Origin of the sequence: uncultured Cedecea sp. (assembly GCF_947498825.1) — a bacterium.
Lineage (GTDB): Bacteria > Pseudomonadota > Gammaproteobacteria > Enterobacterales > Enterobacteriaceae > JGM124.
Map to the genome: position 1 here is coordinate 1 of NZ_CANMLV010000021.1, position 91,240 is coordinate 91,240.

Genomic DNA, 91,240 nt, shown 5'->3' on the forward strand with positions numbered 1-91,240 from the left:
CTTTTCCCGTACCGTGCGGATAACCCGGAAGGCGCTGCGTATCAGCTCCAGCTGTTCGGCGATATCCTCACCCAGGTCACTCAGCGAACCACCACACTCCGGGCAGCAGGGGGCCGCTGGCTGCAGGCGTTTTTCATCGCGTGGGAGTGATTCGGGGAACGGTTTGCGGGTGCGGGTCTGACGCAACGGGCGCTGCACTGCCGGATCATCCACCCGACCCGTCAGTGTATCGCTTTCCTGCTGAAGCCGGTTCAGGTCAGCTTCCATCTGTGCGATACGGCGGGAGACCTTTTCGGAACGACTGCCGAAGTTCATCCGGCGGAGTTTATCCAGTTGCGCCTGCAGATGGTCTATTTCACGCTCCCGGTGGCTCAGCTTTTCCTGCAGGGCGTGGATCAGCGCCTCCTGTTCGGCCAGGCGCTGTTTCAGCAGAAGGATGTCGTCAGAGGAGGTATTGTTCATAAGCCCGCATTTTACCAGGCTTATTCTGCGATAACCAGGATAAAAAGGTTTACAGCATGGTCAGGGATGTCAGCAACCGCTTCGGCTGCCGCCAGTCGATACCTTCCATCAGCATCGCCAGCTGCGCTGGCGTCAGGAACACTTTGCCATCGCGGGCTGACGGCCAGGCGAAGCGGCCTCGCTCCAGGCGTTTGGTCAGCAGGCACAGTCCGTCTCCGGTGGACCACAGCAGTTTGACCTGACTGCCGCTGCGGCCCCGGAAGATGAAGACGTGGCCGGACATCGGATCGTCTTTCAGCGCCGTCTGCACTTTTGCGGCCAGACCATTAAAGCCATTGCGCATATCAGTGATACCGGCAACCAGCCAGATTTTAGTCCCGGATGGCAGGCCGATCATCGTGATTTTCCAGCCATCATTTCACGTAATATAAGGCTCAGCAGTTCTGGAGAAGGATTGTGCAGCGTGATATCCCCCTGCAGTAGCCGGGCGTGACAGACGGTTTGTCGCGGATCAGCAGAAGTGACAGCGGGCAATGGTGTTTCTGATGTCAGTTCCACAGGTAAAAGTGAGGCTGATGCGGCTTTGCGGTATTGACGCCGGGGTCGGGAGACTCGCCCTTCACTCTGCCAGAGTCTAATCCATTTAAAGAGCAGGTTGTCATTAATGTTATATTCGCGGGCCAGCGCGGCGACACTGCTGCCTTTATCAGTGGCGCTGAGTGCCATTTTTACCCGTTTAAGTTTCAGTTCCGGGGAATAATGCTGTCGGGAGCGACGTTCTTGAGAGTTCATCGAGGTGTCCACCTGCAAAAATAAGTGGACACCTAAATTACAGCGACTGGGGGAATAAACCAGACGGTGGTGGGATGACGCTTACAGTAAATCTTGAGATGTTTTTCGACGTGCTGACTACTCAATAAATTATCTTCCGGCACATCACACTCAATGCACTCTTCAAGGGTCATTTCTGAATAAGGATTTTTGTTTCGTCGAGGAAGACCCTTGATAACACCTATAGTTTTCCGTATATGCTGTTTCGTGATCTCGTCGACTGGGATGTCACCTATAACGTACAGTAACACATCGTAAAAACGTTGATTCTCCTTGGCAGTCGTTGATGCCCATCCCTTACCTTTCTCGGAAGTGAACATCTTCCAAGCATCAGACAATAATGGACAGTCAGCTTCTTCCTCAGCAAGCGTACAAGGTGATATTGCTTGTGCAATATTCGCCTTTTCCTTGGAAAAAATATCCATTATTTTCTCATAGCGTGGTGCATCACCGGAAGAAAACGCATTTATCGCCTGAAATTGCAAGTCATGGAAGTGAATCATTCTTTTAGTATTATCGAGGAGAGACGGCTTGAGATCCTCTGGGATAATAAACTCTTTGTCCAATCCCCAAAGCCTGGAAGCAGTATCTGCGTCTACGTTCACCATCTTAGAGCGCATTACGTCAGCCATCGTTTTAGCTTGTTTAGCCAAGACATCAAGAGACTGAGTTGAATTGTAGTACCGTGAGTTCGGTGAAGAAAAATCAGCATCCTCAATTGTTATTTCTAAAATATTCAATAGAAGTCTGTTAAGCCCCTCCAGCGTCATCTCGCGTACACCGTTGATTTTTGCCCTAAACGTTTCTTCACTCATCGTCCCGTTTTGAACCAAAGGAATAAAAGGCGTTAAACGTGACATTGTAACTTCCACTGCCTTTAATGAATCAGTACCTAAGGATTGACGGAAAAATGTGCCCGAAGGGAGACGGAAATTAATATAAAACGTCTTACCGCGTTGAGTGATGTACCGTGGTTTGTTGTACAGTCGTTTGTTGGTCATCTTGTGACATCCAATGTTGTAAAATCAAATAGTTAGATAATAATCACAAGATAAGATATTGATAATAATAGCTTCAACGACGCCTTCACAGGCGTCTGGTATACTTATAAAAACAACAAGTTAGAGTTTTAATCAACTTAACTCACTGATATGTAACTGTTTCATAGTCTATAGCCTGGCATGCAATAATCTCGCGCAAGCTATCACACACAATGATTCGTGGGCGTACATACTACACTAAATTTTGCCAGAAGGGGGCAGCAAGTTTTGCGGGCATTTTTAGCTGAAATAAGGGCCTCAGCAATGCACGACAAACTCAGAACTTCAGCAGGTTCATTCTCATACCGAATACATCGCGTTAAATCCAGAAAATAGCGATAATTATCAGGTTTCTTTGGGGTATGCTTAGTTAATATAAGCGGCCAGTTAGCCGCCCATTTTAAAAGATAAATAAGGGCAGAAATCGCTCAATTAAGAAGAGACTGTTGAGTTAATAAAAAGCGTTTTAATAGCATAAATTCATTTACTGACCAAAAAGCCGCCGCTCGCTATCATTAGCCAAAGCATTAAGCGTTGCCTCAACTGCAGGCCCGGCTAAAATAACCGGTTTTCCTTCAGCTAACCAACGCTGATATTCTGCTCGCTGCTTTTGATTGAATACTCTGTCTATCCAGATAACAATATGATCTGCTTTTATTTTATCCAGCTCCGGCATCGCAATAACCTGGGGTAAAACTTCCACCCTGAAGCCATCACTCGCATAGCGAATAGACTCAAGCCAGATATCAACGCTGTCATTAAGCGACATGGCAATAATATGCATACTGCCACCATAGCGTTTACGTCCACTCGCCAGCACGAATGTGGCATATTCAATTAATGCGCCGTCAAGAGCAGCGCGCGCCATGATCATTCCGGAACGATTATCAGCACTCATCCATAAACGCAGCGGACGGATCATTTCGTCGATAAAAATAGCCGGGGGTAGCTCACGGCCATAACGCCATACTAAACCACGAAGTTTAGCATGCTGTTGCTCCTGGCAATGGGAAATAAAGATATCCTGTATTGCAAACCAGCCGGAAGTACGACGTATCTCCTCCCCATTCAGTAACGCGAGTATATTACTTAAGGGAACGCCCTTTTCCAGCCAGCTGACAATCTCATAGACACGAGAACAATGGTTGATATCAAAAAAGCGATGTCCCCGCTCATCAACATGCGGTTTTATTAAGCCATAACGCTGCCAGCTACGAATATTCGCGGGTGTAACGCCGCACTGGGAAGCAAAAACGTCAATGTTGAAACGCGCCATAGAGTCCCTTTAAAGGAAAGGTTTCACGTCACCCGCACCCTCACGTAATACAACTGGTGCATCTTCAGTCAAGTCGATCACGGTTGTCGGCTGTTGTCCCAGATATCCCCCGTGAATAATAGCATCCACCACTTTTTCCAGACGGTCTTTAATCTCTTCCGGATCTGACTCAGTAAAATCACTGCCCGGTAACATCAAAGAGGTTGACAGCATAGGCTCATCCAAAGCTTCCAGTAATGCCTGGGCAATAGGATTTGAGGGGACTCGCAAACCAATCGTTTTACGCTTTTCCTGTAACAGTCGACGAGGAACTTCTTTCGTGCCTTTTAATACAAACGTGTAGTTACCTGGAGTATTATTTTTGATCAAGCGGAAAGCAACGTTATCAACAAAGGCATAAGTGGAGAGTTCAGATAAATCACGGCACATCAGTGTAAAATTGTGACCACCAGGGAGCTGACGAATACGACAAATACGTTCCATGGCATTTTTATCTTCCAGTTTACACCCTAAGGCATATCCTGAATCGGTAGGATAAACAATTACTCCGCCTTTACGAATAATATCCACCACCTGACTAATCAGACGTGGCTGGGGATTATCCGGATGAATATATAAAAACAAACTCATAATTTTCTCTCTTTACTATGGGGTGTTTGCCCAACGCAACCACACTGGCTCAACACCACCAGGTAGCCATAATTTACGTCCAAGCTCAATCCACGCGCAAGGCTGATGGAAATCGGAGCCCTGAGAGACGAGTAAATTAAACTGCTGAGCATAACTTGCCAACAAAGTGCGCTCATTTGGCGCTTGCTGACACTGTGCCACTTCCATGGCATCACCGCCACATTCAGCGAAATGCGCCAGTAATCGTTTTAACCATTTTGCGCTTAAACCGTAGCGAGCAGGATGCGCAAGCACCGCCTGTCCGCCCGAGCGATGAATAATATCAATGGCTTGTTCTATACTACACCATTGAGGAGGGACATAGCCTGTTTTCCCTTTTGCGAGATACTTCTTAAAAACATCCGCTATATTACTGGCATATTTCTGCTCAACGAGGAAACGGGCAAAATGAGCCCGCGTAATTTCCCCTCCTTGGGCGTGTTTCATTGCGCCAGCGAGTGCACCGGGAATTCTCGCTTTCTCAAGACGTTCTGCAATCAGCGTAGCCCGACGTTGCCGGCGCTCGCTTTGCGCCTGCAAAAATGCCGATAAAGCCGCGTCAAACTCATCAATATTCAGTCCGACAATATGAATTTCATGATTTTCCCATAACGTGGAAATTTCCACCCCAGAGATAAGCTGTAAGGGCAAATTAAATTCACTGATCGCTTGTCTGGCCGTTGCCAGGCCGCTAACCGTATCATGGTCGGTAATTGCCAGTACATTAACCCGCATATCGACTGCACGCTGCACCAGCGCTTCTGGTGTTAACATACCATCAGAAGCGGTAGTATGGCTGTGCAAATCATGAATGACCAGCAATTCTGTTTCGCTCAAAATATCTCCGGTAATTAAAAAGGCGAATAGGCTTTTATCATACCGATATTCAGTAATTTAGAAAAATCACTATTGACAATTAATCCCTGAACCAGTTTACTAGTACGAAAGCTCACTTAGATTAGAAAGGTATCTGAAATGAAAGCGATGATTTCTGTAACTCGTGGTTGGCGTACTTCCTGAATCAGGACGGCGCGCGCATTCATGCTATTTGCTAGCACAGATATCCAGCCCGCCCTATCGCGGGCTTTTTTTTGAACAAAATTTGAGAAATAACATGCAACCACAAAAGCCAACACTTGAATTACTGAGCAGTGAAGCAACGTATTGTGATGATCCTACAACCCTTTTCCATAAACTGTGTGGAACCCGTCCGGCAACGTTATTGCTGGAGTCTGCGGATATCGACAGTAAGAATAATTTAAAAAGTCTGTTACTGGTAGACAGCGCTCTGCGTATCACCGCGATGGGTCAGGTTGTGACTCTGCAAGCCTTAACCGCCAACGGCGCTGCCCTGCTCCCACTGCTGGACACGATTTTACCTGATGAAGTGACCAGCGAAAAACTGCCTGACGGCCGTATTTTGCATTTCCCTGCCGTCAGTGCGTTATTAGATGAAGATGCCCGTTTGTGCTCTCTGTCAGTCTTCGATGCATTCCGTTTGCTGCAAGAATTGGTGATTGTCCCCACAGCCGATCGCGAAGCAATGTTTTTCGGCGGATTATTCGCCTATGACCTGGTGGCCGGGTTTGAAGACCTACCCGCATTGAAACAAGATAACAGCTGCCCGGATTATTGCTTCTATTTAGCTGAAACATTACTGACTATCGATCATCAGAAACAACAGACTCGTATTCAGGCCTGTCTCTTCACACCGGTTGAGAGCGAAAAACAACGTCTGCTGGAACGCACCGCTCAATTACGCCAGCAAATGACTGAACCTTTAGAAGCGGTTCCCGTGGAAATTGTGGCAAACATGCGTTGTGATGTAAATCAAAGCGATGAAGCCTACGGCGCCGTCGTTCGCCAAATGCAGACATCGATTCGTGCCGGAGAAATTTTCCAGGTTGTGCCTTCTCGTCGTTTTTCACTGCCCTGTCCGTCTCCGCTGGCCGCCTATCAAACTCTGAAAAAGAGCAATCCAAGTCCTTACATGTTCTTTATGCAGGATAATGATTTCACTCTGTTTGGCGCTTCTCCGGAAAGCTCACTGAAATATGATGCCAGTAACCGTCAGATTGAAATTTATCCGATAGCCGGAACGCGCCCTCGTGGCCGCCGCGCGGACGGGTCGTTAGACCGTGATCTCGACAGCCGTATTGAACTGGAAATGCGTACCGATCAGAAAGAACTGTCTGAGCACCTAATGCTGGTTGACCTGGCGCGTAACGACCTGGCCCGAATCTGTACTCCAGGAAGCCGTTACGTCGCTGATTTAACCAAAGTAGACCGCTATTCCTTTGTTATGCATCTGGTATCACGCGTAGTGGGTGAACTGAGTCATGACCTGGATGCCTTACATGCCTATCGTGCCTGCATGAATATGGGCACCTTAAGTGGGGCCCCAAAAGTGCGCGCAATGCAATTAATTGCACAAGCCGAAGGAGTTCGTCGTGGTAGCTATGGCGGTGCTGTGGGTTATTTCACCGCAGCCGGTACCCTGGATACCTGTATTGTTATTCGTTCAGCCTATGTTGAGGCGGGTGTGGCAACAGTTCAAGCCGGAGCCGGTGTGGTACTGGACTCCGACCCGCAGTCAGAAGCCGACGAAACCCGTAATAAAGCGCGCGCGGTACTGCGTGCGATTGCCAGCGCCCATCATGCTCAGGAGAGTTTCTAATGGCTGACATTCTGCTGCTCGATAATATCGACTCTTTTACTTACAACCTGGCAGATCAGCTGCGCAGCAGTGGACATCATGTGGTCATTTACCGCAACCACGTCCCGGCCCAACTGTTAATTGACCGACTCGCGACCATGAATAACCCGGTGCTGATGCTGTCTCCTGGCCCCGGTACACCGAGTGAAGCAGGTTGTATGCCTGAACTACTCACCCGGTTACGCGGCCGACTGCCCATTATCGGTATTTGCCTGGGGCATCAGGCAATTGTTGAAGCCTACGGGGGTTATGTCGGTCAGGCTGGTGAGATCCTGCACGGTAAAGCCTCTGCGATTACCCATGACGGCGAGGCGATGTTCGCCGGTCTGCCTAACCCGCTTCCGGTGGCACGCTATCACTCCCTGGTGGGAAGTAATATTCCTGCCGGGCTGACCATTAATGCTCAGTTTGACGGTATGGTCATGGCGGTACGTCACGAAGCAGATCGCGTTGTCGGTTTTCAGTTCCACCCAGAGTCTATTTTGACGACACAGGGGGCACGTTTGCTGGAACAGACTCTTGACTGGGCGTTACTGAAACTCAAACAGACGAATAGTACACAACCTATTCTTGATAAGTTATATCAAGGACAAACGCTGGAACGAGAAGAAAGTCACCAGCTGTTTTCTGCGATTATCAGTGGCGAATTAAAGCCAGAACAATTGGCCGCAGCCCTGGTCAGTATGAAGGTCCGCGGTGAACATCCTCTTGAGATAGCCGGTGCTGCCAGTGCGTTACTGGAACATGCTGCCGCTTTCCCGACGCCAGATTATGAATTTACGGATATCGTCGGCACCGGTGGTGACGGCAGTAACAGCATTAATATTTCGACGGCCAGCGCTTTTGTTGCTGCTGCCGTAGGCATGAAAGTGGCTAAGCACGGTAACCGCAGTGTTTCCAGTCGCTCCGGTTCGTCTGATTTATTAGCCGCATTTGGTATTAATCTTGATATGAGTGCCGATGCATCACGTCAGGCACTGGATGAATTAGGAATTTGCTTTTTATTCGCGCCTAAATATCATTCGGGATTCCGTCATGCGATGCCTGTCCGCCAGCAGCTGAAAACCCGTACCCTGTTCAATGTGCTGGGGCCGTTAATTAACCCGGCACGTCCGCCGCTTGCCTTAATTGGTGTATATAGCCCGGACCTCGTGCTACCGATTGCGGAAACCTTGCGTATGTTAGGTTATAAACGTGCTGCCGTGGTTCATAGCGGCGGGATGGATGAAGTTTCACTTCACGCTGACACTCACGTGGCTGAGCTTCATAATGGTGAAATTAAAAGCTATATCCTGACTGCGGAAGATTTCGGTCTGGAACCCTATGTTCAGGAAGCACTGGCAGGCGGCACACCAGAAGAAAACCGTGATATTCTAACCCGACTGTTACAGGGTAAAGGTGAACTTGCCCATGAGTCAGCCGTCGCTGCCAATGTGGCAATGCTGATGCGTATTCATGGCCATGAAGATTTGCGAGAAAATACCCAAAAAGTTCTGGATGTGATTCGTAGTGGTGCGGCCTATTCACGGGTAACCGCTCTGGCCGGAAGAGGATAAACCAATGCAAGAGACTGTATTAACGAAAATCGTTGCGGATAAAGCACTATGGGTAGCCGCGCGTAAACAGCAACAACCGCTGGAAGACTTTCAGGATCAGGTCGTCGCGACTGAGCGTGATTTTTATCAGGCGTTACGTGGCCCACGCAGTGTTTTTATTCTCGAATGTAAAAAAGCATCCCCTTCTAAAGGCGTTATTCGTGAAGATTTTGACCCTCAGCAAATTGCGAGCGTCTATAAGCATTATGCTTCTGCAGTATCGGTCCTGACTGACGAAAAATATTTTCAGGGGAGTTTTGACTACCTGCCGATTGTCAGCCAAGTGGTCACACAACCGGTACTGTGCAAAGACTTTATTATCGATCCCTATCAGATTTATTTAGCGCGCTTTTATCAGGCGGATGCTTGCCTGCTGATGCTCTCGGTGCTGGACGACGAACAGTATCTTGCCCTGGCGGCTGTCGCGCACAGTCTGAAGATGGGCGTGCTGACAGAAGTCAGTAACGAAGCCGAGCTGGAACGTGCAATTGCGCTTAAAGCCAAAGTGGTGGGAATTAATAATCGTGATTTACGCGATTTATCTATCACTCTTGACCGTACTCGCCAGCTGGCCCCACGTTTACCGCGTGATGTCACGGTTATCAGTGAATCAGGCATCAACCATTATGCCCAGGTGCGTGAACTCAGCCATTATGCGAACGGCTTTTTAATTGGCTCAGCCTTGATGGGTGAGCCTAATCTGACCCAGGCAGTGCGTCGTGTACTGCTGGGAGAAAATAAAGTTTGTGGTCTGACCCGTGCAGAAGATGCTCAGGCGGCCTACAGTTCCGGTGCCATTTACGGTGGGCTGATCTTTGTTCCGACATCGCCACGTTTGGTGAATGAGCAACAAGCCGCTACCGTCATCGCTGCAGCCCCGCTCAGCTATGTTGGCGTGTTCCGTAATCAAGCCCCAGAAGACGTTGTTGCGAAGGCGACCACTCTCGGACTGTTCGCGGTGCAATTACATGGTAGCGAAGACCAGGCTTATATCGCGGCCCTGCGTCAGGATCTGCCAGCGACGGTTGAAATCTGGAAAGCACTTAGCGTCGGTGAAACGTTACCTGAACGCAATCTTCAGCACGTTGATAAATATCTGCTGGATAATGCTCAGGGTGGGAGTGGTCAGACTTTTGACTGGAGCCTGCTGGCAGATCAGGCGCTGGACAATGTTCTGCTGGCCGGAGGACTGAACGAAAATAATTGCCTGAACGCGTCAAAACTGGGCGTAGCAGGACTGGATTTCAACTCTGGTGTCGAAACCGCACCAGGTATTAAAGATGCTAACAAGCTGGCAGCGGTCTTCCAGACTCTGCGGGCTTACTAAGGAAACCAAGCGATGACATTACTGAATCCCTATTTTGGCGAGTTTGGCGGTATGTATGTGCCGCAGATCCTGATGCCCGCTTTGCGCCAACTTGAAGAAGCCTTTGTGGCCGCGCAATCGGACGCTGAATTTCAGGCTGAATTTACCGATTTACTGAAAAATTACGCGGGCCGCCCTACTGCACTAACCAAATGCCGTAATTTAACCGCCAATACCCGCACCACGCTATACCTTAAGCGTGAAGATTTACTGCACGGCGGCGCCCATAAAACCAACCAGGTTCTGGGCCAGGCGCTGCTGGCGAAGAGAATGGGTAAAACTGAAATTATCGCTGAAACGGGCGCAGGCCAGCATGGTGTTGCCTCAGCGCTGGCTTCAGCCCTGTTAGGTCTGAAATGCCGTATCTATATGGGTGCTAAAGACGTCGAACGTCAGTCACCCAACGTGTTCCGTATGCGTTTGATGGGCGCTGAGGTTATCCCGGTGCACAGCGGTTCATCCACCCTGAAAGATGCCTGTAATGAGGCGTTACGTGACTGGTCTGGCAGTTATGAGACCGCACACTATATGCTGGGTACTGCAGCAGGCCCACACCCTTATCCGACCATTGTCCGTGAGTTCCAGCGGATGATCGGGGAAGAGACAAAATCTCAGATCCTCGAAAAAGAAGGTCGTCTGCCCGATGCGGTTATCGCCTGTATCGGTGGGGGTTCTAATGCCATCGGTATGTTCGCAGACTTTATCGATGAAACGACCGTCAAGTTGATTGGTGTTGAACCGGGTGGCCATGGTATCGAAACCGGCGAACACGGTGCCCCACTGAAGCATGGCCGTTTGGGGATCTATTTCGGGATGAAATCACCGATGATGCAGACCGAAGACGGCCAAATTGAAGAGTCTTACTCTATCTCCGCCGGGCTCGATTTCCCGTCAGTCGGACCTCAGCACGCCTACCTGAACAGTATCGGTCGGGCTGATTATGTCTCAATCACCGACAATGAAGCGCTGGACGCATTCAAAGCATTATGCCGCGAAGAAGGTATTATTCCTGCTCTTGAGTCGTCACACGCTTTGGCTCATGCGTTGAAAATGATCAAAGAAAATCCGGAAAAAGAACAACTGTTAGTGGTGAACCTCTCTGGTCGCGGCGACAAAGATATTTTCACCGTCCACGACATTCTGAAAGCACGAGGTGAAATCTAATGGAACGTTATCATCAACTGTTTAAGCAGCTGAAAGACAAGAAAGAAGGCGCATTTGTTCCCTTTGTGACGCTGGGTGATCCTAATCCTGAGCTGTCATTACGTATTATTGATGCGCTGGTTGAAGGTGGCGCGGATGCCCTGGAACTGGGGATCCCTTTCTCCGATCCGCTGGCCGACGGCCCGACCATTCAGGATGCCGCCCTGCGTGCTTTTGACTCCGGCGTTACCCCGGCTCAATGCTTTGAAATGCTGGCCGCTATTCGTCAAAAATACCCGACCCTTCCCATTGGCCTATTGATGTACGCCAATCTGGTCTTCAGCCCTGGCATTGACGCTTTTTACGCCAAATGTGCAGCCGTTGGCGTGGACTCTGTCCTGGTCGCCGATGTGCCGGTAGAAGAGTCAAAAGCGTTCCGTACTGCGGCACTTGGACATGAGGTTGCGCCTATCTTTATCTGCCCGCCAAATGCGGATGATGCCTTGCTTCGGGAAATATCCTCTCACGGTCGGGGGTACACTTATCTGCTCTCCAGAGCGGGTGTCACGGGTACTGAAAGCCGTGCCCAGCTGCCGCTTCACCATTTGATTGAGAAGCTGACAGAATACCACGCAGCCCCGCCTTTACTTGGTTTCGGTATTTCTGAACCATCGCAGGTCCGTGAAGCCATTGCCGCCGGGGCTGCTGGCGCCATTTCCGGCTCAGCCATTGTCAAGATTATTGAAAACAACCTTGATAACCCTGAGCAAATGCTGATCAAGTTAAAACAGTTTGTGGTTGAGATGAAAGCCGCAACGCGATAATACCGCTGTCAGCTTTAAAAAATAGAACGGGTGAAAAGGATAATGTCACTTTTACCCGTTTTAATCGATTAGTCTGTAAACTCTTCCACATATATCTTCTCAATAATTCACGCTATGTTCCTTACTGAGAACATCATCAAACCCTGTATAACTGTGGGTCTCATCTTACAATCCTTAATAAGTGCATCGTTACGTCAATCATGAGGTCTGTGATTCTCTGTTTAAACACATCCAGTAGAACACCTTTATTACAAAGCACCACAGACAACGTCTTGTCATACGCGCGCAGGGATAATATTTATTTTAAATAATTATCTGGCATATCTTTGAGATTAAAAAAACAAAAAATAAATTCATTCTTCAAATACGACGAAAAAAGCCAGTGGTTATGACTTTTTCTTCATGCTTAAAATAATACATCATTATCTTTTAACAGAGAGATACAGGCCGCCTGGCGTTAATGAAGCATAACGGGTATAAGTCTGTGCACCAGTAAAGAATCCACCGAAGCGGATAGCGGGTGTAATGATGAGCAGTTAGCTTTCAGATGTTATTTCAGAGGTAAAGAATGAAAAAACTGGCCATTTAGCGACCAGTTTTGCATAAGGATTTTGCAGGAGTTTTGCAGAAGACTTAAAAAGTGTAACCCGCGCCGAACATAAACACCCAAGGATTGATTTTAGTATCAATACTTTGGCGGCCTGCTGCGCCTGCATCAAATTTCACTTTGGTGTCGATATCGATATACCAGACGGACATATTCAGCATCCAGTTTTTATCCAGCATATAGTCCACACCTACCTGTCCAGCAGCACCCCATGAGTTTTTAACACTCAGGTTGCTTAAGCCTGCACCTTTACCGGTATCGTTGAATTTGTTATCAAAGAACATGGTGTAGTTGATACCGGCCCCGACATAAGGACGCCATTTGCTGGTGGCATCGCCAAAGTACCACTGCGCCATCAACGTTGGGGGTAACTGGCGAACTGTTGCAAGGGTTCCGGTTGGGCCCAGGCCAACCTTATGACGGAATGGTGTCGCTGCTAATAACTCAATACCAAAATTATCCGTCACCATATAGTCGAAGGTCAGTCCCAGCTGGGTGTTGTTACTGACGCTGAATTCGCCCATGTTCAGTACATCATCTGAACTTGTGGTTGGGCGGACAGTCGCCGTTCCCGCACGCATAAAGAAATCGCCCGCCTGATGCGCTTCAGCTACACCCGATAAACCCATCAATGCCACTAATGCCAAAGACAACTTTTTCATACCCATTCCTTTTGTGTGGTTATTTTAATCGTCCACAATATACGAATAAATGTATGTAAAGTGATCTGACAATCGTCACACTTTGTAGTCTAATTTAACATTCCTTGATCTGGATTAATTTATCCGCAGACTGGTCCGTTCCTCATTCAGCCCCCAGATCAATAAACAGTAGCTGTCAGCCCCTGAATAATAACTCTTCTTCGTCTTTCGAACGATAGCGTTATAATCAAGGGGGACTTACCTGTGTCAGCCTTCGGGCAGAAGCAATATTTACACCCGCTGACAAAGTGAAAATAAAACCTGAGATAGATTGTGCTAGAGGATACTAACCGCCGACAGAAGCAACAAATTTAACTGTACGGAACAGAGGGTTAAGGATGTCAGCGTCCCTCAACCAGGGTACAATTACCCGTTGATTTATAACTACAAGCTATACCGAGGAGAGTGCATGTCTATCACGGCTGGTTCTGTGTACCGTGACACGGGAAATTTCTTACGCCATCAGTTTGTGACTATTCTACTGATTGCGCTACTTTGCGCCTTAATATCGGTGTTATTCGGCAATGCACTTTCGCCCGGTGAACATCAGATGGCCATTTTAAGTGAAGGTGATAATTTATCAGGTAGCACAGGGTTGTTTGACCTGATCCAGAATATGACGCCAGAGCAGCAAAGCGTGCTATTAAAAGCCTCTGCTGTGTCGACATTTTCGGGTCTCATTGGTAATGCTATTCTGGCCGGCAGTATGCTGGTATTAATGCAAATTGTCTCTGCAGGTCAGCGCGTCAGCGCATTACGTGCTATTGGTGCCGCTGCGCCAGTACTGCCTAAAATGCTGATACTTATCTTTATCACCACCTTGCTGGTGCAGATTGGTATTATGTTCATCGTGGTACCGGGAGTACTGTTTGCCATTGTGTTGTCACTGGCACCAGTGATCCTGGTTCAGGAAAAAGCGGGGATTTTCCAGTCGATGCGACAGAGCGTTAAGCTTGCATGGGCAAATATGCGTCTGGTGACGCCTGCTGTGGTGCTGTGGCTGGCAGCCAAAACAGCCCTGCTGTTAATGGTTTCATCTTTCACGGCATTTGCACCGGAAGTCGGTGCCGTTATCGCCAATACGATAAGCAATTTGATCTCTGCTATTTTGCTTATCTACTTATTCCGCTTGTTTATGTTGATTCGTCCCTAATCTTTCTGATGCCTGGCTGAGTTATCGTCAGGCATCATCTGTTAACGGAACCTATTTATGAAGCAGTTACTCGACTTCCTGCCGCTGATTGTTTTTTTTGTTTTCTACAAAATGTACGATATCTATGCTGGCACCTGGGCCCTGATTATCGCCACCGGTGTTGCGCTGATTTATAGCTGGTACAAATACCGTAAAGTAGAAAAAATGACGCTGGTCACCTTCGTTATGGTGGCGGTATTCGGCAGCCTGACGCTTTATTTCCATAATCCTGAGTTTATCAAATGGAAAGTCACCATCATCTACGCCTTGTTTGCTGTTGCCTTGCTGTTTGCCCAGTTTGTGATGAAAAAAGTTCTTATTCAAAGCATTCTTGGCAAGGAGATCACCTTACCTCAAGCTGTCTGGGCACGCCTTAACGTTGCCTGGTCCCTGTTTTTTATCGCCTGCGGCCTGCTGAATATCTATGTCGCTTTCTGGTTATCCGAAAGTACCTGGATAAACTTCAAGGTTTTTGGCTTGACGGCAATGATGCTGGTATTCACGCTATTAAGCGGGGTTTATATTTACCGCCATATGCAACCACAGGATAAGAAAGAATGACTGATGAACGACCATGTGGTGATTTAGTCCTGCGCACCCTGGCGATGCCTGCCGATACCAATCCCAATGGCGATATTTTTGGCGGCTGGTTGATGTCTCAAATGGACCTCGGCGGTGCTATTCAGGCTAAAGAAATAGCGCATGGGCGTGTTGTTACTGTACGGGTTGACGGTATGACATTTCTCAAACCTGTCGCCGTCGGTGATGTCGTGTGCTGTTACGCGAACTGCATTAAGCGCGGAAACACTTCTGTAACTATCAATATTGAAGTGTGGGTCAAGAAAGTTGCCAGCGACCCTATTGGCCAGCGGTATAAAGCGACAGAAGCGGTGTTTATCTATGTCGCCGTCGACCACGAAGGCAAACCACGTCCTCTGCCCCCTGTCAGTTAAGTTTATCTCCCTCGCGGGTTGTGCCACCAGCACAACCCGCTTATAAAATTCTGTCACACCGTTAAATATTTACTCAAAACAAGTCGAGTCGCTCCCGAATGCCCGGTTGAGCCAAACAGCATAACGACAGAATAATAAGGTGGTTATTCTGCAAGCATTAATAGCGCCCCTGATTAACACATGAGATGATAAATGTATTCACGCAATATAAATTAACATTAATTAATTTTTCTTAATGTATCTTTATTAATCTATTATCCCATTCTATTTTAGACAATAATTATATTTTTAAAACAAGCAATAAATGGCGTTGATAATGACACCCTCTACGCGTTTTTTTTTATTATTGGGTACCTCACTGATAAATTTTCCCAGCACGGCGAGTCAGCTGTCAGATATCACCATTTTAACGCCCACTGAAACCAGACACATCAAGTTTTCAGATAATAGCGAGCAATCGCACGCCCGAACCTCTTCCCACAAAGCGCAGCACTACTCGTTGTCTGAACTGGAAAAAAAGGGCCTGCGCGTTAAAGTCTCTGAAAACCAGCAAATCCGTCATCTTTCAGAGGCACCATCATCAACCAAGGCTCTGGTTCGCACGGGATTACGCCAGCAAGCCCGACTTCACGCACAACGCGCTGAGTCATCATTCAGTCAGCAGGTTCAGCGCTCAGGCCAGGATGTTGAAGTATTACTGCGCCGTCTGACCCTGCGCCCACTCTATCAGGACAGATACCTGCGCGCCCGACAGATTGCTCTCAATACGTTGATGGAACAGTTAGGTAAGCCCTATCTCTGGGGGGGCGCTTCTCCTCTCAGTGGTTTTGATTGTAGCGGGCTTATCTATTTTGCCTATAAAGATCATATTAAGCGCCCTTTTCCACGTACGGCCAGAGGGATGTTTCATCTTAGCGATGCCAAAATCATTCGTTCCAGTGAACTGGAACCCGGTGATTTAGTCTTCTTCCGGATTCGCCAGGATTACGTGGACCATGTTGGTGTCTATATTGGTAATAATCAGTTTATCCAGTCACCGAGAACAGGTTTAGATATTCGTATCAGCAAACTCAGCGATAATTACTGGCAAAATCATTATGTCGGCGCGCGTCGGGTGATGACCCCGGAGAATATTCTCTAACAGTATTAATCAGATTATTTATTACTGGCAGCGATTCAAACAAAGATAAACGCAGAGTCCGGGATGGGTATTTTCAAACTTAATCATCCCCCCGTGTAATTCGGTAATAGCATTAACCAGTGACAGCCCCAGTCCGTAACCGTTACTGGAATAACGTTTATCCAGGCGCTCAAAAGGCTCAATCGCTTTGCTTTGTAGGTCGTCAGGAATGCCCGGCCCCTGGTCTGCTACATAGAGCGTTAACCAGCCATGCCAGAAACGGTATCCCAGGATAATTTTTCTACCGTCCGCCGCATATTTAAGGGCGTTTTCAATCAGATTAGCCAGAGCCTGAAACACCAGGCTTCTGTCAATAAATAATCGGAGATCCGTTTTTGGCTCAATAACCAATGAACAAGAACGGCTTTCAGCCAGAGGCTGATAATACTCAACGACATCCTGCAATAATTCATGGGCTGAACAGTCGCCCAGTTGATGGATACAGCGCCCGCTCTCGATTTCGCTAATCCGCATGACGTTTCTGAATAAGGTTAAGATAGTTTGTACTTCATTTACTGCACTCTCTATTTCAGCCCGACTTTGATCGGTTAAATCTTCTCTTTCTGACAGAGAATAAAGCCGGTTATGGAGATGGGTTAAAGGGGTGCGCAGTTCATGGGCAATATGCCCGGCATTGTTTCTGACCTGTTCCATCAACCGTTCAATACGTTCCAGGTTCTGATTAATATCCGCACTCAAAGCATCAAAATCATTACGGTAAGCAGAAAGCGGCATACGTACATGTTTATCGCCGTTGCTGTATCTGTTGAGCGCCTCGCGAATTTCCCGGGCAATATACAGGCTTCGCAGACTGAACTGGCGACTGACATAAAGGCAGATTAGCAGGACAATAAATACCCCGGCTCCGGCAACCAGCGGGATGGTTTTAACTCTTTCGAGCATGGGTAAAATATGATAGCCACGAAACAGAATGCCACCATCATCCAGAAGCACCGACAGCCCCACCAAATTATCACGGTCGTCTTGCTGGATGATTTTTTTCAGGCAAGAGACATCCATGCCGCAACGACCGGCATGTTGTTGCTGTAATGGCATTGAGTGATAAGCAAGCTGACCTTGAGGGTCTATCAACAATACCTGGGCCAGATTGTCGCTATGCTCTAAAGACTCGCGGCTGATTTGCACCAGCATCAACGACGTGCTTTTTAACGATGACTTGACGGAATAGTCATAAATATCATTCACGATAACATCATGCACATGACCGCGAATAAGAGACTCAATTAATTTACTTGAGCCCATCATACTGGCGATGGCGACAATTAAAAAAAGAAAAACAATCGTCATGCCCTGGCGAAAATTAGCCGTCTGCAAAAAGTCAGGATAATGGCTGGCACCCAGAACCTGCCACTGGCGTACTTTCAGAGTGCAATAACGCACACACATCCGACAGCCATTGCAGAAAGTGAAAACTTTGCTGGACATATTTAGCGCTTCTCGACGTGTTCCAGATAATATCCAACCGATCTCAGCGTCTTAATCAGGGGCCTGTCAAAGCCCTTATCCACTTTAGACCGCAGTTTAGACATATGCACATCGATAAGATTAGTTTGCGGATCAAACTGATATCCCCATACCCGCTCTAGCAAATGCGTACGACTGGCGACCTTGTCAGGCGTTTCCATCAGTAATAACAGTAATTTAAGCTCTTTATCTGTCAGATCAATCGGTTTCCCTGCACGCCATACTTTGCGTTCAAGGCAATCAACGGTTAAGTCAGCAAAACTGAGTAGTGTACTTTTGGGCGTATTCCGTTTATCCCGACCGACGATAATATCTAACCGCAAACGGAGTTCATCAAAATTAAACGGTTTTCCAAGGTAATCTTCCGCGCCCAGTTCAAGCCCCATGACTCTGTCAATATCCCGGTCTAATGCGGATAACAGCATCACCGGAGGATGATTTATTACTTTCAATTCGCGCAGTACGCTAAATCCATCCATGCCAGGCATCATTCTGTCTAACAGAATAACGTCATAGGTATTATCTTGAATGGCCGTTAAAGCCTGCGTTCCATTATGAATTATCCGGCAGGTGTGGCCATGCGCATGTAATTTGTTTTCCAGCCAGCTGCAAAGTACTGAGTCATCGTCAACGACTAAAACACGCATAATATCCCCAAATATATAAAGTGTTTTCGACGGGGCATTGCTGACCCCCTGGCGACACGCAGCCGCTATCTACCCTGAGTCATAGCCGCTTTGTTAATTTCGTTGTCTTATTATGGAAAAGATAATAACAATCATTATCACTTAATAGCAAGATGTAACATTTTTATTACGTCCTCGCTCTGTACAATGTTTAAAATGCCAGCTCGCGAACCACCACCGCAGAAAGAGACTTCCATAAACTCACCGCGAGTATCTGCGATTGACCTTCCAGCACCAGAGTGCCTGGCTGAACCTGAAGGGGTGCCGCCGTACCAGGAGTGAGTCGCAGTAATACGCGATAGACCGCCTGTTCAGGGACTATCTCACGCTGCTGATTGGTTAATGCCGCAATATCTCCGCCATAGACGGACGCAAGCTCCGCGACCGCCCGGAGGCTGGTTACAGCTGTCTGTTCAATCTCGATAATTTCACCCTGCACGCTGGGCAGAGTGCTCTGTTTTGAATAGAACGTACCTTTTGCCCCGACGGACAGGCGAAGCCAGTCTTTCTCCTGAACCAAGGCTTCAACCAAAGCACCTTCAGGATGCGTCACGGTGGCCAGCCATTCTCCCTGGGCCAGCCATTCACCTTGACTCAAGGGATAAGCGAGATCGGCCACACGGCCATCAAGGGGGGCTCGAATCGTCAACGAATCCTGTTGTTCAGAAAGCACCTGCTGATGTTTTAAGGCGGCTTCTCGTTCCTTGCGAATACGCTGGTGTGTCTGCAATGTCTGGCGATTCAGCGTCTGATAACCTTGCTGCCAGCCGAGGGTTTGCAGTTGTCTTGCCAGGTTTTCATTCTGGTGGACCATATCATCCGTATGCAGAATAAACAGCACATCCCCTTTCGCTACCAGTTGTCCGGGAGATACCTTGATCTGTTCAATTTTAGCCGCCACTGGCATATACAAACTGCCCTGCTGTTCAGCCCGTATCAGACCAGGCGCATACACTGTATGCTGCCAGGGGAAGAAAAAAATCAGCAGCAGAAAGCTGCAAACGCTGAGGGTCAGTATCATCTGACGGTTCATACGATAATCCTTACGTCGCCCATGCCAGGCACGCAGTTCATTGATAATCGGTACAATAACGAAATAGCCAATTTCAACGGCAAATAACAGAATACCCAGCACCTTGAAAGTCATGTGATAGACCAGCAAGGCAATCCCGGTAAAGAGAAATAACCGGTAAATCCAGGTAGAAAAGGCATAGCACGTCAGCGTCCGCCTTAACCAGTCTGGCATCGCTTCAGGGGGTTCATCCTTGAGACCAAACAGCAATTCTCTGAGTTTCCAGCGGCCAATCGCAAACCCTCGCTGTTGCAGGTTACCTATTCCTAAGGTATCTGAGAGTAAAAAATAGCCATCAAAACGCATCAACGGGCTGAGGTTGACTGCCAGAGTCATTATCCAGGTGGTGGTCGCCAGCATAAACGCCGCACTGCGTAACATACCATCAGGTAAAAAACTCCATGCCAGAGTCGCCCAGGCAGCAATGGCCAGTTCGCTCAGCATACCCGCGGCCCCAATCGCTAATCGCTGTTTACGGCTGGCAAGTTTCCAGGCTGATGATGTGTCGGTATACAGAACAGGCATCATCACCAGCAACGCAACGCCAAGACTGCTAACTTTTCCCCCGTAACGTTTACAGGTGTAAGCATGTCCCAGTTCGTGAATTAACTTCGTCAGGCAGAGGGTTATTCCCGCTAACAGTGCCCCTTCAAGGGTAAAGAAATGGAGAAAGGTATGACGGAAGGTTTCCCACTGGCGGCTGGCAAACAGTAATCCGGTTAATCCCGCAAAAAAGGTGCTCAGCCAGAAAAACTTGCTATAGAACAGCGACACCCATGGCAGAGAGCGCTTCAGGAAAGTATCAGGATGCAGGACAGGTATGCGTAAGAACAGATAGTTATGCAGCGCATAACTCCACCATGAACGCTTTGTCACGGCTTTCTGCCGTGTGAACTGGCTGACGGTTTCATCATCTACTCGCCAGGTCAGAGAATGGGTCTGAAGAAATTCTGAAAATGAACGAATATCCTCCTGACTGATTTCAACCGGCAGTTGCTGATTAACCCGCGCAATAATGGCGTTAGCGTCCCCGAGCCCCCAATGAGAAAGTAATGTTTTTTCCAGCCAGCCAATACGGTAATAACGATCCCGCAAAGGATCCTCCAGTGTCCAGCTGGGTGCCCCTTTCCAGTCCGTCGGTCCGGGATGAAGAATTAACTCCTCCCTTAGCGGTGCAACGCGTATAGCGTCAGCATTCATACTCAGACTCCAAGCCAGACACGTAACGATGACCAGGGTTTACGCATCAGATAAGCAATCAGTACCGTTCTTTCGCCATAGATTTTTGCGGTGCCTTTCAGTCCCACTCGGACCACAGACTCTGGCTGATTAAATTCAGCCAAAAGGCGATACGCCATCACATTTTCAGCATCCGGTGTCGCGCGGTAGCCAATCTGAGTTAAAACCGCATCTTGTGGAGAGTTTGGCGCAACATTGAGAAATAAGCGCACTTCTGCACCGTTTTCCAGTGCAATGGCATCTCCTGCCGGAAGCTGGATTTCCAGCCGGGTATCACTCGGATCAGCCACCATCATGATTCGCTCTCCGACGGACACCGACCGCCCCAGTAAATCGTTGGCATTATCAAATATCACAATACCGTCACGAGGTGACTTCAGAGCCATACGGTCCAGCTGAGACTCAATAAACGTCATTTCACTCAGCGTCTGCTGACGACGGCTCGCCAGCACCGCTAACTGGGCTTTGGCATCCGCATCACTCAGCGCCATCTGCTGGGCTTGGCGATACTGTGCCTCGGCACTGGCAAGCTGTTGACGGGCATTTTCTCGCTGGTTCAGTAATTCACGGGCATCCAGACTGACCAGCACGTCCCCCCTGAGAACGGCTTGGTTCGGTTTCACCTCAAGGACATCCACCACGCCAGAGAGTGGAGCACGCAGCAAGGTGGGTTTATTCGCCACCACTTCCGCAGGAGCCAGTACCGACTGGCGAACCGGGATTAGCATGATTAAGGCCAGAGCCATCCCCACCACCAGCCCCTTGCGCTTTATCCTCGGTACAGATCTGTGGTTTTTTTTCTGGCGAGCCAGACTCTGCCAGGCATGACCATAAGCATCGGCTAACTGTTCCAGAAGGACTTTCTCAGGTTCCGACCATGGCGTATCCTTGAACAGAATAAGGCTCATTGGCCTTTCCTTATCAAGATGCGGAAGCGGTATCCAGAGTCCGTTTTCAGGTAAATACTCTTGCCAGAATTGGCTGTCCTCAGCCGAGAGACTTTGCGCTCTGATGGCTGTTATTTTATGAAAAGTCTGCTGCCACTGACGACAAAGTGCGGAAAAACCGCGACAAAAAGGTGCGTGGCTGTCCAGGCTTGCAACACCTGAAGCAGCGGCTAATTTACCCGCTTCCCCCTCCCAGAGGGCTGCCTGGTGATAGTTTGTCAAACGATGCGTTTCATTGACCATAAAAAAGGCCAGGCTCTCGCGCCTGTCCAGCGCCCGCATGCGACGCTGGAGTTGTAACAGTTCCGCAAGCGGCTGGAGAGGATTACTCATTCGCCACTGACTCCGCAGAAACAAACTGTGCTTCACCACTCATCCCAGGGAGCAATCTTTCACTGGCATGGGTGATTTTTCCAAAAACTTTCACGGACTGACTGACAGGTTCTATCGCAGACGAAATACGGCTAATTTCAGCGATATAGGTTTGCCCGGTTTCATCCAGTGTGACGGTAAACGGGGTTCCCGCTTTCAGCCAAACCAGCCAGCGTGAAGGCACAATCGATTCCAGTTCAAACGCACTGTCATCATAGATAGCCAGCAGCTCTTTGCCTTCAGGTACGGTTTCCCATTGACGGACTCGTGTTTCTGTCACCCGGCCATTAAAAGGCGCGACGATGTTACAACGCTTTAGCATTGCACGATTCACCCCACCTTCTGCCTGTGCCATCGATAGCGCAGCACGCGCCTCATCAACGTCAGAAACGCTGATAGCATTTAGTTTATCTAACCGGTTAGCGACAGCCACTTTTTTACGCGCAGCCTGCTCAGCCGCGTTTGAATAGTTAAGTTTCTGCTGTAATACCGCGCAATCGAAGGTAAGCAGGGTCTGACCCTGCTTAAAACTGTCACCTTCTTTGACGTTCAACTCATTAACCCGCCCGGCAATACCACTGGACAGCACGGTCTGTTTTACGGCACTCAACTGAACCCTGACCGGGTCCAGTTGAGTGCCCGCCAGACCTGCTATCGGCAGCAAACAGGCTGCCAATATCAGAAGCTTCATTCCGCCACTCCGGAAATCGACTCAAGGTTATTCCACATATCATTAATGCGGTTGATCTGATTAACACGCGGCGTGGCTCTCGGCGGCACCGCTGCAACAGGTAAACTGACTGGCTGGTAGCTGGAAAGCAGCGGCTGACTGACGGCAACAGACTGAGTCCGGGTTACTGCTGGAGCCACCGCTGCAACAGAAGCCGGGGCTACCGGTGCCGTGACGGGAGCAGTGGACATCTGCAGAGAAACTTTCGCCAGCTGACCTTTTTCAATCTGCTGTGTGGTACTACCGATGCTCGCACTCAGTGCCGCAAGGCTGGTGTCATTAATATTATCCGGTAACACATCCAGTCCGGCCGCCTGGTATACGGTACCCAGCGCGTCCTGCATGCTGGCAAAACTACGGTCACGGGCGCGGGTCGTCAGAATAGTTTCGGTGCTGATTTGCACTTGTTCCATCTGGGTCGCAGCCTGATTACGGTAGCTTTGATCCGTCTGGTTCATAATACCCCGCTGTACCCGCGCCAGTTCCTGATAACGCTCAAACATCTGGGTACTCTGCTGATACTCCTGCCAGGCGACGTTAACTTGTGTCAGAACCGCCATACGTAAGGCCTGGCGTCTGACTTCTGCCAGTGACTCACCCGCCTCACCAGCATTTTTGACCGAAGACCAGGAGAGCACATTCAGCAAGTTGCCGCTGACCTGCACACCCGCACTGGCCCAGTTACGGTTAACGAGGAAATCGTTGCTATCGCCGTTGATACCGGCAAAGAGTGACACACCAGGCAGTAAACGGGTTAATGATCGACGGGTATCCAGCACTGCATTACGGGCTAAATAGGTTTCTTCACGAATTTCAGGTCGTTTGACCATCGCAAAGTTTTCCAGGTCAGTCAGGGTATAAGGCAGCTTGATCTGAACCAGACTGTTTTGTTCAGGAGAAACAACGGTGAAATTGCTCGCCGGTGGCAAGTTCATCAGTGCCGCAAGGCGCGATTTCGCCAGCACCAGATCGCTGTCTACCACTTCCAGCTGACGTACCATTTCCAGCATGTTTTTCTGGAAACGCAGAGATTCTACTGGCGGCAGCAGACGTTCACGCTCCGTTTGGCGGGCAAAGGCCAGCGACTGACGTGCTTTGACCAAGGCCTGAGTCACTTCTGGCTGCAGACGCTGAGCGGTAGCCGCTTCCCAATAGGTGGTGCGCACCTGACGGGTAATATCGGCCACCACTTTACGACGGCGCTCTTCTGCCGCCAGGGTTTTGTTAGCCTGCATTTTGGCATTGAAATAGCTAATCCCAAAGTCCAGTACGTTCCAGCTCATGGTCAAGTCTGCGGTACGCAGTGTCATATCCTGGCTGGTTGATGCCTCCAGTGACTGCTTACCGGTGGTGACTGACTGGCTGCTGGACGCGGCGACATTACTTCGTGTCACCATCCCTGCCTGGGCTGCCAGTTTAGGTAACATATCTAACCGGGCAATGCCCAGCAGGTTATCTTCAATCGCCTGTTCCATCAGAGCTACACGCTGCTGAAGGTTGTACTTGAGTGAACGCGCCAGGGCCTCATCGAGCGTAATAACCCCGCGTACAGGTTCCTGATCGGCATACATCTGTGTACGATCGCTGAGCGCCTGGCTTATCTGTTCGTCCATCGTCACAGGTTCAGGACGAACAGCACAGCCAGCCAGGAGTAAAGCACTGGCTATGGCTGTCATTTTAAGCGCGCGTTTTGCAAAGCCATTTGCCTTATGTTGTTCAAACTTAGAATGCCCCACCAGAGAACTCCTTATTATTGTTTTTAAGATAATCATGATGCTTGTGCAGGTTGTGCTGCGGAGGCTGACATTTCGAGAGCGGCTTTAAGCAAAGCGTCACTGTCCCCCTGTCCCGCGGCGAGTGTTTTAGAAATGGCATCCTTAGCTGATAAGGCTGCCTCAAAAGTCGCCCGTACCTCTTGGGATACAGGATCGGTAAGTAATGCAGACGGACTTGAAGCAAGCGACAAAGGCTCTCTTAAAGTCAGTAACAGAACAGAACCATCGGCACGAATAAGCCGGAGCTGGATTTGCCCGACTTGAGGGGCTTGCGTTCTGTCCATTTTCAGTTCGCCTTTAGCCGGGTCAAACTGAAGCCACTCGGGTAATGGACGACCATTAGCCAGACGGGCATCAATAAACTCACCCTGGCCAACAAGCGAATGGATCTGTACGTTGCCTGTAGCAGGTTCCCAGTAATCAATAGTGCTGGTGCTATGCGCTTTAGTCGTTAAGCCTTTAAAATCAATCTTCTCAAGCGCAGGCAACTGACCAAACTGAATAGGATTTAAAGACCAGGGCGAAGCGACTAAATCCAGTTCCCCCGTGGCTAAATGTGTTTCTCGGGACAGGTCAGTCGGCTCAGAAGAGGTCACATTGAGGCCAAGTGACGCTGAAAGCGATGCATAGAGATTATCGGTGCCGCCTGTGGATGTCGGGAATAATCCGGCCGTTGCGATAAAATCAACATGGGTGACACTGCGGGCTTCAACCTCCAGAGTCAGGACAATACTCGCTGATGCGCCCTGCGCATCGGTCGCCGTGAGCGTCAGAGTGAAACTGCCTTCGGTGGCGGGTGTGCCTGACAGCGTATACGTCGTTGGGTCGAAACTTAATCCTTCAGGCAGGCCATCAATTTGCCATGACAGGGTTTTATCCTCGACATCATTGAACAGCGCTTCCGGGAAGATAAATGTATAGTTGCTGTCCTGAGTTGCCCCCAGCAATGTCAGACTGTCAACGCTCGCCTCTGGCGGGCTATTAACCGCAATGACGCTAACCGATGTTTTCAGTCCGGGCTGGCTGCTGTCTTCGCCCCCTCCGCTGTCCTGAACCGAACTCAAGGTGAAATTTCTCACCCCTTCACCAGGATTAGTGCTGATGTGGGAATAGCTTATCCCTTCAATTACCGTCGCAGGCGCAGAGATGCCGTTTGCGCTGCTCAGGGTGACCAAGGCGTTATCATCGACAACAGAGACCGTCCAGGCATAACCGCTGGAGGTGGTTCCACTGCCATTGATTAAAGAGATAGTGGTTCCGTCAAGGTATAACTGCTCACTTGAGCCGTCTTTAACCCCCTCCACCATGACACTGATACTGCGGATCGTCTGACCTGCTTCAACCGTATCAACACTTGTGTCGGTGTAGAGCGCTAGCGGAGCATTCCCTTCAGTAAACTGCATATCGTGCCCGGTGCCCGTCACAACCGGTGGATTATTGACAGCCTGAACCATCACTGTTGAGGCGAGATTAAGCACACTGCTGTCCTGACCGCCCAACTCAGTCCCCCCATTATCCTGAATATGGGTCAGTGTCACGGTACGTGTTCCCGCCGTCGGATCATTACTGTCATGGCTGTAGGTTAAACCATCAACCAGAGAGGCTAATGGTAGTCCCTCACTGCTGCCGACTGTGACAGTGACAATATCGCCTTGCACAGTGACCTGATAGTCATAGCCATTGACCGTTTTACCGCTGCTGGCAATCAAGGCGATTTCCGTGCCATCCAGCGTCAGTTTTTCATCGGCACCGTCAATAACCCCGGAAACCGTCAGTGCCGTTTTGATAAAGGTCTGTCCGGCTTCAATGGTACTGGTCTGGCTATCTTTGAATAAGTCAGCAGGCGCCCCCCCTTCAATAAAGGTGCCATTGACCGCCGTTGTCGTCAGGGTTGGCGCATCGTTAATCGGTGTTACCATGAGAGATAAAGTGACACTGTCACTAGCACCGTAACTGTCTGTCACCTTCAGGATTAAAGCTATCGCATTGCCAGGGTCGGCACTGGCATGGGTATAGGTTATCTGTTGCAGGAGTTGATTCGCCAAATCAGTACTGACGCTGGAGGTAAATACCAGGGTCAATGTCCCCTGACTACTCACAAAATCAGCTATCGCTTTGCCACCATGCAGCACTTTACCGTTTTCTAAAGAGAGACCATTCGCTTCCGTCAGGCCAAACAGGTCATCCGCATTGGCATTTTCACGCCCCAGAGTCAGGGTGGCACCCTGATAGTTCCCCAGGCCGTTATTCAACGAGTCATATTCAGCATCATTGAGCGTAATAACCCCCGTCAGTGGTAGAGTTTCACCTTCGGTATACTCAAGAGTGATGGAGTCAACTAATTGGTCAGACAGAGAAACAATGCTGTTTTCACCGAAAACAATAAGGCTGCCATCTTTGCCTGAGATAATCAGGCCCGCATCCTTAAGTTCCGAAACCTGGCTACTGTCTGTCATCTGTTTTAGCGTCAGAGTGCCGTCGCTTTCTACCAGGTAACGGCTGATGCTGCCCGTTGACTGGGTGATATAGAAGGTTTTTCCGTCTTCAGACAAAGCAACAGAAGCCAGCTGGCTGAGGCCGTTTTGCTGACTGGCAATATTCAGCTCGTTCGTCGCCGGGTCAAAGCGATACAGACTGATACTGCTGGCAGTGCTCACCACTATCTGCTTACCGTCTGCTGAGACCGTCAGACTGGCGTCGTCGCTAATACTGGCGGCTCCCTGACCATCACGAATATAAGCCACATCTTTCAGGCTACCGTCATCCTGAATCTGATAGACAATCAGTGTGTTAGCAACAGTGTCCGAAGCAGGATCGGTAAGCACATAGACGTAATCACCGACGGTTTTAATCTCAACAGCCGTAAACAAATAAGGCGCCGTTCCGGTGGCGCCGGAAATCTGCTGCGTCTGGTCATATACCCCGGATGCACTATCCTGGGTATACACTTTCAGGCCGGAGTAGTTACCATCCACCACATAGACAATTTTGCCATCGGCGGAAACGGCGAAGTCACTCACATTTTGCGTCGCGAGGGTGCTCACTTTAGTCAGAGCGTCAGTGGCGGAGAGGATCGTCAGGCTATTTCCGGAATCCGCAAGTACCAGCACATGGCTGCCATCCTGGCTGACTTCCACGGACTCAATGGCTCCGGATGAGACTTCAACCGTCTGCTGATAAACCCATTTGCCTTCTGTTGTCTGGCGCTGGAATACTGCCATATTGCCGTCACTGCCGGCTACATAGAGCGTTTTACCATCCTGGCTCAACGCTCCGGTGACAACGTCACCTATCCCTGGGATATCACCTATGCTTTCAATCCCCACCAGATGATTATTTTCAACACCGGCCCCGAGAACCGGAGCCGAGTTATCGACAATCGTCACCTTCGCCGTCGCCGCTAACTGGCGGGTATCGTCTCCACCGCCATTATCCTGAACGCTGGCCAAGATCGTACGCAGACCTGCGGTCTTAACGTCCATACTGTTGCTATAGCGTGACTGTTCGATTAACGTCGCAGTTTGTGCGCCAGTCAGCCCCTCTTTAAAGGAGACATTCAGCGTGGCAACACCGTCCTCAACGATCACAGTGTAGGCATGCCCGCCTGGGGTGGTACCACTGCCGCTGATCAGGGCTATTCCGACACCATCGACAATCAGGTGCTCACTACCGCCATCCTTCACACCCGCTATATTGAAGGTCACACTCGACAGAGTCTGGTTCTTCTCTACCGCCGAGATAGCAAGGTCAGCGAATAATTCAGTCTGATTACCGCTGACGGTATAATGACTGCTGATGCCAGAACCGCTGATAACCGGAGCATCATTGACACCGACCACCTTGACTGTCGCCTGGAGACTCAGTTCAGCTCTGTCCTGCCCCCCATCCGCAGTACCGCCGTTATCCTGTATAGCGGTCAGGGTAACGGTACGGGAACCTTCGGTGGGATCATTGCTGGTGTTGATATAGGCTATTTCTGACAGCATCTGCGCTGTCGCTTGCGTCGACAGGCCGTCACTGGAATACAGCTCTACCGTTGCCACACCATCAACCACAGCAACACTGTAATGCAGGCCCTGCTGAGTGACATCGCTATTACCATCGGTTAAAACAATGGTCGTGCCATCGATATACAGCGTTTCGCTGCTGCCGTCCTGAATATCCGTGACAGTCAGAGAAATAGCCGTGACCGCCTGGCCGCTTTCCCCGGTGGAAACCACCACATCTTTAAACAGCACCGCGCCATCACCTTTTTCAGTGAACTGGCTCTGGTTATCCCCGGCGATTACCGTTGGAGCTTTGTTGGTGAAGCCCACGTCCACTTCACTGCGAACAGAAACCACTGTGGTATCAATTCCATTATGCGCCACGCCACCGTTATCTTTAACGGAGGTGATAGTCACGACACGTGTGCCCGCCGTTGGCGTTTCGCTGTAATCAGTAGCACCGTTGCGATAAGAAATACCCTGTACCAAGGTCGCCAGCGCTTCAGACGGTATTTCGTTGCTTATAATCGTAACAGTCGCCACACCATCAACTACCGAGACGCGGGTATTGACGGAGTAATACAGCGTCTCAACAGTGCCATCTTCACCCAAGACTTGAAACTCAACGCCGCCAGACCCCGTCGCACCGTCAGTTAATACGGTATAAGCCCCGCCAATCACCAGTATTTCGCGATCGCCGTCCTGAAGATTGTCCACTGTGAGGGTGATTTCACTGATAGTCTGCTCAGTTTCGCCCGCAGAGAGCGTCGCTTTGTCAAACAGTTTGACTGGCTCACCACCACTGACATAAGTGACATCCTTACCTTCAGCCTCGAGAGACGGTGGATTATTGATCTCAGTGACGTTAAGCAGCAGATCGACCGTGCTGGAGGCATACTTATCCGCAACTGACAGGGTCAAACTGATTTTACTCCCTGGCAGATCGCTGGTGTTGGTATAGGTGAGGCGCTGTAAGACTTGATTAGCGGTTGCGGTATCAACCTCTGCGATATAGGTTAAGACCAGCTTACCCTCAGTGGTGACGAAAGTGGCGATTTCTTTACCGTTAAGTGTCAGAACGCCATTATCCAGCAGCAGTCCGTCACCATTGGTGAAACCAAAGGTGTCAACGCTCTGGCCGCCTGTCGTTCTTTCCAAGGTCAGCACTGCGCCGTTATAGTTACCCTTTCCACTATTCAGCGCATCATATTCAGCATCATTCAGCCTGATAGCCTGGGTAACATTGATAGTATCCTGTTCGATATAATCAACATTCACACTGCCCGCGCTAGCCATGCTCAATGCCATAGAGCCGAAGAACAGATGGCGTCCACCATAAATCGACTTACCGTCAGCGCTGACGACAAAACGCGACATCCCGTCAGCCACGGTTATCGTCTCACTAAACTGAGGTACGCCACTGGCATCAATTTTATAGATAGCGAGTCGAGTCGTTCCTGCACCCGACATAAATAAGGTACTGCCGTCACTGGATAATACCAGGGTATTCGGATACTGGTTCAGCACCGTGTAAGCATCTGAGGCATTAACATACTGCGCGTTCTGGCGGGTAGCGTCATAATGCAACGTGGTGAGGAAACCGTTACCTGTTGTGAGATAGATATAGCCAGTATCAGAGACCTCGATACCGTTAACGCCGTTCATGGCGTTACTGTTGATATTGGTGACAAGCGTCTCGCTGGTCCCTGATACATCAGTCCAGGTTATGGTCGTGCCACTGCGAATGATTTGCCCGGCATAGGTCAGCTGTCCGTTAGCGTCAGGCTGGTAGATACTGACCCGTGAACCGCCAACAATATAGACCGTTCCCTTGGCGTCAACCTCCATTTCAATAGCAGTACCGAGTCCGGTTGCAGGCTGATACTTGTCATTGGCGGTGAGCGCGCCATTGTCGCCAGTCTGATAGCTATACAGTGTGGTTGCTGACAGGGCATACAGCATATTGCCTTGCTCAGAGACCTTAAGATCCAGCACTTTTTCCGGAATATCGGTCACGGTACCGATAAACGACAGACCACCGGACTCACCGATACTGAAGACACTGATCGAATAGGCGGTCGTACTTCCGCTGTCGTTATAACCGGTAACATACAGCAGGCTGCCGTCCGCGGAGGTGGTAACAGACGTAACGCCTCTCAGCCCGTTGACTTCGATGCCGTTACTGTCATCACCATCATTGGCGGTGCCTTGAGTAAAGGCCTGAATTTGCGTCAGTTCACCGGTTTTAGTATCCCGGCTGTAAACAAACAGTGTACCGGTACCATTTGGGCCATTCACATTACTGCCGGTATTCGCAGCAACAATCAACAGCGTGCCGTCTTTCGATAACGTGATACTGTTAACGTACTGATTAAATCCGCTCAGTTTGCCATCGCTGGTATACGTCAGAGCACTCATATCGGCACTCAGATTCGGTGCCTGGTTATTCGCCTCTTCAACGGTGATGACCCAGAGCGTGACGTCCCTTGAGGTAGAGACATTAGACTCATCGGTAACAGTGACGGTGACAGTATAATCCTGCGCAACCGTAGAGATACCTGACAGGGTTAAGGTCTGCGTATCAAAAACAAACCCCTCAGGCAAACCGGATACTGTCCAGCTAAGGCTGTCGCCATAGAGACTATCCGGGTCAGTAAACAGATTGCTGTCCAGAGTGGTGCTATAAACACTGCCAACGGTGGCATTGCTAAGCTGGGAAGAAACGCTTTCATTAACCACTGGCGCACGGTTATCGATTTGTACCACTTCGAGGCTGCGCTCAATAGACGCGCTGCCACCAGAAGCATCGGTGACGGTAATCGTCAGTGTGAAGATACCGGTCTCCAGTGCCTGACCAGACAACGTTCTGGTGTTCGGTTCAAAGATTATCCCTTCCGGCAGGCCCGTCACAGACCAGGTCAGATGGTCACCATCTTCATCACCGAACAACCCGGAAAATAGCGTAAAGTTATATCCTGTTTCGCTGATCGCTTTATCCAGATTATAACCGGTTGCAGCGTCAGTATTGACTTGGGGGACAGTGTTAACCCGCAAGGTGGTCACCAGTGCCTGACTAGTGAGTTCACCATCACTGACTGTGGTGCTAAGCTGAATAAAACTTCCCGCCGCGGCGGTGGTATTGCTGTAAGTTAGCTGCTGGAGAACCTGGTTCGCGATGTTTTTACTGGTATTGCTGGTGAAGGTGATAATCACTTTACCTTCACCATTGGTGAGCACCGTGGCGACAGGTTGATTATCGAGCGAAATCACACCATTGCTATAGCTCAGATGATTGGCGTTGATAAAACCAAAGGTGCCGCTGTTTGTGTCAGCACTGACTGTGATCTGACTGCCGAGATAGTTTCCCTCTCCGTTGTTAAGGACATCATTGTTACTGTCTGAGAGGGTCATCCCTTGAGCAAAATTAACCGAACTTCCCTGCGTCATGGTCTGTGCCAGGGTATAACGGGTAATACCCTTGTCTTTGGTTATCAGCACAGAAAGCCCGTCTTTGGAGACGGCAATATCTTTTCCGTTAATATCCGTCAGGGTATTAACGGCGGTGAGCCCGCCGGTCGCGGCTACCGCATAGGTATGCAAAGTTCCGTTGTGATCGCTGACAAACAGCGACTTACCGTCCGCACTCAGGGCGATACTACCAATTCCCTCAAACGGTCTTGACTCCACCTTGGTAAGCGTTGTTCCGCTCAACTGATAAACACCGAGGGTATTCTCGTCAGGATTAGCCACATACAGATATTGACCATCAGCTGAAACAGCCAGGCTAAAGTCGACGCTTTGGTAACCAAAACCGTCAACAATCAGCGAGGCAATCGTGGTTAACCGACCATCTTCCTGACGCTGATAGGCATAAATAGAGTGATCGCCTGTGGTATAAATGACATAAACTCTGTCGCCACGGCTAATAATCACCCCGTTACGATCGCCACTGCCTGAAGAACCCGGAGCTCTGTCTAAATAATTCAGTTCACCGGTGGTGGTGTTGCGGGTAAAAATAGCGACATCATTCCAATGAGTGCCCACATAGAGATAAGCGCCATCATCGGATAAAGCCAGACCACCGCTAATATCCCCATTACTGCTGTTATAGGTATGACTCAAAGCCAGATCATTATTGCTATCGAGGCTAAACATATAGATGTTTTCGCCGCCATCAATCGCATATACCCCTTGACCGCTCGGTGCCGTGACCAACTCAGTCACCGTCCCCATTCCTTCAACTGCCAAGGTTTTCACCAGCGACAGATTACCGCCCTCATCCACCGTAAATAGTGAGATATTCCCTTTTCCGGCAACATAGACATAGTTACCATCAGTGGAATAGCTCACCTGTCCCTGACTGCCAATGCCAGGCAGGGAAATAGTATCGCCGGATTCAAGCGCATGTCCGTCACTCACCACCGGCGCAACATTGATTTTACTGTCAATATCGATGGTGGCAGAAATACCGATATCCGTGGTATCAAGCACATCACTCAAAGAAACCAGAGTGACAGTGACCGAACCGCTTTCCACCGTAGTATCCAGCGCTTTCCAGGCAACAGAATCGATAAGCTTAGCGACATCGTCAGGGCTGTAGGCTTCAGATGATGCGATACTCAGTGTCAGAGTGGTGACCCCTCCACTGACAGAGACATTGTAGGCGTAGCCATTATCCGCAGTTTCAGACGTGCCCGTCTGTAGCGCAATAGTCGAACCATCTATCACTAATGCCTGATTACTGCCGCTGGTGCTGACTTTAATCACCAGCTCAGTGAGCTCTTCTTTATCCCCCGCGCTAATCACCTTCACGCCGGAAAACAGATCGACACTTTGCGGCGAGCTGCCCTCACTGATAGTCAGGGTAGTCCTCACTCCCGTTGCAATAACACCAGGGTTCCAGTCTGTTGCATCAATCACTTGCTCTGCTGTCGCCACAGCAGCAGCATCAAACATCATACGCGGTTCCAGCGCCCAGGCTTGCAGCACAGAACGACGCTCAGCGCCGGTTTTAGAACGGGAATAACTCATAGTCTGATATCCTGTAAGTCAAAAATCGCCATCGGTTATTACTTGATGAGGCGGACAAAACTGCTCTGCTGCTGAAGCTCTTCCACAATGGAGGCCAGGCGTTCGGTCATTTTATTTTCTGATTCGACGAAGTTAGCGCCGTTGAAATAACTCAGGTCGCTGCTTTTTACCGCGCAGTTGCGCAGCCCAGTACCGGCAATTCGGCGAAAAGCGGAAGCACTGGGTACCTGACCGTTTTCATCTTCAGCATCATCGGTTCCGGTGGCTATCAGGAAGAAGCGCAGATCGCGTTCGCGGAAACTGTCACAGAGTTCAGCAAAACGCTGAGTAATGAGGGTTTCATCGTTACAGCCATCGGTTGATCCCTGGCAACCATCAATGGGCCTGGCGGTGTAGGCGTTATAGGCATCACTGTCGAACCAGCGCATATCCGTGGAGTTAACCAGTAAAACAATGGCCTTCACCCGGTCACTCTTTCCTTCGCTGAAATCTTTCGGCAGGTTGTCAGGCAAGCCCCAGCCCTCTTCGCCGCGGAACTCTGGCGCCAGGGACATTGCTGCCCAGCCCATGGCGATGGAAAAATTGACGTTAAACCCAGCAGTCATTTCACCCAGCCGTTCGGAAATTTTATTCAGATCATTACTCAGAGGGAGTAAGGGAGCGACCGGGCAGCCGTGGTCAACAATCAGAAAACGAGTATCGTTAGCCCCACCCGCCTGACCAAAAATCGGGTTAGGACCTATCCATGAAACGTTGTAGTTAATTGGAGAGTTAACAGGTAAATCTGCGCGGTAATAAATGCCAAACTGTCCGCCCGGCGCTTCATCCCAGAAATAATTTTCGCCTCTGTTCAGGCCGCGGTACATGCAAAGTCGATTGAAGCGGCGATCTGGCAGACGGCGATCCGCCAGGCCACTGTAGCCAGTCTGGAATAAGGTTGTGAGTTCCACCGGATTCAGCGCGCCAGGTTTAGCCCAGTTGCGGATACGGTTAACGTGTTCAGGATCGTAAACATTCACACTTTGGCTGTAGGGCACCAGTGATAGCCAGGCATTGTCATTACTGCTAACCAGATCCTCGGCAAAGCTGTTACCCATACGGCGTAACGCAGCCATGTTGGCGGCATTTTCAGTTAAGGTATTGGGTATCGCCAGCGCCACTTCCAGCGAGGCGGTACGCACTTCAACCTCAGAAAATATATCCTGCCGAACGCTGTTGAATTTCAGTAATTCAGGCGCGGTATTAAATGAAACAGATACGGTGTAGGTTTGAATAGCGCCATTATCCTCACCTCGCGTCACCGAGATATTTTCACGCGTTATCTGTGAAGAGAGCTGCGTGTTCATGCCCAGGTTATGCGCAATGTACATATACGCAAGCTCGGTCATGTCTTGCTCGTTAAAGGATTGGTTCTCAGAATGACTTACCACCACCTGATTACCGATAGCCCATGCAGCAGCATCGGTAGCACGCTTGATCTGTGCGGCATCGCCGGTGGCATTGAGCGTATCAACCACTAATGCACCACTGACCAGCAAGGCCATGGTACCGAAGACCAGAAAGGCGGTACCGGCGCCTTTCTCCTGGCGACAGAACTGTGTTATTGAGCGACGCAGTTTGTTCAAGCGTTGTCCGATGGCCATTATTTGCTCTCTTCCAGTGCGGCTTCCTGAGCCAATTCTTCATCTAATGCAATCACCCCTGCAGCAACCCGGCTTGTGGTTGAAGCATCAAGTAATCCACTGAGTGTCAGCCCCCCGAGCAGGCTGACATCACTGCCCTGGCGACAGATCTCAACGATAATCATCGAAACATTGTCACTGGGGTTTTCAGTCTCGCGCTCTGGCAAACTTCCCGGCCACTGCATACCCGTAATCGCAGTATTCTCGAGGCATAAATCAACAGCATTGCCACGCGAAAGCTGCCAGTAAACTTCCCCACTCTGCCTGACATTACTGATAAGCATCTGATAGTTATGACTGGCGCCATCGGGCATCACCGCATCCTGTAAGCCCTGAAGTCCTTTCGCTGTTAAATCAGTCTGATAGCTCAATACTGAGGCGATTGCACCTGCCCGTTGTTCCATACGTTCTCGCTCTAAACTCACGGTATAGAGATCAGCGAGTATCCCTCCGACAGTCAGAAGAATCGGGAAGACAAGCGCAGTCTCTAAGGCGGCAACGCCCCATTCACGCTTTAAAAAATGTCTAATCTTGCTCATACATCAATTCCGTACCGAATACATGTTTGTACTGATAGCGAAAGGCATCCCCCAAAGAGAGCACTTCTGGCAGAGGGGTCAGAAACGATTTTTTGATCTGTACGGTCACAGACCATACGGGCAGATTGTCTTCCGTCTCTTCTTCTTCAGTGGCAATCGCCAGCCCCCCCAGATGACTGAGATTGTCAAAATGCAGTACGCTAACCGTCAGATCATCGTCATTGAGGTAGCCAAAAGAGGAATCCACCATGCGTGACTTCACGTTGTCGGCCATTTGTGAGGGACTACTGGCTTTCAAATCATCCAGCCTGAAGCTTTGGACAGACTTATCCAGCGCAACGCTGCCAACGCCCACCACCAGCCCAACGCGCACCAGCTCAAACAGCATCATGACGCCAACCAGAATCACCGGGCAGAGAAAAGCCACCTCTGTGGCAATCACTCCCAGGTTTTGCTGCCAGCAGCGGCGTAATTTCCTCGCAATCATGGCTTAATGCTACTTAGCTGCAGTGGACTACGACTGGCGAGCAGCAAATTACTGCCACGGTTCTGAGGCTGTTTTAACTCATCCGCACGTGCACTTAAGGTGCTCATCAGGCTGGCAATACGATCCGGGCTGGCAATCGCGGCTAAGGTGCGATGGGCAGCATCAGTGTCGCCCTGGTAAAGATACGCAAGGGCCAGATTGAGCTGTGTTACGGGGTTTGAACTGTCTGTGGTACGAAGTAATTCAATCGCTTTGGCCGGTTCTGCGCTGTTAAGCCAGGAAAGTGCCATATTGTTCAGCGCAGAGGTATTGGATGGGTCACTTTGTAATGCCTTCTCAAACTGCACGCGTGCTTCGCGGTATTGACCGCTGGCGTCCAGCACAATTCCGGCACCATTTAACGCAATGGAATTCTGCGGGTCCAGTTTTAGCGCACAATCAAGGTCGCGCTGAGCAAGCTGAGTACGTCCTAAGGCGATCTGCGCGCGCGCCATGCCCAGACACAGAGCCAGGGATTCATTTTTTTCCATTGGCGCGGCGTCATCCCCGATCTGCTGGCGCGCACGAGAGTAAATGCCAAGGGTCTCTTGCGGAGGCTTCACCGCACTGGCAACACTGCCATACTCAATCAGCTCTTTCCCCACCAGACTGCCTTTGCTGTCGAGACGGGCATAAACTTCGGTCGACGCTTCCAGACGGCCCTGATCGCGCAGTAAACGAGCCAGTTTAAGACCTTCTTCTTTCGATCCTTTCTGAATCTGACTGCCCGCACAACCTGCCAGTAATACACCACAGATAACCAGGAAAAATGCCCGGACAATGCTTAATTTATTCACTCTTTCTTTCCTCTGCGTAATAACGGGTCTTAACTCGACATCAGACGGATGACCCGCAGCAATGCAGGGGCGGCCATGATGGCAATAATCGGGGGGAGAATCAGTCCCATCAACGGGACACTTAGCTGTGCGGGCAACTTTCCGGCTTTTTCTTCCAGGCGTAGGATCAGGGTTTTACGACTTTCATCCGCAATGGTTCTGAGCGCCTGAGAAAGCGGCGTACCATAACGCTCCGCTTGTAGCAGAGTCGCCACCATATTTTCTATTTCGGGAACACGCGTTCTCTCCGCCAGATGGGTCAGAGCAAGCGTTCTGTCAGATAAAATCTGCAGTTCAGCTGAGGTATAGCGCAACTCATCCGCCATTTCGGGAGCAGAAAGTCCAAGCTCTTTAGAAACCACATGCAGTACTCGCCCGATAGGCAAACCGGCCTCGGCGCAGACCACCATCAGGTCAAGGGCATCGGGCACTGAACGTCCCAGCCGGACACCACGCGTCACCGCACGATGTCTCAGCCACCACTCGGGCACCAGGCTACCGATAAAGAACCCTGTCAGACCACCCGCCAGACCGGTTAACCCGATACGATCGGCTGGCGGCACCAGACCCAAAACCAGTACCAGGACGGCAAGCAATCCACAGGCGAATTTGCCGATAACAAACCAACCAACCGCTTCCGTACGGCGAAAGCCAGCAAGGTCAAGCATCTGACGAAACTTTTTCCGATCTTTCTCAGCGCCCGCCAGTCGTTCACCCTGTTCAGCCAAAGGACGCAGTATTTTTTCAAGGGCCGGCGACAGTTCCATCCCCTGTCCTCTGAGAATAGAATGTTCGGCACTGGTCTCAGTGTCAGTTACAGGTAAGTGAGGCGCTAAGCGCTGGTGCAATTTACGGACACGTTCGTTTCTTCCCTGACCTCTGGCAAACCACAGGCCGGCAATAATCAGAAACACAGCCAATATCAATAGCGGATCATCTAGCAGCATTGTCTTTTCTCTTAAGCTATCCGTTTAACCATAAAAAATGTCACCAGCATGCCTAAGCTGACGCTACATACGGCGTACAGCAGTACCGAGGTGCCTGTCGAGTCGGAAAACAGAAAGGTAAAATCTTCAGGCGATTTGAAGTACATATAGGCCAGACAGCAGGGGAACAGCGCTGCCACTATCTTTGCTGAAGCTCGAGATTCAGAGGTTTTTGACAGTACCTTCAACGACAGCTCGCGACGTTCACGTAAAGTGGTTGCCAGACGCTCAAGGGTATCGCCCAGACGGCCCCCTGCTTCCTGGTTGATAATCAAAATAACCACAAAGAAACGGAACTCCGCCATTGGTACACGATCAGCGGAAGCCTGAATCACCTGACGAAAGGGAATGCCCAGCTTCAGCCAGTTATCAATGGTGCGGAACTCGTGGGCCAGTGGTCCGGTAAGATGTTCAGCCACCATCGCAAAAGTGTTTGCGACGGGTACCCCGGCACGCGCCGCCCTGACAATGGCATCAATGGCATCAGGTAAGCTTTCACGCAGCAGCTGCAAATGTTTTTGCAGCGCGGAGCGAAACAGCAACCAGCCAATCACAGAAGCAAATAACAGTGAGAACAGAAGCCCCGTTGTCAGCGGTAAGGGGGTACGCTGACCAACGGACATACCTATAGCCAGGCTGATAGCGCCAAGGATGATCAGTCTGGGGCGCAAGCTGCTGCGCCAGCCAATAAAATCCAGCTGATCCCAGAAAACCGATAAACGATGCCCAATCAGCGGCACACGGCTGAAAGGAGAAATCCGCGACTTTTTGAGAATAGACAGCGGAGGATCCTGATCTGAATCCAGCGCACTGTCCTGTAAGATTTGACGCAGTCTCTGCTCGCGCCGCTGACGTAGCTGGCGCTGATTTCGGGCATAGTTCAGCGCCAGACACAGCATCAACACGCTTACAAAAACTAAAACTGTCAGTATGTTAATAAGATTCAGAGTCATCAATGCATCCTTAAATCAGGCATCTAACAGATGGGTCTTCTCAGTAAAGAATTGAGGACGCTGAACATGCTGAACATATTCTCCAGTTAACTGACCTGTCGCTGGGTTGGTACCCGTGACCTGAAAAGTAAACAGATCCTGCATCTGGATAATTTCTTCTTCCATGCCACACAGTTCACTAATGGAGACCACACGTCTGGCACCGTCACGCATACGTTCAATTTGCACTATCAGATGAACGGCGCTGGCGATTTGTCGTCTGATAGCCATCAGAGGAAGCTGCATACTGGCCATCATCACCATATTTTCCAGACGTTGAATGGCATCGCGGGTGGTATTGGCATGAACGGTACACAGAGAGCCGTCATGACCGGTATTCATGGCCTGGAGCATGTCGAAACACTCACCTCCCCTGACCTCACCAAGAATGATACGGTCAGGACGCATACGCAGGGCGTTACGCATCAAGTCACGCTGGTCGACTTTACCGGAACCCTCAGCACTTACCGGTCGGGTTTCCAGGCGAACAACATGCTCTTGCTGTAACTGCAGTTCAGCGGCATCTTCAATGGTAATAATGCGATCGGTCACACCAATTTTTTGCGATAGCGCATTGAGGAGCGTGGTTTTACCGGCCCCGGTGCCCCCGGAAACAATCACATTCACACGCGCCTGCATCGCTTTATTCAGTACCGCAGCCATAGCAGGAGACATACAACGAGCCTCAGCCAGAGACTCCAGTGAGAGATTGCGGCGCATAAATTTACGAATTGAAATCGTTGTTCCGTCAATGGCTAAGGGGTAGGTAATCACGTTGACACGGCTGCCGTCAGGCAGACGTGCATCCACCATGGGGCTGGCTTCATCGATACGTCGGCCTACCGCGGCGGCAATACGCTGAGCGGTATTGAAAACGTGCTCTTCATCGATAAACGTAATCTGGGAGAGTTCGAGCTTGCCAAAACGCTCAATAAACACCTGATTAGCCCCGTTAACCAAAATATCATTGACCGTATCATCTGCCAGTAACGGCTGTATCGGCCCGATACCGGTCATTTCATCGAGCATTTCGTGGCTCAGCGCCAGCTCTTCCTGGCGAGAAAGCTGGAGTCGTTCGCTATCACAAATGGTGCGGATCACCGCCTGTATCTGCGTCAGTAAATTGTCGCGCCCCATCCCTGCGGCTTTGCCAGCATCAAGCTGATCGTACAGTCGCGTACGAATAATTCTGCGCTGAGCGTTGCGACTGTCATTCTGCTGCACGCTGGCAGTCGAGACGGATGCACGTGATTCGCTTGCCTTACTCTCAACAGCAGGTGTGCTGGTCATTTCCGGACTGGCGGCAGCCGTTTGTGTCACAACTTCACGGACAACAGTCTGATTTTTACGCCTTAACATAAATTATCGTCTCCCGGGAAGCTTAAGCGCGGCGTAACAGCGTAGAGAACCAGTGCTTTTTCGCCGGTTCAGGACGCTGACCACAGGCCAGATGACTTAACTCTCTTAACGCTTGCAACCAGGGTAAAGAGGCGTGAATATCCAGCGCACCAAGCGCCAGACTACGGGCAAGGGTATGACCAGCATGTGGCAAGACAACATCGATTGGGCGACCTACAACCTGTTCAAATTCCGCCCGACTCAGCGGCGGATTGCTGGAAAAATGGCTCTGATTGTTGACCAGCAGTAAACGCTGACCTTCACTTTCATCGCCAATATCATGGAGAATACTGCGTAAATTACGGGCATCTTGCAGGGTCAGTTCCGTGACCAAAATACGGAGGTCGGCATAAGTCAGTACGTCAAGCGCCCCCGTCGGGAATGAGCAAGGCAGATCCCAGATAACTTGATTAAACATACGACATAAAGCGCCCCCCAGATTGAGGACGGTGTCAGCATCAACCTCATTATCACTACGGCGAACAGGTTTTTGCGCTAACAGATGAAGACGAGTATCAACCTTAATCATGGCACGCTGGAGTAGCTGACTGTCCAGTACTTCGGTCGTGAGTACCGCAGCCAGCCCCGCATCTTCATCCTGCCCTAGCAGTAATAACTGGTCGCCATTACGCCTGTCAAAATCAACTAATCCCGTCGGTAAATGACGTTCAGTGGCAAATAAATACCCCAGACCAGCAGCTACAGTACTGGTACCGACACCGCCACTGACACCGGCTATCGCAACCGTTCTTCCAAGGCGCGCATATTCTGATCCGGTATGCATCCCTTTACACTTAGCCAGTGCCGCAGACAGCTGATCCAGCGCATAGGGTTTCACTAAGTACTCGGTAATACCCAGTTGCAGTAGCGAACGGTAAAGACTCACATCCTGAGCATTTCCGGTGACAATGACCTGGCACTCTGGCCCACAGATAGCCAGCAGGGCTTCCAGAGCAGGTAACGGCCAGGGCTCTGCTTCAATATCAACAATTAACATCTGCGGTGGCAGATTAAGTTCACACCAGGTACGCGCCGCATTGAGACCGCCACGTTCGACCGGCGCTTCCGGATATTTAAGCCGCGTCAGGGAATCGCGTAATGCCACAGCGTCTGGCTCACTGAAAGTAAATGCGGCAATCAGTAGTCCCTGTTCCTCACCGCCTGTTCCGGAAGAAACTTTTACATCACTCATGTTGTCTCCCTGGCGTTAGTCTTCGCTAAAGTCAATGTTGATAAGCGTTTTAACGTTGTCTGTCTGATAGCGTTCAATAGCGTTAACCGCCGCAACACCATCAGCCCCATCGAGCATACGAGCCTGAATCAAGTCCTTTGGCTCGGCGATCATCATCGCGAGGTTGTTTTGTGTGGCACAGCCCAGATAGCCCACGCTGTCATAGGGTTTAACCATCAGTAACCCCGGGTCATTAATCTGGCAGCGAGTGGTTTGCACCGCTATCGCCTGGGATATGACTTGCAAATCCCCCTGGCCACTGCCTGCGACAATGCGACGCTCTGTCTTTATTTTTTTAGGGTCAGCGCCCGCATTTTGTAGCGCTTTGGCTAAGCGCCCCGCAAGCTGCTCACCACGGACGGTATAAGGCGTAATGATGAGCGTCTGGGCGGTAAGTCTGCCCTGCTTAACCAGCAGCTCGTTCAGCGAGCTCAAAGAGGCCGGACTCAGACCCTGCCCTTTACTGGCCGCCTGAAGATTAACGGCTAAAGCACTGGGCTTCGCTGTGACCGGAGCCAGTGCGGGCTGGTCATAACGTTGCATGCGGATATCGTTCAACGCCCGGTCAGTACAACCCGACAGAATGATGGCCATCAGCCCGCCCGCTAAAGGTGCGGCAAATTTTTTGTTCACTCGCAGAATGGAGTTCATGACGTTATCCTGAATCATTAGTAGAGGTAACCCACGGCACCGTAGCTCGGCGTCACGGCATCCAGCGGCTTAATGCCCTGGCCCGGGGTCTGCAACTGCCCGGCACTCACGGGCTCGACGACATAGGCCGTGGCGATAATGACCAGTTCAGTTTCTTCATGCTTGGTGGCTTCGTTATCGAAAATTTTCCCCATCACTGGAATATCACTGGCTCCCGGTACGCCTGTCACCGTCTGACTGTTAGAGCTACGTAACATGCCTGCCAAAGCAAAACTCTGACCACTGGCTAGCTCGACAGTGGTATCAGCGCGACGTACGGTCAGGGCTGGAATAACCGATCCTCCTTCAAGCGTCACCTGTCCCACCGAGGTCAGTTCACTCACTTCAGGTGCAATATGCAGGCTAATACGGTTGGCTGAGAGTAAGGTTGGCGTCATGCGTAAAATCACGCCATAAGACTTATATTCAATGCTGATATTATTATTGGTTATCAGAACGATAGGCACTTCCCCGCCGGCTGCAAACGCGGCGGTTTCACCGGAAATGGCCGTCAGGTTAGGCTCAGCCAGGACCGTCGCCATATTCTGTTGCACCATGGCAGATAACAAACTGCTCAATGAACCATCGGCCCCGGAGGTGTTAAAGCCCAGCGCACCACTCCCTTCTACTCCGGTAAACTTATTGGTACTGGAGTCAAAGAAATTAGACAGAGTGCCGGAATTAAAACCGATGGTGGAATTACCGAGATTCAGGGAAGAATTCCAGTTAAAGCCCAGTTCATGGGTTAACTTGCGCGACACCTCCACGACACGGACGCGGATATTGATCTGGGATGGGGTTCTGATCTTAAGCTGATTAACGACGTTAGCAGAACTTTCACTGCTTCCACCGAGACTGCTATTTCCACCGCCACCGTCACCACGACCGACAGAGGTTTTGATATAGGTCTGAACGCTGTCGATAACTTTTTTCGCATCCTGTGGGGTATCCACGCTTCCCCGGACAATCACGCCGCTGGGAATACCCGCTTCAAGTGAGATATCCGCTTCCGGGAATTCACGCTTCAGTCGCTCATAAAGGGCTTTTAAATCGTGTTCGACAACAATACGAATCGCGGTGATCACATCGCCATTTTGATCCATAGCATACAGCGTGGTGCTACCCACAGACTTGCCATAAACAAACAGATTACCCGGTGACGGAAGTTCAAAACTGGCCACTTCGGGATCGGCCACCAGGATGCTGTCAGGCAAGTCCTTGAGCTGTAACATACGCCCCTGGTTGACAATCAGTTTAACGACACTGGACTCATGTACCTCTGCAATATTTCTGGAGGCAGCAGGCTGACTCCATGCGGCAAGCCAGCAGACGCTCGCCAGCATTAACGCTGCTGTCCAAAAGTCTCGTCTGAAAGCAAAAAACATTTTCATCTGGGTATTTCCATTCAGGGTTTAATGTGTTCACTCAATTTCGGCATGACGTTCACTGCCCGGTATCGCCTAATGAGCAGGGAACGTTTTATTTTCCAGCTTCCCGCCACGGAATAATTTCACTTGATGGCCAGTTCGATAGATATCGGTACTGTCAGTCAGCGTAGTCACACTGCCTGCCTGCTGATTTACAGGCTGGTCGTCTGCCCCGCTACGAAGCGACAAATGCAGTAAACCGACCTCTTTGGCTACAGCCAACACTTCAGCTTGTTCCGGGGTCACTTCTACCGTGACAGTCTGAAATAGCGCCTGGCGAGGTCTGTTATTCGTACTGGTGTTATCTGGGGCATCGACATCCTGACGTGGGCGCACATCCGCGTTACTGTCAGTATCATTATTCAGTGCCAGGACTCGCAGATCGCTTACAATGGTTTGTGCGGCAAGTTGCGGTGGTGCTGGGGGAGCATTCGAGGAACTCTCTGATTCGTTTAAGTCGGCTTTACGCAGACTCAGAATGATATCGACTCGATCTCCGGCATTCACTAAACCGGAGTTACTGGCTACTGCGTTGGTTGGAATAGAAATCGCCCGCATACCTTTACCCAATACCGCGGAAATAAAGCCAGGTTCATTGGGCCTGACGACCAGGCTATTATTTAATGCGGTTCCGGCCTGTACTGGTTTACGCACCGTGGCGCCAAAGAGTTGTGACTCTTTATCCTGGCCATTAATAAAATAGAAACTTCTTGAGACAGATTTTTCCGTTTCTTCCCAACGCATGGAAGCTATATCAATAAAATCACCGGGATTAAGATCTTTATCTGCCACGAGAACCATTTTTTTGGGGGCAGGTATTTGAACCTGTTGGACAGGTGCCGGAGCAGATAATTGGCTACGTACCAAAAGAGCAACAATAGCGGCAAAAATACACGCCCCTGAGAATATTATTGTCGAGTTTATTTTCTTCTTCATATTGTATTCTAGTATTCCCGGTCAAACAGCAAGGCTATTTAGAGGTACATATCATAATTAAAGCGACTTACATACCGCCGCGGTTATAAGCTCCCCACCACAGATATTATCTGTATTATTCATGAGGTTTTATAACAGGTCCGCAAACAGACTTAATTATTCAGGATATATAAGGCAAAATTAAAATATACGCGGCTCCAGCGCTGATCGCTATTCCATAAGGAATACCCTGAGACAATTCAGGTGATAGCGCAGGCGGCAATGCTAATTTAATTTTGAATCTTTTATTAATACTGTTTATTCCTGTGGTTATTATTGTCGGAATTATATTCAGTAACGGTAATGCTATCGCCAATACCCCGCCAACTAATGCGGTTACCATAATAAAGGTAATTTGCTGACCATAACCGACCCACAGACAAAGCACTGCCATTAATTTGACATCTCCGGCTCCCAGTCGCCCGGTAAGAAAAAGCAGAAACCCCACCAGAAATACAATACCGGCACCGGGGAAATCTTTATAAATAATCGATAGCGGTGCATTATTAATTGCGATTTCCCAAACTCTGATAGCAATCCAACCAAACAAAATAATCAGTACAGCTCGATTTGGTATACGGCGTTCTAAGAGATCGCTAAAAGAACACCATATTAAACAACTTGCCAGATACAGAATTTGAGCACTAAGCCCTGAGTCCGCCATTATTTATTAGTAATGGAACCAGGTGCTGATGTTCCTGAACCTGAAATTTGATCGGCTATCTGGCGGAATTTTTCAGTCAGTGCCGTAACAAATACCCCGTCGCTCCCAAAAATAGCGCCAATAGCCGCTGCCATGGCTGCTGCCAGGATCCCGTACTCAATCGCGGTGACGCCACTTTCATCCCGTAAAAACGCTTTCAGTTGTGTTATCCCGATTTTCATCTTATCACCTCACGGTTAGTACACCCTTGCAGGGCTGGTTAAAGGCTAAAATTAGCGATGCGTAATAATGAGAGTAATTATCATTAACATCAAGTTAAATTACATTAACTTTTTTTAATCTTTTTGAACCGAAGTAATAACGGATAACCTTATATTTTTTAACGACTTTAATCATAGCAAAGGCTATATAAAATGACCCGCCAGCCCTGATTATTAAGAATTGTACAGACGTAATTTGGTTGTTTTATCACCTGAAGGCCGCTCTGCTACTCAGATAGCATCGCAGTCAATTGAATTTCTCGAACTAAAGAAAACGACGGAAGAGAGCGACGGAAAAGGAAGGAATGAGAGGAATCGGCAAGAGATGAAACACTCAGCATCTATGAGCAAGCAGGCAGATAACCTGTACCCACAGATGCTGAACAGAAAGAAACCCCACTACAGTAAAACCGCGCGAATTTAAGCGATTATTCGACGGAAGAACCGCCGTCGATACGGAATATAATATTCACAACAATACCCTGAGCAGGTTTTCCGCTTTCATAGCGCCATTTTCTCATGGCCTGTTTGACTTCACGTTCAAACATATTGCGTGGTTTGGCGGAAAGGATCTCCACATTACCCACGCGACCATCAGCATCAACGTCAAACTTAACGCTGACTCGACCTTCCTGACGCAAAGCAAAAGCGCGTGGAGGATACTGAGGCTCGCTACGTGACAGCGCCCTTGGGCCACTGCTGACCGAAGCTGATGGAGCCTTCGCTGCCGACGGCATCGGCGCTGCTGCCTGAGCAGGTGGCGCCTGGGTTAGCGGAGCAGTCTGAGCGGGTGGGGCCGCTTTTGGCGTCGGCTTCGTCACCGGTTTTGGCGGCACCACTTTTTTCTCAGGTTCCGGCTTAGGTTTGGGTTTCGGCTTGGGCTTCGGCTTTTCGATAACCACAGGCACTTCTTTCGGTGGCTCTGGGATCGGCTCTGGCTCAGGTACGGGTTCCGGTTCAGGTTCCACAACCGGCTCTGGCGGCGGCGGCGGAGGTTCCACGACTTCTGGTGCCGGAGGTTCGAGTGCTGACGGTGCAACCATACTCACACTGATAACCTGCGCCGGTGCCTGAGCGGGTAGTTCAACGACATGATTCACCGAGACATAAAGAAGTCCGGTGATAACGGCACCGTGAAGGGTGACGGACAGTACAGTTGACCACGGAAAGCGGTGAGGTAAATCAAGGTGCATTGACGTCATAATGTTTTCAGTTTAGCCAGGAGAAGGTAATTCTAAATGCAAATAGCAATCATATTCAACAACACAAAGATTAAAACATGTTTCTTTGTTCCTTCATAACCGGAAATCAGCAAATAACAGATGAAATTTAACAGGTCATTTATTTTTTATTTGCAGTTCAGTTACCATTAACTTACTGTATTTTCATCTCAAATCGACTCAGGATCTGTCTATGTTATACGTTATTTTTGCTCAGGATACTGCGAACTCTCTGGAAAAGCGTCTTGCAGCCCGCCCCGCTCATCTGGCGCGCTTACAAGCTCTGCGCGATGAAGGTCGTTTACTAACCGCAGGTCCACTCCCCGCCGTAGACAGTAATGACCCAGGTGCTGCCGGGTTTACTGGTTCAACGGTAATTGCAGAATTCCCATCACTGACAGAAGCCCAAGCCTGGGCGGCAAGTGACCCTTATGTTGACGCGGGTGTCTACGAAAGTGTCGTGGTAAAACCGTTTAAGCAGGTTTTCTGACAAACAGAAAAACGAATAATTTATCCCGGGGTCATTTAAACATTCAGGTACAAATTCAAGTACACATTAATTTTTTGACCCTATACTCAATCTCCCCCCCTTATCACCAGCATTTTCCGCGCGCGCACCGTTCAGGTAGCGCAATTGCAGTCATTTTTATTCGCACTCTCTATCCTCCTGTTAGATTTAGATCTGGATCGGTATTCAATTAACGGTAAACTATCGAACCCTTGTACTAGTCATATGGAGTGCCACGTGAAGTTTTCATCAATTGAAGATGTCAGAAACCGTATTGACCAAATTGACAGTGAACTGGTTAAACTCATCGCACAACGCGGTCAATGCGTTAAAGCGGCGTCAGCGTTTAAAGCCGACACTTCGGCGGTTCGCGCCCCCGACCGTGTTCAGCAAGTGATAGATAAAGTGTGTAAACAGGCCAGAGAAGAAGGTCTTTCTGAAGCTGTCATCGAAAAAGTGTATCGCTCCATGATCGGGGCTTTTATTGATTATGAACTCGAGCAATATCATCAGCGGCAAGCAAAAGCCGAATAGTACAGGCGGATTATCATGATGACGCTGATTGAATAACGGATTAACGTTAAATCAAAACACGCAATATTTCAGGAACCGCTCGTAACGGTACCAATGACAAAGTGATTTACCGTATGCCGTCTGTCTGGGCAGTTTTGGGCGATGTACAGTTCCTGCAAGGTTCCTGCCTGCTGCTACCATCTCTTCCCGCGTTATGCTTATGAAGAGGAACACAAAAGAAAGGTTCAGCCCAAAGCCCTGTTGGCAGATCCCTCGCGTCGATATCAGCAAACGCAGCCCTCCCGAAACAAATGACGAGGGATCCCTGCAACGTCAGGCCGAAAAGCATACAAATCCCCGGCATCCGGGTAATCCGTAAGCTCCGAGGATGTCATTGCAAAGCGTGCTGTCGTGATAAACAAGGTGTCCAAATTCACTCCGCCAAAACAACAACTGGTAGGCCGAGGGACGGGCATAGCAAGATGATGGCTCAGATGTCCGCCCCGGTCATAACGTAGCAGACACCCTCCGTTAAACTGACATACCCATAGCCCTCCAGCTTTGTCCAAAGCAATACCATCAGGACGCCCCAGTTCTGCTGGGGTTTGAGCGAACTTCGTTATCTCACCGAGTTCGCCCAAGGAGGAATAGGTCGTGCAGAAGATTGACCGGGCAACAGAATCAACAAAAAACAGCATACGACCGTCCTCCGACCAGGCAAGACCATTTGGCAGAGCCATATTCTGGAGGAGCATTTCTGCAGTCAGGTCACTGTTATAGCGGTACAGTGCCCCTTCTCTACGTTTCGGAGCTTCGTCCATAAGTCCCGTAACGAAACGTCCCTGTGGATCACAAGCCCCATCGTTGAAGCGAAAGCGAGCCTCGTCACCGACAGCCGTAGTACGTCTGTATACTTCTTGGGTTGTTGAATTAAGGATAGCGATGCAGGCGTTTTCAGCGAAGATCAGATTGCCATTATCAGTGATCCCCAACGCTCCAATACGTGCCCGCGATTGATAAACCGTTTCGACCCTGCCCTGAGGATGCCACACGTTAATCTTTCCCTCTGTGATATCAATGAAGTACAGGCGTCCGGTACGTGCATCCCACACCGGACTTTCTCCAAGGCAGGCTCGAACTTGCGCTATCTTCTTCAGTTCTCCCTCATTATGCATCCCCGAACTCCTTGATAAGCGACCAGTTTCGGGCAATGTCTTCAATGCTCTCACAGCAGATCCGGGCGAGATGGGTGGGATAATCAACACCCGGATTCTCGCAAAAACGCGTTGCGGTGAACTGACCATTACTGGCACGCAAAATAACGCCTGTATCATGACACAACGAACTGGCGAGATAGAGCACGCCAGGAACCACCCATTCAGGCTTTAAATTCTCAGGAGGCTGAGTGATTCCCCACATGCGGGTTTTGGCCACTGGAGATATCGCATTAACCAAAATCCCTTGAGGCTGACCTTCTCGACTTAAGGCATTCATAATGCCTATTTGAGCCATTTTGCCGGCAGCATAAGCCGTCAGGCCTGGCAGAGCATACCGCTGGTACATCGCGCGGTCAGATGTATTCAGTACGATCCGCGCCGCCGAGGACTCTTTGAGGTATTTCCATGCGTGCTTGCATAACCAGACAGGTGCGCGCACATTAATACCCAGTGCTCGCTCAAGGAAATCCTCTTCTTGTTCCTCAACAGGTTGATAGCCAACCCAACCCGCATTATGTATAAGAATATCCAGTCTGCCAAAGTGTGCTATGGCCAGACTGATAAGTTCCTTGCAGCAGACTTCATCATCAAGTTGCCCACTATGTATGATGAGTTGCCCATTGCCTACCCGTAAGGTTCGTGCCGCCTCAGCCATAATACTGCTGTCAGCCCCTTCACCTTCGCTGTCAGTTCCGAGATCACTCGCGACAACACATGCGCCACTATTCAAGAGCGCTTGCACATAGGCACGGCCCAGTCCCTGTGCTGCTCCCGTAACGATGACCACCTTATCCTTGAAAGTCCGATCGGTATGAAAGTGTTCTTTCATCTTCTAGCCTCACCATGAATCTGAAAATCACGATGATGAGAGTTCTGTCCTCTGCGGTAAAATATATTATTTATACTAAGTTGAGATCTGAATCGTCTTAATCACAGAGGGTTGATACCATTGCATGACGCACTTCATCCAGAAGCCTGTCGCGGAGAATACTGGGGTCGTGTTCCCTCCATGCCATCACTAATTCTACATAGCGCAATTTATCCGGCGCATCCACCTCAATCGGCCGGAATACCACGTCCTTGCGTCCATCTTGTGCCAGCGAGGCGGGCAGAAGCGCAACGCCAAAACCACTCGCGACCAATGCAACCAGTGTCTGCAGTTGCCGGGCCTGCTGGGCAATACGCGGCACGAAGCCCGCAGCCTCACAAAGCTGAATAAGCTGATCGTGAAAACCCTGCCCCAGATGGCGGGGCGATGAGACGAACATATCATCCTGAAAAGCAGAAAGAGGAATGATAGTGTTATCCGCATAACGATGGCTGGCTGGTAAAGCCACCAGAACAGGTTCACAAAAAACAGACTCAAATCGGAGGCCCGGCGCGGTTCTGCCTGATAAGCGCATAAATCCAAGATCGGCCCGCCCCTCTTCGAGTGCGAGTACTTGTTCTTGCGTCGTCGCCTCCTGCATTGTGAAAGCGACAGCAGGAAATTTGTGGCGAAAACGTCGCAGGGCATCTGACAATCCACGATAAGGCGCAATGTTGATAAAGGTCAGGGTAAGATACCCTTCAATACCTTGTGAAATTCGCCGAGTTTGCTCCACACTTTCATTAAGCTGATTCAATATCTTTCGCGATGACACTAAAAAGGCACAACCTGCGGGTGTAAGAGATACGCGTCGATTCGTTCTTTCGAAAAGTGGCACACCAACCTCCTCTTCAAGTCTGCGAATAGCCTGACTTAAAGGGGGTTGTGCCATATGAAGTCGTTTGGCCGCGCGGTTAAAGTGCAACTCCTCGGCAACGGCAATAAACTGATGAAGCAGTCGAGTTTCAATCATGGGACTGACCGAATGGCTTTATAACAATCGAATACGGCCATATTGCCTTTACTCACCGCAACGGACGCCGTAAGTTTTATAGGTCCGTTCCCGATGCTCAGCTTCCGTTCTTTCCGGATGAATATGATAACTGGGCGCCAATATTCTGCTTATTTTCTCAGCCTTCAGCAGAATGATGTTTCTGACAATATACTCAGGAGTCAGTAGATGAGATAACGATGCCTTGAGCTGTGGGAAAATATCCGTACCGGAAGTATATATCTGCGCTTTACCGGTTATTTTGAATCCACTCTGGCTGAAGACATCGACAGCACTCACGCAAACGTCCGGATGACTTTTTATATTACGGACAGTGACTGGCGAAGCGATATCCGCAATAGCAATATGTTCATCATCATATACTGCGAAAATTTCTTTAGGGGAAACGTTAGGTAACCCCTCCTTACTTACGGTCGCCAGCCAGCAAAGAACCGATTTTTCAAGGCAAGACTGAACATCCGAATTAATCTTCATAGCACCTCAAGATTTAATAATAAAAGTATTCACTATGGATATAGTAACCTGAGGTCATCCTCCGGAAACTCTCTTACCCTCGTTTAACACCATCACAGTTTACAGTCATCGTTACACTGAATGACTAAAAATTCGTATTAATAACCTATCATTGTATATGAAGATTTGAAGTCAGCCTGAACGGCATAAATGAGCGCACTACAGGGTAAGCGTGTTTTTACAGGGATGCGGAATGTTGAGTGACAGAGAGATACACAAAAATACGGCATTTAGCCGTTCTTTGTAGGATCAGCGATCGTGGATAGCAAATAACAGCGAGTTACGCCGGTGATTGATTCCGTGTTTACGAATGGCATAAATACGCAAATTACGACGGGACTGACTTTCCAGCCAACGTGATCTACGGCGTTGTTGCTGACGTTGCATACGCCAGCGTCCGACCTCAGTTCTGCTACGTCTCATTTTTATAACTCTGTTTTTCGAAGAAGACCCGCTATTATAGAGTTATCCATCAGGCAAACCACTCGTTTTAGATGTTTTTTTAATATATAAAAGAGACAACTCTGCTTGTTCGATTATTTTTCACGCTTCAACGGGATTATTTTAGCGTATGACAACTATTTTTAGCATAATAAGCTGGCTTATCATCCTGGGATACTGGCTGATCATCGCAGGTGTCACCTTACGCATTTTAATGAAGCGTCGCCCGGCGACGTCAACCATGACCTGGCTCCTGATTATTCACATCCTGCCATTAGTCGGTGTCGTGACTTATCTGTTGATCGGTGAACTTCATCTGGGTAAAAAACGGGCTGAACGCGCCCGGGCCATGTGGCCATCAACACAAAAATGGCTTCAGGATTTGAAGGCCTACGATCGAATCTTTGCCAAAGATAACAGTGACGTTGCCAGTAATCTCTTTAAGTTGTGTGAACATCGCCAGGGAATTGCCGGTATTAAAGGCAACCAACTGCAATTATTTACTGAGTCTGAAGACACCATGAACGCGATGATCCGGGATATTCAACTGGCCCGGCATAAAATCGAGATGGTGTTCTATATCTGGCAACCCGGCGGCATGGCAGACCAGGTTGCAGAAGCGCTGATGGCCGCCGCCAGAAGAGGCATTCACTGCCGCCTCATGCTCGACTCTGCGGGCAGTAAAGCCTTTTTCCGTAGCCCCTGGGCGCAAAAAATGCGCACAGCAGGGATTGAAGTTGTTGAAGCATTAAAAGTGAATCTAATGCGTGCTTTTCTGCGGCGCATGGACTTACGTCAGCACCGTAAAATGGTGATGATAGATAACTTTATCTCTTACACCGGCAGTATGAATATGGTGGACCCTCGCTATTTTAAGCAAGATGCGAATGTCGGTCAGTGGATAGATTTAATGGCGCGTATGGAAGGCCCTATCACCAGCGCAATGGGCATTGTTTATTCTTGTGACTGGGAAGTAGAAACAGGTCAGCGTATCCTCCCGCCGCCGCCAGACCAGAATATCATGCCATTTGAAGAGGCAACGGGACATACTATCCATACTATTGCTTCAGGCCCCGGCTTCCCGGAAGATTTAATTCATCAGGCGCTGCTGACGGCCACATACTCGGCGCGAAAATATTTAATCATGACCACGCCTTACCTGGTTCCAAGTGATGACTTGCTCCATGCCATTTGTGCCGCAGCACAGCGTGGTGTCGAAGTCAGCATCATTCTGCCACGTAAGAATGATTCACTTCTGGTGGACTGGGCAAGTCGTGCTTTCTTTAGCGAGTTACTGGAAGCAGGCGTAAAAATTTATCAGTTTGAAGGCGGACTGTTACATACCAAGAGTATTCTGGTCGACGGTGAGCTGAGTCTGGTCGGAACGGTTAATCTTGATATGCGTAGTTTGTGGCTTAACCTGGAAATTACCCTGGTCATTGATGATATCGGTTTTGCCAGCGATCTTGCCGCGGTACAAAGTGACTATATTTCTCGCTCACGCTTGCTTGATCCTGAAGATTGGAAGAAACGCCCCTTCTGGCACCGAGTGACAGAGCGACTATTTTACTTCTTTAGCCCATTACTGTAGAAGTGGCAGCCTGAGCATCCAATAAGTGAGTATAGAGATGGAATCCAATATGGACTTAAATAATCGCCTGACTGAAGACGAAACATTAGAACAGGCATACGATATTTTTCTTGAACTGGCAGGCGATAATCTGGACCCGGCAGATATCATCTTATTTAACCTACAGTTTGAAGAGCGCGGTGGGGCTGAGCTGTTTGATCCGGCTGAAGACTGGAACGAACACGTTGATTTTGACTTAAACCCGGACTTCTTTGCCGAAGTGGTTATTGGCCTTGCAGAAAGTGAAGGTGAAGAAATTAATGATATCTTTGCGCGCGTGCTGTTGTGCCGTGAGAAAGATCATAAGCTGTGCCATATTCTGTGGCGTGAATAACACTGACAGGTATGAAGAGAGGGGAACCAGGGTTTCCCTCTTTTTTATCGCTCTTGTCTCGGTGACTTCGTGCGCTATTTTTTATCAAGGGTCGGCAAGTGTTCGCCGCAGGTTTTACAGTAGTGTGCGCTGGAGTCGTGTTCGTCCTCATGGCAGCGGATACAGGCTCTTTGACGATTTTTCTTCTGCAAGTCTTGTGACATTTGCGCCGTCAGAATACCGGTTGGGACAGCCACCACGGAATAACCTACCAATATCAGCACTGAAGCCATAAAACGCCCGAATGCCGTATGAGGTACAATATCGCCATAACCAACCGTGGTCACCGTGACTATCGCCCAGTAGACCGAGGCTCCCAGACTATCAAAACCGTTGGTCTTCCCTTCTATTCCGAACATCATCGCCCCCGATGCCACCATAACGACGATGATGAACGAGAAGAACAGAATTAGCTGGTGACTGGCGTTAATAATACTCTGTTTAAGGCTGTGCAAAGCAGGCATATAGCGGAGCAATTTCAGTATACGCAGCACGCGGATGGCACGCATCGATCGCCAGGCAAAATAGTAATGAACGGAAAGTTCCGGCCATAACCACAGTACATAGAGCGGGATCGTGGTCGCAAGATCAATAAAACCCCAGAAGCTAAAGATATAGCGCGCCGGTTTTGGCCAGCTGATCACCCGCAGGATATACTCAAGTGTAAACATCAGGGTAAAAAACAGCTCAACGCCAATAAAGATGTACCATTCATCCAGACTCAGACTGGTATCTTTTCCAATACTGGACTCAATAAAAATAACAACAACACTCAATAGCGCCAATATGCCACAGAATGCTTCCACGCATCGCCCAGAGCGGGTTGCCTGATCGAAGAGATAGCGATACATCAGACGACGAAAAGATGAAAAATGTCTGAGCACAGAGAGCCTCACAGATAAAAAAGACTGGCCGTCATATCCAGCCAGAGAAGACCAGTAAACGGAATCGACGTGAGGGTTATTAAACGCTGAAAAACAATGGATTGGTAGTAATTATTAACGAACGGCTTATGCGCTTTCGGGTAAGACTGGTTTCTGTCTGGTGTTGTGATCCTATGGGTTAAATAAGTTTCCCGTTATGAAAAAACCCTTGCCTCGGTGCAACTGAGACAAGGGTTTGATTGTCTGGCAGATAACTTAACCTATCTCCCCTACTATAAGACCGCACTTTCCGTCAGGAAAACTATAACGGATCAACCTTCAGACAAGAAACTGCATGACGGAAACTGCCTTCCAGCACAGGACGGGTAACGGCGCACTCAGGTCCGGCAATCGGACAGCGGGTACGGAAGACACATCCTGAAGGTGGGTTAATCGGTGAAGGCAACTCACCCTCCAGCAACTGGATAACCTTATTTTTCTCTAAATCAGGATCCGGGATAGGTACCGCTGACATCAAGGCTTTAGTATAAGGATGAAGAGGACTGCGATAGACCTGATCATACGTCCCTAACTCCACTGCATGTCCCAAATACATCACCAGAACACGATCGGAAATGTGTTTAACTACCGCGAGATCGTGCGCAATAAAGATTAGCGATAACCCCATTTCGCGTTGCAGCTGCTGTAATAAGTTAACCACCTGGGCCTGAATCGACACATCCAGAGCTGAGACCGGCTCGTCGCAGATAATCAGTTTCGGTTCAAGAATCAGCGCGCGGGCAATACCGATACGCTGACACTGTCCGCCCGAAAACTCATGGGGATAGCGGTTAATTAAATTAGGCAGCAGGCCCACTTTCATCATCATTGCTTTAACCCGCTCCTGAACTTCCTTGCGCGGCATTTGCGGATGATAAGTCAGCAGAGGTTCGGCAATAATATCGCCAATATTCATACGCGGGTTTAGCGATGCCAGCGGATCCTGGAAGATCATCTGAATATCACTGCGAACTTCGCGCCACTGTTCGGGATTCATTCCCAGTAAATCTTTACCCAGCCAGGCAACGCGCCCTTCAGTGGCTTTTACCAGACCGATTATCGCGCGGGCAAAGGTCGATTTACCACAACCCGACTCCCCTACTACGCCCAGAGTTTCACCTTCGTACAGTCGCAGTGATACACCATCAACCGCTTTCAGCGTTTTGGCTGGTTTCCAGAACCACTGCTTGCCATCTTTGATGGTAAAGTGAACTTTTAAGTCTTTGACTTCCAAAAGAACTTTTCTTTCTTCCGCGACGGTACTCATGCTAACTCCTCCACGGCTCTAAAGCAGGAACGCAAACGGCCTTCACCAAACTGTTCTAATGGTGGAGCGGTGCTACATTTTTCCATCGCATAAGGACAACGAGGCTGGAAAGGACAACCCGAAGGTAAACGTAATAAATTGGGCGGGTTACCAGGAATGGTCTGCAGCAGTTCACCTTCCGTATCAAGACGGGGGACGGCATTTAACAGGCCTATAGAATAAGGATGCACAGGGTTATAAAACACCTCTCGCGCACTACCATATTCCATGGTACGTCCGGCATACATCACCAGAACTTTATCGCAGATACCCGCGACGACACCTAAATCATGAGTAATCATAATAATAGAGGTATTAAATTCGCGTTTAAGCTCATTCAATAGCGTCATAATCTGTGCCTGAACGGTCACGTCCAGCGCAGTTGTCGGTTCATCCGCAATCAGGAGTTTTGGTCGGCATAATAACGCCATGGCTATCATGACACGCTGACGCATACCGCCTGAAAACTCATGCGGATACATTGACATACGCTTACGAGCTTCTGGCATTTTCACCGCGTCAAGCATTTGCAGCGATTCTTCAAATGCTTGCGCCTTACTCATTTTTTTATGCAGTATCAGGACTTCCATCAACTGTTCGCCAACCCGCATATAAGGGTTCAACGACGTCATAGGATCCTGGAAAATCATCGCTATCTGTTCCGCGCGCAGGCGGTTTAGCTCGCTCTCTGGGATATTAAGCAGTTCACTGCCATTAAATTTAGCCGAACCACCCACTTTTCCATTCGCGGCTAATAATCCCATCAGCGCAAAAGCTGTTTGTGACTTACCGGAACCAGATTCGCCAACAATACCAAGCGTTTCGCCAGCCGACAGACTGAAATTCAAATTATTAACAGCTGTGACATCACCGTCAGGGGTAGAAAAACTGACGCGGAGATCTTTCACATCCAGTAATACATCTTTTTGATTAAGCAAAGTGGTCTTCGCTGAGGTATTCGTCATGCTCATAGCGGACCTCCTTATCTGTCTTTCGGGTCGAGGGCATCACGCAAGCCATCGCCGATAAAGTTGAAACAAAACAGTGTCACAACGAGGAAACTGGCTGGGAACAGCAGTAACCATGGGGACACTTCCATCGAGTTTGCACCATCGCTAAGTAAGGCTCCCCAGCTACTGAGCGGCTCCTGCGTTCCCAGACCCAGGAAGCTCAGGAAAGATTCAAACAGGATCATACTGGGCACCAGCAGAGAAGCGTAAACCACCACGACACCCAGTACGTTAGGAACGATATGACGCACGACAATCTTCAGAGTGGAAACACCACCCACCTGAGCCGCTTCGATAAACTCTTTACGCTTAAGGCTCAGGGTCTGACCACGAACAATACGCGCCATATCCAGCCAGGAAACCATGCCTATCGCGACAAATATCAGCAGAATATTTTGCCCAAAGAAGGTTACCAACAGGATAACGAAGAACATAAATGGAAAAGAGTTGAGTATTTCCAGCAAACGCATCATCACCGAATCGGTTTTCCCGCCCATATAACCGGCAAGGGAGCCGTAGAGGGTACCGACCAGTACCGCCACTAACGCTGCGGCAACACCGACCATCAGAGAGATACGCCCACCAATAGCCACACGAACCAGCAAGTCGCGGCCCGATGAGTCAGTGCCAAAATAGTGACCGCTCTCCATTTCTGGTGCAGCAGACATCATGCCAAAGTCAGCGTCAAAATAGGTAAATTCGGACAGCATCGGGGCAACGGTAACAAACAGCGCGATAAGGAATAAAATCACTAAACTGGTTACGGCTGCTCGGTTATGGATAAAACGACGGCGGGCATCCTGCCAGAGACTGCGTCCCTCTATCTCCAGCTGTTCACTGAAGTTACCGACTGCTTCGGTATTTTTCTTGGTTAACATGATTACCACTCCAGCATTAGTATCGAATTTTCGGATCGATAACGGCGTATAACACATCGACGATGGCATTAAACAGAATCGTCAGCGCACCGACCAAAATAGTCAGACTTAAAACCAGTGAATAATCACGGTTTAGCGCACCGTTAACAAACAGCTGGCCGATACCAGGCAAACCAAAGATGGTTTCAATAACCATAGAACCAGTAATAATACCGACAAATGCAGGACCTAAATAAGAGAGAACGGGCAACAAGGCTGGTTTCAGTGCATGGCGCAGAATAATACGGCGCATAGGCAAGCCTTTCGCTTTTGCCGTACGAATGAAATTCGAGTGCAGCACTTCTATCATTGAACCGCGCATGATACGCGCAATACTGGCGATATAAGCCAGTGACAGTGCAGTCATCGGCAGAATGATATATTTCGTCGCCCCTCCGTTCCAGCCGCCGCCGGGGAGCCACTTCAGGTCAATCGCAAATATCAGAACCAAGAGAGGCGCGACAACAAAACTGGGAATAACCACCCCCGTCATGGCAAATCCCATCACGGTAAAATCCCACTTGGTGTTTTGTTTTAACGCAGCCACCACACCGGCTGAAACGCCAAGCACGATAGCCATTAAGAATGCCGCCAACCCTAGTTTCGCAGAAACCGGGAAGCTCGCAGCAACCAAATCATTAACTGAATAGTCTTTATATTTAAATGATGGCCCAAAATCACCGTGTCCCAGCTGTTTTAAATAACTGAAATATTGGAGATAGACTGGGTCATTTAAATGGTATTTCGCTTCAATATTCGCCAGTACTTCTGGCGGCAACGCGCGCTCTCCGGTAAATGGACTTCCGGGTGCCAGGCGCATCATAAAGAAGGAAATAGTAATAAGAATAAAAAGCGTCGGAATCGCTTCCAAACAACGACGTAGAATAAATTTTAACATTGCCCGTACCTTCTGGCCTGTGCCTTTATAGTGCGATGTAAATAAGACACGATGGGGAAGTCTGAATTTCCGCGTCTGAATACGCAGCAGACTTCCCCACGATTTGCCATTAATGTTTGATAATGTACAGATCCTTCACGTAAACATTATCCTGTGGATCTTGACCTGTGTAACCCCCGACCCAAGGTTTCACCAGGCGGGCATTTACATAATAGAATACCGGAACAATGGCTGAATCTTTGTCCGCTTGCTGTTCGGCTTTATTATAGAAGTCTGAACGTTGCTCTTCTGACGTTGCAGCCAGAGCCTCTTCAACGAGTTTATCGAATTCCGCACTCTTATAACCGGTAAAGTTATTGGAGCTATCAGATTTCAGCGCATTCAAGAACGAGGTTGGCTCATTGTAGTCAGCGCACCATCCCGCACGAGCAACGTCATAGTTGCCTTCACGACGAGAGGACAGGAAGGTTTTCCATTCCTGGTTTTCAAGCTTCACATCCACCCCTAAGTTTTTCTTCCAGATAGCGGATGCAGCAATGGCCAGCTTTTTATGCAGGTCAGAGGTGTTATAGAGAAGATTGAAAGTCAGCGGTTTGTCTTTAGTGTAACCCGCTTCAGCCAGCAATTTTTTCGCTTCTTCGTTACGTTTTTCTTGCGTCCAGCCGAACCATTCTGGCTCAGTCAGCGTAGCGCCATCGATATAAGGCGGGGTGAAGCCGTAGGCCGGTAAGTCACCTTGGTTTTTAACTTTGTTAACAATGATGTCGCGATCCATTGCCAGTTTCAGTGCGGTACGAACACGCGGGTCGGTAAACGGTGCTCTGGCATTGTTGACTTCATAGTAGTAGGTGCACAGATAAGGAGACACGCGCACTTCTTCAGGAATTTCTTTCTTCAGCTTCTGGAACAATTCAATCGGCATGTTGTTATAGGTCATGTCGATTTCGCCGCTGCGGTAACGGTTAACGTCTGTCACTTCTGAAGCGATAGGCAGATAAGTCACCTGGTTAATCACTGTCTTAGCGTTATCCCAGTACTCCGGGTTACGATCCAGTACGATACGCTCGTTAACAACCCAGTCTTTTAATTTATAAGCACCGTTGGTGATAATATTACCCGGCTGCGTCCATTTTTCATTGTATTTCTCAACGGCACGTTGCGGTACCGGGGACATTGACGGGTGAACGAGGAGCTTATAGAAATACGGTACTGGCTCATCCAACGTCACTTCAAGAGTATGGTCATCCAGCGCTTTTACACCAAGGTCGGTAGTCGGTTTTTTACCGGCGATAATATCATCGATATTCGCAAGATGGCCGTATTGTAAATAACTGGAATACGGCGAAGCAGTATTCGGATCGGCGAGGCGACGCCAGCTATAGACAAAATCATTCGCGGTAACAGGCTGGCCATCAGACCATTTAGCATCTTTACGCAGATGGAAAGTCCACACTTTACCGTCTTTGTTTTCCCATGTTTCAGCGACACCAGGAACAGGCTTTCCATCCAGACCACTGAGAACTAAACCTTCAAAAATATCGCGGCTAACATTAGACTCCGGCACACCTTCAATTTTATGCGGGTCAAGAGACTGAACTTCAGATCCATTGTTACGTACCAGGGTCTGTTTTTCAGCCAGAGTGACACCTGCCGGAACGTCGGCAGCTATCGCTACATTGCCAGTAATTAGCGCACTCAAAATGCTCACTGCAATTAAGCTTCTTTTGGAAATGATTGTCATCTTGTTGATACCCCACTCATTATAATTGTCGATCAATTCGTCAACTTGTTGTTACCTATTCGGCTTGACCTTACACAGGAAGTTGCTCCTGGTAGAGATAAACTTGCCGGTACTGCTTGCTATCATCGACTTTATTTCCGGGTCGTTCTTATGACGACCTCATCGTCAATTCGCTGCTACCCATCGATTGCGTGGTCGCGGGTAATAAATAGACTATTCCATAGACCGATAATCGTCTGCGATATCATTCTCATCTGGAAACTAATCATTTCGGAGAGAATTATTTTGCACGAAAAGTATCAAAAGCGTCGCGCTGCCGCCAATACAATTTGCAGATTTGTTAAGTAATTCTCTTTATTTTTCTTGTAAGAATGGATTCCAAACGACAAATAAAATTAAATATCATTTAAAATCAATATGATAACCAATATTTTTTAATGTAAAAAAAGTAACATGATTGCACAGGTTAATATCAGTGAATTTCTCGAAATGGTTATTTTTTAGCATATTGTGTCGTTATAACAGATGAATCACTTATATCATTTCAGCTTGAAACTATTTACATCCGGTCACTGCCCGAAGACAGTTGTCGGATATAAATATATGGCAGGATAATCGGCTTCTCGCCGTTAAATCACCCTACCAGTCCCGGGAAAATCGATTTTACCCCAGTCACAATAAATTCAATGCCCAGAGACATCAGTAGTAAGCCCATGATTCGGGTGATGACGTTGATTCCGGTCTGCCCTAACATGCGTACCAGCCAGGGTGCGATACGGAATAGCATCCAACAACTAAAAGCAAAAAGAGCAATCGCCAAAGTAAAGCCCAGCAAATGCCACCAGTTGTTATAACGCACTCCCCAGACAATCGTTGAGCTAATCGCCCCTGGACCTGCCATTAAAGGTAAAGCAAGAGGGACAACCCCAACACTGTCACGAATGACGCTTTCTGACTTCTCCTGCTTGTTCTGTTTATCTTCTCCCAATTTACCGCTGATCATTGACATTGCAATGGTCACGACCAGGATACCACCCGCAATTCGGAAAGAATCGATTGAGATACCAAAAATTTGCAGAATACCGTTGCCGAGGAATAACGAGGTCCAGAGTATTATTGCCACCGAAAGATTGGCGGTAAGATTGGTTTTATTTCTGGCAGCTGCCGTCTGGTAGCAGGTCATACTGATAAAAACCGGAATAATACCTACCGGGTTGACCAAAGCAAACAACCCGATAAAAAATTTAAAATAAGTGGAAAGATCTAAAAAAGATTCTGTCACACGTAACTCCACAAAGTGAAAATGGCTGTAAAGACCAGCGTAATGTAATAGAAAACCCCCATCGCGGCTATATCCTTAATAATATAAAACCAGGATCATGCAAATTATGAGCAGATAGGATAAATTTGTTGCCACCCAGTTAAATTTTTACCGTAAAAAGTTAATCAGGCTGTAACCTTTTTTCTATGTCTTTTCAAAGACCTGGATAATGACTGCTGAATGGTGTCAGCAATGAGTTTATGTGACGCAGATCACATAATATGTTTCAAAAAGCCGCTAGTCTTGGTAACAGGTAAAAGATAATAACAGAGTGAGTATCCGGATAAACTGAATCAAGCTTTTTTAGTAAATACGCAGAATATTTAATAAAATTTCATTAACATTTTTTTATTAACACATTATCTTTGTTTGCTGACTATACTTTCGGTTTGCACTGCTTATTGACTAAAAAAGTTTAACAAAATCAGGAGAGCATTATGGCTGTTACTAATATCGCGGAACTGAACGCCCTTGTAGAGCGCGTGAAGAAAGCTCAGCGTGAATATGCCAATTTCACTCAAGAACAAGTTGATAAAATTTTTCGAGCAGCTGCACTGGCCGCAGCGGATGCGCGTATCCCACTGGCAAAACTTGCTGTTGCTGAGTCGGGTATGGGTATTGTGGAAGACAAGGTAATTAAAAACCACTTTGCTTCAGAATATATTTATAACGCCTATAAAGATGAAAAAACCTGTGGTGTTCTGTCTGAAGATGACACCTTCGGTACCATTACTATCGCTGAACCTATCGGCATCATTTGCGGGATTGTTCCAACCACCAACCCGACTTCTACCGCTATTTTTAAATCTTTAATCAGTCTTAAAACCCGTAACGCCATCATTTTCTCCCCACACCCACGTGCTAAAGACGCGACCAATAAAGCCGCCGATATCGTACTGCAGGCTGCTATCTCTGCGGGTGCACCAAAAGACCTGATTGGTTGGATCGACCAACCTTCCGTTGAACTCTCTAATGCCCTGATGCATCACCCGGATATCAATATGATTCTGGCAACCGGTGGTCCAGGCATGGTAAAAGCGGCATACAGCTCTGGTAAACCAGCAATCGGCGTAGGTGCAGGTAATACCCCAGTCGTGGTTGACGAAACTGCTGATATCAAACGTGCTGTGGCCTCTATTCTGATGTCAAAAACCTTCGATAACGGCGTTATCTGTGCTTCTGAACAGTCGGTTATTGTGGTCGATGAAGTCTATGCAGCAGTGCGTAAACGTTTTGAAGAACATGGCGGTTATTTACTGCAAGGTAAAGAGCTGAAAGCCGTTCAGGATATCATTCTGAAAAATGGCGCATTGAATGCTGCTATCGTAGGACAACCTGCACCCAAAATTGCTGAACTGGCAGGTTTTAGCGTACCGGCAAATACCAAAATTTTGATTGGCGAAGTCACTGACGTTGATGAGTCTGAACCTTTTGCCCATGAGAAACTGTCGCCAACACTGGCCATGTATCGTGCGAAAAATTTCGATGATGCCGTTGTTAAAGCGGAAAAACTGGTTGAGATGGGTGGTATCGGTCATACCTCTTGCTTGTATACCGATCAGGATAACCAACCTGAGCGCGTGAAGTTCTTTGGCGACAAAATGAAGACTGCGCGTATTCTGATTAACACCCCGGCTTCTCAGGGTGGTATCGGTGACCTGTATAACTTCAAACTGGCTCCTTCTCTGACACTGGGTTGTGGTTCTTGGGGCGGTAACTCCATCTCTGAGAACGTCGGTCCAAAACACCTGATCAACAAAAAAACAGTGGCTAAGAGAGCAGAGAATATGCTGTGGCATAAACTTCCGAAATCAATTTACTTCCGCCGTGGTTCGCTGCCAATCGCGCTGGACGAAGTGGTTACTGACGGCCACAAACGAGCACTGATTGTTACCGACCGTTTCTTATTTAATAACGGTTATGCTGACCAAATCACCTCTGTCTTAAAAGCGGCTGGTGTTGAAACTGAAGTCTTCTTCGAAGTGGAAGCTGACCCAACGCTAACTGTCGTTCGTAAAGGCGCTGAATTAGCACATTCATTTAAACCAGATGTGATTATCGCACTGGGCGGCGGTTCACCGATGGATGCAGCTAAAATCATGTGGGTCATGTATGAACACCCAGAAACCCACTTTGAAGACTTAGCACTGCGCTTTATGGATATCCGTAAACGTATCCATAAATTCCCGAAAATGGGCGTTAAAGCTAAGATGATTGCTGTTACCACTACCTCAGGTACCGGTTCAGAAGTGACACCGTTTGCCGTTGTTACCGACGATGCAACTGGACAAAAATATCCACTGGCGGACTATGCATTAACACCGGACATGGCGATTGTTGATGCTAACCTGGTGATGGATATGCCGAAATCCCTGTGTGCCTTCGGTGGTCTGGATGCTGTCACTCATGCCCTGGAAGCTTATGTTTCTGTACTGGCAAGTGAATTCTCTGATGGTCAGGCACTGCAAGCGCTGAAACTGCTCAAAGAAAACCTGCCTAACTCTTATAAGTTTGGCGCTAAAGATCCTGTTGCACGTGAACGTGTTCACAGTGCAGCGACTATCGCCGGGATTGCGTTTGCTAACGCCTTCTTAGGGGTATGTCACTCAATGGCACACAAACTGGGTTCACAGTTCCATATTCCTCATGGTCTGGCAAACGCCCTGCTTATCTCCAACGTTATCCGCTATAACGCGAATGACAACCCAACTAAACAGACTGCTTTCAGTCAGTACGACCGCCCGCAAGCCCGTCGTCGTTACTCTGAAATCGCCGATCACTTGGGTCTGACAGCTGTCGGTGATAAAACCGCAGTGAAAATTGAAAAACTGCTGGTCTGGCTGGATGAAATTAAAGCTGAACTGGGTATTCCAAAGTCTATTCGCGAAGCCGGTGTTCAGGAAGCTGATTTCCTGGCACATGTAGATAAATTGTCTGAAGATGCATTCGATGATCAGTGTACTGGTGCAAACCCACGTTACCCACTGATCTCTGAACTGAAACAGATTCTGTTGGATACCTACTACGGACGTGCTTTTGTTGAAGGTGTTGAAGAGGTCAAAGAAGCCGCTCCAGCGCCTAAAGCAGAAAGAAAAGCAAAAAAATAATGTCTGATTAAAAGCGATGGCGATGCCACAATCGCCATCATAGTGACAACCCCGAATATCCTTCAGGATATTCGGGGTTTATTGTTTATGGCTTTCGCAAAACAGATGCTGGCTTCCTGTTAAACGCTCTCTGGTGCAGATTTAGCCGTTCTTCAGTTCGCTCGTCAAAGAGGGATAACACATTGCTTCAATAACATTGGCTGTCAGGCAGCTGCCGTTTATGCTCTGAATAATGAGCGTTGTTTACAGGCGATAATTTCAGGTCATCGACAAGCATAGATAAACGAGGTAATTCAGCAGCACACTCCACCAGCAATACCCGAGCGACCTGAAAGACGGGCATATGCCACAAATATCCTTAGCAGCATCTAATCTGAGACCATCAGAAGGCCTCTGGTATGCTTGCCCCCTCTCCCCAAAGAAATCCCCACGTAAACGTCATACAGCCGTACCTGATGGTACAGGCAGCCTCATACATACAATAAGGAGAAAATAAGAAGGTCAGCAAATAATTCCGGTCTCATTCACCTTTACGACTCACTTCAATTTGTATATCGCGCAGGGACCCCTTGACCAAGGCATCCTTATAATGTTTACGACATACCGAGACATAACGTTCGTTACCGCCGATAACTACCTGTTCGCCTTCATTATAAGGCCGCCCTTCGCTATCCAGCCTTAATACCATCCCCGCTTTACGGCCACAGAAACAAATGGTTTTCAGTTCAACTAATTTATCAGAAAGTGCTAACAGATAGTGACTGCCAGTAAATAGCTCACCACGGAAATCTGTCCGCAGTCCATAACATAAAACGGGAATAGATAATTCATCAACAACATCAGATAAAGCGTAAACTTGCTCGCGGGTCAAAAATTGACTTTCGTCGACTAATACACAGTGCAAAGGCGCAGATAAATGTTCAGCGCGGATCTCTTCATATAAGTTTGTTGCCTGGTGGTAAAGTTTAGCCGGTGAAGCAAGACCAATACGTGAACTGACTTTACCGATACCAAAACGGTTATCGATCTCGGCAGTATAAACTAGCGTCCGCATCCCTCTTTCCTGATAATTGTAGGAGGATTGCAATAGTGCCGTCGATTTACCGGCATTCATTGCCGAGTAGTAAAAATAGAGTTGTGCCATTATGCCTTTCACCTGAGTCCAAATGGAAATTTCTTTGTCAGATTGTATCACAGCATTTATCGCCAAAATAACGTGTGTTGCTTACGGCCGCTGAGTTAACCGAAGTGATACCCATCGATTTACGATATCACTGAAGAGCGTTTTAAGCGGGCTCCTGAGCATCATCGGTATTGGATAACTCTCAGTTAACATACGCTGATATATAAATCAGGGTTATCCGGTTTTTTATACAACGCCAATAAATATGTTTAATTGTAACAACAACTAAAAAAAGGCTTTAATTTGAGGCCTTAGCATGATGAATTAGTGGAATTCTTTTCATTTGCAATCGGTTTCCGGCTCCCCGTTTCTATAATAGTACCGTATTATATTTATCACTGAATGCTAATTTGAGTTGCATGGCAAACCCTGAGAATCAAAGCCACAATGGTAAAAAAATGCATTCTCCCGGCTGACCGATTCAGAAAGGCCTCCGGAAATTTAAGTTATCGACATTTAAATTTGCGTATATATCTATTTATTTTTATCCAACACCATTATTTTCTATTGCAGAACGGAAATTAAGGATCTATTATTACCCCAACAAACCCCAATAAATGATCTTGAGATAACTAAAATGAGCGAAGCACTTAAAATTCTGAACAACATCCGTACACTGCGTGCACAAGCAAGAGAATGCACTCTTGAAACTCTGGAAGAAATGCTGGAGAAATTAGAAGTTGTTGTTAATGAGCGTCGTGAAGAAGAAAACGCTGCAGCAGCTGAAATTGAAGAGCGTACTCGTAAATTACAACAATACCGTGAAATGCTGATTGCTGATGGCATTGACCCGAACGAATTACTGAACAGCATGGCTGCGGTTAAAACTGCTGGTAAAGGCAAGCGCGCTGCCCGCCCAGCTAAATACCAGTATGTCGATGAAAACGGCGAAACCAAAACCTGGACCGGCCAGGGTCGTACTCCTGCTGTCATCAAGAAAGCAATGGATGAGCAAGGCAAATCACTGGATGATTTCCTGCTCTAATATCCTAAGTGCTGCTTATTAAAATCCCGCCCCGGCGGGATTTTTCATTTTCAGATATATCTGTTCCAATACCGCCCTTGATGCGCGTTACGGTTTTCCTCCCATCGTTCAGTCACCCCGGTAACGAAATAATAATACTAAGATAAAAAACAATACGTAATATTTATTACCCTTCAGCGATACTGCATGCTGTCTTTTATCCAAAAGTCCGTACTGACAGCCTCCCTCTCCCCGCTCCATTACCAGGGTAATTGTGATTATTATCACTCTCCAGTTAAAATATTCCTGCCACAGTTCAGGTATGGCCCCTGTCTGTCAGGCTAATGATAAGGCTAGCGATAAGACAGTTATATCCAGACACGTCAAAATATGGCGGCATATTAACCAGCAAACTATTCCTCATGACAATACAACAACCGCTAAGCGGTATTGAATCGTTCCCAAGGTCACAATTTTTTCTCGTGGCTCATTTTTAACTCAAGAAAGGTCAGAAAATGCCATAAAGCGCCACTCCACTCCCGATAAATAAAAAATGGCTTCATTTCAGAAACGGGACAGCCAGAAAACTAACTATTTAGTGGTATGTTTAGATACGCTATCATGGCGGGCAATTCATCTGAACGATTTCACGCCTCAGAACTCTTTACAAAAGCACGCTCATGGAAACTTATGTTTTACTAATATATAACTTTCAATACTATTTATTAATGTCGCTAATTACCTTTTACTATGAGGCCGGTATCTGGCAATAAGCTAAATAAGCGACAGCTCTTCACGCTGATAATCTCCGGGGAGCGATATAACTCTGGATTACCGTTGAAACTGACTGAAAATAACCTTAAAAATTCCAGGTATATAACTCAATATTAAGAGAGACAGACTCGAAAGAATTCGTGTGGTTTTAACATCGATTAAGCCAGACAGCATCGATATACACACCGACAAGCCTGCACGAAAGAAGACAACTTCACGACAGCTTAAAATATGTCATATATTTTATGATTAATGACAATCTGAATGGCCTTGATTTGAGTTGTTGAAGGTTAAGATATCACCTCCCTGACCGTAAATATTGAGCCGACGCATAACCATGGGAATGATCCCTAAAAAAGCGATTCCGCTGTCGACCAGGCTATATTGATACCGATGGTGGCTGGCAGGATGATTATTTTATCTGTCCGCTTGCCATATTCGTCGCTATTGATTTTCTGCACAGAGAGATACTGTTCAAGGAAGGAACAAATTTTAGCGTTCAGCCTTAACGCATAGCGTCATGATAACAAGGCTGATATAAAAAACGTGACCCGCCTTTACAGACGGATCACGCTAAAGAGTATAGGGCACATCACTCTGAAGAGTTGCTGCTGGCTTACTTCTGGCTACCCAGCGTCGTTTTCAACCAGGCTTTAAAATCTTCACCCAGTGTTTTATGACGAATTCCGTACTCAACAAACGCCTGCATATAACCGAGTTTATTACCACAGTCATGGCTGACGCCTTTCATGTGATAGGCTTCAACAGTTTCTTTTTCCATTAACATGGCAATAGAGTCTGTCAGCTGAATTTCGTCCCCTGCACCAGGAGGGGTTTTTGACAGCAGAGGCCAGATCCCCGCGCTGAGAACGTAGCGACCAACAACGGACAGATTAGAAGGCGCTTCATCGGCTTTCGGTTTCTCAACAATTCCCACCATAGGAACACTGTCACCAGGAGAAAGCTCTGCGCCCTGGCAGTCAACAACACCATATGCAGTGACATCTGTCACTGGCTCAACCATTATCTGACTGTGAGCGCTTTCATCAAAGCGGCTAATCATTTCTGCCAGGTTATCCCGGGACAGATCGGACTCAAACTCATCTAAAATCACGTCAGGCAGAATGACCGCAACAGGTTCATCGCCAACGACCGGATGCGCACATAACACAGCATGTCCCAATCCTTTTGCCAGCCCCTGACGTACCTGCATGATAGTGACATGCGGCGGACAGATAGACTGGACTTCCTCCAACAGCTGGCGCTTTACGCGTTTTTCAAGCATCGCTTCCAGCTCAAAACTGGTATCGAAATGGTTTTCAATGGAGTTTTTTGATGAGTGGGTAACCAGAACAATTTCAGTAATACCCGCAGCAATACACTCATTCACGACATATTGAATGAGCGGTTTGTCCACCAAAGGCAGCATTTCTTTAGGTATCGCTTTGGTTGCCGGCAACATACGCGTGCCTAATCCCGCTACAGGGATAACAGCTTTTGTTACTTTAGAATTAATCGCAGCCATCAAAAATCTCCAGGACCGTTTAAGTTTTAGGCTTGGTATAAATATCAAAAAGACATGTGATTATATCAGCTTTCACGTTAAACACTGCCGTTAATCCATGTCGTTATTAATTTAGGATAAATACGAAAAAACGCCGCTGATATTACCACCCGCGCATAACGCCGTATAAGACTAATTACGCTTTATTGTCCAACCGTTCACTCTGTAGACAACATTAGGCGCAAATGCCCGCCACTTCCCCAAATCTGACAATGCCAGGAGTCACAATGCTGACTCATTTGATTAGGATAGGCATTATTAAGCGTACCCAACGGAAGTCCGCTACTCAATTCAATGTGTTGATTATCAGTACTCAGAGTGGCTTTCAACCCGGCAGAAAGCAGAATTAAGTTACGCTGCTCACGGTGGTAATATCCGATTAACAGAGGAAACTGCCCGGTCAGATTTGCCTGCCGCAATAGCTGATTGAGCTGTTTTAACAACCGCCCTAGCTCGGGTAGTCGCTGATGTTGTTGCACTAACTGATCTTGTAATACCTGATTAAACAAAACACGAAGTAGCAGCGCCGCTAATACGCCATTATCACCACCGCGCGTCACATCAAGGCAATAAAAGGCTAAATCGACATCCGAGAGAGGGGCAATATCAAGCACTAATCCTGGTTTATCAATGGAGAGCAACTGACGATAGTTGATACGGCATTGGGAAACCACTTGCTGAACCGGGGGTTGAAGCTCTTTTAAAAGCTTGGATGCCGCGACAGGATCCCGGGCAAGTGCATCCCAGTCCTCGAATAAACGCTCTTGTTCATCTAACCGCGAGTTAAACATCACCGGATAGAGACAAGAAAAAACGGTCTCTCGTAGTCGGTCAAAGTCACTCAGGGGTTTTAATAATACGTCTTGAACGCCAAGGCGCAAAGACTTCGCTATTTCAGACATATTCTTAGTCGCAGAAATCACTAAAATAGGCATTTCGCTATCGAGAAGGCGAATTTGTTCTATCAACTCTAGCCCTGTCATGTGCGGCATCGCGAGATCGCAAATCAGTAAATCTGGCTTTATTTTATTAAACAGAGCCATGGCACTGGCACCATCGAATGCAACCCGCGGTAGCGCACCCAATGAATGAAGATAGTTCTCCAGCACCGAAACGAAACCAACGTCTTCATCTGCAATAAGGATCTGTTTTCCTTCTAGTGGCCGTCGCATGAGTTATCCTCAGGCTGAAAGTCACTCGATTGCCGCATAACAAAGTGTGCATTATCGCTGTCACTGGCTGAGCCAAATGTAAAACAGACAGCCCCAATCATAGAGACAAACACAAAAACATACTCATTCTTTATTTTCCCCTCCACCCTGAATATTGACATTGCCCGGACCATTGCTAATACCACGGGATCATTTCCTGTGGGCACATGCCAGCAGAGGAGATGTCGTAGACCTTCCATCACGATAAAAGTACAAAAGGTCTGTCGAAGCAATCTAATGATTGTAGTACTAATTTGATACACGGGTGCGTCTGATAGCACAAACAGAGGAAAATCTATAGCGCGTCTCTGTACAAGTTTAATATTTTTCTCGTATAACGGAAAAATCTGTTCAATTCTTTCACAAACAATCGGTACTGATAATAAATAAGCAACCGTATTTGATTTACGAAGATCAGTAAAATGAGAATCTTTATATTTTATAATGCCATACACAGAAACATGAAAAAACTGTGGAGAGTTTTTCAAGATAGAAAGCTCCTTGCTAAGTAAAGCACGCATCCTGCATGCACAGATAAGGAAATCGTCAGAAGCCGAATTTAGTATAAAAATTACACAACCCCTGTCGATTTTGATAACTCTGTTATGGATATGATTGACTAATATCACATTTATTTGATATTCCAGATTCGATATTCCTGTCTTGGCAGGCAGACCTCACCTACATCATTACATCAGTCAATTTTTAGGGCTCATCATTCAACGGCGGTAAAGTCACTGCTCAGTTGATATAATAGCTGCTGTCATCTGTAAATTACTTTATCCAGGAGATGCGTAATGCAACTGTGTCCATGTGACAGCGGTAAAGAGTATAACCTATGTTGCCAGCCTTATCTCAATGCCGACCAGCAACCAGCACAAGCTGTACAGCTGATGCGGTCTCGTTATACCGCATTTGTTTTGCATGATGCTGATTATCTGGTTAACAGCTGGTATCCAGGGCGCCGTTATCCGGGTTTAGTTTCAGAACTATCCGCAGGTTTTGGTTCTACAGAATGGTTAGGTCTGACCGTTTTTGAAGAAACCCACGGGAAAGATGACAACGAGGCTTATGTCAGTTTTGTTGCTCGTTTTCAGGAAAACGGCAATCTTACAGCAATAATTGAACGTTCTCGTTTCCTTAAAGAAAACGACCGGTGGTATTATGTCGATGGCATACGTCCATCATTTGGTCGTAACGACGCCTGCCCTTGTGGTTCAGGCAAAAAATTTAAAAAATGCTGCGGGTAGTTATTTTATGCTCTAAGTCATTCGAGTTGCAGGAGACTGCAAGTGAGAAAATCCCGATGCGCTTACGCAGGTCTTCGATTCGGATGAACGAACGCAGCCAACGCGCATGCAACTTGAAGTATGACGAGTATAATCCTATAAAAAGCATTATCGTTTTGCAGACACTCTAACAGGACTTACCATTCCATGCAGGCATTACAACGTAAAGTTCTCCGCACTATCTGCCCTGACCAAAAAGGTCTGATCGCGCGTATCACGAACATTTGCTATAAACACGAACTGAACATCGTGCAAAATAATGAGTTCGTTGACCATCGTACCGGGCGGTTTTTTATGCGCACCGAACTGGAAGGCATTTTTAATGACACGACATTACTTGCCGATCTCGACAGTGCTTTACCAGAAGGGTCTGTTCGTGAACTGACGCCTGCCGGAAAGCGCCGCATTGTTATTCTGGTGACCAAAGAGGCACATTGCCTCGGCGATTTAATGATGAAAGCCGCCTACGGTGGTCTGGATGTGGAAATTGCGGCCGTTATTGGTAACCATGAAACCCTGCGCACACTGGTAGAACGTTTTGATATTCCATTCCAGTTAGTCAGCCATGAAGGAATGACTCGCGTTGAGCATGATGCTCTGATGGCTGAAGCCATTGAAGCTTATCAACCAGATTATGTCGTACTGGCTAAATATATGCGGGTATTATCACCTGAATTTGTTTCTCGCTTCCCGAATCAAATCATTAATATTCACCACTCATTCTTACCGGCTTTTATTGGTGCACGTCCGTATCATCAGGCCTATGAGCGCGGGGTGAAAATCATTGGTGCTACCGCACACTACGTCAATGATAATCTGGATGAAGGTCCAATTATTATGCAAGATGTGATTCATGTTGATCACAGCTACAGCGCTGATGACATGATGCGTGCCGGTCGCGATGTAGAAAAAAATGTTCTCAGTCGTGCGCTTTATCAGGTTCTGACCCAACGAGTCTTTGTCTACGGTAACCGTACAATTATTCTGTGATACTTTGTATCCCTAATTGTTTATTGCTCCAGCAGTCAGGGCAAAAAAACGGCAACCGATTCATTTTGTTACTATAAAGCCTTTACAGGGGTGCATTGTTTGATATGATGCGCCCGCTTTACAACGAACAGGCCTGTAACGCGCATTACCCTGTGGTGGGGTTCCCGAGCGGCCAAAGGGAGCAGACTGTAAATCTGCCGTCATCGACTTCGAAGGTTCGAATCCTTCCCCCACCACCATCTCACGATATTCACGCATTACCCCGTGGTGGGGTTCCCGAGCGGCCAAAGGGAGCAGACTGTAAATCTGCCGTCATCGACTTCGAAGGTTCGAATCCTTCCCCCACCACCATTCTCTTCGTTAACTTCTTCGTCACGTATTCTTTTATCAGACTCAATCGTGTTTCTGCGCAACTTTCAATCACCGGTAATTTATTATACTTCTCGGACATTGCGCTTAATAAGAGGATTATCCGTGCAGAAAATCGTCATTATCTCCAGTGGTGCGGCTTATGGCAGCGAGTCACTGTTTAACAGTTTACGTCTGGCCATTGCACTTGGGGAGCAAACCCCGCGTCCGGAAGTAAAACTCTTTTTGATGTCTGATGCCGTCACCGCAGGGATTAACGGGCAAAAACCTGCCGAGGGTTACAATATTCAACAAATGCTTGAAATTTTGACCGCGCAAGGCATACCCGTAAAATTATGCAAGACCTGTGCAGACGGTCGTGGGATCACCAGACTACCCTTAGTCGATGGTGTTGAGACGGGAACCTTAGTCGAGCTGGCCGAATGGGTTGTTGCGGCTAATAATGTACTCACGTTTTAAATCGCAGAACGGGGATGCCACCCCATCACTCATTTTCTATTCCGGGCACCCCGGCCCGGTGATGGCGGCGCATTTGTTACAGAACAACAATACCAGCTCGCCAACAGACCAGGATTTACGTTATATAACTGCGTACTTTTTCCGCTAACTCAGTCACGCCCTCATCGTGCATTCCACGCACCTTCATCGCTTCTTCAAGCGAAAATAAGTATTCGGCATTACTGCCTAACGGTCCACTGGCAGTAGCAATAAGGGGGGCAATCGCCTCAGCACTGGAGTCTGCTGCATATAGTGGATGTTTTGAATCCATTATAAATACCAGAGCATTCACTTGTCGCCCATCTTCCAGAAGAAGCGGACACCAAGTCGGGAGATAGCAACCGGTTATCATTTCACGCTTCCAAACCAAGGTCAGTTCATCTTCAAGATTATTATCAGGAAGACGAAATGCCAGTCCGGTGGTCTCTCCGCCCGCTGTCAGCGCCAGCATTCGCCCAGGACGACATGCTGTACCGCGTCCGGCGGTAAGTCGCAGACAGAAATTGCGACGCCAGCCTTTAAGTGTTGCAGGCACCACTTCATCATATTCAAATGCAGGATTCCATATTAGAGAACCATACCCGAACAGCCATATTGGCCCTTGGTCAGGACGTCCGGCAAGAGTCGCTGCCAGAGAAGCGGAGCGTTGCTCAGGGCTCCACAATATTGATTCCTCAATGTCACCAAAAGCTGTCTTACAATCTGCTTTCATTAAGAAATCTCGAGTTAACACACTACGCCTCCATCACAACAAATATTCCTTTACCGAAATACATTGAATCATCCTATTCAATTAACTGATAAAATGACCTTAATCAATTAACTGATGATAATCAATCTCAGATATATGCTCCGTTTCAATTTTTGCCTGTCTTATGAGATACCATACTGGTTCCCGGGCAAGAGATTATTCCATACAAACCCGGCCCGCGATGATAATCATGCGATTTCTGAAAAAGAAGAAAATATTCGGGTATTTATCTGTTGCCGTACTGCAGTTACCCGTCTGTGGGCTATCTTATTCAGTACAGAATCAACAACAGAAAGAAGAGCCACGCTGGTTTCACAGACCGCCCGAAAGTGTCAGAAACATACTTATTTTGAGTTAATAAAAAACATATCATGATGTTTTAAATGAATTAATAGAAAGAAATAAATAGTTATGGTGATTTCGACGAAAAATCAAATAAAAGCAGTAAAATAAAGTAAATTTTGAGTAAAAAAGCTCACTTATTGCTATATTGTTACACTTAAAAACACTGATGCATAAAATAAAATCGTTATGATCTGCACAAATGGAGTCATTTAATGTCAAAAATGTCACATGAGCCGGTGAAAACCCGCCATAAGGAGAGTTCTCTCATTTTCCCGGTACTTGCCCTGGCAGTGCTGGCAATGTGGGGTTCCAGCCAGTCTCTGCCAGTTGTCGTGGGGATCAATATTTTAGCCTTGGTCGCTATTCTGACCAGTGCATTTAGTGTCGTACGCCATGCTGATGTTCTGGCACACCGTCTTGGTGAGCCCTATGGTTCACTTATTCTTAGCCTGTCGGTGGTTATTCTTGAGGTGAGCCTGATATCTGCCCTCATGGCGACCGGTGATGCAGCCCCGACATTAATGCGTGACACCCTTTATTCCATCATTATGATTGTGACCGGCGGATTAGTGGGTTTCTCTTTGTTGCTGGGCGGTCGCAAATTCGCGACACAGTATCTGAATCTGTTTGGACTGAAACAGTATCTTATCGCCCTGTTCCCGCTGGCTGTCATTGTTCTGGTGTTCCCAATGGCTTTACCGTCAGGGAACTTCTCTACCGGTCAGGCGCTGTTAGTTGCCCTGATTTCTGCTGTAATGTACGGTGTGTTTCTGTTAATCCAAACCAAAACACACCAGAGTTTATTTATCTACGATCATGAAGATGAAAGTGATGATGGCGACCCACATCATGGCAAGCCATCAGCCCATTCTTCGGTATGGCACACTGCCTGGTTGATTGTTCATCTCATCGCCGTTATCGCTGTCACTAAAATGAATGCAAACCCACTTGAGCATTTACTCAATGGTCTCAATGCCCCTGAACAGTTCACTGGGTTCCTGATAGCATTACTGATCCTTTCGCCCGAAGGCCTTGGCGCTTTGCGAGCAGTTCTGAATAACCAAGTCCAACGTGCAATGAACCTGTTCTTTGGCTCTGTACTGGCGACGATTTCTCTGACTGTTCCGGCGGTCACGATTATCGCAATGATAACCGGTAACGAACTGATATTTGCTCTGGGTATGCCACAGATGGTCGTCATGCTGGCGACGTTGGTATTATGTCAGATATCATTTTCAACAGGTCGAACTAACGTGCTTAATGGTTCAGCGCACCTGGCGTTATTTGCCGCTTATTTAATGACTATTTTTGCCTGATGAAGTCAGACGAAAAAAAAGCCCTTGTCTGATGACAAGGGCTTTTTTGTATCATCAACAGGCAAAATTAGTTGCTTGTATCCAGCTCATCAAAACCTTTTACCAGGTCATCAATCGCTTTAATCTGGCTCAGGAAACCTTCCAGTTTAGCAAGCGGCAAAGCTGAAGGACCGTCACACAATGCATTAGCCGGGTCCGGATGCGCTTCAATAAACAGCCCGGCCAGACCTGTTGCCATACCGGCACGAGCCAGTTCTCCGACCTGTGCACGACGTCCACTGGATGCGGCTCCAAACGGGTCACGACACTGCAGGGCATGGGTAACGTCAAAAATGACAGGCGCGCCGTTGGAAACTTGTTTCATGACGCTAAAGCCCAGCATATCAACGACAAGATTGTCATAACCGAACTGCGTACCACGGTCACATAAGATGACCTTGTCATTACCACCTTCAGCAAATTTATCAACGATATTGCCCATTTGCCCTGGGCTGACAAACTGAGGTTTCTTAACGTTGATAACCGCTCCGGTTTTCGCCATCGCTTCTACTAAGTCTGTCTGACGAGCCAGGAATGCAGGTAACTGAATCACATCCACCACGTCGGCAACAGGTTGAGCCTGCCAGCTTTCATGCACATCTGTGATAATTTTCACACCAAAAGTGTCTTTCAGTTCCTGAAAGATTTTCATCCCTTCTTCCAGGCCCGGACCACGGTAAGAATGAATTGATGAACGGTTGGCTTTATCAAATGACGCTTTAAACACGTACGGGATACCCAGTTTTTGCGTTACCTGAACGTAGTGTTCACAAATACGCATCGCCAGATCACGTGATTCCAGCACATTCATCCCTCCAAACAGGACAAACGGCAGGTCGTTTGCGACCTTGATATCACCAATGTTAATCACTTTCTGTTTCATATCTTCGCCTTAATTAGGTGTGCGCTTAATGAAGAGTTATCTGCTTATGTGCAATCGCATTAATTTGTACTTTGATCATGTCACTGATCGGGTCTTCAGGGCATTGTTCAATAAAATAATTTAAATCATTAAGTGCCACATGTTCGCAATCCAGCTGCGCATAAATCAGACCACGATCGCGAATTTCATAGGGATCTTCAGGATTAAATTGCAGCAAAACTTCGCTGACACGAAGAGCCTGCTCCATTTGACGCTCTTCCATCAGTGACGATTTTAATGTATCCAGCAATTTGCGGATCACTTCTGCGTTATCTGACTCTTCCAGATCTTCTTCATACAATTCAGCCGTTGGGCTGACATTACCTTTCAGCCAGACTTCGAGAGTATGCTCATCAAGCGTATCGCCGTTAAAGGGATTAATCAGCCACATTTCGCCGTCTATCCAGTCAGCACGTAAAATAAGCTGTGTCGGGAAAATAACCGGCATAAGCGGAATATTCAGTTGGCCGGCGACCCATAATAAAATAGCCCCCAGGGATACAGCACTGCCCTGTCGCTGTTTTAATACATTATCCAGCCATAGTGCATCCGACAGGCGATAAACACCGCTTGCATCTTTGAAGCCCCATGAACCATAAAAAAGTTCAAGTAACTTCTGAAGTTGCAAATCGGGATGCTGACCTTCACAGATCTCTTCACGCGCCAGTGCAACCAGCTGACTGAGCTGCCGATTAACCTCCGCGACCGGGAAGTCATCACGAATCAGTTGTGACACTAAAATCATGCCTTCACAAAGTGGTGCCTGATTAAATTCGAAATCGGCTAACGACTTCATACTTACCCCAATAACGATATTTTAGTGGTGGTGAATGCAATAAGGACATCGTGCACCACCGGTCCAGACAAATAACCAACTCTACCCTCGGGTATATACTTGGTAGTTTTACTGATATTTGCTGGCCAATAAATTCCAAAGTAATGTAAATAATAACGCTAAATACTGCGTCAGTCAGCTAACAGCAACGTAATCGTGATAAACCGGTGGCAAAAGCCAGCATTTCGGGTCTAAAAAGCACATTTAGTTTAATACTTAGCCTGTATTACGGAATATATCGCCCGGATGTCAGACGCTCATTATCCCCATAATCTTTACCTGTATTCACGTCATTAAAACCGGCATGAATAAACAGTTGACGCACCTCGAGACCTTGCTGCCAGCCATGTTCCAGAATCAACCAACCATTGGGTTCAAGAAAATCCCGTGCCTTACTGACCAGTATTTCAATATCAGCCAGACCATGATTATCGGCAACCAGTGCGCTTTTAGGTTCAAAACGCACATCTCCCTGAGAGAGATGCGGGTCATCACTGTCAATATAAGGTGGGTTGCTGATTATCAACGCAAAACGTTGCTCTTCAAGCGCGCTAAACCAATGGCTTTGTAACACCTTTACATTGGTTATCGCCAGATTTTCGGCATTACTGCGTGCTAAAGCCACCGCTTCTGGCACCACATCTAATGCTGTCACCTGACAATCCGGACGTTCACTTGCCAGCGCCAGTGCTATGGCCCCGGTGCCGGTTCCTAAATCCAGAATATGACAAGGGCGAGATGGCAGGCAGGTTAATGCGTGCTCTATCAGACATTCCGTATCAGGACGAGGGATCAAGGTTGCGGGAGAGACACGCAAAGGAAGCGACCAGAATTCTCGCTCCCCGACCAGATAAGCGACAGGCTCCCCGTTAATCCGACGAGCCAGCAGTATAGCCAGCTGGCTATACTGTATATCGGTCAAGGTTGTTTCCGCAAACGCGAGGATAAATGTACGGGATTTACCCGTCACAAATCCCAGCAGAATTTGTGCATCACGTTTTGGACTATCGCTATTTTTAAGCTGCGTAACCGCATAGGTTATCCAGGTCTGAAAATTCATTAATCCTGCTCAGACAATGCAGCCAATTGGTCTGCCTGGAACTCCTGAACTATCGGCTCTATCAGAGCATCAATCTTCCCTTCCATGACTTCGTCAAGACGGTAAAGCGTCAGGTTAATACGGTGATCGGTCACGCGCCCCTGCGGGAAGTTATAAGTTCGGTTACGGTCAGAGCGGTCACCCGAGCCTAACAGATTCCGACGAGTGGAAGCTTCTTCCTGATGGCGTTTTGCCATTTCAGCCGCATGGATACGCGCACCTAACACCGAGAGTGCTTTGGCTTTGTTTTTATGCTGGGAACGTTCGTCCTGGCATTCCACCACGATACCGGTCGGTAAGTGAGTAATACGAATAGCAGAATCGGTGGTGTTTACGTGCTGACCACCCGCACCAGAAGAACGGAAGGTATCGATACGTAAATCTCCCGGATTAATATCCGGTAATTCTGCTTCAGGGATTTCTGGCATTATCGCAACTGTGCAAGCAGATGTATGAATACGCCCTTGTGATTCTGTCGCCGGTACACGCTGGACACGGTGCCCGCCTGACTCAAATTTCAGTCGCCCATAGACGCCATCACCGCTAATTTTAGCGATGACTTCTTTAAATCCACCGTGTTCACCTTCGTTGGCACTCATGACCTCTACACGCCAGCGACGAGATTCAGCATAACGGCTATACATACGGAACAGGTCGCCCGCAAACAGAGCGGCTTCATCTCCGCCGGTACCGGCGCGGACTTCAACAAACGCGTTGCGTTCGTCGTCGGGATCTTTTGGCAGTAACAGTACTTGTAGCTGTTGTTCTAATTCTTCACTGCTGGTTTTTGCCTGATTTAATTCTTCCTGCGCCATTTCTCGCATTTCCGGATCACTGAGCATGCTTTCAGCCGTCTCAATATCTTCCTGGACTTGACGCCATTGCAGAAAGCAAGCTGATACGTCGCTTAACTGTGCATATTCACGCGATAACGCACGAAAACGATCCTGGTCGGCAATAGTTTTAGCGTCGCCCAGCAGGGCCTGAACTTCTTCGTGACGTTCTTGTAAGGCTTCCAGTTTAGCAACAATAGAAGGCTTCATAGGCGGTGTTTCACCTTGTAATAAGAGTTATTGAATTAATCCAGCCCGAGGCTGTTACGCAGGATTTGCAGACGCTCATGGTCACCATCGCGGGCAGCCTGCGTCAGGGATTTTGTTGGAGTATGAATCAAACGATTAGTCAGTTTCCATGCCAGTTCCTGAAGTACCGTTTCAGCATCACCGCCCTGTTGCAGGGAAGCAAGGGCTTTAGCCGTGAGGTCATCACGTACTTCTTCAGCCTGATGACGATACTCACGAATCGTCTCGGAAGCATTCTGCGCCCGCAACCATGCCATAAACTCACAGGATTCCTGCACCACAATGCTTTCGGCTTGCACGGCGGCCGCCTGGCGCTGGGCAAGGTTAGCCTGAACAATCGCCTGAAGATCATCCACACTATAAAGATAGACGTTAGGGAGTTTTCCTACTTCAGGTTCGACGTCCCGAGGCACGGCAATATCCACTAATAGCATCGGCTGATTACGACGGATTTTTAATGCACGTTCAACCATACCTTTACCCATAATAGGCAACGGGCTTGCTGTTGAGCTAATCACGATATCTGCATCAGCTAAACGCACATCTATTTCACTCAAGCTAATAACCTCAGCCCCAACGTCGTTTGCCAGCTGCTGTGCACGATCGCGTGTACGGTTAGCAATAATCATTTTTTTAACATTATGCTCACGCAGATGACGGGCCACCAGTTCAATGGTTTCCCCTGCACCTACGAGCAAAACAGTCACTTCCGAGAGTGACTCAAAAATTTGTCGGGCCAGAGTACAGGCAGCAAAAGCAACAGAAACAGCACTGACACCAATATCGGTTTCAGTTCTGACTCGCTTAGCAACCGAGAACGATTTCTGGAACATACGTTCAAGTTCGCCCGATAGCGCCTGGCCTTTCTGCGAGTCCGCAAAGGCTTTTTTTACCTGTCCGAGAATTTGCGGTTCGCCGAGAACCAGCGAGTCAAGCCCACTGGCGACACGCATTAAATGACTGACTGCATCGTTGCCTTTATACCAGTAAAGACTTTTACGCACTTCATCTTCATTAAGACTGTGGTAATCACATAGCCAATTAACCAGCTGTTCATGAAGATTATCTTGCTGTTCAACGCTCAGATAAAGCTCTGTTCGGTTACACGTAGACAGCACCACCCCACCCTGCACCAAAGGCTGAGCAAGCAAACTTCCCAGCGCCTGGTCGAGCGTATCCGGCGAAAACGTGACACGTTCTCGCAGCGATATTGGTGCTGTTTTGTGGTTAATTCCCAGTGCTAGCAGGCTCATATCGGAATCTGAGTAAGACTTAATGTTGATAAGGATTTCTTGACGCATCATACAGGATGCGAGCCACCAATAAAAGAGAGCGACGCATTGCAGTGCTTCCGCTTATTTATGATTTAGGACAAGATGATAGTAGACGCCCTCTTATACTACCGTTAGCATAAATGATAATGACCCAAATGTAATAATGGATAAGCTGACATCATGTTAATGACAGGACTTCGTCTAAGACACTTTTTACCCTTGGCCAGTTTAGTACTGACGGCCTGTACTATTAATGCACCGACAGAACCTGGAAAAAGCCCTGATTCACCAGAATGGCGGCAACATCAGCAAGCCGTAGGGAAAATTACCCAATATCAAACACGTGGTGCCTTCGCTTATCTTACTGACGACCAAAAAATTTATGCTCGCTTTAACTGGCAGCAAACCAGCCCGGAACGTTATCGCTTACTGTTGACCAATCCATTAGGCAGCACAGAACTGGAGCTAAATGTTCAGCCAGATCTCGTTCAGCTGACCACCAGCGACGGCAAGCGCCATACCACTCAGAATGCCGAACGTACCCTGGCACAACTGACCGGCATGCCCATTCCGCTAAACGGCTTAAGACAGTGGATGCTGGGTCTGCCCGGTGAGGCAACAGATTATCGCCTTGACGATAAATATCAGTTAAAAGAGCTCAGCTATAAACAAGAAGGTAAAACCTGGAAAGTCGTTTATAGCGGCTATGACAGCAAAGTTTCACCGGCTTTGCCATCAAATATGGAACTCAGTACCGGTAATGTGCGTATTAAATTGAAAATGGATAACTGGACGGTTACCCCATGATAACCCGCTGGCCATCCCCGGCCAAAATAAACCTGTTTCTTTATATCACCGGGCGTCGTACTGATGGTTACCATAACCTTCAGACCTTGTTTCAGTTTCTGGATTATGGCGACACCTTGACGGTTGAACTGCGTCAGGATGGCAAGATAGCCCTGACGTCACCGCTGTCCGGGGTCGATGATGCCGATAATCTGATTATGCGCGCAGCACACCTGTTGGTATCTTTTACCGCGGCCAAAGGAACGCTTCCTGCAGGTGCCGGAGCTCATCTGGGCGTTGAAAAACGACTGCCGATGGGAGGAGGATTAGGCGGTGGTTCTTCTAATGCCGCCACGACACTTGTGGTGTTAAACGCACTCTGGAATACCGGATGTACCGAAGATGAACTGGCCGAGTTAGGGCGCCAGTTAGGTGCAGATGTACCGGTGTTTGTCCGTGGTCATGCAGCATTTGCCGAAGGGGTAGGTGAACAGCTGACGCCAGTAAACCCGGAAGAAAAATGGTATCTGGTTGCCCATCCAGGTGTCAGTATTGCCACCCCGGCAGTTTTTGCCGATCCCGACTTACCGCGCAAAACGCCGGTCAGGTCAATAGATACCTTACTGAATTGTGAATTTAGCAACGATTGTGAGGTTATCGTAAGAAATCGGTTTTGCGAGGTTGATGCGCTGCTTTCCTGGCTGTTAGAATACGCCCCGTCACGCCTGACTGGCACCGGCGCTTGTGTGTTTGCAGAATTTGACACCGAGCACGCTGCAAGACAGGTGCTTAAGCAGGCCCCGGATTGGTTGCATGGGTTTGTTGCGCGCGGCGTTAATCTTTCGCCATTGCACCAAGCTTTATCCGGGCAGGCTAAGCATTGGTGACAACGTCACCTTGTTTCAGACGTTGCATCATGCTTTTTTAAATACATCGCATGGATCGGTGCTACCCTTTCCCGCACATTTTGCGGTAGTCACCCTCCACCACTGGACGCATCTGAGGTTCTTCTCGTGCCTGATATGAAGCTTTTTGCTGGTAACGCTATCCCGGAACTAGCACAACGTATTGCCAACCGCCTGTACACCTCTCTTGGTGACGCCGCCGTCAGTCGCTTTAGCGACGGTGAGGTAAGCGTACAAATCAATGAAAATGTACGCGGAGGTGATATATTCATCATCCAGTCCACTTGTTATCCGACAAACGACAACTTGATGGAATTAGTTGTCATGGTCGATGCTCTGCGTCGCGCTTCGGCCGGCCGCATCACCGCCGTTATTCCGTATTTTGGTTATGCCCGTCAGGACCGCCGTGTGCGTTCTGCCCGTGTACCTATCACCGCAAAAGTCGTGGCTGACTTTCTGTCAAACGTCGGCGTTGACCGCGTACTGACCGTGGATTTGCACGCAGAACAGATTCAGGGATTCTTTGATGTTCCGGTTGATAACGTCTTCGGCAGCCCTATTCTGCTGGAAGATATGCAACAGATCGGTCTTGAAAACCCTATCGTTGTTTCTCCGGATATCGGCGGTGTTGTGCGTGCTCGTGCTATTGCGAAGCTGCTCAATGATACTGATATGGCGATTATCGACAAACGCCGTCCGCGTGCGAACGTCTCTCAGGTGATGCATATCATCGGTGACGTTTCTGGCCGTGACTGCGTACTGGTTGATGATATGATTGATACCGGCGGTACACTGTGTAAAGCTGCAGAAGCCCTGAAAGAGCGTGGTGCCAAGCGCGTATTTGCTTACGCGACACACCCTATCTTCTCTGGTAATGCTCTGCACAACCTGCGCAATTCAGTGATTGACGAAGTTATCGTCTGTGACACTATTCCGCTGTCACCGGAAATTAAAGCGCTTCCGAATGTGCGTACTCTGACCCTGTCAGGCATGCTGGCTGAAGCGATTCGCCGTATCAGCAACGAAGAGTCTATCTCTGCGATGTTTGAGCATTAATCAAACGGTGTTTAAGCCCGCTATTCAATTCGTAGCGGGTTTTTTATTTCTTTTCACCTGTTTTCTGCTGTTATTCCCATCACCTCCCCGCGACGTTTTAAAGACTGCAAATATCTCCTGAGTATTTATAACTCTGTACGCGTTTTGTTTGATTCATCATATCTGCACTCGCCCTGAGAGACTGTACAGACGCGCCGGATTATCCCAAAAACTGGCTGACTATTGTTCCGGGCTATGCGGTAACGGTGGTAAGCGGTTCGACCATTCTGACACCTTATATATGCAATGGAACGGTCACAGGTGCAGATGCTGTAATGATAAAACCCATTGAGGCGAAAGCTATTTATGCAGAAAATCCGGCTAAATTAATCCGCGTATTATGACGAAGACTTGCCTTAAAAGCTCAGATGAGAGGCAGAAGAATTGATTAAGAGACATAAAAATCCGTAATCCCGGAGAGATCACGGATTTTTATGTCACCAGCAAATTTCACCGGGATAATAATTACCGTACCGCAGGCTTAACAGTCAAAGTCAATCAATGACTGTCACGACGACAGCGTTTATCAAAATGCCGTACCCACCAGTATCTGTCTTCAATATGTTCGCGACCGCCAATACGCGCTCCGGCAAGCCACACAACCGCACCTACAAAGATGGCTAATACTGCCGCGGAAGCCACTACAGGGGGTAAATTAAACTGCGGTACATGATTCATAACGGCCCCTACAAATCCAAGAACCATGACCACCAAACCTAATCCCATAAAGATATTGCCACACATTGATGCATTTTTACGTTTCATAACACACCTCCGCTAAATATCGGGCTGACGGACTCACCAATTATCTCTTTAATAATCTTTACAGTAGTATAACCGAGGTCAGACCTCAGGCTTGCGGGGCAGATCACAGTTGTGGGCTAAACTAAATTTATCTTTCTGTGCTGTCAGTGAAAAATTATTGCACTTTGTCAACCGGGCATCAGCACAGTAAACTATCCGGCTCTGAACCGTTTTGTCAGGAAGTTAATGTGAGCATTAAATTAATTGTCGGTCTGGCTAACCCGGGCGCGGAATATGCAGCCACCCGCCATAATGCCGGCGCATGGTATGTCGATTTACTGGCTGACAGGCATAATCAGCCGTTAAAAGAAGAAGCCAAATTTTACGGTTACACGGCGCGTCTTAATATTGCAGGTGAAGATGTCCGGCTTTTAGTGCCTACCACCTTTATGAATCTGAGCGGTAAAGCCGTCAGCGCCATGGCTAATTTTTACCGCATTCAGCCAGAAGAGATCCTCGTTGCTCATGATGAACTGGATTTACCACCTGGTGTGGCAAAATTTAAACTCGGTGGCGGTCACGGCGGGCATAATGGCCTGAAAGATATCATCAGTAAACTGGGTAATAATCCCGGATTTCATCGCTTGCGGGTCGGTATTGGCCATCCGGGTGATAAAAACAAAGTCGTCGGTTTTGTTCTCGGTAAACCACCACTCAGTGAGCAAAAGCTGATTGATGATGCCATTGACGAAGCAACACGCTGCACTGATGTCTGGCTAAAAGAAGGCCAGGCCAAAGCAACCAGCCGTTTACACACTTTTAAAGCCCAGTAATCGCGTCGTTTAATCGCAGAGAAAAGCATTTCTGCGCCCGATTACCCGGCTTTAAGTGTATAATAGATAAAGTTGACTACATTTCTTCAATGAAAACAAACTAATTCATTGATTATAAATATATTAAGGTGATTTAAACCATGGGATTCAAATGCGGTATTGTTGGTTTACCAAACGTCGGTAAATCCACCCTGTTCAACGCGCTCACCAAAGCAGGCATCGAAGCTGCCAACTTTCCTTTTTGTACTATTGAGCCGAACACCGGTGTAGTACCTATGCCGGACCCGCGTCTGGACAAGCTGGCTGAAATCGTTAAACCCCAACGTATTCTGCCAACCACCATGGAATTTGTCGATATTGCGGGTCTGGTTAAAGGCGCTTCTAAAGGTGAAGGTCTGGGTAACCAGTTTCTGACCAATATCCGTGAAACTGAAGCGATCGGTCATGTGGTACGTTGCTTTGAAGATGACAACATTATTCACGTGGCGGGTAAAGTTGATCCTGCTGAAGATATCGACATCATTAACACTGAACTGGCTCTTTCTGACCTGGATACCTGCGAACGCGCCCTGCACCGGGTACAGAAAAAAGCCAAAGGTGGCGATAAAGACGCAAAAGCTGAGCAAGCAGCGCTGGAAAAATGCCTGCCACATCTGAGCAATGCCGGTATGCTGCGCGCGCTGGATTTAAGCGATGAAGATAAAGCCGCGATTCGCTATCTCAGCTTCCTGACGCTGAAACCGACCATGTATATCGCCAACGTCAGCGAAGATGGTTTCGAAAACAACCCTTATCTTGATCAAGTCCGCGCTATTGCTGCCGCCGAAGGTTCCGTTGTGGTTCCAGTCTGCGCTGCTGTTGAGTCGGATATTGCTGAACTTGACGATGCCGATCGCGAAGAATTTATGGCTGAACTGGGTATCGAAGAGCCGGGCCTGAACCGTGTTATTCGTGCCGGCTACACCCTGCTCAATCTGCAAACCTACTTCACCGCCGGCGTTAAAGAAGTTCGCGCCTGGACCATTCCTGTCGGTGCCACTGCGCCACAAGCTGCAGGCAAGATCCACACCGACTTTGAAAAAGGCTTTATCCGCGCCCAAACCATTGCCTATGAAGACTTTATCACCTACAAAGGTGAGCAAGGAGCTAAAGAAGCCGGCAAAATGCGTGCAGAAGGTAAAGAATACATCGTTAAAGATGGCGATGTGATGAACTTCTTGTTCAACGTCTAATTAAATTTGTCGTCTCATGAGGTTTCATTGAATCTCAAGAAGACGGTGAAACCCCATAAAATCCACGCAGTTGCGTGGATTTTTCATTTCATAACGTCTCAACTCATCTCGTAACAACGCTGTCAAACTTGCAAAAGCCCGCTTGAACGTGTGGTTTTCCCTGCAATCGGTAAGCGCCCGATCAGTGAAATCACCCCACACCACATTCTTAAAACTCTTCGGGAAACGGCTAAACGAGGATCATCGACAGTTGCCGCTGAAGCAGAATGGACACCGGCAGCGCGAATGAAAGCCTGCAGAGAACACGTTATTCCCTTCCTCTCCCAAGCTGTCAAAATGCTCAGAACGCTACAAGGATTAGCCGGACATCGGCAGCAGCTTTTTCCGGGCAGTAGCTGACAGACTTTCAAACCGTTTTTTTTCCAGTCTCATTGGTGTAACCGCCATGCCATAAAAATTACGCGCCTCTCCCGTTACCTCTCCGCCAAACTGCCTGATAAGGTTTACCGTAATATCGCGGGCGTCTATGATCACTTCACTGCATTCGAGGAACATATCCTGAAGGGACTTCAGGGCCAGTTTTTTACCTATCCCGAGTCCTCTATAAGCCGGATCAACGCAAAACCGTCCCCAGTGATACTGCTCATTTTCCTGCCAGCACGCTACTGCGCCCAGCAGATATTCCCCGGCTCGTGCCACCCACCACTTACTCTGGTAATTTTCAGAAATGGGGATCAGTTCTTCCGGTATGTTCTGTTCTTCAGTAAAAATATGAAGCAAAAGTTGCTGAACATCTGCGTAACGGTTAATACGTAAGCATTCAATCTGAATTCTGGTCGATTCATGGCGGACATTACGCAGGAAAGCCACTTTGCGGAGCATACGCAATCCCTCAGTTACTGTTGTTATTTCATCCTTTTTCATCTCCTCATTAATAAAATTCAGTTCACTGTCCGCTGCTTTTTCTGCTCTTATCAACTGGTCTGTACCCTCCGGTGTGAGCTGGAAGTATTTGCGTCGCTTATCCCCATTAACAGGGATAGTCTCAACATAATTACAAGTTATCAGGGTCGTCAGTATTCGACTCAGTGAGGCCTTATCCATGTTCAATTGAAGGCTAAGTTCATTAAATGAGGTCAGCCCATTCGTGGAGAGATAAGTAAGAATATGGGCCTGTGTTAACGATAAGCCGGAGTGAAAACAGTCTTTACTGAGCAGACCAAGCTCCCTTACCAGATAACGTAATTCCGCTCGTATTTCATGAACTGAAGACATTTTTAAATCCATTGTTGATAGTGTCAACAATGTTGTTATCACAAACTATCCGTGCTATCAAGACGTGTGTTAACAGGGTCAGTTAGTTGTGCGGTAAAGTGTGCTATGGATAAAAAGCGTAAGTTCGCAATTGTTCTTATAATGAAGGAAAGCAATGAAGCGTTAAAAAGAGATTCAGTCTGTTAGTCCAGTATTAGGGAACAGTGTGATGATTAACAACAAAAAGGTAACTGATGCCAAGCCGTTCGTTCGGATATAACAGGTTCCGTAGCGAGGTCAACGGTGGTCGAGACAGGATAACCTTCAGCCAGGGTTGAAGCTTCTCTGGAAGCCGCAAGCAAAAAGCTTGGCCCATCTTCACCTTGTCTTATCACGCAAAACGCAATTAGCTAAGCGAGAGAAACTTAACTTCTGCCTCGTCCATACCGCCAAACTATCTGTTACGCCCGCATCTTTCACCCTGTATCTTTGAGAGCGATTTTTCACAAAAACAGCATGCAATTGAAACCCACAAAAGGCCGATAAGGAACCCAAACACAACATCACTAAGATAATGTAAGTTAAGGTATATTCGGCTAAATGATACAAACGTTATAATAGAAAACGCGCCTATAACACAGGATGTTTTCGTTTTAATATTTGAACTTGATTTCACCAGCACATATGTAATATACAGCGCGATGCTAGTCACCGCAGTTGCATGTCCGCTTGGAAAAGAAGGGTTGAACTCTCTGACACCTGCAATGATTTCTGGTCGAGGTCGATTCACCATATATTTGATAGCCCAAGTGGTAACCTCTGCACCAACATATGCTAACCATAAATATAAAATATAAATTCGCTTACGCTGGCGAATGAGTGCTATCGATGTAATGACTGCTATTATTGCCGTTACCGCAATAGTACCGGCATATGTTGTAAACTTAAAAAAATCAAATAAGCCCGGCATACGTACTTTTTCAGCCCACAGTACAACTGATGCATCGATGTGACCAATTTTTTCTAAAAGTGAAGCAAACATCCTTCCCCTTATTGATTTTTCAGGAAAACGTTAAGGTTACCTTGGCTTTCAAAAAAATCATACTCATTTAGCCGCTAAGCTTACAATATCGCTCAGCAGATAAAAGCATTCAGCTCGGCAACATCGGCAGGTGACACCATAAATAAAACAGTATGTTACTCGACGATACTTTAATGCGATGACGTCGTAATTTGCTTTGCCGGACTACGGCTTGATGGCGTAAGCCGCCAGAAATGAGGACAGATAATGTTCAATCAGAAAACGGGGGTGAGGCTGTTTATCTTCGATAAATCCGGCTAACAGAAATCCGGCATCCAGTTCACCACCAATCTGTTCACTAAAGCAATGCCCAAAGATAACTGCTTCACCCCGCTGTTTTTTCAGCTAACTCCTGTTCTGTTAAATCAGTTAAGTCGGTCTAAGGTAGATGAGATTTTGGGCGAATTACACCTGACTATCCATTAGTATGCACTGCGCCGCTTTACGCGCGTATTGATCAATCAAAGGAACAAGCTGAGTGAAATGCTCGCTAGCGCAATGTGCGTCGAGTGCTGCCCGGTCAGGCCACTCTTCAATGAAAATAAAATGTCCCGGATCCTTTTCATCACGGTACAAATCATAAGCAATACACAGTGGCTCTCGCTTCGTTGCCGCGATGAGTTTGCGGTATAAAGGGAGAACGGTATCGACGCACTCGGGTTTGATAAAATCTTCAGCAATGACCTTTAGCATGCGAACTCCTTTGTTAAACATGGTCTACGGGATTCTACAGCAAACTGATCTATAGAACTCATAACCAAATCCTTTTGGTTGAGGAAAATGGGTATGCATTCCACGCTCTCTCGCCAGGAGATATTATGACGAAATCCTTCCCCTTTACCTATGCGTGTATTTTAAGCCCGCCTTATACATATTGATATCCGATGTGGCACCCAGTTTTCATTAGCTGGCGCTTATACATACTGATCTTTTTTATGGGTATATCATAGCGGTCGGCAATCTGTGCAGGGGTGAGTTCTGACAGGAGCCACGCAAACACCCTGGTTTACACCCGCGTGGAAAAACAAATAAATAACCAGCCCGTTATCGCTTTTCCACGGACAGAGAATATGCCCGCGGTATTATCGTCACGCGGGCAGAACAGATAACCAGAAAAGATTTACACCCGGAAAAAGACGTCTCAGAGAACAAGAATATGGCTTAACGTGCGCTGACCGACAGTAAAAACCGCGCTACTGCCAG

General features: G+C 48.0%; 79 protein-coding genes, 2 tRNA genes, 2 pseudogenes and 1 other annotated feature. Of the genes and pseudogenes, 28 read left to right on the top strand and 55 right to left on the bottom strand.

The genetic code is table 11. The features are described 5' to 3' along the window. From Q1A40_RS18015 to Q1A40_RS18045, 7 genes are all read right to left on the bottom strand, one after another. Positions 1–462 (bottom strand): transposase (locus tag Q1A40_RS18015; RefSeq protein WP_300002907.1); only part of this gene is annotated, 462 nt, incomplete at its 3' end. A 49-nt stretch (positions 463–511) separates the two neighbouring features. After that, a complete protein-coding gene (gene tnpB / locus Q1A40_RS18020) occupies positions 512–859 on the bottom strand; it encodes an IS66 family insertion sequence element accessory protein TnpB (RefSeq protein WP_300002910.1) in 348 nt (115 codons plus the stop codon). Beyond that, positions 856–1,254, bottom strand: coding sequence for a transposase (locus Q1A40_RS18025; RefSeq protein WP_300002912.1), 399 nt, complete (start codon positions 1,252–1,254; stop codon positions 856–858). Before Q1A40_RS18025 ends, tnpB begins: the two co-directional genes overlap by 4 nt. A gap of 32 nt (positions 1,255–1,286) precedes the next feature. After that, positions 1,287–2,294, bottom strand: a complete 1,008-nt coding sequence (locus Q1A40_RS18030) for a hypothetical protein (RefSeq protein ID WP_300002915.1) — start codon at positions 2,292–2,294, stop codon at positions 1,287–1,289. 523 nt (positions 2,295–2,817) lie between these two features. Next, on the bottom strand, positions 2,818–3,609 hold the full coding sequence (locus Q1A40_RS18035) for a MerR family transcriptional regulator (protein WP_300002917.1): 792 nt from the start codon (positions 3,607–3,609) through the stop codon (positions 2,818–2,820). Positions 3,610–3,618: 9 nt separating this feature from the next. Beyond that, on the bottom strand, positions 3,619–4,239 hold the full coding sequence (locus Q1A40_RS18040; protein WP_300002919.1) for an L-threonylcarbamoyladenylate synthase: 621 nt from the start codon (positions 4,237–4,239) through the stop codon (positions 3,619–3,621). A 15-nt stretch (positions 4,240–4,254) separates the two neighbouring features. Then, positions 4,255–5,115, bottom strand: coding sequence for a PHP domain-containing protein (locus Q1A40_RS18045; RefSeq protein ID WP_300002922.1), 861 nt, complete (start codon positions 5,113–5,115; stop codon positions 4,255–4,257). Between the two features lie 162 nt (positions 5,116–5,277). Then, positions 5,278–5,371 (top strand) — a sequence feature (Trp leader region). A gap of 21 nt (positions 5,372–5,392) precedes the next feature. Between Q1A40_RS18045 and Q1A40_RS18050 the strand changes: the two genes are divergently transcribed. Genes Q1A40_RS18050 through trpA form a run of 5 tightly spaced genes read left to right on the top strand, consistent with a single transcriptional unit; the run spans position 5,393 to position 11,922 of the window. Next, positions 5,393–6,955: an anthranilate synthase component 1 gene (locus Q1A40_RS18050; protein WP_300002925.1), complete on the top strand. Its 1,563-nt coding sequence runs from the start codon at positions 5,393–5,395 to the stop codon at positions 6,953–6,955. After that, positions 6,955–8,550, top strand: a complete 1,596-nt coding sequence (gene trpD, locus Q1A40_RS18055) for a bifunctional anthranilate synthase glutamate amidotransferase component TrpG/anthranilate phosphoribosyltransferase TrpD (RefSeq protein ID WP_300002927.1) — start codon at positions 6,955–6,957, stop codon at positions 8,548–8,550. Before Q1A40_RS18050 ends, trpD begins: the two co-directional genes overlap by 1 nt. A gap of 4 nt (positions 8,551–8,554) precedes the next feature. Continuing rightward, the gene (gene trpCF, locus Q1A40_RS18060; RefSeq protein WP_300002930.1) at positions 8,555–9,916 is read left to right on the top strand and encodes a bifunctional indole-3-glycerol-phosphate synthase TrpC/phosphoribosylanthranilate isomerase TrpF; all 1,362 of its coding nucleotides are present in this window, start codon (positions 8,555–8,557) and stop codon (positions 9,914–9,916) included. Between the two features lie 12 nt (positions 9,917–9,928). Continuing rightward, on the top strand, positions 9,929–11,119 hold the full coding sequence (gene trpB / locus Q1A40_RS18065; RefSeq protein WP_300002933.1) for a tryptophan synthase subunit beta: 1,191 nt from the start codon (positions 9,929–9,931) through the stop codon (positions 11,117–11,119). Next, positions 11,119–11,922, top strand: a complete 804-nt coding sequence (trpA, locus tag Q1A40_RS18070) for a tryptophan synthase subunit alpha (RefSeq protein WP_300002936.1) — start codon at positions 11,119–11,121, stop codon at positions 11,920–11,922. The genes trpB and trpA overlap by 1 nt, the downstream gene beginning before the upstream one ends. Positions 11,923–12,555: 633 nt before the next feature. On the opposite strand, the gene ompW is transcribed toward trpA, so the two are convergent. Continuing rightward, the gene (gene ompW / locus Q1A40_RS18075; RefSeq protein ID WP_300002938.1) at positions 12,556–13,191 is read right to left on the bottom strand and encodes an outer membrane protein OmpW; all 636 of its coding nucleotides are present in this window, start codon (positions 13,189–13,191) and stop codon (positions 12,556–12,558) included. A gap of 448 nt (positions 13,192–13,639) precedes the next feature. On the opposite strand from ompW, the gene Q1A40_RS18080 reads away from it, so the two are divergent. From Q1A40_RS18080 to Q1A40_RS18095, 4 genes are all read left to right on the top strand, one after another. Beyond that, positions 13,640–14,383: a YciC family protein gene (locus Q1A40_RS18080; protein ID WP_300002941.1), complete on the top strand. Its 744-nt coding sequence runs from the start codon at positions 13,640–13,642 to the stop codon at positions 14,381–14,383. 57 nt (positions 14,384–14,440) lie between these two features. Beyond that, positions 14,441–14,983 (top strand): septation protein A, encoded by a 543-nt coding sequence (locus Q1A40_RS18085; RefSeq protein WP_300002943.1) that lies wholly within the window; start codon positions 14,441–14,443, stop codon positions 14,981–14,983. Continuing rightward, positions 14,980–15,375 (top strand): acyl-CoA thioester hydrolase YciA, encoded by a 396-nt coding sequence (gene yciA / locus Q1A40_RS18090; RefSeq protein ID WP_300002946.1) that lies wholly within the window; start codon positions 14,980–14,982, stop codon positions 15,373–15,375. Before Q1A40_RS18085 ends, yciA begins: the two co-directional genes overlap by 4 nt. Before the next feature lie 316 nt (positions 15,376–15,691). Beyond that, entirely contained in the window at positions 15,692–16,516 is an 825-nt protein-coding gene (locus Q1A40_RS18095; RefSeq protein WP_300002949.1) for a C40 family peptidase, read from the top strand. Between the two features lie 21 nt (positions 16,517–16,537). Here Q1A40_RS18095 and Q1A40_RS18100 read toward each other — a convergent pair whose 3' ends face one another. From Q1A40_RS18100 to Q1A40_RS18200, 21 genes are all read right to left on the bottom strand, one after another. Further along, on the bottom strand, positions 16,538–18,001 hold the full coding sequence (locus Q1A40_RS18100) for a HAMP domain-containing sensor histidine kinase (RefSeq protein WP_300002952.1): 1,464 nt from the start codon (positions 17,999–18,001) through the stop codon (positions 16,538–16,540). A gap of 2 nt (positions 18,002–18,003) precedes the next feature. Beyond that, positions 18,004–18,687: a response regulator transcription factor gene (locus tag Q1A40_RS18105; protein ID WP_300002954.1), complete on the bottom strand. Its 684-nt coding sequence runs from the start codon at positions 18,685–18,687 to the stop codon at positions 18,004–18,006. A gap of 190 nt (positions 18,688–18,877) precedes the next feature. Next, positions 18,878–20,998 (bottom strand): HlyD family efflux transporter periplasmic adaptor subunit, encoded by a 2,121-nt coding sequence (locus tag Q1A40_RS18110; RefSeq protein ID WP_300002956.1) that lies wholly within the window; start codon positions 20,996–20,998, stop codon positions 18,878–18,880. 2 nt (positions 20,999–21,000) lie between these two features. After that, on the bottom strand, positions 21,001–22,317 hold the full coding sequence (locus Q1A40_RS18115) for an HlyD family efflux transporter periplasmic adaptor subunit (RefSeq protein WP_300002958.1): 1,317 nt from the start codon (positions 22,315–22,317) through the stop codon (positions 21,001–21,003). Then, a complete protein-coding gene (locus Q1A40_RS18120) occupies positions 22,310–23,047 on the bottom strand; it encodes an efflux RND transporter periplasmic adaptor subunit (RefSeq protein WP_300002961.1) in 738 nt (245 codons plus the stop codon). Before Q1A40_RS18120 ends, Q1A40_RS18115 begins: the two co-directional genes overlap by 8 nt. After that, positions 23,044–24,762: a TolC family protein gene (locus Q1A40_RS18125; protein WP_300003111.1), complete on the bottom strand. Its 1,719-nt coding sequence runs from the start codon at positions 24,760–24,762 to the stop codon at positions 23,044–23,046. Before Q1A40_RS18125 ends, Q1A40_RS18120 begins: the two co-directional genes overlap by 4 nt. Before the next feature lie 92 nt (positions 24,763–24,854). Next, positions 24,855–33,878, bottom strand: a complete 9,024-nt coding sequence (locus Q1A40_RS18130) for a putative Ig domain-containing protein (RefSeq protein ID WP_300002964.1) — start codon at positions 33,876–33,878, stop codon at positions 24,855–24,857. 38 nt (positions 33,879–33,916) lie between these two features. Further along, positions 33,917–35,521, bottom strand: a complete 1,605-nt coding sequence (locus tag Q1A40_RS18135; protein ID WP_300002967.1) for a pilus assembly protein — start codon at positions 35,519–35,521, stop codon at positions 33,917–33,919. After that, on the bottom strand, positions 35,521–36,099 hold the full coding sequence (locus Q1A40_RS18140) for a hypothetical protein (protein WP_300002970.1): 579 nt from the start codon (positions 36,097–36,099) through the stop codon (positions 35,521–35,523). Before Q1A40_RS18140 ends, Q1A40_RS18135 begins: the two co-directional genes overlap by 1 nt. Then, positions 36,086–36,586, bottom strand: a complete 501-nt coding sequence (locus Q1A40_RS18145) for a hypothetical protein (RefSeq protein WP_300002973.1) — start codon at positions 36,584–36,586, stop codon at positions 36,086–36,088. The genes Q1A40_RS18140 and Q1A40_RS18145 overlap by 14 nt, the downstream gene beginning before the upstream one ends. Beyond that, a complete protein-coding gene (locus tag Q1A40_RS18150; protein WP_300002975.1) occupies positions 36,583–37,422 on the bottom strand; it encodes a tetratricopeptide repeat protein in 840 nt (279 codons plus the stop codon). The genes Q1A40_RS18145 and Q1A40_RS18150 overlap by 4 nt, the downstream gene beginning before the upstream one ends. A 29-nt stretch (positions 37,423–37,451) precedes the next feature. Next, the gene (locus Q1A40_RS18155; RefSeq protein WP_300002978.1) at positions 37,452–38,408 is read right to left on the bottom strand and encodes a type II secretion system F family protein; all 957 of its coding nucleotides are present in this window, start codon (positions 38,406–38,408) and stop codon (positions 37,452–37,454) included. Between the two features lie 11 nt (positions 38,409–38,419). After that, positions 38,420–39,400 carry a type II secretion system F family protein gene (locus Q1A40_RS18160; protein WP_300002981.1) on the bottom strand — a complete coding sequence of 327 codons (981 nt, stop codon included), beginning with the start codon at positions 39,398–39,400 and terminating at the stop codon, positions 38,420–38,422. Positions 39,401–39,415: 15 nt separating this feature from the next. Continuing rightward, positions 39,416–40,798: a CpaF family protein gene (locus Q1A40_RS18165; protein WP_300002984.1), complete on the bottom strand. Its 1,383-nt coding sequence runs from the start codon at positions 40,796–40,798 to the stop codon at positions 39,416–39,418. A 22-nt stretch (positions 40,799–40,820) separates the two neighbouring features. Further along, complete coding sequence (locus tag Q1A40_RS18170; protein ID WP_300002987.1) at positions 40,821–42,029, bottom strand: hypothetical protein; 1,209 nt, start codon at positions 42,027–42,029, stop codon at positions 40,821–40,823. A 15-nt stretch (positions 42,030–42,044) separates the two neighbouring features. Further along, the gene (locus Q1A40_RS18175; protein WP_300002990.1) at positions 42,045–42,719 is read right to left on the bottom strand and encodes a CpaD family pilus assembly lipoprotein; all 675 of its coding nucleotides are present in this window, start codon (positions 42,717–42,719) and stop codon (positions 42,045–42,047) included. Between the two features lie 17 nt (positions 42,720–42,736). Beyond that, positions 42,737–44,149, bottom strand: coding sequence for a type II and III secretion system protein family protein (locus Q1A40_RS18180; protein WP_300002993.1), 1,413 nt, complete (start codon positions 44,147–44,149; stop codon positions 42,737–42,739). Between the two features lie 69 nt (positions 44,150–44,218). Further along, positions 44,219–45,121 (bottom strand): Flp pilus assembly protein CpaB, encoded by a 903-nt coding sequence (gene cpaB, locus Q1A40_RS18185; RefSeq protein ID WP_300002996.1) that lies wholly within the window; start codon positions 45,119–45,121, stop codon positions 44,219–44,221. A gap of 160 nt (positions 45,122–45,281) precedes the next feature. Then, positions 45,282–45,824, bottom strand: coding sequence for a prepilin peptidase (locus Q1A40_RS18190; protein WP_300002999.1), 543 nt, complete (start codon positions 45,822–45,824; stop codon positions 45,282–45,284). Further along, positions 45,824–46,045, bottom strand: coding sequence for a Flp family type IVb pilin (locus Q1A40_RS18195; protein ID WP_300003002.1), 222 nt, complete (start codon positions 46,043–46,045; stop codon positions 45,824–45,826). The genes Q1A40_RS18190 and Q1A40_RS18195 overlap by 1 nt, the downstream gene beginning before the upstream one ends. A gap of 467 nt (positions 46,046–46,512) precedes the next feature. Beyond that, positions 46,513–47,277, bottom strand: coding sequence for an energy transducer TonB (locus tag Q1A40_RS18200; protein ID WP_300003116.1), 765 nt, complete (start codon positions 47,275–47,277; stop codon positions 46,513–46,515). A 220-nt stretch (positions 47,278–47,497) separates the two neighbouring features. Between Q1A40_RS18200 and Q1A40_RS18205 the strand changes: the two genes are divergently transcribed. Further along, positions 47,498–47,794, top strand: a complete 297-nt coding sequence (locus Q1A40_RS18205; RefSeq protein WP_300003006.1) for a YciI family protein — start codon at positions 47,498–47,500, stop codon at positions 47,792–47,794. 255 nt (positions 47,795–48,049) lie between these two features. Next, on the top strand, positions 48,050–48,346 hold the full coding sequence (locus Q1A40_RS18210; protein ID WP_300003009.1) for a chorismate mutase: 297 nt from the start codon (positions 48,050–48,052) through the stop codon (positions 48,344–48,346). Positions 48,347–48,609: 263 nt separating this feature from the next. On the opposite strand, the gene Q1A40_RS18215 is transcribed toward Q1A40_RS18210, so the two are convergent. The 5 genes from Q1A40_RS18215 to Q1A40_RS18235 form a co-directional block, all read right to left on the bottom strand. Continuing rightward, positions 48,610–49,500, bottom strand: a complete 891-nt coding sequence (locus Q1A40_RS18215; RefSeq protein WP_300003012.1) for an SMP-30/gluconolactonase/LRE family protein — start codon at positions 49,498–49,500, stop codon at positions 48,610–48,612. After that, positions 49,493–50,371 (bottom strand): SDR family NAD(P)-dependent oxidoreductase, encoded by an 879-nt coding sequence (locus Q1A40_RS18220; RefSeq protein ID WP_300003015.1) that lies wholly within the window; start codon positions 50,369–50,371, stop codon positions 49,493–49,495. The genes Q1A40_RS18215 and Q1A40_RS18220 overlap by 8 nt, the downstream gene beginning before the upstream one ends. Positions 50,372–50,468: 97 nt before the next feature. Beyond that, positions 50,469–51,383, bottom strand: coding sequence for a LysR family transcriptional regulator (locus Q1A40_RS18225; protein ID WP_300003018.1), 915 nt, complete (start codon positions 51,381–51,383; stop codon positions 50,469–50,471). 48 nt (positions 51,384–51,431) lie between these two features. Then, positions 51,432–51,896: a pyridoxamine 5'-phosphate oxidase family protein gene (locus tag Q1A40_RS18230; RefSeq protein ID WP_300003021.1), complete on the bottom strand. Its 465-nt coding sequence runs from the start codon at positions 51,894–51,896 to the stop codon at positions 51,432–51,434. 288 nt (positions 51,897–52,184) lie between these two features. Then, positions 52,185–52,358, bottom strand: a complete 174-nt coding sequence (locus Q1A40_RS18235; protein WP_300003024.1) for a YciY family protein — start codon at positions 52,356–52,358, stop codon at positions 52,185–52,187. Between the two features lie 148 nt (positions 52,359–52,506). Between Q1A40_RS18235 and cls the strand changes: the two genes are divergently transcribed. Continuing rightward, positions 52,507–53,967, top strand: a complete 1,461-nt coding sequence (cls, locus tag Q1A40_RS18240; RefSeq protein WP_300003027.1) for a cardiolipin synthase — start codon at positions 52,507–52,509, stop codon at positions 53,965–53,967. 49 nt (positions 53,968–54,016) lie between these two features. Next, the gene (locus Q1A40_RS18245; RefSeq protein ID WP_300003030.1) at positions 54,017–54,340 is read left to right on the top strand and encodes an HI1450 family dsDNA-mimic protein; all 324 of its coding nucleotides are present in this window, start codon (positions 54,017–54,019) and stop codon (positions 54,338–54,340) included. Positions 54,341–54,414: 74 nt separating this feature from the next. Here the strand turns inward: Q1A40_RS18245 and Q1A40_RS18250 are convergent, their stop codons facing one another. The 7 genes from Q1A40_RS18250 to Q1A40_RS18280 all read right to left on the bottom strand — a co-directional run bounded on the left by Q1A40_RS18250 (position 54,415) and on the right by Q1A40_RS18280 (position 62,456). Continuing rightward, positions 54,415–55,263: an ion transporter gene (locus tag Q1A40_RS18250; RefSeq protein WP_300003033.1), complete on the bottom strand. Its 849-nt coding sequence runs from the start codon at positions 55,261–55,263 to the stop codon at positions 54,415–54,417. A gap of 301 nt (positions 55,264–55,564) precedes the next feature. Then, positions 55,565–56,569, bottom strand: coding sequence for a murein tripeptide/oligopeptide ABC transporter ATP binding protein OppF (gene oppF, locus Q1A40_RS18255; RefSeq protein WP_300003036.1), 1,005 nt, complete (start codon positions 56,567–56,569; stop codon positions 55,565–55,567). Further along, on the bottom strand, positions 56,566–57,579 hold the full coding sequence (locus Q1A40_RS18260; RefSeq protein WP_300003038.1) for an ABC transporter ATP-binding protein: 1,014 nt from the start codon (positions 57,577–57,579) through the stop codon (positions 56,566–56,568). Before Q1A40_RS18260 ends, oppF begins: the two co-directional genes overlap by 4 nt. Positions 57,580–57,590: 11 nt before the next feature. Beyond that, complete coding sequence (oppC, locus tag Q1A40_RS18265) at positions 57,591–58,499, bottom strand: oligopeptide ABC transporter permease OppC (protein ID WP_300003119.1); 909 nt, start codon at positions 58,497–58,499, stop codon at positions 57,591–57,593. Between the two features lie 13 nt (positions 58,500–58,512). Then, positions 58,513–59,433: an oligopeptide ABC transporter permease OppB gene (oppB, locus tag Q1A40_RS18270; RefSeq protein WP_300003040.1), complete on the bottom strand. Its 921-nt coding sequence runs from the start codon at positions 59,431–59,433 to the stop codon at positions 58,513–58,515. Positions 59,434–59,542: 109 nt separating this feature from the next. Beyond that, positions 59,543–61,174, bottom strand: coding sequence for an oligopeptide ABC transporter substrate-binding protein OppA (gene oppA, locus Q1A40_RS18275; RefSeq protein ID WP_300003042.1), 1,632 nt, complete (start codon positions 61,172–61,174; stop codon positions 59,543–59,545). Positions 61,175–61,808: 634 nt separating this feature from the next. Further along, on the bottom strand, positions 61,809–62,456 hold the full coding sequence (locus tag Q1A40_RS18280) for a YchE family NAAT transporter (protein WP_300003045.1): 648 nt from the start codon (positions 62,454–62,456) through the stop codon (positions 61,809–61,811). A gap of 476 nt (positions 62,457–62,932) precedes the next feature. Between Q1A40_RS18280 and adhE the strand changes: the two genes are divergently transcribed. Then, positions 62,933–65,602: a bifunctional acetaldehyde-CoA/alcohol dehydrogenase gene (adhE, locus tag Q1A40_RS18285; protein WP_300003048.1), complete on the top strand. Its 2,670-nt coding sequence runs from the start codon at positions 62,933–62,935 to the stop codon at positions 65,600–65,602. Between the two features lie 520 nt (positions 65,603–66,122). On the opposite strand, the gene tdk is transcribed toward adhE, so the two are convergent. Continuing rightward, a complete protein-coding gene (gene tdk, locus Q1A40_RS18290; RefSeq protein WP_300003050.1) occupies positions 66,123–66,746 on the bottom strand; it encodes a thymidine kinase in 624 nt (207 codons plus the stop codon). A 616-nt stretch (positions 66,747–67,362) separates the two neighbouring features. Here tdk and hns point away from each other — a divergent pair. Beyond that, positions 67,363–67,770, top strand: coding sequence for a histone-like nucleoid-structuring protein H-NS (gene hns, locus Q1A40_RS18295; RefSeq protein ID WP_300003053.1), 408 nt, complete (start codon positions 67,363–67,365; stop codon positions 67,768–67,770). Between the two features lie 1,369 nt (positions 67,771–69,139). On the opposite strand, the gene galU is transcribed toward hns, so the two are convergent. The 3 genes from galU to Q1A40_RS18310 all read right to left on the bottom strand — a co-directional run bounded on the left by galU (position 69,140) and on the right by Q1A40_RS18310 (position 71,786). Beyond that, positions 69,140–70,048: a UTP--glucose-1-phosphate uridylyltransferase GalU gene (gene galU / locus Q1A40_RS18300; RefSeq protein ID WP_300003055.1), complete on the bottom strand. Its 909-nt coding sequence runs from the start codon at positions 70,046–70,048 to the stop codon at positions 69,140–69,142. 197 nt (positions 70,049–70,245) lie between these two features. Further along, positions 70,246–71,259 carry a two-component system response regulator RssB gene (rssB, locus tag Q1A40_RS18305; RefSeq protein ID WP_300003057.1) on the bottom strand — a complete coding sequence of 338 codons (1,014 nt, stop codon included), beginning with the start codon at positions 71,257–71,259 and terminating at the stop codon, positions 70,246–70,248. Further along, on the bottom strand, positions 71,244–71,786 hold the full coding sequence (locus tag Q1A40_RS18310; RefSeq protein ID WP_300003059.1) for a hypothetical protein: 543 nt from the start codon (positions 71,784–71,786) through the stop codon (positions 71,244–71,246). The genes rssB and Q1A40_RS18310 overlap by 16 nt, the downstream gene beginning before the upstream one ends. A gap of 309 nt (positions 71,787–72,095) precedes the next feature. On the opposite strand from Q1A40_RS18310, the gene Q1A40_RS18315 reads away from it, so the two are divergent. From Q1A40_RS18315 to Q1A40_RS18335, 5 genes are all read left to right on the top strand, one after another. Further along, positions 72,096–72,548, top strand: coding sequence for a YchJ family protein (locus tag Q1A40_RS18315; protein WP_300003061.1), 453 nt, complete (start codon positions 72,096–72,098; stop codon positions 72,546–72,548). A 186-nt stretch (positions 72,549–72,734) separates the two neighbouring features. After that, positions 72,735–73,577, top strand: coding sequence for a formyltetrahydrofolate deformylase (gene purU / locus Q1A40_RS18320; RefSeq protein ID WP_300003063.1), 843 nt, complete (start codon positions 72,735–72,737; stop codon positions 73,575–73,577). Positions 73,578–73,731: 154 nt separating this feature from the next. Next, positions 73,732–73,816 (top strand) — tRNA-Tyr (locus Q1A40_RS18325). A 27-nt stretch (positions 73,817–73,843) separates the two neighbouring features. After that, positions 73,844–73,928 (top strand) — tRNA-Tyr (locus Q1A40_RS18330). Positions 73,929–74,051: 123 nt separating this feature from the next. Further along, positions 74,052–74,405: a DsrE/DsrF/TusD sulfur relay family protein gene (locus Q1A40_RS18335; RefSeq protein WP_300003065.1), complete on the top strand. Its 354-nt coding sequence runs from the start codon at positions 74,052–74,054 to the stop codon at positions 74,403–74,405. 115 nt (positions 74,406–74,520) lie between these two features. Here Q1A40_RS18335 and Q1A40_RS18340 read toward each other — a convergent pair whose 3' ends face one another. Beyond that, positions 74,521–75,177, bottom strand: coding sequence for a gamma-glutamylcyclotransferase (locus Q1A40_RS18340; protein ID WP_300003067.1), 657 nt, complete (start codon positions 75,175–75,177; stop codon positions 74,521–74,523). A gap of 575 nt (positions 75,178–75,752) precedes the next feature. Between Q1A40_RS18340 and chaA the strand changes: the two genes are divergently transcribed. After that, entirely contained in the window at positions 75,753–76,856 is a 1,104-nt protein-coding gene (chaA, locus tag Q1A40_RS18345; protein ID WP_300003069.1) for a sodium-potassium/proton antiporter ChaA, read from the top strand. 67 nt (positions 76,857–76,923) lie between these two features. Here chaA and kdsA read toward each other — a convergent pair whose 3' ends face one another. The 5 genes from kdsA to hemA form a co-directional block, all read right to left on the bottom strand. Next, the gene (kdsA, locus tag Q1A40_RS18350) at positions 76,924–77,778 is read right to left on the bottom strand and encodes a 3-deoxy-8-phosphooctulonate synthase (RefSeq protein ID WP_300003071.1); all 855 of its coding nucleotides are present in this window, start codon (positions 77,776–77,778) and stop codon (positions 76,924–76,926) included. A 25-nt stretch (positions 77,779–77,803) separates the two neighbouring features. After that, the gene (gene sirB1 / locus Q1A40_RS18355; RefSeq protein WP_300003073.1) at positions 77,804–78,613 is read right to left on the bottom strand and encodes an invasion regulator SirB1; all 810 of its coding nucleotides are present in this window, start codon (positions 78,611–78,613) and stop codon (positions 77,804–77,806) included. Positions 78,614–78,878: 265 nt separating this feature from the next. Further along, the gene (gene prmC / locus Q1A40_RS18360; RefSeq protein ID WP_300003076.1) at positions 78,879–79,712 is read right to left on the bottom strand and encodes a peptide chain release factor N(5)-glutamine methyltransferase; all 834 of its coding nucleotides are present in this window, start codon (positions 79,710–79,712) and stop codon (positions 78,879–78,881) included. Continuing rightward, positions 79,712–80,794 (bottom strand): peptide chain release factor 1, encoded by a 1,083-nt coding sequence (prfA, locus tag Q1A40_RS18365; protein ID WP_300003079.1) that lies wholly within the window; start codon positions 80,792–80,794, stop codon positions 79,712–79,714. Before prfA ends, prmC begins: the two co-directional genes overlap by 1 nt. A 35-nt stretch (positions 80,795–80,829) precedes the next feature. Next, a complete protein-coding gene (gene hemA, locus Q1A40_RS18370) occupies positions 80,830–82,086 on the bottom strand; it encodes a glutamyl-tRNA reductase (protein WP_300003082.1) in 1,257 nt (418 codons plus the stop codon). A gap of 201 nt (positions 82,087–82,287) precedes the next feature. Between hemA and lolB the strand changes: the two genes are divergently transcribed. From lolB to Q1A40_RS18390, 4 genes and pseudogenes are all read left to right on the top strand, one after another. Beyond that, complete coding sequence (gene lolB / locus Q1A40_RS18375; RefSeq protein WP_300003085.1) at positions 82,288–82,914, top strand: lipoprotein insertase outer membrane protein LolB; 627 nt, start codon at positions 82,288–82,290, stop codon at positions 82,912–82,914. Next, on the top strand, positions 82,911–83,780 hold the full coding sequence (gene ispE, locus Q1A40_RS18380) for a 4-(cytidine 5'-diphospho)-2-C-methyl-D-erythritol kinase (protein ID WP_300003088.1): 870 nt from the start codon (positions 82,911–82,913) through the stop codon (positions 83,778–83,780). Before lolB ends, ispE begins: the two co-directional genes overlap by 4 nt. A gap of 126 nt (positions 83,781–83,906) precedes the next feature. Then, a complete protein-coding gene (gene prs / locus Q1A40_RS18385; protein WP_300003091.1) occupies positions 83,907–84,854 on the top strand; it encodes a ribose-phosphate diphosphokinase in 948 nt (315 codons plus the stop codon). Between the two features lie 181 nt (positions 84,855–85,035). Next, positions 85,036–85,237: pseudogene (locus Q1A40_RS18390) on the top strand (N-acetyltransferase); the annotation flags it as partial. Between the two features lie 154 nt (positions 85,238–85,391). Here the strand turns inward: Q1A40_RS18390 and ychH are convergent. Then, positions 85,392–85,658, bottom strand: a complete 267-nt coding sequence (ychH, locus tag Q1A40_RS18395) for a stress-induced protein YchH (RefSeq protein WP_300003094.1) — start codon at positions 85,656–85,658, stop codon at positions 85,392–85,394. A gap of 227 nt (positions 85,659–85,885) precedes the next feature. Here ychH and pth point away from each other — a divergent pair, with 227 nt between their 5' ends. The 3 genes and pseudogenes from pth to Q1A40_RS18410 form a co-directional block, all read left to right on the top strand. Next, on the top strand, positions 85,886–86,470 hold the full coding sequence (pth, locus tag Q1A40_RS18400) for an aminoacyl-tRNA hydrolase (protein ID WP_300003097.1): 585 nt from the start codon (positions 85,886–85,888) through the stop codon (positions 86,468–86,470). 140 nt (positions 86,471–86,610) lie between these two features. Next, positions 86,611–87,702 carry a redox-regulated ATPase YchF gene (ychF, locus tag Q1A40_RS18405; protein ID WP_300003100.1) on the top strand — a complete coding sequence of 364 codons (1,092 nt, stop codon included), beginning with the start codon at positions 86,611–86,613 and terminating at the stop codon, positions 87,700–87,702. 141 nt (positions 87,703–87,843) lie between these two features. Continuing rightward, a pseudogene (locus Q1A40_RS18410) lies at positions 87,844–88,092 on the top strand (integrase); the annotation flags it as partial. Here the strand turns inward: Q1A40_RS18410 and Q1A40_RS18415 are convergent. From Q1A40_RS18415 to Q1A40_RS18425, 3 genes are all read right to left on the bottom strand, one after another. Further along, on the bottom strand, positions 88,060–88,989 hold the full coding sequence (locus Q1A40_RS18415; protein ID WP_367275764.1) for a GNAT family N-acetyltransferase: 930 nt from the start codon (positions 88,987–88,989) through the stop codon (positions 88,060–88,062). The pseudogene Q1A40_RS18410 and the gene Q1A40_RS18415 overlap by 33 nt on opposite strands. Before the next feature lie 421 nt (positions 88,990–89,410). Continuing rightward, complete coding sequence (locus tag Q1A40_RS18420; protein WP_300003106.1) at positions 89,411–89,998, bottom strand: phosphatase PAP2 family protein; 588 nt, start codon at positions 89,996–89,998, stop codon at positions 89,411–89,413. A gap of 444 nt (positions 89,999–90,442) precedes the next feature. Then, a complete protein-coding gene (locus Q1A40_RS18425) occupies positions 90,443–90,730 on the bottom strand; it encodes a putative quinol monooxygenase (RefSeq protein WP_300003108.1) in 288 nt (95 codons plus the stop codon). Between the last annotated feature and the right edge of the window lie 510 nt (positions 90,731–91,240).

What these genes read in the sequence shown, in the direction of transcription:
- tnpB (WP_300002910.1), bottom strand. Translation starts at nt 859, where the DNA reads ATGATCGGCCTGCCATCCGGGACTAAAATCTGGCTGGTTGCCGGTATC.
- Q1A40_RS18025 (WP_300002912.1), bottom strand. Translation starts at nt 1,254, where the DNA reads ATGAACTCTCAAGAACGTCGCTCCCGACAGCATTATTCCCCGGAACTG.
- Q1A40_RS18030 (WP_300002915.1), bottom strand. Translation starts at nt 2,294, where the DNA reads ATGACCAACAAACGACTGTACAACAAACCACGGTACATCACTCAACGC.
- Q1A40_RS18035 (WP_300002917.1), bottom strand. Translation starts at nt 3,609, where the DNA reads ATGGCGCGTTTCAACATTGACGTTTTTGCTTCCCAGTGCGGCGTTACA.
- Q1A40_RS18040 (WP_300002919.1), bottom strand. Translation starts at nt 4,239, where the DNA reads ATGAGTTTGTTTTTATATATTCATCCGGATAATCCCCAGCCACGTCTG.
- Q1A40_RS18050 (WP_300002925.1), top strand. Translation starts at nt 5,393, where the DNA reads ATGCAACCACAAAAGCCAACACTTGAATTACTGAGCAGTGAAGCAACG.
- trpD (WP_300002927.1), top strand. Translation starts at nt 6,955, where the DNA reads ATGGCTGACATTCTGCTGCTCGATAATATCGACTCTTTTACTTACAAC.
- trpCF (WP_300002930.1), top strand. Translation starts at nt 8,555, where the DNA reads ATGCAAGAGACTGTATTAACGAAAATCGTTGCGGATAAAGCACTATGG.
- trpB (WP_300002933.1), top strand. Translation starts at nt 9,929, where the DNA reads ATGACATTACTGAATCCCTATTTTGGCGAGTTTGGCGGTATGTATGTG.
- trpA (WP_300002936.1), top strand. Translation starts at nt 11,119, where the DNA reads ATGGAACGTTATCATCAACTGTTTAAGCAGCTGAAAGACAAGAAAGAA.
- ompW (WP_300002938.1), bottom strand. Translation starts at nt 13,191, where the DNA reads ATGAAAAAGTTGTCTTTGGCATTAGTGGCATTGATGGGTTTATCGGGT.
- Q1A40_RS18080 (WP_300002941.1), top strand. Translation starts at nt 13,640, where the DNA reads ATGTCTATCACGGCTGGTTCTGTGTACCGTGACACGGGAAATTTCTTA.
- Q1A40_RS18085 (WP_300002943.1), top strand. Translation starts at nt 14,441, where the DNA reads ATGAAGCAGTTACTCGACTTCCTGCCGCTGATTGTTTTTTTTGTTTTC.
- yciA (WP_300002946.1), top strand. Translation starts at nt 14,980, where the DNA reads ATGACTGATGAACGACCATGTGGTGATTTAGTCCTGCGCACCCTGGCG.
- Q1A40_RS18095 (WP_300002949.1), top strand. Translation starts at nt 15,692, where the DNA reads ATGACACCCTCTACGCGTTTTTTTTTATTATTGGGTACCTCACTGATA.
- Q1A40_RS18100 (WP_300002952.1), bottom strand. Translation starts at nt 18,001, where the DNA reads ATGTCCAGCAAAGTTTTCACTTTCTGCAATGGCTGTCGGATGTGTGTG.
- Q1A40_RS18105 (WP_300002954.1), bottom strand. Translation starts at nt 18,687, where the DNA reads ATGCGTGTTTTAGTCGTTGACGATGACTCAGTACTTTGCAGCTGGCTG.
- Q1A40_RS18110 (WP_300002956.1), bottom strand. Translation starts at nt 20,998, where the DNA reads ATGAATGCTGACGCTATACGCGTTGCACCGCTAAGGGAGGAGTTAATT.
- Q1A40_RS18115 (WP_300002958.1), bottom strand. Translation starts at nt 22,317, where the DNA reads ATGAGTAATCCTCTCCAGCCGCTTGCGGAACTGTTACAACTCCAGCGT.
- Q1A40_RS18120 (WP_300002961.1), bottom strand. Translation starts at nt 23,047, where the DNA reads ATGAAGCTTCTGATATTGGCAGCCTGTTTGCTGCCGATAGCAGGTCTG.
- Q1A40_RS18125 (WP_300003111.1), bottom strand. Translation starts at nt 24,762, where the DNA reads ATGACAGCCATAGCCAGTGCTTTACTCCTGGCTGGCTGTGCTGTTCGT.
- Q1A40_RS18130 (WP_300002964.1), bottom strand. Translation starts at nt 33,878, where the DNA reads ATGAGTTATTCCCGTTCTAAAACCGGCGCTGAGCGTCGTTCTGTGCTG.
- Q1A40_RS18135 (WP_300002967.1), bottom strand. Translation starts at nt 35,521, where the DNA reads ATGGCCATCGGACAACGCTTGAACAAACTGCGTCGCTCAATAACACAG.
- Q1A40_RS18140 (WP_300002970.1), bottom strand. Translation starts at nt 36,099, where the DNA reads ATGAGCAAGATTAGACATTTTTTAAAGCGTGAATGGGGCGTTGCCGCC.
- Q1A40_RS18145 (WP_300002973.1), bottom strand. Translation starts at nt 36,586, where the DNA reads ATGATTGCGAGGAAATTACGCCGCTGCTGGCAGCAAAACCTGGGAGTG.
- Q1A40_RS18155 (WP_300002978.1), bottom strand. Translation starts at nt 38,408, where the DNA reads ATGCTGCTAGATGATCCGCTATTGATATTGGCTGTGTTTCTGATTATT.
- Q1A40_RS18160 (WP_300002981.1), bottom strand. Translation starts at nt 39,400, where the DNA reads ATGACTCTGAATCTTATTAACATACTGACAGTTTTAGTTTTTGTAAGC.
- Q1A40_RS18165 (WP_300002984.1), bottom strand. Translation starts at nt 40,798, where the DNA reads ATGTTAAGGCGTAAAAATCAGACTGTTGTCCGTGAAGTTGTGACACAA.
- Q1A40_RS18170 (WP_300002987.1), bottom strand. Translation starts at nt 42,029, where the DNA reads ATGAGTGATGTAAAAGTTTCTTCCGGAACAGGCGGTGAGGAACAGGGA.
- Q1A40_RS18175 (WP_300002990.1), bottom strand. Translation starts at nt 42,719, where the DNA reads ATGAACTCCATTCTGCGAGTGAACAAAAAATTTGCCGCACCTTTAGCG.
- Q1A40_RS18180 (WP_300002993.1), bottom strand. Translation starts at nt 44,149, where the DNA reads ATGAAAATGTTTTTTGCTTTCAGACGAGACTTTTGGACAGCAGCGTTA.
- cpaB (WP_300002996.1), bottom strand. Translation starts at nt 45,121, where the DNA reads ATGAAGAAGAAAATAAACTCGACAATAATATTCTCAGGGGCGTGTATT.
- Q1A40_RS18190 (WP_300002999.1), bottom strand. Translation starts at nt 45,824, where the DNA reads ATGGCGGACTCAGGGCTTAGTGCTCAAATTCTGTATCTGGCAAGTTGT.
- Q1A40_RS18195 (WP_300003002.1), bottom strand. Translation starts at nt 46,045, where the DNA reads ATGAAAATCGGGATAACACAACTGAAAGCGTTTTTACGGGATGAAAGT.
- Q1A40_RS18200 (WP_300003116.1), bottom strand. Translation starts at nt 47,277, where the DNA reads ATGCACCTTGATTTACCTCACCGCTTTCCGTGGTCAACTGTACTGTCC.
- Q1A40_RS18205 (WP_300003006.1), top strand. Translation starts at nt 47,498, where the DNA reads ATGTTATACGTTATTTTTGCTCAGGATACTGCGAACTCTCTGGAAAAG.
- Q1A40_RS18215 (WP_300003012.1), bottom strand. Translation starts at nt 49,500, where the DNA reads ATGCATAATGAGGGAGAACTGAAGAAGATAGCGCAAGTTCGAGCCTGC.
- Q1A40_RS18220 (WP_300003015.1), bottom strand. Translation starts at nt 50,371, where the DNA reads ATGAAAGAACACTTTCATACCGATCGGACTTTCAAGGATAAGGTGGTC.
- Q1A40_RS18225 (WP_300003018.1), bottom strand. Translation starts at nt 51,383, where the DNA reads ATGATTGAAACTCGACTGCTTCATCAGTTTATTGCCGTTGCCGAGGAG.
- Q1A40_RS18230 (WP_300003021.1), bottom strand. Translation starts at nt 51,896, where the DNA reads ATGAAGATTAATTCGGATGTTCAGTCTTGCCTTGAAAAATCGGTTCTT.
- Q1A40_RS18235 (WP_300003024.1), bottom strand. Translation starts at nt 52,358, where the DNA reads ATGAGACGTAGCAGAACTGAGGTCGGACGCTGGCGTATGCAACGTCAG.
- cls (WP_300003027.1), top strand. Translation starts at nt 52,507, where the DNA reads ATGACAACTATTTTTAGCATAATAAGCTGGCTTATCATCCTGGGATAC.
- Q1A40_RS18245 (WP_300003030.1), top strand. Translation starts at nt 54,017, where the DNA reads ATGGACTTAAATAATCGCCTGACTGAAGACGAAACATTAGAACAGGCA.
- oppF (WP_300003036.1), bottom strand. Translation starts at nt 56,569, where the DNA reads ATGAGTACCGTCGCGGAAGAAAGAAAAGTTCTTTTGGAAGTCAAAGAC.
- Q1A40_RS18260 (WP_300003038.1), bottom strand. Translation starts at nt 57,579, where the DNA reads ATGAGCATGACGAATACCTCAGCGAAGACCACTTTGCTTAATCAAAAA.
- oppB (WP_300003040.1), bottom strand. Translation starts at nt 59,433, where the DNA reads ATGTTAAAATTTATTCTACGTCGTTGTTTGGAAGCGATTCCGACGCTT.
- oppA (WP_300003042.1), bottom strand. Translation starts at nt 61,174, where the DNA reads ATGACAATCATTTCCAAAAGAAGCTTAATTGCAGTGAGCATTTTGAGT.
- adhE (WP_300003048.1), top strand. Translation starts at nt 62,933, where the DNA reads ATGGCTGTTACTAATATCGCGGAACTGAACGCCCTTGTAGAGCGCGTG.
- tdk (WP_300003050.1), bottom strand. Translation starts at nt 66,746, where the DNA reads ATGGCACAACTCTATTTTTACTACTCGGCAATGAATGCCGGTAAATCG.
- hns (WP_300003053.1), top strand. Translation starts at nt 67,363, where the DNA reads ATGAGCGAAGCACTTAAAATTCTGAACAACATCCGTACACTGCGTGCA.
- galU (WP_300003055.1), bottom strand. Translation starts at nt 70,048, where the DNA reads ATGGCTGCGATTAATTCTAAAGTAACAAAAGCTGTTATCCCTGTAGCG.
- rssB (WP_300003057.1), bottom strand. Translation starts at nt 71,259, where the DNA reads ATGCGACGGCCACTAGAAGGAAAACAGATCCTTATTGCAGATGAAGAC.
- Q1A40_RS18315 (WP_300003061.1), top strand. Translation starts at nt 72,096, where the DNA reads ATGCAACTGTGTCCATGTGACAGCGGTAAAGAGTATAACCTATGTTGC.
- purU (WP_300003063.1), top strand. Translation starts at nt 72,735, where the DNA reads ATGCAGGCATTACAACGTAAAGTTCTCCGCACTATCTGCCCTGACCAA.
- chaA (WP_300003069.1), top strand. Translation starts at nt 75,753, where the DNA reads ATGTCAAAAATGTCACATGAGCCGGTGAAAACCCGCCATAAGGAGAGT.
- kdsA (WP_300003071.1), bottom strand. Translation starts at nt 77,778, where the DNA reads ATGAAACAGAAAGTGATTAACATTGGTGATATCAAGGTCGCAAACGAC.
- sirB1 (WP_300003073.1), bottom strand. Translation starts at nt 78,613, where the DNA reads ATGAAGTCGTTAGCCGATTTCGAATTTAATCAGGCACCACTTTGTGAA.
- prmC (WP_300003076.1), bottom strand. Translation starts at nt 79,712, where the DNA reads ATGAATTTTCAGACCTGGATAACCTATGCGGTTACGCAGCTTAAAAAT.
- prfA (WP_300003079.1), bottom strand. Translation starts at nt 80,794, where the DNA reads ATGAAGCCTTCTATTGTTGCTAAACTGGAAGCCTTACAAGAACGTCAC.
- hemA (WP_300003082.1), bottom strand. Translation starts at nt 82,086, where the DNA reads ATGAGCCTGCTAGCACTGGGAATTAACCACAAAACAGCACCAATATCG.
- lolB (WP_300003085.1), top strand. Translation starts at nt 82,288, where the DNA reads ATGTTAATGACAGGACTTCGTCTAAGACACTTTTTACCCTTGGCCAGT.
- ispE (WP_300003088.1), top strand. Translation starts at nt 82,911, where the DNA reads ATGATAACCCGCTGGCCATCCCCGGCCAAAATAAACCTGTTTCTTTAT.
- ychH (WP_300003094.1), bottom strand. Translation starts at nt 85,658, where the DNA reads ATGAAACGTAAAAATGCATCAATGTGTGGCAATATCTTTATGGGATTA.
- ychF (WP_300003100.1), top strand. Translation starts at nt 86,611, where the DNA reads ATGGGATTCAAATGCGGTATTGTTGGTTTACCAAACGTCGGTAAATCC.
- Q1A40_RS18415 (WP_367275764.1), bottom strand. Translation starts at nt 88,989, where the DNA reads ATGGATTTAAAAATGTCTTCAGTTCATGAAATACGAGCGGAATTACGT.
- Q1A40_RS18420 (WP_300003106.1), bottom strand. Translation starts at nt 89,998, where the DNA reads ATGTTTGCTTCACTTTTAGAAAAAATTGGTCACATCGATGCATCAGTT.
- Q1A40_RS18425 (WP_300003108.1), bottom strand. Translation starts at nt 90,730, where the DNA reads ATGCTAAAGGTCATTGCTGAAGATTTTATCAAACCCGAGTGCGTCGAT.